The organism is Streptomyces cirratus (assembly GCF_014650775.1).
Taxonomy (GTDB): domain Bacteria; phylum Actinomycetota; class Actinomycetes; order Streptomycetales; family Streptomycetaceae; genus Streptomyces; species Streptomyces cirratus.
Genome location: NZ_BMVP01000002.1, coordinates 170,079 through 283,515, shown reverse-complemented (window position 1 = coordinate 283,515; position 113,437 = coordinate 170,079). Strand labels below are relative to the sequence as shown.

Genomic DNA, 113,437 nt, shown 5'->3' with positions numbered 1-113,437 from the left:
CACGGCGTCCGATTCGCGGGGGATCGTCGACCCGTTCGTGTTGCAGACGGCCAGCACCTTGGCGCCCTGCTCGCGCGCGTGCCGCAGCGCCATCAGGGTGTCCATGGTCTCGCCGGACTGCGAGATCGCGATCACCAGCGTCCGCTGGTCCAGGATCGGGTCACGGTAGCGGAACTCGCTGGCCAGCTCCGTCTCGCACGGGATGCGGGTCCAGTGCTCGATGGCCAGCTTCGCGATCATGCCCGCGTGGTACGCCGTACCGCACGCCACGATCACGACCTTGTCGACCTCGCGGAGCACCGAGGCGGGGATGCGCACCTCGTCCAGGGTCAGCAGGCCGCTCGCGTCGATCCTGCCCAGGAGGGTGTCGGCGACAGCCTTCGGCTGCTCGGCGATCTCCTTGAGCATGAAGTAGTCGTATCCCCCCTTCTCGGCCGCCGAGGCGTCCCAGTCCACGTGGTACGCCCGCACCGTCGCGACCGAACCGTCGAAGTTGGTCACCGTCACCCCTTCGCGGCGGAGCTCGACGACCTGGTCCTGCCCCAGCTCGATCGCGGACCGCGTGTGGGCGATGAACGCGGCCACGTCCGAGGCGAGGAAGTTCTCACCCTCCCCGACGCCCACCACCAAGGGGGAGTTCCGGCGCGCGCCGACCACCACCTCCGGCGCGTCGGCGTGCACCGCGACCAGCGTGAACGCGCCATGCAGCCGCCGGCAGACCCGCCGCATGGCCTCCGCCAGGTCCCCGGAGGCGGCGTCGAACTGCTCGGCGAGCAGGTGCGCCACGACCTCGGTGTCCGTCTCGGACTCCAGCTTGTGGCCGCGCTCGGCGAGTTCGGCACGCAGCTCGGCGAAGTTCTCGATGATCCCGTTGTGCACGACCGCCACGCGCCCCGCGTTGTCGAGGTGCGGATGGGCGTTGACGTCGGTGGGCCCGCCGTGGGTCGCCCACCGGGTGTGCCCGAGGCCCGTGGACCCGGCCGGCAGCGGATGCCCGACCAGTTCCTTCTCCAGGTTGACCAGCTTGCCGGCCTTCTTGACGGAGTCGAGTCCCCCGTCCGCGAGCACGGCGACACCGGCCGAGTCGTAGCCGCGGTACTCCAGCCGCTTGAGTCCGGCGATGACCACATCGAGCGCCGACTGCGCTCCCACGTAACCCACAATTCCGCACATAGGCGGCAGGGTACGCCGATGCCGGGCTCCTGCCCCGTACCTGAACAGGACGAAAACCCCGCCCCGGCGAATGTGCCGGAGCGGGGTTGACGCCTGAGCCCGGGTCAGCCCGTCAGCCGAGCTTCTTCGCCTGCGCGTCCACGACGGCCTTCGGCTGCTCGGCCTCGCCGCTCAGGCTCAGCGCGGTGAACGTCGCGAGGGTGTTGCCCTTGCGCAGGACCACCACCCGGGTCACGTTCTTGTCGCCGTCCCCCAGGTCCATCACGGTGTTGAAGGAGACCACCTCGTCGCCGCCGGAGAGCGGGGTGTCGGCCTTGACTCCGTCGACGTCCGTCTTCTCCCCGGCCTGCGTCACCGAGAAGCCGTCCGCACACGCCTGGACGCCGTCCTTGACGGCGGCGATGGCCTCCTCGGCGCCCTTGCCGTCGTAGGACACCAGAGCGACCGACGTGGCCGTCACCTTGAGGCCGGCGCCCACGGCCGCTGCCGGCTGCTGCGCCGCACCGCCGCCCACGGCCCCCGGCCGGGGCTTCCCGCTGGCGACGACACGGGCGACCGCGGCGGACGTGCCGATCGGCTGCATGCCCTCGGCCTGGGCCAGCGCCTTGCAGGCGGCCTTGTCGGTCTCGATCGGGTCGTTCTGCGCCTCGCCGTCCGTCACCGGCTCCAGCTTGTGGTCCGGCAGGTCCGCCTGGGTGACCAGCAGCGTGCCCAGCTCGGCCGCCGTCTTCCCCTTGGGGCCCGCCGCAACCGCGCCCGAAGCCCCGGCGGACGCCTGGGAGCCGGTCTGGGAGCCGGCCTTGAAGTCGGCCTTGGCACCATGGGCCCTGCCCGACCCGCAGGCGGTGGCCAGCAGGGCCAGGGACACCGCCGAGGCGGTCAGGACGGCACGACGGACGAGCACGGTACGCACGAAAAAATCTCCCCCGGAACAAGGAACACACAGAGGCAGCCCCGGTCGGCACCCTCGGTCAGAGGCGCGCACCGGAGCTGCGGCGATCAGCAATGTACGGGTGGAAGGACGATCGGACGATCCGGTTTTCACACACCCCCGCCAATCGTGACCGCCGCGAGACCGACACGACACTCCAATCGAGATCCGGCCGTGCACGCCGCGCCCCCGGCCCGCTCCCCACGTGACCGACCACACCACCCATAAGCGAGTGCGAGCCCCGACAATGGCTTTGTGATCACTTCGCCGCCACGAAGCACGCCGGGCCGCGCAACGGACCGCGCCGGCCACCGCCGGCCCGCCGAGGCCTCCCCCTACGTCGACCTGACCCGGGCCGAATGGAGCGCCCTGCGCGAGCGCACCCCCCTGCCGCTCACCGCCGACGAGGTCGAGCGGCTGCGCGGCCTGGGCGACGTCATCGACCTCGACGAGGTCCGCGACGTCTACCTCCCGCTCTCCCGCCTCCTGAACCTCTACGTCGGCGCCACCAGCAACCTCCGCGGCACCCTCAACACCTTCCTCGGCGACGCCGGCAACGGCCACGGCGCCCAGCAGGGGACCCCCTTCGTCATAGGGGTCGCCGGCTCCGTCGCCGTCGGCAAGTCCACCGTGGCCCGTCTGCTCCAGGCCCTGCTCGCCCGCTGGCCCGAGCACCCCCGCGTCGAGCTCGTCACCACCGACGGCTTCCTGTACCCGATGAAGGAACTCCAGCGCCGCGGCCTGACCGCCCGCAAGGGTTTCCCCGAGTCGTACGACCGCCGCGCGCTCACCCGCTTCGTCGCCGACATCAAAGCGGGCAAGGACGAGGTCACGGCCCCGGTCTACTCGCACCTGATCTACGACATCGTCCCCGGCGAGCAGCTCGTCGTCCGCCGCCCGGACATCCTCATCGTCGAGGGGCTCAACGTCCTCCAGCCGGCCCTTCCCGGCAAGGACGGCCGGACCCGGGTGGGTCTCGCCGACTACTTCGACTTCAGCGTGTACGTGGACGCGCGCCCCGAGGACATCGAGCGCTGGTACCTCAACCGGTTCCGGAAACTGCGCGAGACCGCCTTCCAGAATCCTTTCTCCTACTTCCGCAAGTACACGCAGGTCTCCGAGGAGGAGGCCCTGGAGTACGCGCAGACGATGTGGCGGACCATCAACAGGCCCAACCTGATGGAGAACGTGGCCCCGACCCGGGGCCGCGCCACCCTCGTCGTGCGCAAGGGCCCCGACCACAAGGTGCAGAAGCTCAGCCTGCGCAAGCTGTGAAAGCTACTGTTCGGGCATGCTGCACCTGCGGATGATCACCCCGCCCGACCGGACGCACGCCGTACTGCGCCTCATCGAGGAGTCCGTCGGCACCACCCACCTGGTGGTGCTGACCGGCGCGGCCCTCGTCCCCGCCGGTGACGTCGTCACCTGCGACGTCGCGCGCGAGGCGGGCGACGAGCTGCTGCACGCGCTGCGGGAGCTCGGCATCGACGAGGACGGCTCGATCACCGTCGAGGACATCGACCTGACCCTCTCCAAGAGCGCCGACCGGGCCGAGGAGGAGGCGCCCGGCGAGGGGGTCGACGCCGTGCTGTGGGAGCAGCTGAGCGATGCGACCCACGAGGAGTCGACCCTCACGATCACCTACACCGCGTTCATGATCGTCGCGATGCTGATCGCGGCCTGCGGCGTGGTCCTGGACAACGCCATCCTGATCGTGGGCGCGATGGCCGTCGGGCCGGAGTTCGGCCCGCTCGCCGGCGTCTGCACCGGCCTGGTCCGCCGGGCCCCCAAACCGGCCGCGCGCTCCCTGCTCGCCCTGCTGGTCGGCTTCGCCGTCGGCATGGCCGCGACCACCCTGTTCAGCCTGGTGATGGACGCGCTGGGCCTGTTCGAGCAGTCGATGCTGGAGCAACCGCGCCCCAACACCAGCTTCATCTGGCAGCCGGACCCGTTCTCCTTCGTGGTGGCCCTGCTCGCCGGGGTCGTCGGCGTGCTGTCCCTGACCTCCGCCAAGTCCGGAGCGCTGGTCGGCGTGGCGATCTCGGTGACCACCGTCCCGGCGGCCGCCAACGCCGCGGTGGCCCTCAGCTACGGCGACGTGGACCAGACGTGGGGCTCGGCGGAGCAGCTGCTGGTGAACCTGGGCGCGATCGTGCTGGCCGGCACCCTGACCCTGTACGCGCAGAAGCTGCTGTGGCGCACCCGGCGCGGCCGCCTGCGCCGCACCCCGCCCGCAAAGGCCTGAGCCCCGCCACCCGCGAGGGGCGACGGGGCTCACGGATCCCGACGGGGACTGACACCCCCTAGCCGAGCGCCGACTTGACGACGTCCGCGAGGCGTCCCGCGACGGCACGGGCCTGCTCGATGTCGGCGGCCTCCACCATCACCCGTACGAGCGGCTCCGTACCCGAGGGACGCAGCAGCACCCGCCCGGTGGCGCCCAGCTCGCGCTCGGCTTCGCCCACCGCGGCCGCCAGCTCGCCGGAGGTGCCGACGCGGGACTTGTCCACGTCGGGCACGTTGATCAGCACCTGCGGCAGCCGCTGCATCACACCCGCCAGCTCCGCCAGGGACCGCCCGGTGGCCGCGACGCGGGCCGCCAGCAGCAGCCCGGTCAGGGTGCCGTCGCCGGTCGTCGCGTGGTCGAGGATGATCACGTGGCCGGACTGCTCGCCGCCGAGCGCGTACCCGTGCTCCTTCATCGACTCCAGCACGTAGCGGTCGCCGACCCCGGTCTGCACGACCTGGATGCCCTCGGCCTCCATGGCCAGCTTGAAGCCCAGGTTCGACATCACGGTGCCGACCACGGTGTTCTCGCGCAGCTGTCCCGCCTCGCGCATGGCCATGGCCAGCACCGCGAGGATCTGGTCCCCGTCGACCTCCGCGCCGGAGGCGTCCACGGCCAGGCAGCGGTCGGCGTCGCCGTCGTGCGCGATGCCGAAGTCGGCCCCGTGCTCGACGACGGCCTGCTTGAGCAGAGCGAGGTGGGTGGAGCCGCAGCCGTCGTTGATGTTCAGGCCGTCGGGCTCCGCGCCGATCGTGATGATCTCCGCACCGGCCCGGGCGAAGGCCTCGGGGGAGACGTACGCGGCCGCGCCGTGGGCCTCGTCCAGGACGACCTTGAGGCCTTCGATGCGGTTGGGGAGGGCCCCGATCAGGTGGGCGACGTACTTCTCGAAGCCCTCGGTGTAGTCCGAGACCCGGCCGACGCCCGCGCCGGTGGGCCGGTCCCAGGGGGCGCCGGTGCGGTGCTCGTCGTAGACGGCCTCGATCCGGTCCTCCAGTTCGTCGGCGAGCTTGTGCCCGCCCCGCGCGAAGAACTTGATGCCGTTGTCCGGCATCGCGTTGTGGCTGGCGGACAGCATCACGCCGAGGTCGGCGCCCAGCGCACCGGTGAGATACGCCACCGCCGGGGTGGGCAGCACACCGACGCGCAGGACGTCCACGCCCGCGCTCGCGAGGCCCGCGACGACCGCGGCCTCCAGGAACTCGCCGGAAGCGCGGGGGTCCCGGCCGACCACGGCGGTGGCCCGGTGACCGGCGAAGGTGCCCGCCTCCGCCAGTACGTGCGCGGCCGCCACGGAGAGACCGAGCGCGAGCTCGGCCGTCAGATCCGCGTTGGCGACGCCTCGTACACCGTCCGTCCCGAAGAGTCGTCCCACTGTTGTCCTCCCGAGTTCACGCTTCGCTTAGTGCCGCTGTGTGACAGGTATGTGCCGCTTGTGGCGGTAAACGAACCGCCCCGGCAGCACAGAGAGTGCTGCCGGGGCGGTTTCGTTGCAGAACAGCAGGCGCAGATTAACGCTTGCTGTACTGCGGAGCCTTACGGGCCTTCTTGAGACCGGCCTTCTTGCGCTCGACCGCACGGTCGTCGCGGGAGAGGAAGCCGGCCTTCTTGAGCGCCGGGCGGTTGTTGTCGACGTCCGCCTCGTTCAGCGCACGGGCCACGCCGAGGCGCAGGGCGCCGGCCTGGCCGGAGACGCCGCCACCCGAGATGCGGGCGATGACGTCGTAACGGTTGTCCAGCTCCAGGAGCTTGAACGGCTCGTTGACTTCCTGCTGGTGCACCTTGTTGGGGAAGTAGTCCTCAAGGGTGCGACCGTTGATCTTCCACTTGCCGGTGCCCGGGACGATCCGGACGCGCGCGATGGCGTTCTTGCGACGACCCAGGCCGGCGGCCGGCTGCGGGTCACCGAAGCGGCCGGCGAGGGACTCGGAGGTGTAGTCGCCCTCCGGCGCCTCGGACTCGAAAGTGGTAACAGCGTCGTACGTCTCGTCGCCCTCGATGGGGGTCTCGACGGTGGTCTCGGCCACGATTCTCCTCAGAATTCTCTACGTCTTAGGGGGTGGCCGGAACTACTGCGCGACCTGGGTGATCTCGAACGGCACCGGCTGCTGGGCAGCGTGGGGGTGCTGGTCGCCCGAGTAGACCTTCAGCTTCGAGAGCATCTGACGGCCCAGGGTGTTCTTGGGGAGCATGCCCTTGACGGCCTTCTCGACGGCCTTCTCCGGGTTGTTCGCCAGGAGGTCGTCGTAACGCACGGAACGCAGACCACCCGGGAAGCCGGAGTGGCGGTACGCCATCTTCTGGGACGCCTTGTTGCCGGACAGGTGAACCTTGTCGGCGTTGACGATGATGACGAAGTCGCCCATGTCCATGTGGGGCGCATAGGTCGGCTTGTGCTTGCCCCGCAGGAGGGCAGCGGCCTGGGTCGCCAGACGGCCGAGGACTACGTCCTGGGCGTCAATGACGAGCCACTGGCGCGAGATGTCGCCGGGCTTGGGGCTGAACGTACGCACGCGTATGCCTTCGCTTCTTCAGTGGTGGTATCCCAGGGGCGCAAACCCCACGGGAAGGTCCTGACAGGGTCACCACGGACGATCACGACAGCCCTCGCTCACATCGGGGACGCAACCCGAGTGAACCGCTGGTCATCGGCCCGGTGGACCGGCGTAAGGCCCTTTCACGTGAGAATGAGCAAGCCAATACGCATAACAAACCAGCAGAGTACCCAAGAGGACCCGTACGGGTCAAAACGCGGTCCGCGATGCCGATGCTGCTGGCGTCGCGGCGCACTCCGGTTCGGTCCTGGGTGGGGACCCCGCAGTTGTTACTGGATACAGGGTAACCCGAACGGAACGCAGCGCTCGACGCGCCAGCATGATCGCGAGCCCGCACAGGGTCGCGCAGTCCTTGAACGCGCGCCGCTTGTGGCCCAGCTCGGACGGCCACGGCAACAGCGCCACCTGGGGCGTCAGGGCCAGCCAGAACCAGGGCGAGCGGGGCATCGAACCCGGCCGCACCCCCGACGCCAGCAGCAGCGGGAGCACCACCAGCAGGTAGTGGTCGAAGGACGGCCGCGAGACCAGGAATGCGGCGAGCATCACCATGCAGGCCGTCTCCGCGAGCCGCAGCTCTCCCCCGTCCGCGTCCCCCGGACCGTCCGTGCGCCGCCACCGCCGCCACGCCGCGACCAGCCCGCCCAGCGCCCCCGCCCCCGTCAGCAGCACCGCGACCGGCTGCGGCACCCCCAGCCGCGGCAGCACCGCGATCGGCGAGGCGTCCCACGGCAGCGCGTACGCGTCCTGCCCCTGGAAGAGGAACGGCAGCGTCTTGGTGAAGAACAGCGTCGGGCTCGGCATCATCAGCGCCCCCGCCAGCGACACGGCGACCGGGACCAGCACCGCCACGGCCAGCCCCCGCCACTGCCGGGCCAGTACGAACAGCAGCCCGATCGGTACGAGCATCGGCTTGCAGGCGATGGCCAGCCCCACCACCAGACCCGCCGGCCCCCAGGCGCGCCGGTGCGCGAGCAGCAGCGCCAGCGGCAGCGCGGCCGCCGAGATCGCCGTCCAGTTCCCGATCAGCACCAGGTTCAGGTACGGCTTGTAGGCCAGCGCGAACAGCCCGAAGCCGCCGACCGCGAACCGGGAGCGCACCGGTACGGAGAACAGCCTCAGCGCCGCCCACCAGCCGACGCCGATCAGCGCGGTCATCCCGAGCGGCAGCAGCCAGCGCAGTGCCCACGTCGGCACCAGCGCCTCCGGCACCGCCATGATCACGGCGCTCGGCAGGTAGAGGAAGCGCTTGTCCTCGTACGGGGACTTCCCCGCCAGCAGCGCGTCCGCCGCCTTCACCACGAAGGCGTTGTCCGAGCCCCAGTTCTCCCGCAGGCTCGTGGAGACGGCGATCGCCAGGAGGATCACGAGGGAGACGGCCCACCAGGAGCGGGGCGCCGGCCGCAGCAGCCAGTCGACCCGCCGCCCGGCCGAAACCGGGCGGTCCCACTTCATGAGCCAGATGCTAGGCCGCAGCCCCACAACGCCTCCCTCGACCCCGCGGGGGGCGGTTCACCCCCTCAACGCACGCGCTCGACCCTACGTTCGTCCCAGACCGGCTCCTGAGTCTCCCGTACAACACCGTCTGAACCGAAGACCAAGTAACGGTCAAATGTTCGCGCGAACCAGCGGTCGTGCGTCACGCACAGCACCGTGCCGTCGTACGCCTCCAGGCCGTCCTGGAGGGCCTCCGCCGACTCCAGGTCCAGGTTGTCCGTCGGCTCGTCCAGCAGCAGCGCCGTGGTGCCGGCCAGTTCCAGCAGCAGGATCTGGAACCGCGCCTGCTGGCCGCCCGACAGCTTCTCGAACGGCTGCTCCGCCTGCCGCTCCAGCTCGTAGCGGCGCAGGGCCCCCATCGCCGGGCCCAGGGGCTTGGCCGCCTCCGTCCACAGGATGTCGACGAGCGTGCGACCGAACAGCTCCGGATGGGCGTGCGTTTGCGCGAAGTGGCCGGGAACCACCCGTGCGCCCAGCTTCCAGCCACCGGTGTGCTTGACGTCCTCGCCCGCCAGCAGCCGCAGGAAGTGCGACTTGCCGGAGCCGTTCGAGCCGAGCACCGCGACCCGCTCCCCGTAGAAGACCTCCAGCGAGAACGGCTTCATCAGGCCGGTCAGCTCCAGGTTCTCCACCGTCAGCGCGCGCACCCCCGTACGGCCGCCCTTGAGCCGCATCGTGATGTCCTGCTCCCGCGGCGGCTCCGGCGGCGGGCCGGCCTCCTCGAACTTCTGGAAGCGGGTCTGCATCGCCCGGTAGCGCGAGGCCATGTCGGGGCTGCTCGCGGCCTGGTTGCGCAGCCGCAGCACCAGCGCCTTCAGCCGGGCGTGCTCCTCGTCCCAGCGCCGCTTGAGCTCCTCGAACCGTGCGAAGCGCTCCTTGCGGGCCTCGTGGTAGGTGCCGAAGCCCGCGCCGTGCACCCAGACGTCGGAGCCCATCGGGCTCGCCTCCAGGCTGATGATCTTCTGGGCGGCCTGGGTCAGCAGCTCCCGGTCGTGGGAGACGAACAGGACCGTCTTGCGGGTGGTCCGCAGCTGCTCCTCCAGCCAGCGCTTGCCCGGGACGTCGAGGTAGTTGTCCGGCTCGTCGAGCAGCAGCACCTCGTCCGGCCCGCGCAGCAGCGCCTCCAGGACGAGCCGCTTCTGCTCACCGCCGGAGAGCGTGCGCACCTCGCGGAACTGGGCGGAGTCGTACGGGATCCCCAGCGCGGCCATGGTGCAGACGTCCCACAAGGTTTCCGCCTCGTACCCCCGCACGTCGGCCCAGTCGCTGAGCGCCTGGGCGTAGCCCATCTGGGCGGCCTCGTCGTCGACCGTGAGGATCAGCGCCTCGGCCCGGTCCACGGCCCTCGCCGCCTCCCGGATCCGCGGCTGCGCCACCGAGACCAGCAGGTCGCGGACGGTCGTCTCGTCCCGGACCGAGCCCACGAACTGGGACATCACGCCGAGACCGCCGCTGTGGGTGACCGCCCCGCCGTGCGGCTGGAGCTCGCCGGAGATCAGCTTCAGCAGCGTGGTCTTGCCGGCCCCGTTCGCCCCTACGAGGGCGACGACCGCCCCCTCCCCCACGCGGAAGGAGACGTCGGGGAGCAGCACCCGTCCGTCGGGAAGGTAGTACTCCAGGTGGCTGGCTTCGAGATGTCCCATGGGGCGCATTGTCCAGGTCCGGCCGCGATCCGCCCAAACGGATTAGCGGGGGTCAGCAGCAGCCGGCCCCCGGCAGGGTGCGCATGTTGCGCGCCTCCTTGCTCCGGGCCGCCAGCAGCTCGTCCGCCGGGTAGCCGACCTCCTCCAGCGTCAGCCCGTGTGGCTTGACGACGTGCACCGAGGAGTCGCGTACGGCGGCCCGCAGGACCTCGCCGGGCCAGGTCGCGGGCCGGTGTCCGTCGCCCACGTGCAGCATCGCCCCGACCAGCGAGCGGACCATGTTGTGGCAGAAGGCGTCGGCGCGCACCGTCGCGGTGATGACGCCGTCCTGCGCGCGCTCCCAGCTGAGCTGCTGGAGCGTACGGATGGTCGTGGCGCCCTCGCGCTTCTTGCAGTACGCGGCGAAGTCGTGCTCGCCGAGCAGCGCGGCGGACGCCTCGTTCATGGCGTCCACGTCCAGCGGCCACTGGTGCCACAGCACGTGCCCGCGGCGCAGCGGGTCCACCCCGGCCTGGTGGTCGCCCACCCGGTAGGCGTAGCGGCGCCAGACGGCCGAGAACCGCGCGTTGAAGCCCTCGGGGGCCCGCGCGGCCTTCCACACCCGTACGTCGTGCGGCAGCCGCCCCGCGAGGCGGCGCAGCAGCTTGTCGTGGTGCTCGGCCCACACCTCCTCGCGCACGTCGAACTGGGCGACCTGCCCGCGCGCGTGCACGCCGGCGTCGGTGCGCCCGGCCACGGTCAGCTCCACCGGCTCCGGCAGCCGCATCACGGTCCGCAGGGCCGACTCCAGCTCTCCCTGCACGGTCCGCAGCTCGCGCTGCTTCGCCCAGCCGGAGAAGTCCTTGCCGTCGTAGGACAGGTCCAGCCGTACCCGGACGTGTCCGGGCTCCACCTCGTCACTCACGTGACAGATCCTCTCAGCTGCGTCTTTCGAACGAATGCAGAACGGGCCCGCCCCGGGAGGGGGCGGGCCCGTTCAGAGCCGATCAAGCAAGCTCGATCCCGGAGCGGGATCAGGCCTCCTTGGTCTCCTCGGCGGCGGGAGCCTCGGCCACGGCCTCGGCGTCCTTCGCGGCACGCTTGGTGGCGGCCTCGGCCTCACCGGTGGCCTGCTGGGCGACGGTCAGGGCCTCGACCAGCTCGATGACCGCCATCGGGGCGTTGTCGCCACGACGGTTGCCGATCTTGGTGATGCGCGTGTAACCACCGGGGCGGTTCTCGTAGCGCGGGGCGATCTCGGTGAACAGCGTGTGCACGATGCTCTTGTCCGTGATCGTCTGCAGCACCAGGCGACGGTTGTGGATGTCGCCCTTCTTGGCCTTGGTGACCAGACGCTCGGCGTAGGGACGCAGGCGACGGGCCTTGGCCTCGGTGGTGGTGATGCGGCCGTGCTCGAAGAGCGCCTTCGCGAGGTTCGCGAGGAGGTGCTTCTCGTGCGCGGCGCTGCCGCCCAGGCGGGCACCCTTTGCGGGACGCGGCATGGTGTTACTCCTTCATATCTGCACCGGCCGTGTCAGGTACCGGTGTCAGTTCCCCCGGAGCGGCTGCCCCGGGAAAGTCTCGATCGAGCCCGGCCGGCGATCGGGGCCCGAGGACCCCGGCCGCCGGCGACGGGAAGAATCAGTACTGCTCGGTCTCGACGAAGCCGGCGTCGGCGTCGTCGTCCGCGCCGAAGGCGTCGGCGGCGGCGGTCGGGTCGAATCCGGGCGGGCTGTCCTTGAGGGCCAGGCCCATGCCGGCCAGCTTCGCCTTGACCTCGTCGATCGACTTCGCACCGAAGTTGCGGATGTCGAGCAGGTCGGCCTCGGAACGCGCCACGAGCTCACCCACGGAGTGGATGCCCTCGCGCTTGAGGCAGTTGTACGAGCGGACCGTGAGCTCGAGCTCCTCGATCGGCAGCGCCAGGTCGGCGGCCAGGGCGGCGTCCGTGGGGGACGGGCCCATGTCGATGCCCTCGGCGTCGATGTTGAGCTCGCGCGCCAGACCGAACAGCTCGACCAGGGTCTTGCCGGCGGACGCCATGGCGTCGCGCGGGCGCATGGCCTGCTTGGTCTCGACGTCGACGATCAGCTTGTCGAAGTCGGTGCGCTGCTCGACTCGGGTCGCCTCGACCTTGTAGGTGACCTTGAGGACCGGGCTGTAGATGGAGTCGACCGGGATGCGGCCGATCTCCTGGCCCAGCTGCTTGTTCTGGACGGCGGAGACGTAGCCGCGACCGCGCTCGACGGTCAGCTCCATCTCCAGCTTGCCCTTGCCGTTGAGCGTGGCGAGGACCAGGTCCGGGTTGTGCACCTCGACACCCGCCGGGGGGGCGATGTCGGCAGCGGTGACCAGGCCGGGACCCTGCTTGCGCAGGTACATCACGACCGGCTCGTCGTGCTCCGAGGAGACGACCAGCTGCTTGATGTTGAGGATGATGTCGGTGACGTCTTCCTTGACACCCGGCACGGTGGTGAACTCGTGCAGGACGCCGTCCACGCGGATGCTGGTGACGGCGGCACCCGGGATCGAGGACAGGAGCGTGCGGCGCAGGGAGTTGCCGAGGGTGTAGCCGAAGCCCGGCTCCAGCGGCTCGATCACGAACCGCGAGCGGTACTCGTCTACGACCTCTTCGGTCAGCGAGGGACGCTGAGCGATAAGCATGTCTGTGTTCCTTCAGTCGTGGACGCCCACTATTTGACGCCCGACATGTACTGCTGGGTACTGCAAGGGTACGGGCGGTACGGCCCCCGAAGGGGTCGTACCGCCCGGACACTCAAAGACGCACGCGTGCGTCCGCTGCGTCAGACGCGGCGGCGCTTCGGCGGACGGCAGCCGTTGTGCGGGGTGGGGGTGACGTCCTGGATGGAGCCGACCTCCAGGCCGGTGGCCTGCAGGGAGCGGATCGCGGTCTCGCGGCCGGAGCCGGGACCCTTGACGAAGACGTCAACCTTGCGCATGCCGTGCTCCTGCGCGCGGCGGGCGGCCGACTCGGCGGCCATCTGCGCGGCGAAGGGGGTGGACTTGCGCGAGCCCTTGAAGCCGACGTGGCCGGCGGAGGCCCAGGAGATCACGTTGCCCGAGGGGTCCGTGATCGAGACGATGGTGTTGTTGAACGTGCTCTTGATGTGGGCGTGCCCGTGAGCGACGTTCTTCTTTTCCTTGCGGCGCACCTTCTTGGCAGCGCCCTGACGACCCTTGGGGGGCATCTAAATCTCCTACGGGAGGTGGTCGGTCCTACAGCGCAAGACCGCTGAACAGGACTACTTCTTGCCCGGCTTCTTCTTACCGGCGATCGCGCGACGCGGGCCCTTGCGGGTACGCGCGTTCGTGCTGGTGCGCTGACCGTGCACCGGCAGGCCACGACGGTGGCGGATGCCCTGGTAGCACTGGATCTCGACCTTGCGACGGATGTCGGCCTGGATCTCGCGGCGGAGGTCACCCTCGGTACGGAGGTTGGCGTCCACGTACTCGCGGATCTTGACCAGGTCCTCTTCGGCCAGGTCACGAACGCGGGTGTTCGGGTTCACGCCGGTGGAGGCGAGGATCTCCTTGGACCGGGTGCGCCCGATACCGAAGACGTAGGTGAGTGCGATCTCCACACGCTTTTCGCGCGGGATGTCAACACCGGAAACGCGTGCCATTCAATGGCTCCTGTGTGTTCGGGGGTCTTCCGCAGAACCGTTCCCGACCGCCGACCACTCCTGATGGGTGGTGGTACGTCCGGGTCCCCGGCCCCCGCCGGAGGTGCCGCCGGCCCCTACGGGGCTGGGCGGGTTCTGCGTATGTACGTTTTCTTACGTCGCGCGAAGAACTGCGGAAGGCAGGTCGGTCGGCGTGCGTCAGCCCTGGCGCTGCTTGTGGCGCAGGTTGTCGCAGATGACCATGACCCGGCCGTGACGGCGGATCACCTTGCACTTGTCGCAGATCTTCTTGACGCTCGGCTTGACCTTCATGTTGGTGAGGTTCTCCGGGTCAGTGCCACCACCCGCGCCGGACCAGACGGCCGGTCGGGAGTGAGGACAAGATCTACTTGTATCGGTAGACGATCCGGCCACGCGTCAGGTCGTACGGAGACAGCTCCACCACGACCCGGTCATCGGGGAGGATGCGGATGTAGTGCATCCGCATCTTGCCGCTGATGTGCGCGAGGACCTTGTGACCGTTCTGCAGTTCCACCTTGAACATCGCGTTCGGGAGGGACTCGATCACGGTGCCCTCGATCTCGATGGCACCTTGCTTCTTGGCCACGCTTCGCCTTTCGAATCGGCTACCTTGATCAGCTCCATGCTCCACATGAGGACATGCGGATGCAAAGGAGCCGACGAGTCAGTCTACGGCAGGGCCCCCAGAAAGACGAATCCGGGAAGTTTGCCCCACACCTTAGATCATTAATCGAGCGGCACCTCTCGCCCGTGCCGCCCGCACGGCGCCGCTAGCCCAACGGGTCGGGCGCCGTCGTGATGCCGTACTCCGCCAGCTTCGCCTTGCCGCAGTCCGGGCTCGTCAGGACGATCGGGCCCTCCTCGGTCAGGGCGATCGAGTGCTCCCAGTGCGAGGACCACGTGCCGTCGGTGGTGATGACCGTCCAGTCGTCCGCCAGGACCTCCGTGTGGGCGGTGCCCAGCGAGACCATCGGCTCGATCGCCAGGCACACGCCCGGGACCAGCTTGATGCCCTTGCCCCGCTTGCGCGAGACGTAGTTCAGCAGGTGGGGGTCCATGTGCATCTCGGAGCCGATGCCGTGGCCGCCGTAGTCCTCGATGATCCCGTACTTGCCGGTGGCCGGACGCGGCTGGCGGCGGATGTAGCCCTCGATCGCCTTCGAGATGTCCACCAGGCGGTTGCCGAGCTTCATCGCGGCGATGCCGGCCCACATCGACTCCTCGGTCACCCGAGAGAGCTGGATCAGCTCCGGAGCGTGACCGGTGCCCACGAACGCCGTGTACGCGGCGTCGCCGTGCCAGCCGTCCACGATCGCGCCCGCGTCGATCGAGATGATGTCGCCGTCCTTGAGGACGGTCTTGTCGTCCGGGATGCCGTGGACGACGACCTCGTTCACGGACGTGCAGATCGTCGCGGGGAAACCGCCGTAGCCGAGGAAGTTCGACTTCGCGCCGGCGTCCGCGATGACCTTGCGGGCCACCATGTCCAGGTCCCGCGTCGTGGCGCCCGGCACGGCCGCCTCACGGGTCGCCGCGTGGATCGCGGCGACGACCAGCCCCGCCTCGCGCATCTTCGCGATCTGCTCGGGCGTCTTGAGCTGCACCATGGAACGGCCTTCCACCTTCTGAAATCGGACTTCTCAACAGTACGGCCGCGGTGTCTCTCGGACACCGCGGCCGTTACCTGCACAACAGAGGGACTACTTCTTCAAGGCGTCCATCGCGCGTCGCGTGACGTCCGCGACCTCACCGAGGGCGGGGATGGTCGACACGAGGCCCTGGGCCTTGTAGTAGTCGATGATCGGCTCGGTCTCCGCGTGGTAGACGGCCAGCCGGTTGCGGACCGTGGCCTCGGAGTCGTCGCCGCGCTGGTACAGCTCGCCGCCGCAGTGGTCGCAGACGTCGGCGGTCTTCGGCGGCGCGTACGTCACGTGGAAGACGTGCGCGGAGTCGTTGCGGCAGGTCCGGCGGCCCGCGATGCGCTTGACGACCTCGTCCTCCTCGACCTCCAGGTCGAGGACGGCGTCCAGGCTGAGCCCGGCGGCCTTGAGGATCTCGTCGAGCGCCTCGGCCTGCGAGAGGTTGCGCGGGAAGCCGTCGAGCAGGAAGCCGTTCGCGGCGTCGGGCTGCTCCATCCGGTCCTTTGCCATGCCGATGGTGACCGAGTCCGGGACGAGCTCACCCGCGTCCATGTACGACTTCGCGCTCTTGCCGAGCTCGGTGCCCTGGCTGATGTTGGCGCGGAACAGGTCACCCGTGGAGATGTGCGGGATCGACAGGTTCTTGGCGAGGAACGCGGCCTGTGTTCCCTTGCCGGCGCCGGGGGGCCCGACGAGGACGATACGCATCAGCGGAGGAACCCTTCGTAATTACGCTGCTGGAGCTGGCTCTCGATCTGCTTCACGGTTTCCAGACCCACACCCACGATGATGAGGATGCTCGTCCCGCCGAACGGGAAGTTCTGGTTCGCTCCGAAGCCCGCCAACGCCATTGTCGGCACGAGAGCGATCAGACCCAGGTACAGCGACCCCGGCCAGGTGATCCGGTTGAGTACGTAGCTCAGGTACTCGGCGGTAGGCCGGCCGGCGCGGATGCCCGGGATGAACCCACCATACTTCTTCATGTTGTCTGCAACTTCCTCGGGGTTGAACGAGATCGCCACGTAGAAGAACGCGAAGAACACGATCAGGAGGAAGTAGGCCGCGATGTAGTACGGGTGGTCGCCCTTGACGAAGTGCTTCTGGATCCAGGTCGCCCAGCCCGCCGTCGAGCCGCTGAACTGCACGACCAGTGCCGGGATGTACAGCAACGACGAGGCGAAGATGACCGGGATGACACCGGCCTGGTTCACCTTGAGCGGGATGTAGGTCGACGTGCCGCCGTACGCGCGGCGCCCGATCATGCGCTTCGCGTACTGGACCGGGATCCTGCGCTGCGCCTGTTCGACGAAGACCACCAGGGCCACCATCGCCAGGCCGACGAGGATCACCACGCCGAACTCGACCCATCCATCAGCGATCTTGCCCTGGAGCTTGATCTGCCACATGGCGCCGATGAAGCCGGCCGCGATCGAGATGAACATCAGGATCGACATGCCGTTGCCGATGCCGCGGTCGGTGATCAGCTCGCCGAGCCACATGACGACACAGGTGCCGGCGGTCATGGTGAGCACCATCGTGATCATGGTGAAGATCGAGCGGTCCGAGACGATCTCGGTGCGGAGCTGACAGGACCCGAAGAGCGCGCCCGTCTTGGCGGTGGCCACCAGACCCGTGCCCTGGAGGATCGCCAGCGCGACCGTCAGGTAACGCGTGTACTGGGTGATCTTCGCCGTGCCGGACTGCCCCTCTTTCTTGAGGTTCTCCAGCTTCGGGATGACCACGGTCAGCAGCTGCAGGATGATGCTCGCCGTGATGTACGGCATGATTCCGAGCGCGAAGATCGTGATCTGCAGCAGTGCGCCACCGCTGAACATGTTGACGAGGCCGAACAGGCTGTTGCCGGTCCCTGCCTGGTCCACACAGAACTGAACGTTCTTGTAGTTCACGCCGGGGACCGGGATGTGGGACCCGAGGCGGAACAGCACGATGATGGCGAGCGTGAAGAGCAGCTTCTTGCGCAGGTCGGGCGTCTTGAACGCCCGGGCGAACGCGGTGAGCACGGTGCCTCCTGCGACCCCCGCGCTACTGCGTCAGAGGTGACGGTCTGAGGGATCGGTGAATACGTACAAGCAAAGGTGCAGGCCACCTTACCGGCGACTGCGCCCCCCGTGGAACGACCAACCGGGGATGCCCCATATGTGAGGCATCCCCGGTCGGGTTTTAGCTATTTGTCACGTGAGTTCGTCTTAGACGAGCTCGGTGACGCTGCCGCCGGCAGCGGCAATCTTCTCCTTGGCGGAGGCGGAAACGGCGTCAACCGAAACCGTCAGCGCCACGGAGATCTCGCCCTGGCCCAGGACCTTGACGAGGCTGTTCTTGCGCACCGCGCCCTTGGCGACCAGGTCGGCCACCGTGACCTCTCCACCCTCGGGGTAGAGAGCGCCGAGCTTGTCCAGGTTGACAACCTGGAACTCGGTGCGGAACGGGTTCTTGAAGCCCTTGAGCTTCGGCAGACGCATGTGGAGGGGCATCTGCCCACCCTCGAAGCGCTGCGGGATCTGGTAACGGGCCTTCTGGCCCTTCGTACCACGACCGGCCGTCTTACCCTTCGACGCCTCACCACGACCGACACGGGTCTTCGCGGTCTTGGCGCCGGGGGCGGGACGGAGGTTGTGGGCCTTCAGCGGGCTGTTCTCAGCCATGATTAGTCAACCTCCTCAACCGTCACGAGGTGGCGGACGGTCTGCACCATTCCGCGGAACTCGGGGCGGTCCTCCTTGACGACCACGTCGTTCAGGCGCTTGAGCCCGAGCGAACGCAGAGTGTCGCGGTGGTTCTGCTTGCTGCCGATGTACGACTTCGTCTGCGTGATCTTGAGGCGGGCCATCACACACCCGCCCCAGCACGCGCACGAAGCAGAGCCGCGGGGGCGACGTCCTCGAGGGGCAGACCACGGCGAGCCGCGATCTCCTCGGGACGCTGCAGGCCCTGGAGGGCCGCCACGGTCGCGTGCACGATGTTGATCGCGTTGTCGGAGCCCAGGGACTTCGACAGGATGTCGTGAACGCCGGCGCACTCCAGAACGGCGCGCACCGGGCCACCGGCGATAACACCGGTACCGGGGGAAGCCGGCTTGAGCAGGACGACGCCCGCGGCCTTCTCGCCCTGGATCGGGTGAGGGATGGTGCCCTGGATGCGCGGAACCTTGAAGAAGTTCTTCTTGGCTTCCTCGACACCCTTGGCGATGGCCGCGGGAACTTCCTTGGCCTTGCCGTAACCGACACCTACAGTGCCGTCACCGTCGCCCACCACGACCAGCGCGGTGAAGCTGAAGCGGCGACCACCCTTGACAACCTTGGCGACGCGGTTGATCGCGACAACGCGCTCAACGTAAGCGGTCTTCTCGGCGGCAGGGCCACCGTCGCGACCCTTCCGGTCCCGCCGCTCGCCGCCACCGGCACCGCTTCCGCGGCGCTGGGGTCCAGCCATTGGATTACCTCTCTCTGTTACGTCCGTGAGTCCCGGAACCGGGGCTTAGAACTTCAGCCCGGCTTCGCGGGCGGCGTCAGCCAGAGCGGCAATGCGCCCGGCGTATCGGTTGCCACCGCGGTCGAACACGACGGTCTCGACACCCGCGGCCTTGGCACGCTCGGCGACGAGCGCGCCGACAGCCTGGGCCTGGGCGCTCTTGTCGCCTTCGCCACCGCGGATCGAAGCGTCCAGGGTCGACGCGGACGCCAGGGTGTGACCCTGGAGGTCGTCGATGACCTGAGCAACGATGTTGCGGTTGGAACGCGTCACGACGAGGCGCGGACGCTCCGCCGTACCCGAGACGTTCTTGCGGATGCGGATGTGGCGGCGAGCCTTGGCAGCGCGCTTGTACGCGTCGCCCTTGGCGATCTTCACACCGTATGCCATGGCTACTTACCAGCCTTTCCGACCTTGCGGCGGATGACTTCGCCGGCGTACTTGACACCCTTGGCCTTGTACGGGTCGGGCTTCCGCAGCTTGCGGATGTTGGCGGCGACCTCGCCGACCTTCTGCTTGTCGATGCCCTCGACCGTGAACTTGGTGGGCGACTCGACCTTGAAGGAGATGCCCTCGGGCGCCTCGATCAGGATCGGGTGGCTGTAGCCAAGCTGGAACTCCAGGTCGGAGCCCTTCGCGGCGACGCGGTAACCGACACCGCTGATTTCGAGAGCCTTGACGTATCCCGTGGTCACACCGGTGATCATGTTCGCCACCAGCGTGCGGGACAGGCCGTGGAGGGCCTTGTTCTGACGCTCGTCGTTCGGGCGGATGACGTTCAGGACGCCGTCCTCACCCTTGGCGACGGCGATGGGCGCAGCGACGGTGTGCGAGAGGGAACCCTTGGGGCCCTTCACCGCGACCGTGCGGCCATCGATGGTGACGTCCACACCGGCGGGAACCTGGATGGGGAGCTTGCCGATTCGCGACATTGCTTTTCCTCCGTTCCCGACTACCAGACGTAGGCGAGGACTTCCCCACCTACGCCCTTCTTGCCTGCCTGCTGGCCGGTGAGGAGACCGTGGGACGTGGAGATGATCGCCACGCCCAGGCCGCCGAGCACCTTGGGCAGGTTGGTGGACTTCGCGTACACGCGCAGACCGGGCTTCGAGATCCGCTTGATGCCCGCGATGGAGCGCTCACGGTTCGGCCCGAACTTCAGCTCGAGGACGAGGTTCTTGCCGACCTCGGCGTCCTCGACCTTCCAGCCGGTGATGAAACCCTCCTGCTTGAGGATCTCTGCGATGTGCGACTTGATCTTGCTGTGCGGCATCACGACGGTGTCGTGGTACGCCGAGTTAGCGTTACGCAGACGGGTCAGCATGTCTGCGATCGGGTCAGTCATGGTCATGAAGTGGCCTTCGGCCTCTCTCGCCGGGGTTTCCTGTATGCGCCATCCCTCTCCCCACTCAGTGGCGGGACGGGTGCGGTGCGGGGACCTACGGCGTAGTAAGTCGTTATGGGCGGCGGACGCCCAACCACACAAGCCTAAGGCATGCGCGGCCGGGCATCCGCCGACCAGATGCTTACCGAGAGTGCCTGGAACTTCCCAAGTCCTTGCGGACGGAGGGAACTACCAGGAGCTCTTGGTCACGCCCGGCAGCTCGCCACGGTGAGCCATCTCACGAAGGCAGACGCGGCACAGGCCGAACTTGCGGTACACGGAGTGGGGGCGACCGCAGCGCTGGCAGCGGGTGTACGCACGCACACCGAACTTGGGCTTGCGGGCAGCCTTCGCGATGAGAGCCTTCTTCGCCATCTCGCTTACGCCTCCTTGAAGGGGAAGCCGAGGTGACGAAGGAGGGCACGGCCCTCGTCGTCGTTGGTCGCCGTGGTGACCACGGTGATGTCCATACCCCGGGTACGGTCGATCTTGTCCTGGTCGATCTCGTGGAACATGACCTGCTCCGTGAGACCGAAGGTGTAGTTGCCACGGCCGTCGAACTGCTTCGGCGACAGACCACGGAAGTCACGGATACGCGGCAGCGCGAGCGACAGCGTACGGTCCAGGAACTCCCACATGCGGTCACCACGGAGGGTGACGTGGCAGCCGATCGGCTGACCCTCGCGCAGCTTGAACTGCGCGATGGACTTGCGGGCCTTCGTGACGGCCGGCTTCTGACCGGTGATCGTCGTCAGGTCGCGGATGGCGCCGTCGATCAGCTTGGAGTCGCGGGCGGCGTCGCCCACACCCATGTTGACCACGATCTTCACGAGGCCGGGGATCTGCATGACGTTCTCGTAGGAGAACTCCTCACGCAGCTTGCCCGCGATGTCCTCGCGGTACTTCGTCTTGAGACGCGGAGTGGTAGCCATCAGATGTCCTCACCCGTCCGCTTGGCAACGCGGATCTTGTTGCCCTCGTCGTCGAAGCGGTAGCCGACGCGGGTGACGACCTTCTGGCCGTCCTTCTCCACAACCAGCTGAACGTTGCTGACGTGGACCGGCGCCTCGGTGATCACGATGCCACCGGTCTGCGAACCACCAGCGGTCTGACCGGCCTTGGTGTGCTTCTTGACCCGGTTGACACCCTCGACGAGGACGCGGTTCTCGCTGGGCATGGCCGCGATGACCTTGCCCTGCTTGCCCTTGTCCTTACCGGTGATGACCTGGACCAGGTCGCCCTTCTTGATCTTCATGCTTACAGCACCTCCGGCGCGAGCGAGATGATCTTCATGAACTTCTTCTCGCGCAGCTCACGGCCCACGGGGCCGAAGATACGGGTGCCGCGAGGGTCGCCGTCGTTCTTGAGAATGACAGCGGCGTTCTCGTCGAAGCGGATGTACGAGCCGTCCTGGCGGCGGCGCTCCTTGACGGTGCGAACGATGACCGCCTTGACGACGTCACCCTTCTTCACGTTGCCACCGGGGATCGCGTCCTTGACGGTGGCGACAATGACGTCACCGATGCCCGCGTAGCGGCGACCGGAGCCACCGAGAACACGGATGCAAAGGATTTCCTTGGCACCAGTGTTGTCGGCGACACGCAGTCGCGACTCCTGCTGGATCACGTCTATCTCCTGATTGTCTGCCGGTTCCCGGTGAGGGGTCCGTTACCGGAACCCCTCACCGAGCCTGGCGGAACTGACCTGAGGGAAACCCCCCAGGCTATGTCTGGCGGAACTCGCTTGCGCGAGGTTCCTTACTTGGCCTTCTCGAGGATCTCGACGATGCGCCAGCGCTTGCTCGCCGACAGCGGACGCGTCTCCATGATGAGGACGCGGTCGCCGACGCCGGCAGCGTTCTGCTCGTCGTGAGCCTTGAGCTTGTTCGTACGGCGGATGACCTTGCCGTACAGGGCGTGCTTGACGCGGTCCTCGACGGCGACGACGACGGTCTTGTCCATCTTGTCGCTGACGACCAGACCCTCGCGGGTCTTGCGGAAACCGCGCTGCTCAGTGGTCTCGGTCACGTTCTTCTCGCTCATCAGGCGCTCTCCACCGTCTCGATACCGAGCTCACGCTCGTGCATCAGGGTGTAGATGCGAGCGATGTCCTTACGGACGGACTTGAGCCGGCCGTTGTTCTCCAGCTGACCCGTGGCCGCCTGGAAGCGCAGCTTGAACAGCTCTTCCTTGGCCTCGCGCAGCTTGCCAACGAGCTCCTCGTTGCCGAGCTCACGCAGCTCGGACGCCTTGGTTCCCGTCGCCATCACGACTCACCTGCCTCGCGCCGAACAATCCGGCACTTCATCGGAAGCTTGTGAGCAGCGCGGGTGAGCGCCTCACGAGCAATCTTCTCGTTCGGGTAGGACAGCTCGAACATGACCCGGCCCGGGTGCACGTTCGCGATCCACCACTCGGGAGAACCCTTACCGGAACCCATGCGGGTCTCGGCGGGCTTCTTCGTCAGCGGACGGTCCGGGTAGATGTTGATCCAGACCTTGCCGCCACGCTTGATGTGGCGGGTCATCGCGATACGAGCCGCCTCGATCTGGCGGTTCGTCACGTACGCCGGGGTCAGCGCCTGGATGCCGTACTCGCCGAACGAGACCTCAGTACCGCCCTTGGCCATACCGCGGCGCTTCGGGTGGTGCTGCTTGCGGTGCTTGACCCTACGAGGGATCAGCATGTCGGTCAGGCCTCCGTTCCGGTGCTCTCGGCCGGAGCGGCGGCGGGGGCGTCGGCCTTGGGGGCCTCGGCACCAGCAGCCTGCTGCGGCTTGCGGCCACCACGGCCGCCGCGCTCGCCACCACGGCCACCACGGCCGGCGGGACGGTCGCCAGCGCCGGCACCACGGGCCGGGCGGTTACCCGCACGGGCCGCAGCGTTCTCGGCGCGAACCTCGGCGATGTTCTTGACGTCGCCCTTGTAGATCCAGACCTTCACACCGATACGGCCGAAGGTGGTCTTGGCCTCGAAGAAGCCGTAGTCCACGTTCGCGCGCAGCGTGTGCAGCGGCACACGACCCTCGCGGTAGAACTCGGAGCGGGACATCTCGGCGCCGCCGAGACGGCCGCCACACTGGATCTTGATGCCCTTGGCGCCGGCCTTCATCGTGCCCTGCATGCTCTTGCGCATGGCACGACGGAAGGAGACGCGGGAGGAGAGCTGCTCGGCAACGGCCTGGGCGACCAGCTGGGCATCGAGCTCGGGGTTCTTGACCTCGAGGATGTTCAGCTGGACCTGCTTGCCCGTGAGCTTCTCGAGGTCACCGCGGATGCGGTCGGCCTCGGCGCCACGGCGGCCGATGACGATGCCCGGACGAGCGGTGTGGATGTCCACACGCACGCGGTCACGGGTGCGCTCGATCTCAACCTTCGAGATGCCGGCGCGCTCCATGCCGGACGTCATCATCCGACGGATGGCGACGTCTTCCTTGACGTAGTCCTTGTACAGCTTGTCGGCGTACCAACGCGACTTGAAGTCGGTGGTGATGCCGAGCCGGAACCCGTGCGGGTTTACCTTCTGGCCCATTACCGGGAACCTTCCTTGCTGCTGACGACCACGGTGATGTGGCTGGTCCGCTTGCGGATCCGGTAGGCACGGCCCTGGGCACGCGGACGGAACCGCTTCAGGGTCGGACCCTCGTCCACGAACGCCTCGCTGATGAACAGCGAAGAAGCGTCCGGGTGGTTGTAGTTGTGTGCGGCGTTGGCAATGGCGCTGTCAAGCACCTTGCCGACCGGCACGCTCGCGGCCTGCGGGGCGAAACGCAGGACCGCCTGAGCCTCCGTGGCATCCATGCCACGGATAAGGTCCACCACGCGGCGGGCCTTCATGGGCGTGACGCGGATGTACCGCGCCTGGGCCCTGGCTTCCATGGTTGTCCCTTCGGTGTAAGTCATAGTCGTAACCACCCCGCCTTTAGCGGCGCTTCGACTTCCGGTCGTCCTTGACGTGGCCGCGGAAGGTGCGAGTCGGCGAGAACTCGCCGAGCTTGTGGCCGACCATCGACTCGGTGACGAACACCGGGACGTGGGTCTTGCCGTTGTGCACCGCGATGGTGTGACCCAGCATGGCCGGGATGATCATCGAGCGACGGGACCAGGTCTTGATGACGTTCTTGGTACCAGCTTCGTTCTGAGCGTCCACCTTCTTGATGAGGTGTCCGTCGACGAAGGGTCCCTTCTTGAGACTGCGCGGCATCTAAACCCGCTCCTAGCGCTTCTTGTTCGTCTTGCGGCGGCGGACGATGTACTTGCTCGAAGCCTTCTTCGGCGAGCGAGTACGACCCTCCTTCTGACCCCACGGGGAGACCGGGTGGCGACCACCGCTGGTCTTGCCCTCACCACCACCGTGCGGGTGGTCAACCGGGTTCATCGCGACACCGCGGACGGACGGGCGAACGCCCTTCCAGCGCATGCGGCCGGCCTTGCCCCAGTTGATGTTCGACTGCTCGGCGTTGCCGACCTCGCCGACCGTGGCGCGGCAGCGCGCGTCGACGAGACGGATCTCACCGGACGGCATGCGGAGGTGGGCCATGGTGCCCTCCTTCGCCAGCAGCTGCACCGAGGCACCCGCGGAGCGGGCGAACTTCGCACCGCCGCCGGGACGCAGCTCGATCGCGTGGATGGTCGTACCAACCGGGATGTTGCGCAGCGCCAGGTTGTTGCCCGGCTTGATGTCGGCCGTCGGGCCGTTCTCAATCCGGTCACCCTGCTGCAGACCGCGCGGCGCGATGATGTAGCGCTTCTCGCCGTCGGCGTAGTGCAGCAGCGCGATGCGCGCGGTGCGGTTGGGGTCGTACTCGATGTGCGCGACCTTGGCCGGCACGCCGTCCTTGTCGTGACGACGGAAGTCGATCACGCGGTAGGCGCGCTTGTGTCCACCACCCTGGTGGCGAACAGTGATCCGACCGGTGTTGTTACGGCCGCCCTTGCTGTGCAGCGGGCGAACCAGCGACTTCTCCGGCGTGGACCGCGTGATCTCGACAAAGTCGGCGACGCTGGAGCCACGACGGCCCGGGGTCGTCGGCTTGTACTTGCGGATACCCATTTCTCAGTCCTCGTCCGATTCCGGACGACTCAGGACTCCGTTAGGAGGCCTGGCCGCCGAAGATGTCGATTCGGTCGCCCTCAGCGAGGGTCACGATGGCGCGCTTGGTGTTGGCGCGCTTGCCGAAACCGGTCTTGGTGCGCTTGCGCTTACCCTGACGGTTGATCGTGTTGACCCCGGTGACCTTGACCGAGAAGACCGCCTCGACGGCCTGCTTGATCTGGGTCTTGTTGGCGCCAGGCGCGACGATGAACGTGTACTTGTTCTCGTCCAGCAGCGCGTAGCTCTTCTCCGAGACAACCGGCTTGATCAGCAGGTCGCGCGGGTCAGTGAAGGTCTTGCTGGTAACGGTCGCCTCGGACATCAGGCGTCGCTCCCTTCGGTCTCGTCGGCCTTGGGGCCAGACACGAAGGACTCGAGCGCGGCCTGGGTGAAGACCACGTCGTCAGAGACGATCACGTCGTACGTGTTCAGCTGGCCCGGCTCCAGGATGTGAACCTGGGGCAGGTTGCGGGCGGACAGCCACGCGGCCTCGTCGGCGCGCTCGACGACCAGGAGCAGGTTCTTGCGCTCCGAGATCTTGCCGAACAGCGTCTTGGCGGCCTTCGTGGAGGCGGCACCCTCGACCACGCCGGTGACGACGTGGATGCGGGAGTGACGCGCGCGGTCCGAGAGGGCACCGCGGAGGGCGGCGACCTTCATCTTCTTCGGGGTCCGCTGCGAGTAGTCACGCGGCTGCGGGCCGTGGACGACGCCACCGCCGGCGAACTGCGGAGCGCGGGTGGAACCCTGACGCGCGCGGCCGGTGCCCTTCTGGCGGTACGGCTTGCGGCCACCACCACGGACTTCGCCACGGGTCTTGGTCTTGTGCGTGCCCTGACGGGCAGCGGCCAGCTGTGCGACGACGACCTGGTGGATCAGCGGAACGCTGGTCTTCGCGTCGAAGATCTCCGCGGGGAGCTCGACGGTACCGGCCTTGTCGCCTGCCGGCGAAAGGATGTCAATGGTGCTCATTAACCTCAAGCCCCCTTGGCCGCGGTACGGACCAGGACGAGGCCGCCGTTCGGACCGGGGACTGCGCCCTTGATGAGGAGCAGGCCCTTCTCCGCGTCTACCGCGTGGATGGTCAGGTTCTGGGTGGTGACGCGCTCGTTGCCCATACGACCAGCCATGCGCATGCCCTTGAAGACACGCCCAGGGGTGGCGCAGCCACCGATCGAACCGGGGGAGCGGTGCTTGCGCTGCACACCGTGACCGGCGCCGAGGCCCCGGAAGTTGTGCCGCTTCATGACACCGGCGAAGCCCTTGCCCTTGCTGTTGCCCGTGACGTCAACCTTGACGCCGGACTCGAACACCTCAGCAGTGATCTCCTGGCCGAGCGTGTACTCGCTGGCGTCGGAGGTGCGGAGCTCCACCAGGTGGCGGCGGGGGGTCACGTCGGCCTTGGCGAAGTGGCCCTTGAGGGGCTTGTTCACCTTGCGCGGGTCGATCTCGCCGAAGGCGATCTGGACCGACTCGTAGCCGTCGATGTCGTTCGTACGGACCTGGGTAACGACGCAGGGTCCGGCCTTGACCACGGTCACCGGGACGACACGGTTGTTCTCGTCCCAGACCTGGGTCATGCCGAGCTTCTCGCCCAGGACGCCCTTGATCTGCTTTGCCATCTTCTCGACGCCTCTCAGAGCTTGATCTCGATGTCAACGCCGGCCGGAAGGTCCAGGCGCATCAGCGAGTCAACGGTCTTGGGAGTCGGGTCGAGGATGTCGATCAGGCGCTTGTGCGTGCGCATCTCGAAGTGCTCGCGCGAGTCCTTGTACTTGTGCGGCGACTTGATGACGCAGTACACGTTCTTCTCAGTGGGCAGCGGCACCGGGCCCGCGACCGACGCACCAGTGCGCGTCACCGTCTCGACGATCTTCTTCGCCGAGGAGTCGATGACCTCGTGGTCGTAGGCCTTGAGCCGGATGCGGATCTTCTGTCCCGCCATGGCTACTCCGTAGTCCTGTCTGTTGTGGAAACGCTCTGGCTCCCGGGCGGCTGTGGATCTCTCCACCGCTTCTCTCCGACCCACGCGGTCGGGCGTGTCGCACTCCCTCTACAGAAAATTCCCATACGGAAATTCCCTCGTCCAAGGGGGTGCGGTCCCAAGACCGCGAGTCGGGGGAGAAACACCCACCGGGCGCCTGGTGGGCCCCGTGCTGACACTTCCCGAAAGATTCCCGTACGTCCGCCCCCATTGCTGCCCCGAGGGGCAGATAGAGGCGACGAGTACTGTGGGACTCGCTTCCGGTCCTCCCGGCGGGAGGCGCGCAGCATCGGCACTCAACCGAGCAACTTGAGTAGTCTGCCACACGAGACACGTACTGCGCCAATCGGGCGCAGAACAATACCCCGCCGCGCGGACACGTCAAACCCGCCGCGCGACGGGGACCCTTGCGGGGCCCGGCTCAGGAGCGGGAGACCCTCCCGCACTCCTTCGGCAGCGCCGCCACGTCCTTGCTGCGGTCGTACGGATCGGTGACCGGGCCCGACGCCTCCGACGAGGGCCGTGCCCGCTGGTCGGCCTGGAACATCGGGTGCAGATAGCCCTGCCCGTCCCGGGAGCAGTCGTCGTTGCCCGCCGATTCCGACCAGCTCACGATCTGCAGCTTGCCGGGGGTCGCCTCTATGCGCGCGGGGTCGGCCAGGGCCACGGTGAGCTCGCGCCGCACGATGGTGCGCGCCACCTCGTCCGCGCCGGCCCTGGCCTGCACCAGCGGGTACACGAAGGTGTAGTCGGAGTGCACCAGCACCTCACCGGGGCGGGTGCTGTCGAACCACATGCGCCCGCGGGTCTTGACCACGTCACCGTGCACCCGCGCCTGCGCCGGATCGAAACGGCTGAACAGCCACAGCGGGTCGGCGTCCTTGGAAGGCCGGGCGAGAGCCTTCTCCAACAGCCCGCGGCCGTCCTCCTGGACCGGGTCCAGCAGGTCCAGCGCCGCCTGCGGGCGCTCACCGCGCAGGGTGGCGGGCTCCAGATTGGCCGCCGCCAGCAGCCGGCCGGTCTTCGCGATCGCGTCCGCCACCTGCTCCTCGGACAGCCCGCCCACGGCCTTCGCCCCGGGCAGCTCGATACCGGCGGCGCCGTCCGCCCACTGGAGCGCCGGCGAGCCCCGGAAGGGTTCCTCGAGGGTCGGCCGGTCCGGGTACTGCTGTGACGGCGCGGCCGTCGGACGTGCGGTCTCGCCGGGCAGCGGAGCGGCGCCCCGGGCGTTCTTCCTGGCCTCGGTCTTGCCGGTGAGCCGGTCGATCACCAGCTCCGGCCGCACGGCCACCACTGCGAGCGCGGCGATGAACACGACGGCCGCGGTCGCCTTGAGCCGCCGCTTGCCCTTCCCGCGGCCCTCCCGCTCCTGCCAGGCCGGCCCGGTCCGCCACCCGGCCGGCTCGGCGGCCTGCCGGGCCTTGCGGGCCTTGCGCCCCTTCCAGCCCCGCTCCCGCGCTGCCCGCTCCTCGTCCTCCCGCCGCAGCCGCTCGGTCACCATCCGCGCCCGCGCCGAAGGCTCCTTCGGCGCCTCCCCCGCCCCGCCCCCGGCCTCCCGCACGAACCGCGCCCACTCCTCGTCGGAGACGCCGGACCCACCGGCGCCCTCGCTGCTCCCCACGACTCCCCCTTGATATGTCCACACCATGCGCTGTGGAGCCTCTCACACCCCCCGGACCAGCCGTTTTCCGCCCCTGGCCAAATCCATGCCACCTGCCACCGCCATGTTCGAGGCCGCGCTTAACCTGGCCCGAACCATGGGGGTGGATCTTGAACGCCGACAACGGCAAAGACCTGGAGATGGACCCGGTCGCCGTCAAAAACATCACGGACGGACTACGCGGGGCGATCGCCGAACTCCGCGAGTTCGCCCCGGACGCCGGCGCGACGGTGGGCGCGGGCCTGGAAAAGCTCACGCTGACCGGCATGGAGGCCGGCCACCCGGACGTCACCGCCGTCTTCCAGGACCTGTGCACGCGCTGGGACTGGGGAGTGCGCGCCCTCGTCGAGGAGGTCAGCGGGCTGACGGCCGCGCTGCACATCTCGGCGGGGATGATCTGGGAGGAGGACGAGTACCGCAGGGGCACGTTCAAGGTCGCGGCCAACTCCGTCATCGGCAATCCGCACGCCGACGAGGACACGGCCGAGAAGACCTCCTGGGACGAGATCAAGGCACCGTTCCGCCAGGAGACCCCCGAAGAGGCCCAGAAGGCGCGCGACGAGTTCCGGCAACAGTGGGAACAGGCCAAGCGGGACGCGGTGACCAAGGGCTACGGCGCCCGGCTGCTCGACGGGGCGGCTGATCTCGGTCAGCTGGACCCGGCGGCCCTCGCCCTCGTCCGGGAACAGGCGCGCCAGGCCGAGCCCGACGCCCCGCAGCAAGGTGAGCGCTGATGGGGCGCGACCTGCAGGGGTGGCTGCACGCCGGTGCGAAGGCCGTCGGCGACGGCGTCGAATGGGTGGGCGACAAGGCGGGCGCCGGGCTCGACAAGGCAGGGCTCCACCAGGCCGCCGATGTCGTACGGGACGGCGCCGACAAGGTCGCCAACCGGCTCGGCGCGGAGGTCGACGAAGCCGAGCTGGGCCACACCGACGACCCGAAGAAGCTCGTACACGGCAGCCCGTCCAAGCTCCGGGCGACCGCCTCACACCTGGCGGACTTCCAGGCAGCCTTCGACAAGACGGGCGAGGGCCTCAAAGGGCTCGACGAGGACGGCATAAAGGGCGCGGCCGCCGAGGGCTTCCGGGTGCTCGCGCAGAAGCAGCCGCCGAAGTGGTTCAAGGCCGCGGACGCCTTCGAGACGGCGGCGGGCGCCCTGACCCGGTTCGCGGACACGGTGGAGTGGGCGCAGGGCCGCGCCAAGGAGGCGTTGGACGAGTACACGACCGCCGTCAAGGCGTCGCAGGCGGCCCGCGACGCCTACAACGAGCGGGTCGAGACCTACAACGCGGCGATCCGCAGCAAGCAGGACCCGCTGCCGCCCCGCCCGACGGGCTTCACCGACCCCGGCGCGGACGGCATCAAGGCGGCGCGGGAGAAGCTGGCCGAGGCGCGCCACCAGCGCGACGAGGCCGCACGAACGGCGGTCCGAGCGCTGACGAAGGCGCGGGACGCCGCGCCGCCCCTGCCGTCCGTGGCCAAGCAGCTGGTCTACGAAGGGGTCATCCGCGGCCTCGGGCTGGAGCACCAGGGCGGGGGGTTCATCAAGGGACTGGCGGGCACGGTCGACTTCTTCCGTGCGGTCGACCCCCTGGATCCCTACAACCGCATGCATCCGACCGAGTACAAGATGCGGCTCAGCGGCTTGGGCGTCGGCACGCTGACGATGGCGAACGACCCCGTCGGAGCCGCTTCCCTGATGTACGAGCAGTTCGTGAAGGACCCCGACGAAGCCCTCGGCAAGATCTATGGCGAGGCCGCCGGGTCGAAGGGGGCGGGCGCCGTCACCGGCACGCTCCGCAAGGCCTCCTTCCTGAGCCGGCTGGCGAACGGCAAACTGCCCGAGCCGCCCAGGCTTCCGAAGGGACCGGCGGCCGAACACACGCCCTCGACCCGTGAGTCGCTCAACGGCAACGAGGGGCCCGGCGCCCGCGAGAAGAGGAACGTCCCCTGTGAGGGCGACCCGGTCGACGTGGCGACCGGCCGGATGCTGCTGCCGCAGACGGACCTCGTCCTGCCGGGCTCCTTCCCGCTCGTCTTCACCCGGACCTTCGAGTCCTCGTACCGCTCGGGCCGGTGGTTCGGCCCCACCTGGGCGTCGACCGTCGACCAGCGCCTGGAGACCGACGCCGAGGGCGTCATCCTCGTCTGCGAGGACGGAAGCCTGCTGGCCTACCCGCACCCGGAGCAGGCCGGCCCTCCCGTCTTCCCCTCCCACGGCCGGCGCTGGCCGATGACGCTCGACCCGGACGGCGGCTACACGGTCACCGATCCCGCATCGGGGCACGTACGCCATTTCGCGGAGGACGGCGTCCTCACCCAGCTGGACGACCGCAACGGCGCCTGGATCGCGTACACGTACGACGACACGACGCGCGCCCCCCTCTCGATCTCCCACAGCGGCGGCCACGAGCTGCGCCTGACCTCCTCGGACGGCCGGATAACCAGCCTGGCCCTGGCGGACGGGACCGAAGTCCTGCGCTACGGCTACACGGACGGCCACCTCACGGAGGTCACCGACTCCTGCGGCACCCCCCTGCGCTTCGGGTACGACGCACTCGGCCGGATCACCTCCTGGACCGACACCAACGACCGGCGCTTCGACTACGTCTACGACGAGCGGCACCGCTGCATCGCCCAGTCCGGTACGAAGGGCCACCTGAACATCCGGTTCTCGTACGAGGACGGCGTCACGACCCTCACGGACTCCCTGGGCCACCGCACGAGGTACGTGACCGACGACCGGGCGCAGGTCGTCGCCGAGATCGACCCGGCCGGGGCGAGCACGCGTTTCGCGTACGACCGCTACGGCCGCCTGCTCTCCCGTACCGATCCGCTGGGCCGCACGACCCGCCTGACCTATGACGAGGCCGGCCACCTGACGTCGGTGACCCGCCCGGACGGCAAGGTCTCGCGGGCGCGGTACGACGCCCTCGGCCTGCCGGTGGAGCTCGTGTCGGCGGACGGCACGACGACGACCCACACGTACGACGACCGGGGCAACCGCACCTCGACCACCGACCCCTCCGGCGCCACCACGCGCTTCGCCTACGACACGCGCGGCCACCTGTGCGCGGTGACGGACGCCCTGGGGCACACGAGCGCGTACGTCTTCGACCGGGCCGGTCTGCTCGTCTCGGCTACCAACCCCCTGGGCGCGACGACGTCGTACACCCGCGACGCCTTCGGCCGCCCGCTCACGATCACCGACCCGCTGGGCCGCACGACCCGCCTGGCCTGGAGCACCGAGGGCCGCCTGCTCCGACGCGTGCACCCTGACGGCACGTCGGAGTCCTGGACGTACGACGGGGAGGGCAACTGCCTGACGCACACGGACGCCGCGGGCGGGGTGACGGTCAACGAGTACGGCGACTTCGACCTCCTCACCGCCCGCACCGGGCCGGACGGCGCGCGCCACACGTTCGGCCACGACACGGAACTGCGCCTCACCTCGGTCACCAACCCGCAGGGTCTGAGGTGGAGTTACACGTACTCCCCCACGGGCGCACTGTCCGCGGAGACGGACTTCGACGGCCGCACCCTCACCTACGAGTACGACGCGGCGGGCGCCCTCACGGCCCGCACCGACGCACTGGGCGCGTGCACCACCTACACCCGCAACGCGCTCGGGCAGATCACGAGCAAGGCCACGCCCTCGGGCCCGACGACGTACGGCTACGACGGCTCCGACCGCCTGACCTCGATGGTCTCGCCGGAGTCCTCGATCACCTGGCTCCGGGACGGGACCGGCCGCGTCCTCGCGGAGACGGTCGAAGGCCGCACGCTCACGTACGCCTACGACGCCCTGGGCCGCCGCACGACCCGCACCACGCCCAGCGGCGCCGAATCCCACTGGACGTACGACGCGGCCGGCCACCGCACGTCCCTGACGACAGCCGGCCGCACGATCACCTTCGAGCGCGACGCCGCCGGGCAGGAACTCACTCGCAGCCTGGGCCCCGCGCTCTCCCTCACCCACGAGTACGACCCCCTGGGCCGGCTCGCCTCCCGGACGGTCGTCGGCCAGGACGGCCGTACCCTCCAGCGGCGGGGCTACAGCTACCGCGCGGACGGCTACCTCACCGGGATGGACGACTCCCTGACCGGTCCGCGGACGTTCACCCTCGACGCGGCCGCCCGCGTGACGGCGGTGGACGCCGGATCGTGGTCGGAGCGGTACGCCTACGACGAGGCGGGCAACCAGACCCACGCCACCTGGCCGGACCGCCACCCGGGCGCCGACGCGCAGGGCGGCCGCTCGTACACGGGCACCCGCATCACCCGCGCGGGGGCGGTCCGCTACGAACATGACGCGCTGGGCCGGGTGACCGTGCGCCGCAAGGCCCGCCTGTCCCGCAAGGCGGAGACCTGGCGCTACGAGTGGAACGCGGAGGACCAGCTGTCGGCGGTCACCACCCCGGACGGCACGCGCTGGCAGTACCGCTACGACCCCCTGGGCCGCCGCACGGCGAAACGACGCGTCACCGCCGGGGGCGCGGTGGTGGAGGAGACCACCTTCACCTGGGACGGCGCCACCCTCTGCGAACAGACCACCGGCCCGGTCACCCTCACCTGGACCCACCAGGGCCTGCACCCGCTGACGCAGTCCGAGCACATCGACGACGCCACGGTGGACGACCGCTTCTTCGCCATCGTCACCGACCTCGTCGGCACCCCGACCGAGCTCCTCACCGAGGACGGCACCCCGGCCTGGCGCACCCGCACCACCCTGTGGGGCACCACCACCTGGAACCGCGACGCGACGGCCTACACCCCGCTCCGTTTCCCGGGCCAGTACTACGACCCCGAGTCCGGCTTCCACCACAACCTCTTCCGCACCTACGACCCCGAAACCGCCCGCTACCTCACCCCGGACCCCCTGGGCCTCTCCCCGGCCCCCAACCCGGCGACCTACGTCCACAACCCCCACACCTGGTCCGACCCCCTGGGCCTGGCTCCGGACGGCTGTCCCAAACTGGGACTGAGCAATGATGCCCAGCGCGCGATCCAAAAACTGGAGAACATCAAGGCAGATCCCGTCGGCGACATCAATTCTCAGCCGAATCACAATCACTACGACGCGGCACGACGTGAAGCCAACGGCGAAGTGGTGGCACGAAAGGCAGACGGGACGCCGTTCGACCACATCGCAGATTTGAAGAATGCCAGAAACGGACTGGACAACGTCCGGAGGACTCTCGAAAGAGAGATCCAAAATCTTCCGGACACACTGACAGACCGCGGGCTTGAAGTACTGGTCGCAAAAAGGAAGGAAACCATCGAGACACTCGACAGACTCAATGGGTTTCTTCATTCCATCGGGCACAGATAATGAATGGGGCACGCAAAAAATGAGTGATCGACCCGATCTCAGCCGGTCACTGGAGCAGTTGGACGGACAAATCTGGGGTGATCCACCCCCCAGCGCCACGGGACTGGTCAAGGCTGTGCATGCGCTGCGCCGCCGGCCGATTGGCACCTTGAACGCCACCGAGCTGGCCCGACTGATCGGTCAGGACGTCGGAATCCCGTGGCTACTGCCACTTTCGTTGAACCTCTTGGCAGAGACAGCCCCCCATCAGGCGGCGGGCGGCTTCTACGACGATGACCTCTTGTCCGCAGTACTGACACGCGCCCCGGCGACCTGGGCAGCACATCCTGAACTGGTGCGAGAGGTGGAACACGTTCTCTCGTCTCTGGGAGAGATTTCTTCTTACATCCAGGACGACGTGAACACGTTTCTGCGTGCAAAGCGTGGACGGTAGGCGCATCTTCGCCTTCTTCCGTCTTCGTAAGCGCCTTACGCTCAGCAACCGGCGCCACCGCGTCGCAGGGGCCGCGATGCGGGGGGCCGGGGGGTGGTGGGGTTAGCGCTATGGGGTAAGTACTCGGGAAGCGAAAGAACCTCGCCAGACCCCTCCAGCCTCCCGCCCGGGGGGCGTCGCTCGGATGGGTGAATCGGGACAACCTGGCTGGCTTTCGAGGGGGCCGCCGGGCATATGCTCGGCGCGACAACTCCAGACATACGTCGGCCCCCGACGGGACTCGCAATCCCGGCGGGGGCCTGGCCAGCCAGGAAGCGAACACCTTCCCGATGGATACCCAGAAGCCTAACCCCGTCGTGCTCGCCTCCGGGCGCAATCGCGGCGATGCCCCCCGATCAGGTGTCATCCACGTCAACGTGCGGCACACCCGCCGCTTCACCGTGGTCGGCAACCACCTCGCCCAGCACGCCGAGCTGTCCCTCGTCGCGATCGGCCTGGCGCTCCACATCCAGTCGCTGCCGGCCGGCGCCCGCATCGGCATCAAGGACCTCGCCGCCCGCTTCCCCGAGAGCGAGCACCGGATCGCCCGCGCGCTGCGCGAGCTGGAGGTGCACGGGTACCTCGCCCGGACCCGCGTACGGCTGCCCGGCGGGCAGGTGATCACCCGCACCGTGTCCTACAACCGCCCCGGGTGCGTGGAGAGCGACCCGCACCCCGACCCGCGCGCCAGCCCGCACCCCGGCCCGGACCCGCACCCGAGCCCCGCCCCGAGCCGCGCCGCGCACCCCGCCGCGGAAGCCCCTCCCGCGACCACCCCGGCCGCCGTCTCGCCGGAGGCCGTCGCCCCGCAGCCGCCCGCCACCCCACGGACTCCCGGCGGGTCCCTCCCCCGGCCCCGGAACCCCGACAACCCCTGGCGACACGAGGCGGCCGTCACCGTCCTGACGGACCTGCGCCGCCTCGACTCCCGTCTCCTGCTCGGCCGGCAGGACATCGAGTGCCTCGCCCCCGCCGTCGAGGCCTGGCTGGAGCGCGGCGCCCGCCCCGGCGGCATCACCGCCGCCCTCACGGCCAACCTGCCGCCGCAGCCCCGCAACCCGGCCGGACTGGTGGCGTACCGGCTCACCGCCCAGTTGCCGCCGACCCTGGCACACCTACCCCGCCCGGCCGCCCACGTACCGCCGGACCCCTTCCAGACCTGCGAGGACGAGACCTGCGGCCTCGCCTTCCGGTCCCGGGAGCCGGGCCTGTGCGGGGAGTGCCGCGCGGAGGCGGGCGCCGCGTAGACACCGGAGCGGGCGCCGCGTACGCACCCGGCCGGGCCCCGCACAGCAGCCGGCAACGCCCCGCGGGCAACGACAAAAGGCCCCTCCCCCACCGCCGAGGCGGTGGGCAAGGGGCCCTTCTGTCAAACGTGGTGCCCGCTCGCGCGAGCTACCAGGTCAGAACACGAATTACTTCGTGATCTTGGTGACCTGGCCGGCGCCCACCGTACGACCACCCTCACGGATGGCGAACTTCAGGCCCTCTTCCATCGCGACCGGCTGGATGAGGTTGACCGTCATGTCGGTGTTGTCACCGGGCATGACCATCTCGGTGCCCTCAGGCAGGGTCACAACGCCCGTCACGTCCGTGGTACGGAAGTAGAACTGCGGGCGGTAGTTGTTGAAGAACGGGGTGTGACGGCCACCCTCGTCCTTCGACAGGATGTACGCGGCGGCCTCGAACTCGGTGTGCGGCGTGACCGAACCGGGCTTGATGATGACCTGACCGCGCTCGACGTCCTCGCGCTTGATGCCACGGAGGAGCAGACCGACGTTCTCACCGGCCTGGCCCTCGTCGAGGAGCTTGCGGAACATCTCGATACCGGTGACCGTGGTGGTGGTCTTCTCTTCCTTGATACCGATGATGTCGACGGTCTCGTTGACCTTCAGGACACCACGCTCGATACGGCCGGTGACGACCGTACCGCGACCGGTGATCGTGAAGACGTCCTCGACCGGCATCAGGAAGGGCTTGTCGGTGTCGCGCGGCGGGGTCGGGATCGACTCGTCCACGGCCTTCATGAGGCCGAGGAGCTTCTCGCCCCACTCCTTGTCGCCCTCGAGCGCCTTGAGCGCGGAGACCTGGACGACCGGAAGGTCGTCGCCCGGGAAGTCGTACTCGGAGAGCAGCTCACGGACCTCGAGCTCGACGAGCTCCAGGATCTCCTCGTCGTCCACCATGTCGGCCTTGTTCAGGGCGACGACGATGTAGGGGACGCCGACCTGGCGGGCCAGGAGCACGTGCTCCTTGGTCTGCGGCATCGGGCCGTCGGTGGCGGCGACCACGAGGATGGCACCGTCCATCTGCGCGGCACCGGTGATCATGTTCTTGATGTAGTCCGCGTGACCCGGGCAGTCGACGTGGGCGTAGTGACGCGCCTCGGTCTGGTACTCGACGTGCGCGATGGAGATGGTGATACCGCGCTGGCGCTCCTCAGGAGCCTTGTCGATCTGGTCGAAGGCCGAGGCCTCGTTCAGGTCCGGGTACGCGTCGTGCAGCACCTTGGTAATGGCGGCCGTGAGGGTCGTCTTACCGTGGTCAATGTGACCGATGGTGCCGATGTTGACGTGCGGCTTAGTCCGCTCGAACTTCGCCTTCGCCACGGGGGTCCTCCTGGAGAGTGGTTCTGGTACGCCTTACAGATCGGCGCCAGGTGATCTTTGCTGGGATGCCAGTCCCCCCGGGCAACAGGAGCGGGTTGCTCCTGTTGCCCCAGAGGTACCGGTGACAAGCCTAAAGCGTGTACTCCGAAGAGTTACTCGCCCTTGGCCTTCGCGATGATCTCCTCAGCGACGTTCCGGGGAACCTCGGCGTAGGAGTCGAACTGCATCGAGTAGCTGGCGCGACCCGAGGTCTTGCTGCGGAGGTCTCCGACGTAGCCGAACATCTCCGAAAGCGGCACGAGGCCCTTCACGATGCGAGCACCGTGACGCTCGTCCATGGCCTGGATCTGGCCACGACGAGAGTTGATGTCGCCGATGACCTCACCCATGTAGTCCTCGGGCGTGGTGACCTCAACGGCCATCATCGGCTCAAGGAGCACGGGAGAAGCCTTGCGCGCGGCCTCCTTGAAGGCCTGCGAACCGGCGATCTTGAACGCGAGTTCGGAGGAGTCGACCTCGTGGTAACCACCGTCGAGAAGAATGACGCGGACGCCAGTCATCTCGTAGCCGGCGAGGATGCCGAACTTCATGGCTTCCTGGGCACCGGCGTCCACCGACGGGATGTACTCACGCGGGATACGTCCACCGGTGACCTTGTTGACGAACTCGTAAGCCGCCTCGCCGCCCTCGATGGGCTCGATCGCGATCTGCACCTTCGCGAACTGACCGGTACCACCGGTCTGCTTCTTGTGGGTGTAGTCGTGACGCTCGACGGACTTGCGGATCGTCTCGCGGTAGGCCACCTGCGGCTTGCCGACGTTCGCCTCGACCTTGAACTCGCGACGCATGCGGTCGACGAGGATGTCGAGGTGGAGCTCGCCCATACCACCGATGATGGTCTGGCCGGTCTCCTCGTCCGAGTGAACCTGGAAGGAGGGGTCCTCCTCCGCGAGACGCTGGATGGCAACACCCAGCTTCTCCTGGTCACCCTTGGACTTGGGCTCGATGGCGACCTGGATGACCGGGGCCGGGAAGTCCATGGACTCCAGGATGACCGGGGCCTTCTCGTCGCACAGCGTCTCACCGGTGGTGGTCTGCTTGAGGCCCATGACGGCGACGATGTCACCGGCGCCCACCGACTCGATCTCCTCACGCTTGTTCGCGTGCATGCGGTAGATCTTGCCGATGCGCTCCTTCTTGCCCTTGACGGAGTTCAGCACCGCGGTGCCGGCCTCCAGGCGACCGGAGTAGATCCGGACGAAGGTGAGCTTGCCGAGGTGCGGGTCGCTCGCGATCTTGAACGCGAGGGCCGACAGCGGCTCGGAGTCGGCCGGCTTGCGCTTGACGACGACCTCCGCGTCCTTGACGTCGTGGCCTTCGATGGCCTCGACGTCCAGGGGGGAGGGAAGGTAGCGCACGACGGCGTCGAGCAGGGGCTGGACGCCCTTGTTCTTGAACGCGGTGCCGCAGAACACGGGGGTGACGGTGGTGTCGCCGCCCTTGCCGGACGCGATGGTGATACGACGGACGGCGGCGTAGAGCTGCTCCTCGGTGGGCTCGGTGCCCTCCAGGAACAGTTCCATCATCTGCTCGTCGTTCTCGGCGACCGTCTCGACCAGCTTGGCGCGCCATTCCTCGGCGGCCTCGGTGTGCGAGGCGGGGATGTCGACGACGTCGTACATCTCGCCCTTGGAGGCCTCGGCGGACCACACAAGAGCCTTCATGCGGACCAGGTCGACAACGCCCTGGAAGTCCATCTCGGAGCCGATGGGCAGCTGCATGACGATCGGGGTCGCGCCGAGGCGGTCCACGATCATGTCCACGCAGCGGTGGAACTCGGCGCCGGTACGGTCCAGCTTGTTGACGAAGCAGATGCGCGGCACGCCGTAACGGTCGGCCTGACGCCAGACCGTCTCGGACTGCGGCTCCACACCGGCGACACCGTCGAAGACGGTGACGGCACCGTCGAGGACGCGGAGCGAACGCTCCACCTCTACGGTGAAGTCGACGTGACCCGGGGTGTCGATGATGTTGATGGTGTGGTCGACCTCGTCAAGAGGCCAGTGGCAGGTCGTCGCGGCGGACGTGATGGTGATACCACGCTCCTGCTCCTGCTCCATCCAGTCCATCGTGGCAGCGCCGTCGTGGACCTCACCGATCTTGTACGACACACCGGTGTAGAACAGGATGCGCTCGGTGGTGGTCGTCTTGCCCGCGTCGATGTGGGCCATGATCCCGATGTTGCGGACCTTGGCCAGGTCAAGCGAAGTGGTAGCCATAAGGCTTCGGTCTTCTCTCGGTCTCGATGTGGGGTGGGACTACCAGCGGTAGTGCGCGAAGGCCTTGTTGGACTCGGCCATCTTGTGCGTGTCCTCGCGCTTCTTGACGGCAGCGCCAAGACCGTTGGAGGCGTCGAGCAGCTCGTTCATGAGGCGCTCGGTCATGGTCTTCTCGCGGCGGGCGCGGGAGTAACCCACGAGCCAGCGCAGCGCGAGGGTCGACTGGCGACCCGGCTTGACCTCGACCGGAACCTGGTAGGTCGCGCCACCGACACGGCGGGACTTGACCTCGAGGGACGGCTTGACGTTCTCCAGCGCGCGCTTCAGCGTGATGACCGGGTCGTTGCCGGTCTTCTCGCGGAGGCCTTCCATGGCGCCGTAGACGATGCGCTCGGCGGTGGAGCGCTTGCCGTTCAGGAGGATCTTGTTGATGAGCGACGTCACCAGAGGAGATGCGTAGACCGGGTCGATGATGACCGGGCGCTTCGGGGCGGGGCCCTTACGAGGCATTCTTACTTCTCCTTCTTGGCGCCGTAGCGGCTGCGGGCCTGCTTGCGGTTCTTGACAGCCTGGGTGTCAAGCGCACCGCGGATGATCTTGTAACGAACACCCGGCAGGTCCTTCACACGGCCACCACGCACGAGCACGATCGAGTGCTCCTGCAGGTTGTGTCCCTCACCCGGAATGTAAGCGGTGACCTCGATGCCGGAGGTCAGACGCACACGCGCGACCTTACGGAGCGCCGAGTTCGGCTTCTTCGGGGTGGTCGTGAACACACGCGTGCAGACGCCGCGACGCTGGGGCGAAGCCTCAAGCGCGGGGGTCTTTGTCTTCTCGACCTTGTCCTGCCGGCCCTTACGGACCAGCTGCTGGATCGTAGGCACTACTTCTCCGGTTTCTGTGTGCCGTGTAGTGAAGCTAACCTGGAACGTTGCCGACCCACGCGGTCGGGTGTGTCGGATCCGGTGGAGCTCCGCGCAAACGAAGACACATGGATCGCGGTGGCTGATACGGCTCTTATGCGGTTGGTGGACACGCACGGGAGCCCAGGCACACCCCAGGCACAAGGTCTGAGCGTACCTACCGCATCCACTCCGGTCAAAACAAAAGCCCGGCGGCCGCCGGAAGGCCCCCTCCCCCACAGACCCGCAGGCCAGGCGGCGCACGGGATCCGGGGCCCCACCGCCCTCCCGCACCGGCTCGGACGTGCGGAACCCGCACGCATGTGGTAAGTGGCCGCGCGCTCCCCGCGCCGCCCTAGACTGACGAGCCGGACAAACCGCCACCCGGCGAAGTCGATCAGCAGGGAGCAGCGCATTGGGAACCGTGGCCTCGGAGCCCACCACGCAGGAAGCTCCCGCCCGGCGGCGGCCCGCGGCGGCCCGGCGCCGCCTCGGCCGCCTGCGCGGCCCCCTGCTCGCCTTCCTCATCACCTCGGGCGCGTTCTGCGCGGCCTGGGTGGCCCGCGGCAGCTTCCCCTTCGGGAACACCGGCCGCGCCCTCAACGACCAGGCCAACCAGTACGTGCCCTTCCACCGCGCCCTGTGGGACCTGGTGCACGGGCAGGCCGCCGGCGACCTGCTGTTCAGCTGGCGCGGCGGCTTCGGCCAGCAGTTCCTGTCCGACTACTACACCTACCTCGGCAACCCGTTCTCCTGGCTCGCCGTCCTCGTGCCCCGCGCCCACGTCGATTTGGCCGTCTTCGCGGTCACGCCGCTGACGATGGGCGCCGCGGCCGCCGTGATGACGGTGTACCTCGGCAAGCTGCACCCCGGCCCCTGGTGGCAGCGGGGCGTGCTCGGGGCGACGTACGGGCTGTGCGGGTGGGCGCTGAGCGACGCCTCCTACATCCCGATGTGGCTGTGGGGGCTGGTCGCGCTTCCGCTGCTCGGCATCGCCGTCGAGTGGTGCCTGGAGCAGCGGCGCTGGCCCGGGGTCGCGCTGTTCGTCGCGCTCGCCTGGTTCGGGAACTTCTACACCGCGATGATGGCCACGATGGCCGCCTGCGTGCTGCTGGCCGTCCGGCTCGCCACCCGCGAGATGACCGGCTCCGAGCGGCTGCGCGCCGTGTGGCGGGCGGCCACGGCCACCGTGACGGGCATCCTCCTGACCCTGCCCCTGCTGCTGCCGTCCTTCCTGTCGAGCGGCGCCGCGCAGCCGACGCGGGCCGGCTCCTTCGAACCGGTCCGGATCGAGATCCTGCTGTCCGGGATGCTCCCCGCCACGCACCTGTGGGGCGGCCGGCCCCGGCTGTACGTGGCCTCGCTGGGGCTGATCCTGGCGGGCGCGTTCCTGTTCGACTCCCGGATCGCGCGCAGGACCCGCCTGGTGTGGGCGGCGGCGGCCCTGCTGGTCCTCGCCTCGTTCCAGTTCCCGCCGACCCAGTACGTGTGGCACGGCCTGGCGGTCCCGAACGGCAACCCGTACCGCGAGGCCTTCGTGTTCAGCGGCATGGTGGTGATCGCCGCCTGGCTGGCGCTCGCCCACCGCCCGCGCCCGCTGCACCTCGCCCTGTCGGCCGCCCTGCTGGTGCTGGCCACCTTCGTGCTCCGCCACACCGACGACTTCGGCGGCTGGACGTGGCCGGCGGTGCTCGGCGGCGGGGGCCTGTCGCTGCTCGCGCTGGTCCTGCTCTCCCTGGGCCACAGGCGCCGCTACCTCGTCCCGGTCGCGGCCGCCCTGATGGTCGGCGTCGTCTTCGCCGAATCCACCGCCGCCGCGCTCAACGCCGACACCCGGCGGGCCCGCGAACGCTGGGCGGCGCCGGCCGCCACCTCGAACGAGTCGATCAGCCACCACTTCGACGCCGTCCGGGGCGTCGACGGCTGGCCCGCGTACCGGACCGACTCGGGCGCGCCGCAGACCTCGTACAACGACGCCCTGGCCCTGCGCGCGGAGGGCCCGCAGTACTACAGCAGCTACCTCCCCGAGGCCACGTACCAGGCGCTGGAGCCCCTCGGCTACGGCTTCAAGAACGACGGCCGGACCTTCTTCGGCGCCGACAACCCGGTCCTCGACGCGATCTTCTCGATCGGGGCGCGGGTGCGGCCGGGCGCCACGAAGAACAGCTGGACCGGCTCGAAGTTCCCGGCCCCGCCCCTCGTGACGGTCCGCAGCGGCCCCTACGCCTCCCCCAACCCCGCCGACAGCGTCTACGCCCGCCAGGAGAACGTCCTGGGCGCCACCGTCTACCAGGTCCCGCAGGTCACGCGGGGCGGCACCGCCACCGCCCAGACCTACGCGGCCCAGTGCGCGCCCGGCTCCGAGGCGTACTGGTACTCCCCCGAGCTCTTCGGCTCCCTCTCGCAGGGCTCGCTCTCCCGCCCCCTCCAGGACCGCATGAGCGGGGTCGTCCCGATCGGCACGGTCCCCGCCTCCGGCCGCCTCGACGTCACCGTGGCCACCCGCACCGCGAACGCCACGGCCGGCTCCCACCCCATCGGCTGCCTGGACCGGACCGGCCTCGACGCGGCGGTGCGCCACCTCACCGCCACCGGCGCCACGAAGGTCACCGCGCAGGGGCACACCATCGAGGCCACCCTCCCCCAGGGCGCCACCGGCACCGCCGTCTTCGCGATGACCGGCGTCCCGGGCTGGCAGTGCTCCGCCCCGCTCCGCCCCTTCCACGGCCTGGTCTCCCTCCAGGTGACCCCCGGCACCACGAAGGTCTCCTGCACCTTCTCCCCCAGGGGCCTCACCCCCGGCCTCGCCGCCGCCACCCTCGCCCTCCTGGCCCTCGCCTCGGTCACCGTCGCCTCCCGCCGCCGGCGCCACTGAGGCCCCTCCCGGAACACGAAGAAGCCCCCCGCCGCTCCTCTCGGAGCAGCGGGGGGCTTCCTCTTACGGGCTATCAGCCGTTGTACGGGCCGTAGTCGTAGTCCTCCAGCGGGACGGCCTGGCCGGAGCCGGTGCCGAAGGGCGAGTAGTCGATGTCGTCGTAGCCGACGGCCGAGTACATCGCGGCCTTGGCTTCCTCGGTCGGCTCGACCCGGATGTTGCGGTAGCGGGACAGGCCCGTACCGGCCGGGATGAGCTTACCGATGATGACGTTCTCCTTGAGGCCGATCAGGGAGTCGGACTTGGCGTTGATCGCCGCATCCGTCAGAACCCTGGTCGTCTCCTGGAAGGACGCCGCCGACAGCCACGACTCGGTCGCGAGCGAGGCCTTGGTGATACCCATCAGCTGCGGACGGCCGGAGGCGGGGTGACCGCCCTCGGTGACCACACGACGGTTCTCGGTCTCGAACTTCGACCGCTCGACCAGCTCGCCCGGCAGGAGCTCCGCGTCGCCGGACTCGATGATCGTCACGCGGCGCAGCATCTGCCGGATGATGATCTCGATGTGCTTGTCGTGGATCGACACGCCCTGCGAGTTGTAGACCTTCTGGACTTCGCCGACCAGGTGGACCTGGACGGCACGCTGACCGAGGATGCGCAGCACGTCGTGCGGGTTGGTGGCACCCATGGTGAGCTTCTGGCCCACCTCGACGTGGTCGCCCTCGTGCACGATGACCTTGGCGCGCTTGGAGATCGGGAACGCCGTCTCCTCGCTGCCGTCGTCGGGCGTGATGACGATCTTCTTCGTCTTCTCGGTCTCCTCGATCCGCACGCGGCCGGCGGCCTCGGAGATCGGGGCGACACCCTTCGGGGTACGGGCCTCGAAGAGCTCGACGACACGCGGCAGACCCTGCGTGATGTCGTCACCGGCCACACCACCGGTGTGGAAGGTACGCATCGTCAGCTGGGTACCGGGCTCACCGATGGACTGGGCGGCGATGATGCCGACCGCCTCACCGATGTCGACCAGCTTGCCGGTGGCCAGCGAGCGGCCGTAGCAGAAGGCACAGGTGCCGACCGCGGACTCGCAGGTCAGGACCGAGCGGGTCTTGACCTCCTCGACGCCGTTCGCGATGAGGGCGTCGATGAGCACGTCACCGAGGTCCACGTTGGCCGGCGCGATGACCTTGCCGTCGATGACGACGTCCTCGGCCAGCATGCGGGCGTACACGGAGGTCTCGACGTCGTCCGCCTTGCGCAGGACACCCGCCTCGTCCTTGACACCGATCTTGAGCTTGAGGCCGCGCTCGGTGCCGCAGTCCTCCTCGCGGATGATGACGTCCTGCGAGACGTCCACCAGACGACGGGTGAGGTAACCCGAGTCGGCGGTACGCAGGGCGGTGTCCGCCAGACCCTTACGGGCACCGTGCGTGGAGATGAAGTACTCCAGAACGGTGAGGCCCTCACGGAAGGACGCCTTGATCGGACGCGGGATGGTCTCGTTCTTCGCGTTCGACACCAGACCACGCATACCGGCGATCTGTCGCATCTGCATCATGTTTCCTCGGGCACCCGAGTCAACCATCATGAAGATGGGGTTCGTCTTGGGGAAGTTCGCGTTCATCGCCTCGGCAACCTCGTTGGTCGCCTTGGTCCAGATCGCGATGAGCTCCTGCGTGCGCTCGTCCTTGGTGATCAGACCGCGCTCGTACTGCTTCTGGACCTTCTCGTCCATCGCCTCGTAGCCCGCGACGATGGCCTTCTTGGCCTCGGGCACGACGACGTCGGAGATGGCCACGGTGACGCCCGAACGGGTCGCCCAGTGGAAACCGGCCGCCTTGAGGTTGTCGAGCGTCGCCGCCACGATCACCTTGGGGTAGCGCTCCGCCAGGTCGTTGACGATCTCGGAGAGCTGCTTCTTGCCCACCGAGTAGTCGACGAACGGGTAGTCCTCGGGCAGCAGCTCGTTGAAGAGCGCGCGGCCCAGGGTCGTCTTGAGACGGAAGCTGTCGCCCGGCTGGAACTCCTGCTCGCCCTCTTCGGCCACCGGCGCGACCCAGCCGCGCGGCGGGATGGTGCCCACCGGGAAGCGGATGTCGACCTGCGACTGCAGCGCGAGCTCACCGGCGTCGAACGCCATGATCGCCTCGGCCGTGGAGCCGAACGCGCGGCCCTCGCCCTTGGTGTCACGCAGCTCACCGTCGGTGGTCAGGAAGAACAGACCGAGGACCATGTCCTGGGTCGGCATCGTGACCGGACGGCCGTCGGCCGGCTTGAGGATGTTGTTCGAGGACAGCATCAGGATGCGGGCCTCGGCCTGCGCCTCCGCGGAGAGCGGCAGGTGCACGGCCATCTGGTCACCGTCGAAGTCCGCGTTGAACGCGGTGCAGACGAGCGGGTGGATCTGGATGGCCTTGCCTTCGACCAGCTGGGGCTCGAAGGCCTGGATGCCGAGACGGTGCAGCGTGGGCGCACGGTTCAGCAGCACCGGGTGCTCGGCGATGACCTCTTCGAGCACGTCGTAGACGACCGTACGGCCGCGCTCGACCATGCGCTTCGCCGACTTGATGTTCTGCGCGTGGTTCAGGTCGACCAGGCGCTTCATCACGAACGGCTTGAAGAGCTCCAGCGCCATGGCCTTCGGCAGACCGCACTGGTGCAGCTTGAGCTGCGGACCGACGACGATCACGGAACGCGCGGAGTAGTCCACGCGCTTGCCGAGGAGGTTCTGACGGAAACGGCCCTGCTTGCCCTTGAGCATGTCGCTCAGGGACTTCAGCGGACGGTTGCCGGGGCCCGTGACCGGGCGACCACGACGGCCGTTGTCGAAGAGGGCGTCGACCGCCTCCTGGAGCATCCGCTTCTCGTTGTTCACGATGATCTCGGGGGCACCGAGGTCGAGCAGACGCTTCAGACGGTTGTTGCGGTTGATCACGCGGCGGTACAGGTCGTTCAGGTCGGAGGTCGCGAAGCGGCCACCGTCCAGCTGCACCATCGGACGCAGGTCCGGCGGGATCACCGGCACGCAGTCCAGAACCATGCCCTTGGGGCTGTTGCTGGTCTGCAGGAACGCGGAGACGACCTTGAGGCGCTTGAGCGCACGGGTCTTCTTCTGGCCCTTGCCGGTCCGGATGATCTCGCGGAGGCGCTCGGCCTCCTCCTCCAGGTCGAAGGACTCCAGGCGCTTCTGCAGCGCCGCGGCACCCATCGAACCGTCGAAGTAGGTACCGAAGCGGTCGCGCAGCTCGCGGTAGAGCAGCTCGTCGCCTTCGAGGTCCTGGACCTTGAGGTTCTTGAAGCGGGACCAGACCTCGTCCAGACGGTCGATCTCGCGCTGCGCACGGTCGCGCAGCTGCTTCATCTCGCGCTCGGCACCTTCGCGCACCTTGCGGCGCACGTCGGCCTTGGCGCCCTCGGCCTCCAGCTCGGCCAGGTCGGTCTCGAGCTTCTTGGCACGGCCTTCGAGGTCCGCGTCACGGCGGTTCTCGATCTGCTGGCGCTCGACGGAGACGTGCGCCTCCAGCGACGGGAGGTCGCGGGTGCGGCGCTCGTCGTCCACGAACGTGATCATGTACGCGGCGAAGTAGATGACCTTTTCGAGGTCCTTCGGCGCGAGGTCCAGCAGGTAGCCCAGGCGCGACGGGACGCCCTTGAAGTACCAGATGTGGGTGACGGGAGCGGCAAGCTCGATGTGGCCCATCCGCTCACGACGCACCTTGGCGCGCGTGACCTCGACGCCACAGCGCTCACAGATGATGCCCTTGAAGCGGACACGCTTGTACTTGCCGCAGTAGCACTCCCAGTCCCGGGTCGGACCGAAGATCTTCTCGCAGAAGAGTCCGTCCTTCTCAGGCTTGAGGGTGCGGTAGTTGATGGTCTCCGGCTTCTTGACCTCGCCGTGCGACCAGGTTCGGATGTCGTCCGCGGTGGCAAGGCCGATCCGCAGCTCGTCGAAGAAGTTGACGTCGAGCACTGTGCGTCAATCCCTCTTTCGGGGTCGAGTCTCAATCATGGTCTGAACGGTCCCGGGGATGACGGGGGGCTCTTGAGCGAGCCCCCCGTCAGGCCCGTCAGACCTCTTCGACGCTGCTCGGCTCACGCCGGGACAGGTCGATACCGAGCTCCTCCGCCGCGCGGAAGACGTCCTCGTCGGTGTCGCGCATCTCGATGGACATGCCGTCCGAGGACAGCACCTCCACGTTGAGGCAGAGCGACTGCATTTCCTTGATGAGCACCTTGAAGGACTCGGGAATGCCCGGCTCGGGGATGTTCTCGCCCTTGACGATGGCCTCGTAGACCTTCACGCGGCCGGTGACGTCGTCGGACTTGATGGTCAGCAGCTCCTGGAGGGCGTAAGCGGCGCCATAAGCCTCGAGCGCCCACACCTCCATCTCACCGAAGCGCTGGCCACCGAACTGCGCCTTACCACCCAGCGGCTGCTGCGTGATCATCGAGTACGGACCGGTCGACCGGGCGTGGAGCTTGTCGTCGACCAGGTGGTGCAGCTTGAGGATGTACATGTACCCGATCGAGATCGGGTCCGGGAACGGCTCGCCGGAGCGGCCGTCGAACAGACGCGCCTTGCCGGACGGCAGGACCAGGCGGTCGCCGTCGCGGTTCGGGATGGTGTGCTCGAACAGGCCGGCCAGCTCGTCCTCGCGGGCACCGTCGAACACCGGGGTGGCGACGTTGGTGCCGGGCTCGACGCGGTCGGCGCCGATCGCCTTGAGGCGCTCGGCCCACTCCTCGCCGAGGCCGGAGACGTCCCAGCCGCGGCTGGCGAGCCAGCCGAGGTGGATCTCCAGGACCTGTCCCGGGTTCATTCGGGACGGGACACCCAGCGGGTTCAGGATGATGTCGACCGGCGTGCCGTCCTCAAGGAAGGGCATGTCCTCGATCGGGAGGATCTTGGAGATGACACCCTTGTTGCCGTGACGGCCGGCGAGCTTGTCACCGTCGGTGATCTTGCGCTTCTGGGCGACGTAGACGCGGACCAGCTGGTTCACGCCCGGGGGAAGCTCGTCGCCCTCCTCGCGGTCGAAGACGCGGACACCGATGACCTTGCCGATCTCACCGTGGGGGACCTTGAGCGAGGTGTCACGCACCTCGCGGGCCTTCTCACCGAAGATGGCGCGGAGCAGACGCTCCTCCGGGGTCAGCTCGGTCTCACCCTTGGGCGTGACCTTGCCGACCAGGATGTCGCCGGCGACGACGTCCGCACCGATGCGGATGATGCCGCGCTCGTCGAGGTCGGCGAGGACCTCTTCGGAGACGTTCGGGATGTCCCGGGTGATCTCCTCGGGGCCCAGCTTGGTGTCACGGGCGTCGACCTCGTGCTCCTCGATGTGGATCGAGGAGAGGACGTCGTCCTGTACGAGGCGCTGCGACAGGATGATCGCGTCCTCGTAGTTGTGGCCTTCCCACGGCATGAACGCGACGAGCAGGTTCTTGCCAAGGGCCATTTCGCCCTCTTCGGTGGCCGGGCCGTCGGCGAGGACCTGGGCCTCGACGATCCGGTCGCCCTCGTTGACGATGACCTTCTGGTTGACCGAGGTGCCCTGGTTCGAGCGGGAGAACTTCGCGACGCGGTACGTGGTGTACGTGCCGTCGTCGTTGGCGACGGTGATGTAGTCGGCCGAGACCTCCTGGACGACACCGTCCTTCTCCGCCTTGATCGAGTCACCGGCGTCGACGGCGCAGCGGTACTCCATGCCGGTGCCGACGAGCGGCGCCTCCGCCTTGATCAGCGGAACGGCCTGGCGCATCATGTTCGCGCCCATGAGGGCACGGTTGGCGTCGTCGTGCTCCAGGAAGGGGATCATCGCGGTCGCGACGGACACCATCTGGCGCGGGGAGACGTCCATGTAGTCGACGTCGTCGCCGGCGATGTAGTCGATCTCGCCACCACGACGGCGAACCAGGACGCGGTTCTCGGTGAAGCGCATCTCGTCGTTCAGGCCGGCGTTGGCCTGGGCGATGACGAAGCGGTCTTCCTCGTCGGCGGTCAGGTAGTCGACCTCGTCGGTGACGACACCGTCGACGACCTTGCGGTACGGGGTCTCGACGAAACCGAACGCGTTGACGCGGCCGTAGGACGCGAGCGAGCCGATCAGACCGATGTTCGGGCCTTCGGGGGTCTCGATCGGGCACATGCGGCCGTAGTGCGACGGGTGGACGTCACGGACCTCGAAGCCGGCCCGCTCACGGGACAGACCACCGGGGCCCAGCGCCGACAGACGGCGCTTGTGGGTCAGGCCCGACAGCGGGTTGTTCTGGTCCATGAACTGCGACAGCTGGCTGGTGCCGAAGAACTCCTTGATGGAGGCGACGACCGGCCGGATGTTGATCAGGGTCTGCGGCGTGATCGCCTCGACGTCCTGCGTGGTCATGCGCTCGCGCACGACGCGCTCCATACGAGCCAGACCCGTACGGACCTGGTTCTGGATGAGCTCGCCGACGTTGCGCAGACGACGGTTGCCGAAGTGGTCGATGTCGTCGGTCTCGACGACGATCGAACGGCCCGACTCACCGGTGGTCTCGGTCTCGCCCGCGTGGAGCTTCACGAGGTACTTGATCGTCGCGATGATGTCGTCGGTGGTGAGCACACCGGCGTCGAGCGGCTCGTCGGCGCCGAGCTTCTTGTTCACCTTGTAGCGGCCGACCTTCGCGAGGTCGTAGCGCTTGGGGTTGAAGTAGAGGTTCTCGAGCAGCGTCTGAGCGGCCTCGCGGGTCGGCGGTTCGCCCGGGCGCAGCTTGCGGTAGATGTCGAGCAGCGCGTCGTCCTGGCCCTGGGTGTGGTCCTTCTCCAGGGTGGCGCGCATGGACTCGTACTCGCCGAACTCTTCGAGGATCTGCTCGGTGGTCCAGCCGAGAGCCTTGAGGAGGACGGTGACGGACTGCTTGCGCTTGCGGTCGATGCGGACACCGACCATGTCGCGCTTGTCGACCTCCATCTCCAGCCAGGCACCCCGGGACGGGATGATCTTGGCGGAGAAGATGTCCTTGTCGGACGTCTTGTCGATGGAGGAGTCGAAGTAGACACCGGGGGAACGGACGAGCTGCGACACGACGACACGCTCGGTGCCGTTGATGACGAAGGTGCCCTTGTTGGTCATGAGCGGGAAGTCGCCCATGAAGACCGTCTGAGACTTGATCTCTCCGGTCTCGTTGTTCGTGAACTCGGCAGTGACGAAGAGCGGCGCCGCGTACGTGAAGTCGCGCTCCTTGCACTCGTCGACCGAGTTCTTCGCCGGCTCGAAACGGTGGTCGCGGAAAGTCAGCGACATCGACCCGGAGAAGTCCTCGATCGGCGAGATCTCCTCGAAGATCTCTTCAAGACCGGACTTGGTGGGGACGTCCTGTCCACTCTCAAGAGCCGACTCGACGCGAGCCTTCCAGGCGGCGTTACCGAGCAGCCAGTCAAAGCTCTCGGTCTGCAGCGCCAGGAGGTTCGGAACCTCGAGGGGCTCCTTGATCTTTGCAAAGGAGATGCGCAGCGGGGCGGTGCTGGCACCGTTGTTCGTATTGGTCGAGGCGTTGCGCGAGGCGGCCAAGAGGGGGTCCTTCCGAGGGCTCGGACTCACTACGCGCGTACCGGTCCCAGCCGACACAGAAGACAGACGCTTTCAATCTGGTCCGAAAGACCAGGTCAGGGCGGATCAGTCAGGTGTGCTCGAGCGTGGGCATGCCCCTGGCGACGGGCAGGGGGCAGCTAACAGGCAGCGCAAAGGGTCAGTGTAGCCACTTGGCTCACTGATGTCCAGACCAGGTTTCCGGAAACCGGCAACAGGCCTTCCCCACTCGATCAACCAACACCGTGTTCGTCCAACACCGCGTCCAACTCTGCCGCGCTCTGAACACAGAGCGCGTATCAGTACTGCCCTCTTCGTGGTCGATCCATGCCTCGGATCGCCGATCCGTACCCTCGGGTCCCGGAGCGGTGCGGGCGGGTCTCCCACGACCGGTCTGAGAATTGCGCGCCGCCGCCCGTTCGTCAAGGCCCCCTGCTCCGAGCGGATCACCTGCGGACCGGCTCCGAGACAACGAAGATCACCCTACTCCCCAACGAGAGCAGGGCAAATCAGGCACTCCGGGTACGCCAAAGGGCGACCACCCTTACGGGTGACCGCCCTTTGAAGAGGCCCCAGAGGGCCTCAGAGGTGTTACTTGACCTCGACGCCGGCGCCGGCGGCCTTGAGGGCCTCGGCGGCCTTGTCAGCGGCCTCCTTGTTGACCTTCTCGAGGACCGGCTTCGGGGTGCCGTCCACGAGGTCCTTGGCCTCCTTGAGGCCCAGGGAGGTCAGCTCACGCACGACCTTGATGACCTGGATCTTCTTGTCGCCCGCACCGGTGAGGATGACGTCGAACTCGTCCTTCTCCTCCTCGGCCTCGGCCGGGGCACCCGGGCCGGCGGGGCCGGCAACGGCGACGGCCGCGGCGGCGGTGACGTCGAACTTCTCCTCGAAGGCCTTCACGAACTCGGAGAGCTCGATGAGGGTCATCTCCTCGAACTGGGCGAGGAGGTCGTCCTGAGAGAGCTTCGCCATGATGGGCGATCCTTCCACTAATTCGGCAGGTGCCGGATGTATATAGAGGCGGGCGTAACGGCCCGCTACGACCCACGCACTAGGCGGCGTGGATCAGTGCGCGAGCCGAATTACTCGGCACCGCCCTGCTCGGCGAGCTTGACGCGAAGCGCTTCCGCGGTGCGGACGAACTTCGACGGCAGCGCCTGGAAGAGCGAGGCAGCCTGGGACTGCTTGCCCTTGAACGCGCCGGCCAGCTTGCTGAGCAGAACCTCGCGGGACTCGAGGTCCGCAAGCTTCTTGATCTCATCAGCGGTGAGCGCCTTACCATCAAGGACACCCGCCTTGATGATGAGGTTCGGGTTCTCCTTGGCGAAGTCACGCAGGCTCTTCGCCGACTCCACCGGGTCACCGGTGATGAAGGCGACCGCGGTCGGACCAGCGAAGTGCTCGTCCAGCGCGGTGATCCCGGCCTGGTTGGCCGCAATCTTGGTCAGCGTGTTCTTCACCACGGCGTACTGGGCGTTCTCACCGAGAGAGCGACGCAGCGTCTTGAGCTGCGCGACGGTGAGACCCCGGTACTCGGTCAGCACGGCGGCGTTCGAGCTCTGGAACGCGTCCGTGAGCTCGGCTACCGCGGCAGCCTTGTTGGGCGTCGGCATAGTGCGTCGGCCTCCTTCCGGGTGATGAGGACCGCTCAGAAGGGGCTACATGCAAAACGCCCCGGCGCAGGCGCCAGGGCGTAGCTCAACCGGATCGTGAAATCCGGGAACTTTCCTCAGTCACCTACGCGGGTCGTCCGCATCCAGCGGATCCTTCGGCCGCCGCACCCTTGCGAGCACGGCAACGACCAGCGGTCTTTGGCTTCTGGGGAACTGTACGTGAAGCACGCGACCCGAGGCAAATCGCCCTCGGGCCGCCCTCCCGGCCCCACGCTCAGCCCTGGGCGCCGCCGTTCTTCATCATCTCGGCGAGGTCCACGACCTGGTCGGCCGGGGGAGCCGCGATGTCCACCGGCTTGTTGTACTCGGTGAACTTGATCGTGACGTCCATCGGCCCCTTGGCGGTCTGGCCCTGGGTGCGCACCTGCTTGGTGTGGTTGGTGCCGTCGACCCACATGTCCACCACGAGGCTCCGCACGCCCTGCGCCTCGAGTTGCTTGACGGACTTGTCCTGGCGCTCCTTGGCCTCGGGCGAAGCCGCGGCCGCCGCGGCCTTCATCTGGTCCAGGCTGACCGTGCCGGACAGGTGCGTGGTCTTCTGCCCGTCGACGGTCTCCTCGCCGACCACCTTGAGGTCCTTGGCCCCCTGGAGCTGGTTCGCCCGGTCGGCCGGGTTCTCGCCGCTCTGGCCGGCCTTGCCGAGGGCGTCCAGCTGGGCCGCCGCGTCCGGGCTCGCGCTCTTGAGGTCGAGCTTGAGGAACTTGCCGTCGCTCCCGATGTACATCACACCGCCGATGAGGCGCAGGTCGACGGTCCCGCCCTCGGCCTCCGGGGAGGCCATCTTCATCGACATGCCCACCTCGGGCTTGATGCGCATGGCCACGTCGCCCGAGACCGGCTGGCCCGCCACGCTGCCGGACATGGTGTAGCGGAGCGAGGTGATCTCCTCGGAGCCCTTCTTCACCTGCTCCAGGTAGGCGGCCGGCTCCGCCTGCACCGGCTTCTGCGCGCCGGACGCGCCGGGCGTGCCCGACGCGCTCTTCGAGGGAGCAGCGGCGGCGCCGTCCTTCTTCCCCCCGTCGCAGGCGGTGGCCCCGCCGGCGAGCAGTACGGCCGCGGCCACGGCCACGACGGTCCGCTTGCGGTACGCGTTCACGTTCACGGAAATCCCCACCCCTGTTCACTGCTGGTCAGAGGGCACATTACTGGCCGGTCACGACAGCGGTCGAACGGGTATACGGAACGGGCCCCCCGCTCCCCCGGAAGGGAGCGAGGGGCCCGTTCAGCCACTCGGTGAGCCGTGACGCGAGTCAGGCTCGGTCCGGTCGGACTCAGACGGCAGCCGGGTCTTCCTCGACGAGGAGGTTGCGGGTGCGGTTGGAGTCCAGCTGGATGCCGGGGCCCATCGTGGTGCTGAGGGCGGCCTTCTTCACGTAGCGGCCCTTGGCGGCGGACGGCTTGAGACGAAGGATCTCGTCCAGCGCGGCGCCGTAGTTCTCGACCAGCTGCTCATCGGTGAAGGAGACCTTGCCGATGATGAAGTGCAGGTTCGAGTGCTTGTCGACGCGGAACTCGATCTTGCCACCCTTGATCTCGGTGACAGCCTTGGCGACGTCCATGGTGACGGTGCCGGTCTTCGGGTTCGGCATGAGGCCACGGGGACCGAGCACGCGGCCCAGGCGGCCGACCTTGCCCATGAGGTCCGGCGTGGCGACAACGGCGTCGAACTCGTTCAGGCGGTTGCCCTTGGCGATCTCGTTGATCAGCTCGTCGTCGCCGACGATGTCGGCGCCGGCGGCTTCCGCGGCCGCAGCACGGTCACCGGTCGCGAAGACCAGGACCCGGGCGGTCTTACCGGTGCCGTGCGGGAGGTTCACGGTGCCGCGGACCATCTGGTCGGCCTTGCGCGGGTCGACACCCAGGCGGAAGGCGACCTCGACGGTGGCGTCGAACTTGGTCGTGGAGGTCTCCTTGGCGAGACGGACGGCCTCGAGCGGGGCGTACAGCTTCTCCCGGTCGACCTTGGCGTCCGCAGCGCGGAGAGTCTTGCTGCGCTTCACTTCTGCTCCTGTGTTTCGGATTCAGGCATGGAGTCGTGGTGCGGGCCAGCGCTTGGCCCTACCACTGGTGGTGCTGGGGCGGCTGAATCAGCCTTCGACCGTGATGCCCATGGAACGGGCGGTGCCGGCGATGATCTTCTCGGCGGCGTCGAGGTCGTTGGCGTTCAGGTCGGGAAGCTTGATCGTGGCGATCTCGCGGACCTGGTCACGCGTGAGCTTCGCGACCTTGGTCTTGTGCGGCTCGCCCGAGCCCTTCTCGACGCCCGCGCTCTTCAGGATGAGGCGCGCGGCCGGCGGCGTCTTGGTGATGAAGGTGAAGGAGCGGTCCTCGTAGACCGTGATCTCCACCGGCACGACCATGCCACGCTGCGACTCGGTCGCGGCGTTGTAGGCCTTGCAGAACTCCATGATGTTGACGCCGTGCTGACCGAGCGCGGGGCCGACCGGCGGAGCCGGGTTGGCCGCGCCGGCCTTGATCTGGAGCTTGATAAGCCCCGTGACCTTCTTCTTCTTGGGAGGCATTGCTCTCTCCGGGTCCTAGTGAGAGTTTTTCGCCGCCAATCCGGTCATCCGGATGGAGGCATACCGCACCACGATAACGGGTATCGGTGCGGGGCTGAAAACCGAGCAGGTCAGACCGCCCTTCACGGGGCGTTCTGACCTGTTCGGAAGCGTGGATTCAGAAGATCAGTTCTTCTGGATCTGGTCGAAGCTCAGCTCGACCGGGGTCTCGCGACCGAAGATCTCGACGAGGCCCTTGACCTTCTTCGAGTCCGGGTTGATCTCGTTGATCGTCGCCTGGAGCGTCGCGAACGGGCCGTCGGTGACGGTGACCGAGTCGCCGACCTCGAAGTCGAGGACCTCGATCTGGCGCTTGACGGCGGGCGCGGGCAGGCCGGCCTCTTCCGCGGCGGCCTTGGCGGCCTTCTCCTGCGCCTCCGGGGCGAGCATCTTGACGATCTCGTCCAGGGTCAGCGGGTAGGGGTCGTAGGCGTTGCCGACGAAGCCGGTGACGCCCGGGGTGTTGCGGACGACGCCCCAGGACTCGTTCGTCAGATCCATGCGGACGAGAACGTAACCGGGCAGCTTGTTCTGCCGGACGTTCTTGCGCTCGCCGTTCTTGATCTGGACGATCTCTTCCTCGGGCACCTCGGCCTGGTAGATGAACTCCTCGACGTTCAGCGAGACGGCGCGCTGCTCCAGGTTGGCCTTCACGCGCTTCTCGTAGCCCGCGTAGGTGTGGATCACGTACCACTCGCCGGGCAGCAGGCGGAGCTCGTCGCGCAGCGCCTCGATGGGGTCGACCGGCTCGGCGGGCTCTTCGGCCTCGGCCTCGGCGGCGTCCTCCACGGCGTCGGCGTCATCGTCAGCGGACTCGTCGTCGGTCTCGACCTCGGCGGCGTCGGCGGCCTCGACGTCGGCGTCGGCTTCGTCGGAGGCCTCGTCATCGGAGGACTCGACGTCGGACTCGACGTGCAGGGCGGATTCCTCGGCAGCGGCACCCGCTTCGGCGTCGGCGGCCTCGGCCTCATCGAGGTCCGCGTCCGCCGCCTCGACGATGTCGAGCTCGTCCTCGACGGACTCGACGGAGTCGTGGCTCGCGTTCAGGTTCGGGTCAGACACGGTGGCTGCTTCTTCCTGGATACAAAAGGTGGTCGAACATGCGAAAACGGGCGGCACCCATCAAGGCGCCGCCCTCCGCGGGGATCAGCCGAAGACGAACTTGATGGCTTCCTGGAACCCATAGTCAATCACGGTCACCAGACCGATCATGATGACGACGAAGACAATCACCACAGTGGTGTACGTCGTCAGCTGGTTGCGAGTGGGCCAGACGACCTTGCGGAGTTCCGCGACGATCTGGCGGTAGAAGAGCGCGAGCCGGCCCAGAGGACCCTTCTTGCCGCGCTTGCCGCCCTTGCGGGCCTTCTTCTCGCGGGTGTCGTCCTCGGCGTCAGGCATGTCGATGGAGCCCAGGGCGTCCGTCACGTCTCTCACCTGAATCCGGGTCGTGGCCGTAGCCGCGCCCGGTTGCGCCGCACGGCGTTGCATCGAAGTACGTACCTGCGCACACGTCCGAGAAGGAGTGTGGAGCAGGGCCGGAGGGACTCGAACCCCCAACCGCTGGTTTTGGAGACCAGTGCTCTACCAATTGAGCTACGACCCTTTGCGTTCCCCAACCTACCGCATCCGGGCGAGTGCACGGAGTGCTCACGCTCTGGGGCGGCCGGTGAGGACCAACGACAGGTGAGTGTACGTGGTCCGGGCCCTGACGTCGAACAGAAGCCGCCGGGGCCGGATGCGGATCACCCCCGTCCGGTAGTTGAAACGGTGTGCGTCGCCCGTTTGCCGTCTGGGACGATTGCCGCATGACCTCTGCAACGCCTTCCTCCGAGCGCCGGGTGTCCGCCCGTATCGGCGCTATCTCCGAGTCCGCCACCCTCGCCGTCGACGCCAAGGCCAAGGCCCTCAAGGCCGCCGGGCGCCCGGTGATCGGCTTCGGCGCGGGCGAGCCCGACTTCCCGACCCCGGACTACATCGTCGAGGCGGCGGTCGAGGCCTGCCGCAACCCGAAGTACCACCGCTACACGCCGGCCGGCGGCCTGCCCGAGCTGAAGACCGCGATCGCGGCCAAGACGCTCCGCGACTCCGGCTACGAGGTCGACGCGTCCCAGGTCCTGGTGACCAACGGCGGCAAGCAGGCCATCTACGAGGCGTTCGCCGCGATCCTCGACCCGGGCGACGAGGTCATCGTCCCGGCCCCGTACTGGACGACGTACCCCGAGTCGATCCGCCTCGCGGGCGGCGTCCCGGTGGAGGTCGTCGCCGACGAGACCACCGGCTACCGGGTCTCCGTCGAGCAGCTGGAGGCCGCGCGCACCGAGCGCACCAAGGTCGTCCTGTTCGTCTCCCCCTCGAACCCGACCGGCTCCGTGTACAGCGAGGACGACGCGCGCGCCATCGGCGAGTGGGCGGCGGAGCACGGCCTGTGGGTGCTGACTGACGAGATCTACGAGCACCTCGTCTACGGCGACGCGAAGTTCACCTCGCTCCCGGTGCTGGTCCCGGCCCTGCGCGACAAGTGCATCATCGTGAACGGCGTTGCCAAGACGTACGCGATGACCGGCTGGCGGGTGGGCTGGGTCATCGCGCCGAAGGACGTCATCAAGGCCGCGACCAACCTGCAGTCGCACGCCACCTCCAACGTCTCCAACGTGGCGCAGGTCGCGGCGCTGGCCGCCGTCTCGGGCAACCTGGACGCGGTCGCGGAGATGCGGAAGGCCTTCGACCGCCGCCGCCAGACCATGGTCAAGATGCTGAACGAGATCGACGGCGTCTTCTGCCCGACCCCGGAGGGCGCGTTCTACGCGTACCCGTCGGTGAAGGAGCTCCTCGGCAAGGAGATCCGCGGCAAGCGCCCGCAGACCTCCGTCGAGCTGGCGGCCCTGATCCTGGACGAGGCCGAGGTCGCGGTCGTCCCGGGCGAGGCCTTCGGCACGCCGGGCTACCTGCGCCTGTCGTACGCCCTGGGTGACGAGGACCTGGTCGAGGGCGTGTCCCGCATCCAGAACCTCCTGGCGGAGGCCAAGGCCTGATCCTCCGGCCGCCCCCTTGATCCACCCTGAGCGGTGACGCCCTCCCCGGGCGCCACCGCTCAGTCGTGTCGGGGATGAGCAGCCCCGCCGGCGACCGAGGCGCATCAGCAGCCCCGCCGGCGATTGAGGCGCGGTCCGGGCAGAGCCCGGGTAGGCCCCGCGCAGCGGAAACCGGCCCGCCCGCGCGTTCGAGCAAGCCCCCGATCAGGAAAACCCCCTCCCGCCGAGCGCAGCGGTACGGCAGGATCACCGGATGGAGCACGTACGCGATCTCACGCTTCTGCCGAAAGCCCACCTGCACCTGCACTTCACGGGTTCGATGCGGCCGTCCACCCTGCTGGAGCTCGCCGACAAGTACGGCGTGCGCCTGCCCGACGCCCTGACCAGCGGTGAGCCACCCAAGCTGCGGGCCACCGACGAGCGCGGCTGGTTCCGCTTCCAGCGGCTCTACGACGCCGCCCGCTCCTGCCTCCGCGAGCCCGACGACATCCGGCGCCTGGTCCGCGAAGCGGCCGAGGAGGACGTACGGGACGGCGCGGGCTGGCTGGAGATCCAGGTGGACCCCACCTCCTACGCCCCGCTGCTGGGCGGCATGATCCCGGCCGTCGAGATCATCCTCGACGCCGTCGACGCCGCCTCCCGCGACACCGGCCTCGGGATGCGCGTCATCATCGCCGCCAACCGCATGAAGCACCCCCTCGACGCCCGCACCCTGGCCCGTCTCGCCGTCCGCTACGCGGACCGCGGCGTCGTCGGGTTCGGCCTGTCCAACGACGAGCGCCGCGGCATGGCCCGCGACTTCGACCGGGCCTTCGCCATCGCCCGTGAGGGCGGCCTGCTCGCCGCCCCGCACGGCGGCGAGCTGACCGGACCGGCCTCCGTGCGGGACTGCCTCGACGACCTGCACGCCGTCCGCGTCGGGCACGGCGTACGGGCCGCCGAGGATCCCAGGCTGCTCAAGCGACTCGCGGACCGGCAGATCACCTGCGAGGTCTGCCCCGCCTCGAACGTGGCGCTCGGGGTGTACGAACGACCCGAGGACGTGCCGCTGCGCACGCTCTTCGAGGCGGGCGTGCCGATGGCGCTCGGTGCGGACGACCCGCTGCTGTTCGGGTCCCGGCTCGCGGCCCAGTACGAGATCGCGCGCCGCCACCACGCCTTCACGGACGAGGAGCTGGCGGAACTGGCGCGGCAGTCGGTACGGGGTTCCGCGGCGCCGAAGGAGGTTCAGGCCAAGCTGCTGGACGGGATCGACCACTGGCTCACCGGGTGAGCCGCAGGTCCCCTTCGTAGCAGTCGGCCCGCACCCGGTCCCCGTCGGCGAAGCCGATCTCCAGGTGGGTGCGGCCGGTCCCGGGCGCGGCGTACTCGGCGACGGTGGCGACGGTCTCGCCGAGGTGGCGCAGGAAGGGGTGGTCGCCGAGGTCCTCACCGACCTCGATGCGGCCCCACTCGCCCATGTCGTACGGCTGGTGCGGGGTCTCGGACTCCACGATGAGGCACTGGTCGGAGCCGGTGGTGATGCGGGTCGACTCGCCCTCGCTGTCGAGGAGCCAGACGTCGAGCGGCGCCTCGGATCGTTCGCCCTCGTAGACGTGCCAGGACGCGACGACCGCCTTGATCTCGCGGCCCACCAGCCGGGTGGGGTCCGTACCGGCCCCGTGCAGGGGACAACGCATGGCGGCCGGTGCTCCTCAGATGCTGACGCCGACCGTCACCGGTTCGTTGACCAGGGTGACGCCGAAGGCCTCGTGGACGCCCGCGACGACCTCGCGGGCCAGGGCGAGGAGGTCCTCGGTGGTGGCTTCGCCCCGGTTGGTGAGGGCGAGGGTGTGCTTGGTGGAGATCCGCGCGGGGCCGGTCCCGTAGCCCTTGGTGAAACCGGCCTTGTCGATCAGCCAGGCGGCACTGGTCTTCGTACGGCCTTCGCCGGCGGGGTAGGCGGGCGGGTTGGTGTCGGCGCCGAGGCGGTCCTGGACGCGGGCGAGGAAGGCGGCGTAGGCCTCGTCGGTCAGGATCGGGTTGTGGAAGAAGGAGCCGGCGGACCAGGTGTCGTGGTCGGCGGGGTCGAGCACCATGCCCTTGCCGGCGCGCAGGCGCAGCACGGTCTCGCGGGCGACGGCGGCCGGTACGCGGTCGCCGGCCTCGACGCCGAGGGCGCGTGCGGTCTCCGGGTACTTGATGGGGGCGGAGAGCCCGCCGGCGTCTTCCAGGGCGAAGCGGACGCGCAGGACGACGTAGCGGTCGGGCTGGTCCTTGAAGGTGCTGTTGCGGTACCGGAAGTCGCACTCGGCGGCGCTGAGGGTGACCGTTTCGCCGGTGGTGCGGTCGTACGCGACGACCTCCGTGATGGTGTCGCAGACCTCCTGGCCGTACGCCCCGACGTTCTGGATCGGCGTGGCACCGGCGGAGCCGGGGATCCCGGCGAGGCACTCGATCCCGGCGAGGCCGGCGTCGACGGTGCGGGCGACCGCGTCGCTCCAGTTCTCGCCCGCGGCGAGCTCCAGCCGGGTCCCGTCGAGGCGGAAGCCGGTGGTGGCGATGCGCAGGGCCGTGCCGTCGAAGCCCTTGTCGCCGATGACGAGGTTGCTGCCGCCGCCGATGACGAGCAGCGGGGTGCCGGCGGAGTCCGCGGCGCGGACGGCGTCGACGACCTCGGCGTCGGTTGTCGCGGTCACCAGCCGGGCGGCGGGGCCGCCGAGCCGGAAGGTGGTCAGCGGGGCGAGGGGGGCGTCGTGGAGTTCCTGCACGGGGACAAGAGTACGGTCCGTGCCCCTCGCATCCTCGCGGGGCACGGACCGTGACTCGGCGGCCTTTCCGGCTCAGCTCGCGGCGGGCACCTTCTGCGCGCCGGCGTCGGCGCCGGCGCTCGCGCTCGCGGCCACGGCCACGGCGGACGCGGCCTTCGCCTTACGCGGCAGGAGCATGGCGAGCGCTGCGGCCAGGGCCACGGCCCCGGCGCCGATCCACAGCGCGGGAACGGTGCCGTCGGTGAAGGCCTGCGGGGTCTCGTAGCCGCCCTGCGCGGAGAACACGGAGGCCAGGACGGCAACTCCGAGGGCGCCGCCGACCTCGCGCAGCGCGTTGTTGGTGCCGGAGGCCTTGCCCTGGTCGGCGGGGGTGACGGTGGACATCAGCGCGTTGGAGGCGGGGGCGAAGTACAGCGCCATGCCGATGCCGCTGAGGATGAGGGCGGGCAGCTGGGCCGCGTAGGAGACGTCCGCGCTCAGGATCGCCGCGAACCAGCCGAGCCCGAGGGCCTGGAAGGCGAGCCCGGCGGTGACGACGGGTCGGCTGCCGATCCGGTCGGACAGGATCCCGGCGATCGGCGCGACGATCATCGGCATTCCGGTCCAGGGGAGCATGCGCAGCCCCGCCTCGGTGGGCGAGTAGCCGGCTACGCCCTGGAGGAACTGGCTGAGCAGGAAGATCGACCCGAACATGCCGAGGAACATCAGGAGGCCCGCGAGGTTGATCCCGAGGAAGCCACGGTTTCGGAAGAGGCGCATCGGGAGCATGGCGTGCGGGTTGCCGGAGCCGTGCCGGATGAAGCCGCCGACGAGCGCGGCGCCGAGGACGAGGCCGGTCAGCACGGGAGTGCTGGTCCATCCCTTGGCGTTGGCGTTGACCAGGGCGTAGACGATCCCGAAGAGGCCACCGCTGATGAGGAGGGTGCCGGGGACGTCGAGCCGGGCGCCGGGGGCGGTGGACTCGGCGAGGCGCAGGCGAGCGAGCGGGATCAGGGCGATGCCGATCGGCACGTTGATCCAGAAGATCCACTGCCAGGAGACGTGCTCGGTGAGGCTGCCGCCGATGAGGGGCCCGCTGGCGACGGCAAGGCCGGTGACGGCCCCGTAGATGCCGAGGGCCATGCCCCGGCGGGCGGCCGGGACGGCGGCGGTGAGCAGGGTGAGCGTGAGCGGCATCATCACGGCGGCGCCGACGCCCTGGACGGCGCGGGCGGCGATGAGCTGGTCGATGCCGGGCGAGAGGGCGGCCGCGGCGGAGGCGAGGGTGAAGACCGAGAGCCCGCCGATGAAGAGCCGGCGCCGGCCGAAGCGGTCGCCGAGGGCGGAGCCGAACATCAGGAGGACGGCGAAGGTGAGCGTGTAGGCGTTCACCGTCCACTCCAGGTCTTCGAGCTTCCCGCCGAGGTCCGCGCGGATGGCGGGCAGGGCGGTGGTGACGACGAGGTTGTCGAGGGCGGCCATGAAGCTCGCGGCGCCGGTGATGACGAGGGCCCAGATGGCGGAGCGGCTGAGTACGGGTGGTGCCTGTTCGTTCATTTCTCCCCCTGATTAGTTATCACTGACTAAGTTCACTGCCCAAGCCGAACCGACGCCCAGCCGGCGCCCTACCGGCCCTGGCCCTTACCGGCGGGGTAGCACCCTTCCCAGACCCGGTGACCGGGCGGGAAGCCGAGCGCGACGAGGGTGTTGATGAGCATCCCGTGCGCCATGAAGCCGGTGGTCTCGTTCGCGTCGGCCCCGAGCGCGAGGTGGACGGTGTCCCACAGCCTCATCCAGCCGGCCCGCACCATCTCGCCGAACTCCGTCTCACCGGCGGCCTCGGCGGCGGCGACGGCGAGGCTCGCCTGGAGCTGCATCTGCAGCTTGTCGGGGTGCTCGGCGATCAGCTCGATGTAGGCGTCGGCCATGGCACGGTGCGCCTCCTCGCTACCGAGGCCTTCGGTGGCCTTCTCGAAGACGAGCCGGATGTCCTCGGTGCAGCGGGCGACGGCGGCGACGAAGATGGCCTGCTTGTTGGGGAAGAGCCGGAAGAGGTACGGCTGCGAGACGCCGACGCGCTTGGCGATGACCTCGGTTGACGTGCCGTAGTAGCCGCCGCGGGCGAATTCGTGCATTGCCGCACGGATGACGCTCTCGCGTCGCTCTTCTGCGCTCATCCTTGCCATGCACCTAAGTTAGTGCTCAATCACTAACCTGTCCACTGGCCGACGCCGGACCGCGTCATCTGTTTCCGCCGGGCAGCTCCGGCGAGGCAGGAATTGACGGCGGCTTCGACGCCAGAACACGTCAGCCGTGTAGCGATGGCCGGCGGCCCATGCCCAGCCCAAGGCGGGCCGCGGACGCTGAGCCGGGAGGAGCGCGTAGCGATCTGTCGCGCCCGTCGGTAGGCCCCACGAGGCTGAAATCGGCGGCGCGACAGTCCCCCGGAGGTAGCTCCGGCGAGGCTGAATTGGCGGGGCTCCGGAGGCGGCCCTGCGCTCGGGGCTTCGGTCCGAGGTCCCTGAGACGGGGTCATCGGAAGCCGTACCTCCCGACCGTTCCCCTGGGGGCTTCCCGGCAGTCTTTGGCGTTTCGGGGCGGGACGGCCCGTCAAGGGTGGCCGAAGGCCATCGCGAAGCGACGCGACGACGAGGAACGAGGAGGAGCGCCCTTGACAGGCCGAACCGACACGAAAGGACAGTGGACTGACGGGAAGCCCCCAGCACCTCCCCGACACCGGGAAAAGGAGACACCGCCCCACCCCGCCCCCCGGCCCGGTCCCGCCCTACGCCAGCTGAACCACCGCGCGGGACATGCCCAGGACCTTCTGACCCGCGCTGGTGGCCGTCAGGTCCACCCGGACGCGGTTGTCGTCCAGCTTGGCGGCGACCTTCGCCGTGACCTCGATCAGCGCGCCCCGCTCGTCGTTCGGGACGACGACCGGCTTCGTGAACCGCACCCCGTACTCGACGACCGCACCCGGGTCGCCGACCCAGTCGGTCACCACACGGATCGCCTCGGCCATGGTGAACATGCCGTGCGCGATCACGTCCGGCAGCCCGACCTCCTTGGCGAACTTCTCGTTCCAGTGGATCGGGTTGAAGTCCCCCGAAGCACCGGCGTACTGGACGAGCGTGGCACGCGTCACGGGAAAGGCCGCCGCCGGCAGCTCGGTGCCGACCTCGACATCGGCGTACTGGATCTGCGCGGTCATCTCAGGCCTCCTCAGGGGCGCGGGACACGAGCTTGGTCCACGCCGTCACCACGTGCTCGCCGGACTCGTCGTGCACTTCACCGCGGATGTCGATGATGTCGTTGCCCGCCATCGACTTCACGGCCTCGATCGTGGACGTCACCGACAGCCGGTCACCCGCCCGCACCGGCCGCACGTACGCGAACTTCTGGTCACCGTGCACGACGCGGCTGTAGTCCAGCCCCAGCTGCGGGTCCTGGATGACCTGACCCGCGGCCTTGAACGTGATGGCGAACACAAAAGTCGGCGGCGCGATCACATCCGGGTGGCCGAACGCCTTGGCGGCTTCCGGATCGAAATACACCGGATTTTCGTCACCGAGCGCAACCGCGAATTCGCGGATCTTCTCCCGGCCGACCTCGTACGGATCGGTGGGCGGGTAGCTCCGCCCCACGAAGGTCTGGTCGAGGGCCATGGCTCACTACCTCCAGTTGAAGAACACGATCATCAGTCGTCGGGTACGGCGGTACACCGGTGAATCCCAGGTGCCGGGTACGGGGCACGGGCGGAAACGACACGAGGCCGCCCCCTGGGAAGGGGACGACCTCATGACGGTGCCTGTGTTCGAGACTCGCTAAGGCTTAGCGGGTCTCGCGGTGCGCGGTGTGCGAGTTGCAGCGCGGGCAGTGCTTCTTCATCTCAAGACGGTCCGGGTTGTTACGCCGGTTCTTCTTGGTGATGTAGTTCCGCTCCTTGCACTCCACGCAGGCCAGCGTGATCTTCGGGCGGACGTCGGTGGCAGCCACGTGAGTGCTCCTTGACGGACAATTGGGACGGATGAACGCATACAAGAGTAGCCGACCGGGAGACCGACCCCGCAATCGGCTACTGTGTGTAGCGGCGACCGGACTTGAACCGGTGACACAGCGATTATGAGCCGCTTGCTCTACCGACTGAGCTACGCCGCTTTGATGTGATCGACTCCCCACCCGAGGGTGGGGAACCTCTCTCACCAGAGCCCCAATGCGGAATCGAACCGCAGACCTTCTCCTTACCATGGAGACGCTCTACCGACTGAGCTATTGGGGCGAGCGATGAAGACATTACACGGTTGCCCGCCGATCGCCCAAATCCTTTGGGGCGCCCGGGCTCCGGGCCACTCCACGTCCGATTCCCGGTCGGCGCACGAGCCACGTCCGACCCGTTTTCCCCACCGAATCGCGGAGTTTGTGGCGGACGTCACGCACCGGCCGGAGCGAGCCGAGCCGACCACGCACCCAACCGACCCCGCCCGGCCGCTCTGCCCACGCCACCACCACGCCACCACGCCACCACGCCACCACGCCAGTACGACTATTGCCCTCCTCCGCAAACCGGACACCCCGGCGCCCTAGGCTCTGAGCACGCTGCGTGATCTTGGGCCGCAGGCCACCGGCCACAGGCCCTGGCCCAGGAACCGCCCGAGCCACCGCAGGAGCGCGATGTCCGACAGCCAGCCGCAGCAGCCCTCCCCTCCCCCGCGCGGCGGCCGGGGTGACGGCGGCGGGTACGGACCCGCGCGGGGCCCCGCCGGGGGGTCGGCCGCCGGGGGCGCCGAGGCCACCACGCTGCTCCTCGCCGGGGCGCGCCTCACCGACGGCCGCACCGTCGACGTCCGGCTCGGCGGTGGCCGGATCCAGGAGGTCGCCGCCCCCGGCGCCCTCCCCACCCGCACCCCCACCCGCACCCCCGCCCGGCCCCCCTCCCTCCCCCTGGCCCCGAACCGGGCTCCCTCCCACACCCCCCGCGTCGACCTCACCGGCTACCTCCTGCTCCCCGCCCCCGCCGAGCCGCACGCCCACGGGGACACCGCCCTGACGGCGGACGCCGAGGGCCCCCTCTCGTACGGCACCGACGAGGTCCAGCGCCGGGCCACCGAGTCCGCCCTCCTCCAGTTGGGCCACGGCGCCACCGCCGTGCGGTCCCACGTACGCATCGGCGGCGCCCACGGGCTGGGGCCCATGGAGGCCGTGCTCCAGGCCCGCCGCTCCCTGCGCGGCCTCGCCGACCTGACCACGGTCGCCGTCCCGCGGCTGCTGACCGGGGTCGCCGGGGCGGACGGGCGGGCCATGCTGCGCGACGCCGTCAAGATGGGGGCCTCGGTGATCGGCGGCTGCCCGGACCTGGACCCCGACCCGGCCGGGTACCTCGAAGCCGTGCTGGAACTGGCCGGCGAGCAGGGCTGTCCCGTCGACCTGCACACCGACGGCGACGACCCCGCCCGCCTGGCCCGGCTCACGGCGATGGCCCGCGGCCTGCGCCCCGGTGTGACCATCGGCCCCTGCGGCGGCCTGTCGCGGCTGCCGCTGGACGTGGCGAGCCGCGCCGCCGACGAGCTGGCCGCGGCCGGAGTCGGGGTGACCTGCCTCCCGCAGGGCGACTGCGCCGCCCTGGAGCGCCGGGGGCTGCGCACCGCTCCCGTACGCCTCCTGCGCTCCGCCGGAGTCCGGGTCGCGGCGGGCAGCGGGGCGCTCCGGGACGCGGGCAACCCCGTCGGCCGCGGCGACCCGCTCGAAGCCGCGTACCTGCTGGCCTCCCAGGGCGGTCTGCGCCCGGCGGAGGCGTACGAGTCGGTCAGCACCGCCGCCCGGGAGGCGATGGGCCTTCCGGAGGTCCGGGTGGAGGCCGGTTTCCCGGCGGAGCTGCTGGCCGTGCGCGGTGACCGCATCGCGGGGGTGCTGTCCCTGGCGTACAGCCGGATCGTGATCCACCGGGGGCGGGTGGTAGCCCGTACGAGTGCCGTACGCGAGTACTGCGACTCGGCGGTGGCGGTGGCCCTGGACCTGCCCCGGCAGGGACGTACGGAGCCCGGCCCCTGAGCCGTACCCGGCCGGCACCGGTCGTTCGCCGCCCGTTCGCGGGCGGCCGGGCCCGGCTCGTCGTACGGTCGGGGCATGCGCATCGTCATCGCGGGTGGACACGGTCAGATCGCGCTGCGGCTGGAGCGGCTGCTCTCCGCGCGCGGGTACGAGGTCGCGGGCATCATCCGCGACCCGGAGCAGGGCGACGACCTGCGGGAGGCGGGTGCCGAACCGGTGCTGTGCGATCTGGAGTCGGCCACGGTGGAGCACGTGGCGGGGATCCTCCACGGTGCGGACGTGGCGGTGTTCGCGGCCGGCGCCGGCCCGGGCAGCGGCATCGAACGCAAGGACACGGTGGACCGTGCGGCGGCGGTGCTGTTCGCGGACGCGGCCGAACGCGCGCGCGTACGGCGCTTCCTGATGGTCTCCTCGATGGGCGCGGACGCCCGTCACGAGGGCGAGGAGGTGTTCGACTACTACCTCCGGGCCAAGGGGGAGGCCGACGACCACCTCCGTACGCGCCTGGGCCTGGAGTGGACGGTGCTGCGCCCTGGTGGGCTGACCGACGACGAGGGTACGGGGCTGGTCCGCCTGGAGGCGCATACGGGGCGCGGGACGATCCCGCGCGACGATGTGGCGGCGGTGCTGGCGGAGCTGGTGGAGACTCCGGCGACGGCCGGCCTGACCTTGGAGGTCGTCTCCGGTTCCACCCCGGTCGCGGTGGCCGTCAAGGACGTGGCGGGCAACTGACCGGGCCCGCCCGCCGGGGCCCGGAAGCCGGGGCCCGGAAGCCGGGGCCCGCCCGCCGGGGCCCGGAAGCCGGCCCCGCCCGGACGCCGGCCCCGGGCCGGAATCCGGTCCCGGGCCGGGGCCCCCGGAGCGAGGCCCGGCCCGCGCCGCGCCGGGCCGGACCGCCCCCGCTAGAACTCCGCCGTCACCTCGTCGTCGGAGCGGCCGACGGAGTCCTGCTCGTACTGCCGCTCGTACGCCCGGCGGATCCGCTCGATGCGCACGCTGCGGTCGTCGGCCTCCTTCTCCGGGTAGAGCAGCACCACCTCGTACGACGTCTCGTGGACGATCGTCCCGTCCTTGCCGCGCCACTGGCCGTGGGCGTCCTGGACGGTGAGCCCCTCGGGGAAGGCGGGGGTCACCTCGCGGTCGATGAAGCGGTTGAACTCCGCCTCGCTGACCGGGCTCTGGCCGACGGGCCGCGCGGTGCCGAAGTAGAGCCGGGTCTCCTGGTACGACTGCCCGACATGGGGGTGCAAGGCTGCTCCGAGCAGGGCCGGGAGCCCCGCGCCGAGCAAGGCGATGAGCACTCCGCCGCCGACCTTGCCACGTGTATTCGATGTCCAATTCACGCCCCGTGAACGACGGGACGCGTTGATCGTTGCGCCCGGGGCGCCCGATAGGGTCACTGCGGTTCGGCTGCAGGGGGCGGTCGCTTGAGGCACCGGGGTGGGCATGGGCGACGGCGGGTGGCGCATGGGCGGGGCGCAGGGCGGCCGGCTCGCGGCGCGGTGGTGGAAGTGGGCCCTGTCGGCGCCGCAGGAGCAGAGCCCCGTCTCCGATACGACGGGGCGCAACGCCGGGTGGCGCCAGCCCGACGACCTCTGGTTCCTCGCGGGCACGTACGGCGGCCGCGTGGTGCGGCGGTGCAGCATCCCGGCGGGCCGTCCGCTGTTCTTCCCGGTGCTGAACACGCAGCGCAGGGCGGTGCCGTTCGTGACCAAGCCGTGGGCACTGACCGTGGCGCGGGCGTCGGCGGCGCTCAACAGCACTCCGCTCACGGTGAGCGAGTACAGCTCCAAGACCTTCCAGGCGTTGGGCGTTCCGCGAGTCGCCTGGGGCCTGTGGTGCGGCCTCACCCCGCTGCCGCCGGGCCAGTTCGTGCTGGAGATCGACGCCGCCACGGCGAACGGCTTCCGCATCGACACGACGTACCACCTGACGGTGACGCAGCCGGGGAAGTAGCCGCGGAAGTAGCCGCCGCCGGCCGCTCGGCGGGGTACTTGAACCGCGCCGCCCCCGCCCGCGGACATACGAAGAAACCCCCGCCCCCTACGTTTCCGTAGTGGGCGAGGGTCTCACTCGCGTGGCGGCGCCAGGGTTCGAACCTGGGTAGGCTGAGCCACACCGCCATGGGATGTTGCCGTTTTTCCGCCTTGCGGCGGCGCTCCGTGGCAACGACGTAAACAATACCCGATGCCCGGGGGTGCTTCGCCACCGGATTGATCAGCACCGCACGGGGGCGTGGTGGCTAGGCTTTGCGGAGCGGTCCGGGGATGTCCGGCCGCGGCCCCACGGGGCACAGCCAGCCGATTTCAAGGAGCCACAGCACATGGCCGACTCCAGTTTCGACATCGTCTCGAAGGTCGAGCGGCAGGAGGTCGACAACGCCCTCAACCAGGCCGCCAAGGAGCTTTCGCAGCGCTACGACTTCAAGGGCACGGGCGCCTCGATCGCCTGGTCCGGCGAGAAGATCCTCATGGAGGCGAACTCGGAGGAGCGCGTGAAGGCCATCCTCGACGTCTTCGAGACCAAGCTGGTCAAGCGCGGCATCTCGCTCAAGGCGCTGGACGCCGGCGAGCCGCAGCTGTCCGGCAAGGAGTACAAGATCTTCGCGACGATCGAGGAAGGCATCTCCCAGGAGAACGCCAAGAAGGTCGCGAAGATCATCCGGGACGAGGGCCCCAAGGGCGTCAAGGCACAGGTCCAGGGCGAGGAGCTGCGCGTCAGCTCCAAGAGCCGCGACGACCTCCAGGCCATCCAGGCGCTCCTCAAGGGCAAGGACCTGGACTTCGCGATCCAGTTCGTGAACTACCGCTGACCCGGGTCTTGGACCTGCGCATGCGCTTCTAGCGAGCCGGCAGGGCACAACGGGGGCACACCGCCGAGGGCCGAGCACCGCCTCGACGGCTGCCCGCGTTGTGCCCTCGCCGTTTGCCCTCGCCGTTTCGTCCTCGCCGTGCGCAGGGCTGCGGGGGGCTCGGGTGGGGTGCGCCGGGAGTGAGCGGCGCGTGCTCCGCCGGGGCTCCCGGTGGTCACTAGGCGCCGGGCCGTGCACCCGTCACGCTGAGTGCCATCCGTCACCTGTGACAGGGGGTTCTCGCATGCCCGGGGCCGGCACGTTCCGCGAAGACCTCGGGGCGTCCGTCGTCGTCGCGCTCGTCGCGCTACCACTGTGCCTAGGAGTGGCCGTGGCCTCCGGGGTGCCGGCCGAGACGGGCATGGTGACCGGGGTCGTCGGCGGGCTGGTGACCGGCTGGTTCCGCGGGAGCTCGCTCCAGGTCAGCGGGCCGGCGGCGGGGCTGACCGTACTGGTCTACGAGGCGGTGCAGGCGTACGGCCCGGCCGCGCTCGGGGTACTGGTGGCCGCCGCGGGGGTGATGCAGCTGGGCATGGGGCTGCTGCGGCTCGGGCGGTGGTTCCGGGCGATCTCGGTCGCCGTGGTGCACGGGATGCTGGCCGGCATCGGGCTCGTACTGATCGCCGGGCAGCTCTACGCCCTGGGCGGCGCCCCAGCCCCGGCGAAGACCCTGGACAAGCTGGCCGGGACCGCCGCGTTGGGCGGACAGGCCGACTGGGTGGCCGTGGCGCTCGGGGCCGGGACCATCGCCGTGCTGGTGGCGTGGCGCCGACTGCCGGCCCGGCTGCGGCTCGTACCCGGGGCGGTGGTCGGGGTGGCCGCCGCGACCGCGGTGGCCGCGCTGCTTCGGCTGCCGGTCGAGCGGGTGCGCGTGACGGGCGTACTGGACGCGGTGTCGCTGCCCCACTGGGAAGACGTCGGGGCACTGGCTTCGGTGGGGGCGTTCGGGACGGTGGTGGCGATCGCGCTGATCGCCTCGGCGGAGACCCTGTTCAGTGCGGCCGCGGTGGACCGGATGCATGACGGGCCCCGCACCGACTACGACCGGGAACTGGTGGGCCAGGGCGTGGGGAACCTGACCTGCGGGCTGCTCGGCGCGCTGCCGATGACGGCCGTGATCGTACGCAGCTCCGCCAATGTGGAGGCCGGGGCGCGGACCCGGGCGTCCCGGGTGCTGCACGGCGGCTGGCTCCTGCTGTTCGCCGTCGCCTTCCCCCGGGCACTGGAGGCGGTGCCGCTGGCCGCGCTCGCCGGGGTGCTGCTGCACGCGGGGTGGAAGCTGCTCCCGGCCAAGGCGGTCGCCGCCCTGTGGCGGACCCACCGGGGCGAGGCGGTGGTCCTGGTGGCGACGGCCGGCGCGATCGTGGCGACCAATCTCTTCGAGGGCGTGCTGGTCGGCCTGGGCCTGGCTGTCGCCAAGGCGGCCTGGGAGACCTCCCAGGTGCACATCGAGGAGGTCTGGGAGGCGGAGGGGGAGGTGCTGTGCGTGCGGATGGTCGGGACCGCCAGCTTCCTGCGGCTTCCCAAGCTGCTGGACTCCCTGGACGGTCTGCCGCCGGGCCGGCCGGTGCGGCTCGACCGCAGCGGGCTGCGGCATCTGGACCACGCCTGCCTGACCGCCCTCGACGGGTGGGAGAAGCAGCGCCCGCCGCTCCCGCCCCTCCCGCGGCCCCGCAGCGTCACCTAGCGGCCGGACACGGGGGCGACTCCGTCCTGGATCGCGATCGCGAACACCTGCGCGCGGGTTCTGTGTTCAGGTGTCAAGGAACAGGCCGTGGTGGCGGTACCGGTGTCGGGCGCGGTGGTCCATGGTGTGCCGGGGCGGCGCAGGCAGACCAGTTGAGGACGGGTCAGGTCGTGGGCGCGCAGGGCGGCGGGCGCGGTCGGGGGCGGCCGGCTATGCGGTGGGCACGGGCCCTGGCACCGGCTTCCGGTGCGCCTGTTGAGCGGCTTCCGTACGCCCGCCCGGAGTTGGGTCGACGGTGTGGAACTTGCTGTGGCAACTGCTTCGTCTCGTCCATGCCTTCATCGTGCACGACCCCGCTGACAATTGCCCCGGCCTGTGGAAAACCACGCGGCGGAGCGGCTCACCGGGAGGCGAAGGGGGCGTCCGTCGGGACGATCTCGCGGCCCAGGGGGAGCAGGGAGAGCGGCACCATCTTGAAGTTGGCGATGCCGAAGGGAATGCCGATGATCGTGACGCACAGGGCGAGGCCCGTGACGATGTGGCTGATGGCCAGCCACCAGCCCGCCAGGACGAGCCAGAGCACATTGCCCACGCAGGAGGCGGCGCCCGCGTCGCGGCGCTCGACGGTGGTGTAGCCGAAGGGCCACAGGGCGTACAGCGCGATGCGGAAGGCGGCGATCCCGAAGGGGATGCCGATGATCGTGACGCAGAGGATCAGGCCCGCGAGGCAGTAGCCCAGGAACAGCCAGATGCCGCTGAGTACGAGCCAAATGACGTTCAGGATGGTCTTCACTGGGTCCGGCCTGCCATCTGTTCGAGCCGGGCGATGCGCTCGGCCATCGGGGGGTGCGTCGAGAACATCTTGGACAGTCCCTCGCCGGGACGGAAGGGGTTGGCGATCATCATGTGGCTCGCCGTCTCCAGTCGGGGCTCGGGCGGCAGCGGGAGTTGCTTGGTTCCCGCGTCGAGCTTGCGCAGGGCGCTGGCCAGGGCCAACGGGTCGCCGGTCAGCTGGGCGCCGGAGGCATCGGCCTCGTATTCGCGCGAACGGCTGATGGCGAGCTGGATCACGGAGGCGGCCAGCGGGCCGAGGATCATGATCAGCAGCATGCCGAGGATGCCGGGCCCCTCGTCGTCACTGGAGCGGCCGACCGGGATCAGCCAGGCGAAGTTCACCAGGAACATGATCACGGAGGCGAGGGCTCCGGCGACCGAGGAGATGAGGATGTCCCGGTTGTAGACGTGGCTCAGTTCGTGCCCGATGACGCCCCGCAGCTCGCGCTCGTCGAGGATGCGCAGGATGCCCTCCGTGCAGCACACGGCGGCGTTGCGCGGGTTGCGGCCGGTGGCGAAGGCGTTGGGGGCTTCGGTGGGCGAGATGTAGAGCCGGGGCATCGGCTGGCGCGCGGAGGTGGAGAGCTCGCGCACCATGCGGTAGAGGGCGGGGGCCTCGAACTCGCTGACGGGGCGGGCGCGCATCGCGCGTAGAGCCAGCTTGTCGCTGTTCCAGTACGCGTACGCGTTCGTCCCGAGCGCGACGAGGACGGAGACGATCAGGCCGCCCCGCCCGAAGAAACTTCCGATGACGATGATGAGTGCCGACAGCCCGCCGAGGAGTACGGCGGTCTTCAGCCCGTTGTGCCGGCGGTGCACGGTACGCCCTCCAAATGGTGCGGCAGGGGGAACCCGTCCAGGATCTGTGGAACGGAGGGTCTTGCGGTCCAGTGGACCCTCCTTTCCTGGTCAACGCGAGGTGAACGCGCCAGGTTCCCGGGCCGCACCCGCGGACCGCCTCGGCGGGCGGGCGGGGGTGGCCTGGGGCGTTGCTCCGTACGGGTTGCCGCGCGAGCGCCGGCCGCCGGGCCACGGCGGGCCCGGGCTACCGGCGGAACGGGCGGGCCCGGGCTACCGGCGGAACGGGCGGGCTACTGCGGGAACAGGCTGCCCGACGCGAAGCGCAGCACGAGCTGCGGCGCCCCCGAGAGGATCAGGGCGGTGACCCCGGTGAGCAGGATCGCGACGGTGACGGGCCAGGGCGCCGGGGCGGCGGCGGCTTCCTTCGGTTCCCCGGTGGCCGCCGGACGGAAGAGCAGGGCCGTCCAGCGCAGGTAGTAGTACAGGGCGACGACCACGTTGACGGCCATGACCACGGCCAGCCACCCCAGGCCCGCGTCCACCGCGGTCCGGAACACGGTGACCTTGGCGAACAGGCCGATGATGCCCGGCGGCAGCCCGGCCAGGCAGAGCAGGAAGAAGGCCAGCGTCAGGGCGGTGAGCGGGCGCTCGGCGTACAGGCCGCGGTAGTCGTCGATCCGGTGCAGCGGCTTCGTGCGGGCCACCAGCGCGGCCACGGCGAAGGCGCCGAGGTTCACGGCGCCGTACATGAGCGCGTAGGCGACGGTGGAGCCGATCTCGTCGCGCTCGGCGTACGCGGCGGCGGCGATCGGCACGAGCAGGTAGCCGGCCTGTCCGACGGAGGACCAGGCGAGCAGCCGTACGGCGCTGTTCGGGCGGTCGGGGGCCTGGCGCAGGGCGGCGACGTTGCCGACGGTCATGGTGAGGGCGGCGAGGACGGCCAGCGCCGGGCCCCAGATGTCGGAGTAGGCCGGGAAGGCGATGACGGTGACGAGGATCAGGCCGGTGAAGCCGACGGCCTTGCCGATCACCGAGAGGTAGCCGGCGATGGGCAGGGGCGCGCCGACGTAGGTGTCGGGGACCCAGAAGTGGAAGGGGACGGCGGCCGTCTTGAAGGCGAAGCCGACGAGGGTGAGGGCGACGCCCGCCATGGCGAGGGTGTCGAGCTGCGCGGGAACGTCTTCGAGGCGGTCGGCGACCTGGGTGAGGTGCAGGGAGCCGGTGGCGGCGTAGACGAAGCTGACGCCCAGCAGCGATACGGCGGTGGCGGTGACGGAGGACAGGAAGAACTTGAGGGCGGCCTCGGAGGAGAGCCGGTCGCCGCGGCGCATGCCGACGAGGGCGAAGGCGGGCAGCGAGGCGACTTCGAGGGCGACGATGAGGGTGGCGAGGTCGCGGGCGGCGGGCAGCAGGGCCGCGCCGGCGGAGGAGGAGAGCAGCAGGAACCAGTATTCGCCGGCGGGCATGCGCGTCTCGTGCACGGCGGTGACCGACAGCAGGGCCGTGACGAGGGCGCCGGCCAGGACGAGGAACTGGACGACCAGCGCGAAGTGGTCGGCGGTGTAGCTGCACGCGGCGGGGTCGCCGGTGAGGCAGAAGGTGGCGCGGTCGCCGGCGCGCAGGGGCAGCAGGGTGGCGGTCGCGGCGGCGAGTCCTGCCACGGACAGCCAGCCGAGGAGCGGCTTGTGCTTCTGCGCCGTGAAGAGGTCGGCGACCAGTACGACCAGGGCGACGGCGGCGGGGATCACGACGGGCGTGATCGCGAGCCAGTCGACGGACTGGACGAGGCTGGGCGCGGCCGGGCCGGGGGCCGTGGCGGCCGCGACGGACAGGACCGTCATGAGTTGCCTCCTGCGAGGAGCTTCTGGACGGCCGGGTCGGTGAGGCCGAGGAGGACGGCGGGCCACAGGCCGGCGAGGACGGTGAGGGCGACGAGCGGGGTCCAGGCGGCGAACTCGTAGTGCTGGACGTCGGCGAGGGCGATTTCGGGGCCTTCCTTCGGGTCACCCATGCACACCCGCCGTACGACGATCAGAAGGTATGCGGCGGTGAGCAGGGTGCCGAAGGCGCCGACGGCCATGTACGTGAGGAAGGCCGGCCGGGACAGGCCCGCACCCGGGTCGAACGCGCCGAACAGGGCCAGCATCTCTCCCCAGAAGCCGGCCAGGCCGGGCAGGCCGAGGGAGGCGACGGCGGCGAAGGCGAGCAGCGCGCCGAGGCGGGGGGCGCGGCCGTACAGGGCGGCGCCGGTGGCCCCGGCGAGGGTGTCGAGATCGGCTGTGCCGTAGCGGTCCTTGAGCGCGCCGACCAGGAAGAAGAGCAGGCCGGTGATCAGCCCGTGGGCGATGTTGGCGAAGAGCGCGCCGTTGACGCCGGTGGGGGTCATGGACGCGATGCCGAGGAGCACGAAGCCCATGTGGCCTACGGAGGAGTACGCGATGAGGCGCTTGAGGTCGCCCTTGTTGCCCTTGCGCGTCAGCGCGAGGCAGGCGAGGGACCCGTAGACGATGCCGACGGCGGCGAACGCCCCGAGGTAAGGGGCGAAGGTGTGCATGCCGTCGGGGGTGACGGGGAGCAGGATGCGCACGAACCCGTACGTGCCCATCTTGAGCAGCACGCCTGCCAGGAGGACGGAGCCGACGGTGGGCGCGGCGGTGTGGGCGTCCGGCAGCCAGCTGTGCAGCGGCCACATCGGGGTCTTCACGGCGAGGCCGATGCCGATGGCGAGCACCGCCAGCAGCTGGGTGGTGTGGGTCAGTCCCCGCCCGTTGTCAGAGGCGAGTGCCACCATGTCGAACGTGCCGCTGTTCAGTCCGATCAGCAGCAGACCGAGCAGCATGACCACGGATCCGAGGAGGGTGTAGAGGATGAACTTCCAGGCGGCGGCCTGCCGCTGAGCGCCGCCCCAGCGGGCGATGAGGAAGTACATCGGGATGAGGACCATCTCGAAGGCGAGGAAGAACAGCAGCAGGTCGAGGACGGCGAAGGTCGCGAGGGTGCCGGACTCCAGGACGAGGAGCAGTGCGACGAAGGCCTTCGGGGAGGGGCCGTCGGGGAGCTTGAAGTAGCTGTACAGCGCGCACAGGAAGAACAGCAGCGCGGTCATCAGGAGGAGGGGGAGCGAGATGCCGTCGACGCCGAGGTGGATCCGGACGTTCAGCGCCTGGATCCAGCTGATGTCCGTCGTCGCCTGGAAGCGGGACGGGGTGTCCTGGTCGAAGCCCACGGCGAGGGCGATCGCCGCGGCGAGGATCACTCCGGTCACGGTCACGCCGTGGCGCAGCACGGCCTGTTCGGGGCTCTTGCCCTTGAGCCCGGGCGGGGCGGGCAGCAGGGCCGCGACGGCGCCGAGGAGCGGTGCGGCCACGATGAACGCCAGAAGGAACTGCATCACGGACGGGCTGATATCAATCACGGCTGGCTCTCGGCTCACGATCCGGCGTTGACGTTGGCGATGACGGCGGTGGCGATGGCCAGGACCACGGCGCCGGCGAGCAGGGCGCTCAGGTAGCTCTGCACGTTGCCGGTCTGGGCGCGGCGTACGAGGAGGCCGAGCAGCCGGGGGCCGGTGCCCGCGCCGGTGACGTACGTGTCCACCACCTCGCGGTCGAGGAAGCGGACGAGGCTCGCGGCGCCGCGGACGGGGCGGACGAAGAGCCGGTCGTAGACGGCGTCGAGGTGGAAGCCGTCGGCGGCGTGGCGGTGGAGCGGGCCGAGGAGGGCCTTGCCGGGGTCGGGGGCGGGACCGGCGGGCACGGCCGGGTGGTCGTGGGTGACCTCTGCGACCTCGGGGGTCTCGGCGGCCGACTCCGCGGCGGTGGCGGCGGCGGGCACCGCGGACGCGGCCGAGGGGACTCCGGCGGCGGCCCTGGCGGTGGCGCGCTGCCACAGGCCGTAGGTGAGCAGGGCTCCGATCAGTGCGGCGCCCGTACCGAGGAGGGACGTCGTCACGGTCGGGGTGAGCGGCCGGCCGTCGAACCAGTCGGCGATCGGTCCGGCGGCGAGGCCGAAGCCGATCGACGGGATCGCCAGCAGCCACAGCACGCCGGTCATGGCGACGGGTTCCCTGCCGTGGTCGGGGGCGGCGGCGCCCCGGCCGCGGAAGGCCATCAGCCACAGGCGGGTGGCGTAGGCGGCGGTGAGCAGGGCGGTCAGCACACCGGAGACCAGCACGACCCAGCCGGCGGCGCTGGGCGCGAAGTCGGAGTGGCCGCCGGCGGTGTGTTCGGCGGCGACGAGGACGGCTTCCTTGGAGAAGAAGCCGGCGAAGGGCGGGATCGCGGCGAGCGCGAGGAGCGCGATCGTCATGGGCCAGAAGGCGTCGGGGATGCGCTTGGCCAGGCCGTCCATGCGGGACATGGCGGCCAGGGAGTTCGTACCGGCGGCGTGGATGATGACGCCCGCGCCGAGGAAGAGGAGCGCCTTGAAGACGCCGTGGGACAGGAGGTGGAAGACGGCGGCTCCGCGGTCGCCGACGGCCAGGGCGCCGGTCATGTAGCCGAGCTGCCCGACGGTGGAGTAGGCGAGGACGCGCTTGATGTCGTCCTGCGCCAGGGCGGCGAGGGCGGAGCCGACCATCGTGACGGCCGCCATGACGGCCATGACCACCAGCGCGGCACGGGAGGCCGCGAAGACGGGCAGGAGGCGGGCGATGAAGTAGACGCCGGCGGCGACCATCGTCGCCGCGTGGATCAGGGCGGAGACCGGGGTGGGGCCGGCCATGGCGTCGGGGAGCCAGGTGTGCAGCGGGAACTGGGCGGACTTGCCCGCGACTCCGGCCAGCAGGAGCAGCGCGATCAGCGTCGGGTGGCTCAGGCCGCCGGAGGCGACGGCGCCCAGGACCTTGGTGATCCGGAAGGAGCCGGCGTCGGCGGCGAGGGCGAACAGGCCGATGAGGAAGGGCACGTCGCCGAGCTTGGTGACGAGGAAGGCCTTGAGGGAGGCGGAGCGGGCCGCCTCGGTCTCCCAGTAGTGGCCGACCAGGAAGTACGAGCAGATGCCCATGACCTCCCAGCCGACCAGCAGGACCATCAGGTCGCCGGAGTAGACGACGAGCAGCATGGCGGAGGTGAACAGGGAGACCAGAGCGGCGTACGACGGGTAGCGCGGGTCGTCGCGCAGGTAGGCCGTCGAGTAGATCTGCACGCAGGTGGCGACGACCCCTACGAGGACGGCGACCAGTACGGCGAAGCCGTCGAGGTGGAGGGAGAGCTCGATCGGCACGGAGCCGGTCGGGGTGAGCTCGGTGGCGGTGTCGATCGCCTTGCCGCCGCCGTGGCGGACGGCGACGAGCACGGCCAGTACGGCGGCGCCCAGCGTCGGCAGCACGGCAAGCGGCCGGACGAATCCGGGGGCGCGGCGGCCGAGGAGGAGCCCGGCGACGGCGCTCAGGAAGGGGAGGAGGGGGACGAGGACCGCGAGGGTCGTGGTGCTCACGCGGTGACCTCGCTCTGCTGGTTCGCGGCGGTGGAGGAGTCGGGGGCGGCCGGGGGCGGCTCGTGGCCCTCGGCTGTGTCGCGCAGACGGTCGATGTCCGAGGTGCCCCGGTTGCGGTACACCATCAGCACGATCGCGAGACCGATGCCGATCTCGGCGGCGGCGATGGCGATGGTGAAGAGGGTGAGGGCCTGTCCGGCGTGGAGGGTGTCGCGCAGCCAGACGTCGAAGGCCACCAGGTTGAGGTTGACGGCGTTGAGCATCAGCTCGACGGACATCAGGACCAGGATGGCGTTGCGGCGGGCGAGTACTCCGTACAGGCCCGTGCAGAACAGCAGCGCCGCGAGCACGGCGGGGTAGGCGAGGTGCATCAGCGCGGCCCCTTGTCTGTGGGGCGGGGGGCTGTGGGGCGGGCGGCTGTGGCGCGGGCGTTGAGGCCGGTGGCGCCGGGGGCGGCCGGGTCGGGGTCGGCCGGGTCGGTCCTGTGGGAGAGCACGATGGCACCGATCAGGGCGGCGAGGAGGAGGACGGAGAGCGCCTCGAAGGGCAGCACCCAGTGCCGGAAGAGGATCTCGCCGGAGACCTTGGTGGAGCCTTGGACGGGCCCGTCGAGGTCGATCCAGGTGGTGCGGAAGGCGTCGACCACGACCCACACCAGCGCGGCGGCAGCGACCACGGCGACGCCCAGCGCGATCGGGCGGTTGCCGGAGTCGGCGTCCGGGGAGGGGCCGATGGGGGCTTTGGTGAGCATCAGCCCGAAGAGGAGGAGGACGACCACGGAACCGAGGTAGATCAGCACCTGGACCCAGGCGATGAACTCGGCGGTCAGCAGCAGGTACTCGACGGCGATCCCGCCGAGCGCGACGACCAGCCAGAGGGCGGCGTGCACGAGCTGCTTGGTCGTGACGGTGATGGCGGCCGCGCCGAGGGTGGCGAGGCCGACGAGGGCGAAGGCGATCTCGACGCCGGTCGGGGACAGGAAACCCGGTCCCGTCGTCGCGGCCAGGGTGAGGACGGCGGGGCTCACGCGTCTGCCTCCGGCGTGCTGTCGGCGGCGGGCCCGTCGGCGGGCTCGGTGGTGGTCGGCTCGGCGGCTGCTGCGGCGGCGGCAGCGGCGGCGGCAGCGGCAGCCGCTTCGGCCTTCTCCACCGCCTTGCGGGCGGCGGCGACTTCCTTCGGCTCCTCGGCGGCCGGGTCCAGGGCGGGCGGGGCCGGCACGGTCCACATCCACTCGCGGAGCTTGTCGCGCTCGTGGGTGAGTTCCAGGATGTCCGTCTCCGCGTACTCGAACTCCGGCGACCAGAACAGGGCGTCGAAGGGGCACACCTCGATGCAGATGCCGCAGTACATGCAGAGGGAGAAGTCGATGGCGAAGCGGTCGAGGACGTTACGGCTGCGCTCGCGGCCGCCGGGGGCGGCGGCCGGCACCGTCTCCTTGTGGGAGTCGATGTAGATGCACCAGTCGGGGCACTCACGGGCGCACAGCATGCAGACCGTGCAGTTCTCCTCGAACAGGCCGATGACCCCGCGGCTGCGGGGCGGGAGCTCGGGCTGCACGTCGGGGTACTGGGCGGTGTGCGAGCGCTTCGTCATCGTGCGCAGGGTGACGGCCAGCCCCTTGGCGAGGCCGGAACCGGGGATGGGGGGCATTACTGGATCGCCACCTTCACGATGCCGGTGAGCGCGATCTGGGCGAGCGCGAGGGGGATGAGCACGGTCCAGGCGAGCTTCTGGAGCTGGTCCTCGCGCAGCCGCGGGTAGCTCACACGGAGCCAGATCACCACGAAGGCGAGGATCGCGACCTTGAGGAGGGTCCAGACCCAGCCGAGGCCGTCGGCGCCGAAGGGGCCGTGCCACCCGCCGAGGAAGAGGACGGTGGTCAGGGCGCAGAGGACGACGATGCCGGCGTACTCGGCGAGCAGGAACAGTGCGAAGCGCAGGCCGGTGTACTCGGTGTACGCGCCGAAGATGATCTCGGAGTCGGCGACGGGCATGTCGAAGGGGGGCCGCTGGAGTTCGGCGAGGCCGGCGGTGAAGAAGACGACGGCGCCGACGATCTGCCAGGGCAGCCACCACCACTGGAACGACTCCAGGATGCCGGGCAGGGACACGGTCCCGGCGGCCATGGCGACCGAGGCCGCCGCGAGCAGCATGGGCAGCTCGTACGCGAGGAGCTGGGCGGCGGTGCGCAGGCCGCCGAGCAGGGAGAACTTGTTGGCGGAGGCCCAGCCGGCCATCAGGCTGCCGAGTACGCCGACGCCCATGACGGCGAGCGCGAAGAAGAGTCCGGCGTCGATGACCTGGCCGACGGCGCCCTTGCCGGGGCCGAGGGGGATCACGATGAGGACGAGGAGGTACGGCAGCAGCGCGACGGCGGGGGCGAGCTGGAAGATGCGGCGGTCGGCGTTGGCCGGGACGACGTCTTCCTTCTGCGCGAACTTCACGCCGTCCGCGACGAGCTGGGCCCAGCCGTGGAAGCCGCCGGCGTACATGGGGCCGAGGCGGCCCTGCATGTGGGCCATGACCTTGTGTTCGGTCTGGCCGACGACGAGCGGGAGCACGAGGAAGACGGCGAAGACCAGGACCAGGCGCAGGGCGACGTCGAGTGCGTCGTTCACGCGTCGCCTCCATCGTGGTCGTCGGGGGTGGTGGTGTCGTCGGCCGGGTCGCCTGCCGCGGGCTTCGGCGGGGCCGGGTCGTCGAAGGCGGGCTTCGGATCGTGCCACGGAGCGTCTCGCCTGGCCGGCGGTTTCGCGGTGGGGGTTGCTGCCCCCGGCGCGGGCGCCTGCTCGGCGGGCGGGGTGGCTTCCACCGGGGTGGCCTGGCTGGCCGAGCCCTCCGAGACCGAGCGGGTACGGCGGGCCGGGCGCGGGGCCGGGGCCTGCGGCGCGACCTCCCCCGGCGCGGGCGCCTGCTCGGCGGGCGGGGTGGCTTCCACCGGGGCGGCCTGGCTGGCCGAGCCCTCCGAGACCGAGCGGGTACGGCGGGCCGGGCGTTCCGGGGTGCCTTCGGCGGGGCGGCGTGGGGCGCGGGCCGGGCGGGTCGGGGCCGGGGGGAGCTGGCCCTTGAGCGGGCCCCAGTCGTTCGGGTCGGGCACGCCCGGCGGCAGCATCTGCCGCCGCTTCGGAGCGTCAGGGTCGTGCGCCTCGCCCGGCTCCTTGGCGCCCGGCCACGCCTTGGCCACGCGCGCCGCCAGGACGAAGTCCTTGCGCAGCGGGTGCCCCTCGAAGTTCTCGGGCAGCAGCAGCGGCACCAGGTGCGGGTGGTCGGTGAAGGTCACCCCGAACATCTCGAAGGTCTCCCGCTCGTGCCACTCCGCGCCCGCGTAGATCGCGACCGCGGAGGGGAGGGAAGGCGCCGAGTGCGGGACCGTCGTACGGAGGAGCAGGCGGCGTACCCGGTGGTTCTCCAGCGATACGACGTGCGCGCAGACCCGGAAGCCGGTGCCCGGCTCGTCCACCGCGCTCAGCCAGTCGAAGTAGGTGCAGCCCAGCTTGTCGCGGGCCATCTCCAGCGCGGGGATCCAGGACCCGACGGGCACGTCGACCGTGAGGACGTCGTACGCGAACGAGCCCACGGCCTCGGCACCGAAGACCGTCGGCGCGGCGTCGGGCAGGGTGTCGTAGAGGTTCACTTCCCCGCCCCCTCGGCGGCGGGCGGCGCGACCAGGCCGCTGGTGAGCTGCGCGACCGACGATCCGGCGGTGGCGTAGCGGTCGGCGAGCGACTCCCTGGCGATCTTCTCCTGGAGCTTGAGGATGCCCTGGAGCAGCGCCTCGGGGCGCGGCGGGCAGCCGGGGACGTAGACGTCGACGGGGATGATCTGGTCGACGCCCTTCGTCACCGCGTACGAGTCCCAGTAGGGGCCCCCGCAGTTGGAGCAGGCGCCGAAGGAGATGACGTACTTCGGCTCCGGCATCTGCTCGTAGAGGCGCTTGACCGCCGGGGCCATCTTGTCCGTGACGGTCCCGGAGACGATCATCAGGTCCGCTTGGCGCGGGCCGGGCGCGAACGGGATGACGCCGAGCCGGATGAAGTCGTGCCGGGCCATCGACGCGGCGATGAACTCGATCGCACAGCAGGCCAGGCCGAAGTTGAAGACCCACAGGCTGTACCGGCGGCCCCAGTTGAGGACCACCTTCATGGGTTCGGGGGCCAGCCGGGAGAGCACGCCCAGCCTCTTCGGCTCCGGGAGGAGCTCGGGGACGGTCGCGGCCGGTGCAACGGCCGGTGTCGGGGCGGGTGTCACGTCCATTCGAGGACGCCCTTCTTGTACGCGTAGAGCAGGCCGACGGCCAGGAAGCCCAGGAAGACGAACATTTCCACGAGCGTCGTGGCGCCGTAACCGGCGGCGGCGAAGACCGTCGCCCACGGGAAGAGGAAGATCGAGTCGACGGCGAAGATGACGTAGAGGAAGGCGTAGACGTAGTAGCGGACCTGGGTGTGCGCCCAGCCCTCGCCCACGGGGTCCACGCCGCATTCGTACGTCAGCAGCTTTTCGGGGGTGGGGACCACGGGCCGCAGCAGGCGGCCGGCGCCGAAGGCCACGGCGACGAAGAGCACGCCGAGTACGGCGAGCAGGCCGACGACCGAATAGCTTCGGAAGTAGTCCGCCGCGAGCACGTTTACGGTCGATACCGTTGGGTCGGGCACGTCCGTTCCTCGCTCCTCGGCCACTGTCGACGATCTGGATGATCTGGTACGCACGGGAGTCTAGAGCCTGGGCCACAGCGGGTGGGGTTATCCCCCGTTCACTGCGGGCGGGCCACCCCATGGCACCGGCGGTGCGCAGTTGGCAGGCTGTGGCGCATGAACGCCAGCAGCCGCACCCGCGATGACGACCGCCCTCCCCGTGTCCGGGGCGCCTTCGACGCCTCGACGTGGAAGGAGATCGCCTACCTGCTGAGCAATCTGCCGGTGGCGTTGATCGGTTTTGTTTACACGGTTGTCATGGTTGCGGCGACAGGTGCGCTGTCCGTGACCGTGATCGGACTGCCGTTGCTCGCGTGCGGGCTGTGGGGGGCGCGGCAGCTGGGAAAACCGGAGCGCGCGCGGGCGCGGGCGCTGCTCGGTGTACGGGTGGACGAGCCGACACCGATGCCGGGGCCGGAGCGGTCCGGGGGGTTCTTCCCCTGGCTGTGGACGGGCATCAAGGATCCGGTGGCCTGGCGGACCGTGCTGTACGCGCTGGTCCGGCTGCCGTGGGGACTGCTTACTTTCAGTATCGCGCTGGTCGGGCTGTTCGTGCTGTGGCCGGTGCTGCCGTGGCTGGTGCGCGGCCTGGCCAATGCGGATCGGGCGATGGTACGGGGCCTGCTGTCGCCGTCCGACGGGCTGGAGCGGCGGATCGCGGAGCTGGAGTCCGGGCGGGGGGTGGTCGTGGACACGGCGGCCGCGGACCTGCGGCGGATCGAGCGGGACTTGCACGACGGGGCGCAGGCGCGGCTGGTGGCGCTGGCCAAGGGGCTGGGCCTGGCGAAGGAGAAGCTGCTGGAGGACCCGGGCGCGGCGGCGGCGATGGTGGACGAGGCGCACGGGGAAGTGAAGGTCGCCCTCCAGGAGCTGCGGGACCTCGCGCGCGGGATCCATCCGGCGGTGCTGACGGACCGGGGGCTGGACGCGGCGCTGTCGTCGGTCGCGTCGCGGTGTCTGGTGCCGGTGGAGGTGGCGGTGGACCTTCCGGGGCGGCCGGCTGCGGCGATCGAGGGGATCGCGTACTTCGTGGTGTCGGAGCTGCTGCAGAACGTGAGCAAGCACGCGGGGGCGAGGGGCGCGCGCGTGGAGGTGTGGCGGGCCGGGGGCCGGCGGGATGCGGGGCGGCGGCGGCTGTTGCTGCGGGTGTCGGACGACGGGCGCGGCGGAGCGGGGGCCGTGGCCGGGGGTGGGTCGGGGTTGGCGGGGCTCGCCGAGCGGGTGGGGGCGGTGGACGGGGTGTTCGTGGTGGATTCGCCGCCGGGCGGGGGGACCGTGGTGACGGCGGAGCTGCCGTGGCGTGACCGCGAGGCGTAGGCCCCGGCCCCTGGCCCCGGCCCCTGCTGCGCCGGGCCTCTGGGGGCTCCGCCCCCGGGGACACGGGTGCGGCGCCGTTGCGCGAGGCGGCCCCGGCTGCGCCGGGCTTCCCGGGGCTCCGCCCCGGACCCCGCGCCTCAAACGCCGGCGGGGCTGGATTTACCGGACCCGCGCTTCGAAACGCCGACGAGGCCTGGGGTGGCCCCGGCGGAGCCTTAGGTGGCGCCGACGGGCCCGGATTTACCGGACCCCGCGCCGCACAACGTCGGCGGGGCTGGAGTTGGCGGGCGCCGCGCCTCAAACGGTCGTCGGGGTGGGGTTAACCCCCCGGGCGGGAGGCCCACGGGCCGGATGGATCGGGGGTGGGGGCGGCGGCAGGGTGGAGGGGTATCCGCAAGACGCGAAGGGGTGGGGACATGGCTCACGGCAACGGGGTGTGGCGAGTGGTGCGGGGGCCCTTCGCGGGGCGGACCTGGAGGGAGTTCGGGTATCTGATCACCGGGTTCCCGCTGGGGCTGCTGTACTTCGGGCTCACCGTCGCCGGGCTGGCCATCGGCGCCGGGCTGCTCGTCACGTTCCTCGGGGTTCCCCTGCTGGCCGGGGTGCTCGCGATGGGCCGGGGATTCGGGCGGGTGGAGCGGGCCCGGGTGCGGGGGCTGCTGGGCGGGAGGGTCGGGGAACCCGCGCCGATCCGGGCCCGCAAGCCCGGGGCGTTCCCCGCCATGGGGGCCGTGCTCAAGAGCGGGAGCGCCTGGCGGCACGTTCTGTACCCGGTGCTCCACTTCCCCTGGGCGGTGTTCGGTTTCACCCTGGCACTGGTGTTCTGGGTGTGCGGCTGGGCCCTGCTGCTCTACCCCCTGTACTTCTGGGCCTTCCCGGCCTTCGCCGACCAGCCCGGGCTCATCGTCTTCCAGAACGACGGCTACGCCTTCTACTTGGACTCCCCCGCGGCCATCGCCGCCACCGCCGCGGCCGGTCTCGCCCTCACCCTCGCCACCCCGTGGGTGATCCGCGCCCTGACCACCGTCGACCGTGTCCTGGTGACCTCCCTCCTCGGCCCGTCCCGGCTGGACAGCCGCGTCAGCGAGCTGGAGTCCGACCGCGGGGCGGTCGTCGACACGGCCGCCGCCGACCTGCGCCGCATCGAGCGGGACCTGCACGACGGGGCCCAGGCCCGCCTGGTGGCGCTGGCCATGGACCTGGGCCTGGCCAAGGAGAAGCTGGCCGAGGACCCGCGGAGCGCCGCCCGGATGGTGGACGAGGCGCACGGCGAGGTGAAGACCGCCCTCCGGGAGCTGCGGGACCTCGCGCGCGGGATCCATCCGGCCGTGCTCACCGACCGGGGCCTGGACGCGGCGCTGTCGTCGGTGGCCTCGCGGTGCGCGGTGCCGGTGAAGGTGGCGGTGGAGCTGCCGGAGCGGCCGTCGGCCTCGGTGGAGGGGATCGCGTACTTCACGGTCTCCGAGCTGCTCCAGAACGTCAGCAAGCACGCCCGGGCCCGTACCGCGAGCGTCGACGTATGGCGGTCGGGGGACCGGCTGCTGCTCCAGGTGACCGATGACGGCCGGGGCGGCGCGGACGCGCGGGCGGGGACGGGGCTCGCCGGGCTCGCCGGACGGTTGGACGCGGTGGACGGGGCGCTGGCCGTCGACTCCCCCGCCGGCGGCGGCACCACCGTGACCGCCGAGGTGCCCTGGCGCGCGTAGCGCGGGGCCGCGGTGCACCCCAGTTGGCCCGGACTCCCCTGTTCCGGGCCATCGGGCTGGGATGCTTGGCCCAGCCGGTGATCAACGGGGTTCCGGCGTACGAGTGGACGCGGGAGCTGCTGAGTCGTGGAAGACAGGGTGCGGGTGGTCATCGCCGAGGATTCAGTGCTGTTGCGCGAGGGCCTGACCCGGCTGCTGACCGACCGGGGGCATGACGTCGTAGCGGGCGTCGGGGACGCTGAGGCCCTGGTCAAGACGGTGGCGGAGCTGGACGCCGAGGATGCGCTGCCGGATGTGGTGGTCGCCGATGTGCGGATGCCGCCGACGCACACCGACGAGGGGATCCGGGCCGCGGTGCGGCTGCGCCGCGACCACCCGGGGATGGGCGTCCTGGTGCTGTCGCAGTACGTGGAGGAGCAGTACGCCACCGAACTCCTGGCCGGTTCCACTACCGGGGTGGGGTATCTGTTGAAGGACCGGGTGGCCGAGGTGCGCGAATTCCTGGACGCCGTGGTGCGCGTGGCCCGCGGCGGCACCGCCCTGGATCCCGAGGTGGTCGCCCAGCTGCTCGGACGCAGCCGCAAGCAGGACGTGCTCGCGGGTCTGACACCGCGCGAGCGCGAGGTGCTGGGGCTGATGGCCGAGGGGCGCACCAATTCGGCGGTGGCCAAGCAGCTCGTGGTGAGCGACGGGGCGGTGGAGAAGCACGTCGGGAACATCTTCATGAAGCTCGGCCTGTCCCCCAGTGACGGGGATCACCGGCGCGTACTGGCCGTTCTCACCTACCTGAGGTCCTGATCGACTGACACTCTTTCAGGCGGGGCGGGCCGGGGCGTCGACACCGACGCACCAGCCGGTCTCCAGGGCGGCACCGCCGACGGTGCGGCATATTCGCGTATGGCACGGCGTCTGTCAGACAGACCGTCTGCGAAACGACGGTCCAGAATACGGGCGACCCAGGGACGAGCGACCTGACGGACGTAGGGTTGACCTTGGGAGCGAACGCCCGCCTCGAAGGAGGTCCAGTTCAGTGACCAGCCAGGTCAGTAGCCCAGCCGAGCAGGCCGACGGGGCCGGTGAGTCCGTCGTCGGGGAGCAGCGCACGCCACCGCGACCAGCCGGTGGCGGCAAGGAGATCCGCCGTCTCGACCGTGTGATCATCCGGTTCGCGGGGGACTCGGGTGACGGGATGCAGCTCACCGGTGACCGCTTCACTTCGGAGACGGCGTCGTTCGGGAACGACCTTTCCACACTGCCGAACTTCCCGGCCGAGATCAGGGCGCCTGCCGGCACTCTTCCGGGTGTCTCGTCGTTCCAGCTGCACTTCGCGGACCACGACATCCTGACGCCCGGGGACGCGCCGAACGTGCTGGTGGCGATGAATCCGGCGGCGTTGAAGGCGAACATCGCCGATGTGCCGCGCGGCGCCGAGATCATCATCAATACGGATGAATTCACCAAGCGTCCGATGGCGAAGGTGGGCTACGAGACCTCCCCGCTGGAGGACGGTTCCCTTTCGGCGTACAACATCCACCCGGTGCCGCTCACGACGCTGACGGTGGAGGCGCTCAAGGATTTCGGGCTGTCGCGGAAGGAGGCCGAGCGGAGCAAGAACATGTTCGCGCTGGGCCTGCTGTCGTGGATGTACCACCGGCCGACGGAGGGCACCGAGGCGTTCCTGCGGAGCAAGTTCGCGAAGAAGCCGGACATCGCCGAGGCGAACGTGACGGCCTTCCGGGCGGGCTGGAACTTCGGGGAGACGACCGAGGACTTCGCGGTCTCCTACGAGGTGGCCCCCGCCACCCGCGCCTTCCCGACCGGCACCTACCGCAACATCTCCGGGAACCTGGCCCTCGCCTACGGTCTCATCGCCGCAGGCCAGCAGGCCGATCTCCCGCTCTACCTGGGCTCGTACCCGATCACGCCGGCCTCGGACATCCTGCACGAGCTGAGCAAGCACAAGAACTTCGGCGTGCGGACCTTCCAGGCCGAGGACGAGATCGCGGGCATCGGCGCGGCCCTCGGCGCGGCCTTCGGCGGCGCCCTGGCGGTCACCACCACCTCCGGCCCCGGTGTCGCCCTCAAGTCCGAGACCATCGGCCTGGCGGTGTCGCTGGAGCTGCCGCTGCTGATCGTGGACATCCAGCGCGGCGGCCCCTCCACGGGCCTGCCCACCAAGACGGAGCAGGCCGACCTGCTCCAGGCGATGTACGGGCGCAACGGCGAGGCCCCGGTGCCGATCGTCGCCCCGCGCACCCCGGCGGACTGTTTCGACGCCGCTCTGGACGCCGCGCGGATCGCGCTGACCTACCGCACCCCCGTGTTCCTGCTCTCCGACGGCTACCTCGCCAACGGTTCCGAGCCCTGGCGGATCCCGGAGGTCGCCGACCTGCCCGACCTGCGCACCCGGTTCGCCACCGCACCGAACCACACCCTCGCCGACGGCACCGAGGTGTTCTGGCCGTACAAGCGGGACCCGGAAACCCTGGCCCGCCCCTGGGCGGTTCCCGGCACCCCCGGCCTCGAACACCGCATCGGCGGCATCGAGAAGCACGACGGCTCGGGCAACATCTCTTACGACCCGGCCAACCACGACTTCATGGTCCGCACCCGCCAGGCCAAGATCGACGGGATCACCGTCCCGGACGTCGAGGTCGACGACCCGGACGGGGCGCGCACGCTCGTCCTGGGCTGGGGCTCCACCTACGGCCCCATCACCGCCGCAGTCCGCCGGCTGCGTGCCGCCGGACTGCCCGTCGCCCAGACGCACCTGCGCCACCTCAACCCGTTCCCGAGGAATCTCGGTGACGTCCTGGCGCGTTTTGACAAGGTAGTGGTGCCGGAGATGAACCTCGGACAGCTGGCCACCTTGATCCGGGCGAAGTACCTGGTCGACGCCCAGTCGTACAACCAGGTCAACGGGATGCCCTTCAAGGCGGAACAGCTCGCGACGGTTCTCAAGGAGGCCATCAATGACTGACGTGACCGACGCGCCGACCCCGTCGCTGCTGTCGCTGGTGCCGAAGGCCCCGGCCAAGCAGTCGATGAAGGACTTCAAGTCGGACCAGGAGGTCCGCTGGTGTCCGGGCTGCGGTGACTACGCCGTGCTGGCCGCCGTGCAGGGCTTCATGCCCGAGCTGGGGCTGGCGAAGGAGAACATCGTCTTCGTCTCGGGCATCGGCTGCTCCTCCCGCTTCCCCTACTACATGAACACGTACGGGATGCACTCCATCCACGGCCGTGCCCCCGCCATCGCCACCGGCCTGGCCACCTCCCGCCGCGACCTGTCCGTCTGGGTCGTCACCGGCGACGGGGACGCCCTGTCGATCGGCGGCAACCACCTGATCCACGCCCTGCGCCGCAACGTCAACCTCAAGATCCTGCTGTTCAACAACCGGATCTACGGTCTGACCAAGGGCCAGTACTCGCCCACCTCGGAACTCGGCAAGATCACCAAGTCCACGCCGATGGGCTCGCTCGACGCCCCCTTCAACCCGGTCTCGCTCGCGCTCGGCGCCGAAGCCTCGTTCGTCGCCCGAACCGTCGACTCCGACCGCAAGCACCTCACCGAGGTACTGCGCCAGGCGGCCGACCACCAGGGCACCGCCCTGATCGAGATCTACCAGAACTGCAACATCTTCAACGACGGGGCATTCGAGGTCCTCAAGGACCAGGAGCAGGCCCAGGAGGCGGTCATCCGCCTCGAACACGGACGGCCGATCCGATTCGGCGCCGACGGCCACAAGGGAGTGGTGCGCGACCAGGCCACCGGCGACCTGGAGGTCGTCGCCGTCACGCCGGAGAACGAGGCGCGGATCCTGGTCCACGACGCGCACGCGGCGAGCCCCACGACCGCGTTCGCGCTCTCCCGCCTGGCCGATCCCGACACGCTCCACCAGACGCCCATCGGCGTCTTCCGCGACATCGACCGCCCGGTCTACGACACCCTCATGACCGACCAGCTCGACACCGCGGTCGACCAGCGCGGCAAGGGCGATCTGACGACGCTGCTCACCGGCAACGACACCTGGACGGTCGTCGGCTGACCCGCCGCCCGTCCCCGCGCACCGGCCCGGACCTCGCTACGAGGTCCGGGCTTCGTCGTAGGCGAGGCGGGCCGCCTGGACGTCCGGGGTGCGCCGTTCCGTCCAGCGCGCGAGCGCCCAGACCTGCTCGGCCGCCTCGCGGCCGAGGTCGGTGAGCGAGTAGTCGACGCGCGGGGGGATCACCGGATGCGCGTGGCGCAGCAGGAACCCGTCGCGCTCCAGGGTGCGCAGGGTCTGGGTGAGCATCTTCTCGCTGACTCCGCCCACCTCCCGGCGCAGTTCACCGAAGCGGTACGGCCGCTCCACGAGGGCCGCCAGGACCAGGACGCCCCATTGGCTGGTGACGTGTTCCAGCACCCCGCGCGAGGGGCACATCGGGGCTCTCACACTGACGGCGTTCGCGTCGCCGAGCTGTTCACTTACTCCCATACCAGTACCTTACTTTGAAGTGGGTACTTCCGGATAGTTAGCGCTCTCCATACGCTAGTGACACAAGGGAACGCAGTACGAAGGAGAGCCACCATGAGCACCACGAGCCGCATCGTCGTCACCGGAGCCACCGGAGCCCTCGGCCGTCTGGTCGTCGGGGAACTGCTGACGAAGGTCCCCGCGGACCGGGTCGCCGTCGTCGTCCGCAACGAGCAGAAGGCCGCCGACCTCGCCGCGCGGGGCGTCGACGTGCGCGTCGCCGACTACGACGACCCGGCGAGCCTCACCGGCGCCTTCGCCGCGGGCGAGCGCGTCCTGCTGATCTCCGGCAGCGAGGTCGGGCGCCGCGTCCCGCAGCACACCGCCGTGATCGAGGCGGCGAAGGCGGCCGGCGTGGCGCAGCTCGCGTACACCGGGGTCCTCGGCGGCCCCGAGGCGGACTTCGACCTGGCGGCCGAGCACAAGGTCACCGAGCAGGCGATCCTGGACTCCGGGCTGCCCTACACCTTCCTCCGCAACGGCTGGTACCACGAGAACTACACCGCCCAGCTCCCCGTAGTCCTCGAGCACGGCGCGGTCGTGGGCAGCGCCGGCGAGGGCCGGATCGCCTCCGCCGCGCGGGCCGACTACGCGGCCGCCGCCGCGGCGGTGCTGACCGGCGAGGGCCACCTGAACCGGGTCTACGAGCTGTCGGGCGACACGGCCTGGAGCCTGGACGAGTACGCGGCCGAGGTGGCGAAGCAGTCCGGCCGGGAAGTCTCGTACGCGGCGGTCCCGGCCGACGCGCACCTGGACATCCTCACCGGCGCAGGAGTGCCCGAGGGCTTCGCCGCGACCCTCGTCGACGTGGACGCGGCGATCTCGCGCGGGCGGCTGGCCGGCACGAGCGGCGACCTGTCCCGGCTGATCGGACGGCCGACGACCCCCGTGGCCGAGGCGATCGCCTCCGCCCTGGCCTGAGTCCGCCGGCTGCCGCCACGCGAGATCCCGAGAGGTGTCATGAGTATCTCCTGCTGACGGGCATGACATCGAGGCGTCGCGGCGCTACGGTCGTGAGGTTGTGAGATTGGCCGGAAGTCGCACTGGAGGGCGCCCCGTGAAGGCGGAGAACGAGCAGCGCACGGGTTTGCTCTACGGATTCGGCGCATACGGGATGTGGGGACTGGTGCCCCTCTTCTGGCCACTCCTCAAGCCTTCCGGGGCGATCGAGATCCTCGCCCACCGCATGGTCTGGTCCCTGGCCGTGGTCGGCGTCGCGCTCCTCGCGCTGCGCCGCTGGGGCTGGATCGCCGAACTGGTGCGGCAGCCGCGCAAGCTCGGCCTGACCGCGCTGGCCGCCTGCGTGATCAGCGTCAACTGGGGCCTGTACATCTGGGCGGTCAACAACGGCCAGGTGGTCGAGGCCAGCCTGGGCTACTTCATCAACCCGCTCGTCACCATCGCCCTCGGCGTCCTCGTCCTGGGCGAGCGGCTGCGCCGGGCGCAGTGGGCGGCGGTCGGCATCGGCTTCGCCGCCGTGGCGGTGCTCGCCGTCGGATACGGGCGGCCGCCGTGGATCTCGCTGGTGCTGGCCTTCTCCTTCGCCACGTACGGGCTGATCAAGAAGAAGCTCAACATGGGTGGCCTGGAGTCGCTCACCGCCGAGACCGCGCTGCTGTTCCCGCCCGCCCTGGCGTACCTGGTGTGGCTCGGGGTGCGCGGCGAGTCGACGTTCGCCTCGCAGGGCCTCGGACACTCCGCGCTGCTCGCCTCGACGGGCCTGGTGACGGCGCTCCCGCTGATCTGCTTCGGGGCCGCCGCGATCCGCGTGCCGCTGTCCACCCTGGGGCTGCTCCAGTACCTGGCGCCGGTGTTCCAGTTCGGGCTCGGGGTGCTGTATTTCCACGAGGCGATGCCGCCCGAGCGCTGGGCCGGCTTCGCGCTGGTCTGGGTCGCGCTGGTGATCCTGACGTGGGAGGCGCTGCGCACCTCGCGCCGGAACCGGGCCCGCCTCGAAGCGGCCGCCCCGGCCGCGGCCGCCACCGCCGCGCCGCCCGCGGCCACCGCGGCGGCCCGCGAGCCCGCGTAACACCCGCCCGCCACACCTCACGATCCCCGGTACGGAGTCCTCGTACCGGGGATCGTCCGTTTTGCGAACACCCCTGACCGGATTGCGCTCTTGACGGACCGTCACACGCTCACTCAGCATCGGGCTCGAACTGACGCACGCATTGACACGCACTGGCGCACGCACGCTCACCCGCCCGACACCGCACGTTCCGTCCCATCCCCAACGGAATCCGGAGCCCCCCATGAGCCTGTCCGTCTCCCGGCGCCTCGCCGCCGTGACCGCGTTCGCGGTCACGGCGGCGGGACTGTACGCGGCCGCGACCCCCGCCGCCCTCGCCGCGCCCCCCGCAGCCACCGCGGCGGCGCCGACCCCGCCCGACATCCCGGTGGCGAACGTCAAGGCGCACCTGGCACAGCTGCAGACCATCGCCACCAACAACGGCGGCAACCGCGCCCACGGCAAGGCCGGCTACAAGGCGTCGGTCGACTACGTGAAGGCGAAGCTGGACGCGGCCGGGTTCACCACGACCCTCCAGACCTTCACCTCAAGCGGCGCCACCGGCTACAACCTGATCGCCGACTGGCCGGGCGGCGACCCCGACTCCGTCCTCATGACGGGCTCGCACCTGGACTCGGTGAACGCCGGTCCCGGCATCAACGACAACGGTTCGGGCAGCGCCGCGATCCTGGAGACGGCGCTCGCCGTCTCCCGCGCCGGGCTGAAGCCCACCAAGCACCTGCGGTTCGGCTGGTGGGGCGCCGAGGAACTGGGCATGGTCGGATCGAAGTACTACGTGAACAGCCTGCCGGCCGCCGAGAAGTCCAAGATCTCCGGCTACTTGAACTTCGACATGATCGGCTCGCCGAACCCCGGCTACTTCGTCTATGACGACGACCCGACGATCGAGCAGACCTTCAAGACCTACTTCGCGGGCCTGAGCATCCCGACGGAGATAGAGACCGAGGGCGACGGCCGCTCCGACCACGCACCGTTCAAGAACGCGGGCATCCCGGTCGGCGGCCTGTTCTCCGGCGCCGACTACACCAAGACGGCCGCCCAGGCACAGAAGTGGGGCGGCACCTCCGGTCAGGCCTTCGACCGTTGCTACCACGCGTCCTGCGACACCTCGGCGAACATCAACGACACCGCACTCGACCGCAATTCCGACGCCATCGCCTACGCGGTGTGGACCCTCGGCGCGGCCACCCCGGTGCCGCCGGGCCCGTCCTTCGAGAACACCACCGACGTGGCGGTCCCGGACTCCCCCGCCCCGGCGGTGACCTCCCCGATCACGGTCTCGGGCGTCCCGGGCAACGCGCCGGCGACCACCAAGGTAGACGTGAACATCGTCCACACCTACCGCGGTGACCTGGTGATCGACCTGCTCGCCCCGGACGGTACGGCGTACCGGCTCAAGGACTCCGGGTCGGACTCGGCGGACAACGTCGTCACCTCGTACACGGTGAACGCGTCGAGCGAGGTGGCCAACGGCGTGTGGAAGCTCCAGGTCAGGGACGTGGCGGCGCAGGACACCGGCTACATCAACAGCTGGCGGATCACCTTCTGACCGGCACGCGCCGCCCCGGCTTCGCTACGCGTCCTCGCCCCGGCCCGGGCCCTGGCCGCGCAGCGAGGCCGGCAGGGGTTCCCTTATGAGGGCGCGCAGTTCCTCGGCGACCGTCCCGATGTCCGCGCGGCCGAGCTTCGCCGCCTCCACCAGATCGCCGAGCTCCTCCGGCGACGGCAGCTGTTTCGCCCCGGCGACACGCAGGTAGGAGCGGGTGGCGGCGGCCGCGTAGAACTCGTTCATCGGGGATTCGAGAGCCGGGCACACCGCGAGGGTGTGCAGGAACGCCGCGGCCCGCCACGCGGTGTCCGGGGCGGGCTGTTCGGGCACCAGGACGAGGTCGTTCTGGTGCCGGGCGACCGCGGCAGCCACCCCGGAGGGATCCCACACGGCGGGATCCGACGGCAGGTGATGGGCCAGAGCGGTCCAGGCCCACTCCATGGTGATCTTCAATGGCCGAACCGCTCCTGGAAGTAGCCCCAGTGGTCGGCGAACTCGTCTATACCGGACAGGAACGACTTGCGGTCCTCGTCCAGTTCGCGTTCGGTGACCTCGGTGATCAGCGCGGTGACCGTCGTACCCAGTGCCGCCGCGCGCGCCTTGAGGCGCTCGTGGAACTCTTCGTCCAGGCGGATGGTGACGTGTCTCGACATGCCCTCACCGTACAGCGGCCGCGCTGTACACAGGACGGGAACGGCGTGAGGGTGGCCCGGGACACGGTCCCGGGCCACCCTCGACTGCCGTGCGGTTACTTGGCGGAGTTCGCCGTCTTCACGAGCGCGTCCTTGGTGACCGCCCCGACGTAGACCTTGCCGTCGTCCGTGATCAGGGCGTTGACCAGGCGGGTCGAGAAGATCCGGCCCGAGCCGAAGGAGCCGGTGACCTTGTCCCCGAGGGAGTCGAGGAACTGCTTGGCCTCCTTCGGGGCGTCCTTGCCGTTGGCCGCGCTCTCGGCGTCCTTGAGGCCCTTGCCTCCGGGTACGGAGATCTGTGCGACCGAGGCCCAGCCCTCGCCGAGCACCTTCACATCACCCTTGCCGGCGCCGGCGGCCCCGCCGGTCAGGCCCTCGAAGCCGGGGAGGGACTCCAGGCCCTTCCACCCCTTGCCGTGTCCGCCGTCCTTGCCGCTCTGCCCGTCCTTGCCGTGCCCGTCCTTGCCCTCGGTCAGCTTCGCGCCCTTGGGCGTGGTGAAGGCGAAGGTGTCGGCGGCAGGCTTGGCGAAGTCCACCTTGGTGAAGCCCGCGTCCAGGATCGGCTTGCCGCCCTGGCTGGACAGCACCTGCACGCGCAGCGGCACACCGTTCTTGGCGTCCACCGCGATCTGTACCGAGCCGACCGTGGAACCGGCCTGCTTGGGCTTGAGCACCAGCTGGTAGGCGTCCCGCCCGGCCACCTGGGCGGTGTCGCCCACGCTGACGTCGGTGGTGGGACCGGCGGCCTTGAGGGCCTCCTGCGCCATCTCCTGCGGCGAGGCGGGCATCCGCTCGGCCGCCTTGGGCTCGGCGCCCGGGCCGGAGTGGACGTCCTTCTCGTGGAAGACCTGGTTGGACTTGCTGTCGTAGCCCCACACGTCCTTGCCGTTGTGGGTGAGGCTGTACTCGTCCTTCCCGTCGAGGAAGGTGAGCTTCTGCCGGTCCGGGCCGTCGGCCGCGATACGGAAGGTGTGCGTCCCGTTCGCCAGCTGCGCGAGCTTGTCCTGCGGATCGGCCGAACCGCCGGTGACACCGCCACCGCCGCCGACCCGGCCGAGCAGACCGCCCGCGAGGGTGGGCAGACCCAGGTCCGTGCTGATCTTGGCGCTGCCGGAGAGCTGCTGGACGTCCGAGGCCGCGATCTTCTCGATGAGCTGCTGGGCCGTCACCTTCGGCAGGTCCGGGTTACCGGCGTTGGCGAAGGCCGGGACCATCGCGATGGTCGCGGCCGCCACGCCGAACACCGCGACCGGTACGGCGTACCGAGCGGCCTTGCGGGTCTTCGTGTTCGTTGCCATCTTTTCTGCCTGCCTCCGTAGATGCGTCGCGTCCACCCCCGGCCGCCACTCTCACCCGATCTGGTGGGGATGTGCCTCTATCTGACCAAAGGAGGGGGGCCTACGGCGTCACTCCCCGGACTCAACCGGGCGTACAACCCAGGGATGACACGACACGGGCCCGGCATCCCCTACCCGTAGGGGATGCCGGGCCCGTGTCGGGAGAGCCATCAGGGCCGGGCGGTCTAGCCGGCCCGGTGGACCACCGCGTCGCAGAGCTCCTCGAGCGCCGACTTCGCGAAGCACTCCGGGAGCGGGGCCAGCGTGGCCCGCGCGTCCTGTGCGTAGCGGATGGTGTCGCGGCGGGCCTGCTCCAGCGCGGGGTGCACGCGCAGCCGGGACAGTGCCTCGGCGTGCCGGACGTCGTCGCTGAGGTCGCCGTCCAGGAGCCGTACGAGGTCCAGGTCGTCGGGGTTGCGGTCCCGCTCCGCCATCTCGCGCAGGCGCAGGACCGGCAGGGTGGGGATGCCCTCGCGCAGGTCGGTGCCGGGGGTCTTGCCGGACTCGTGGGAGTCGGAGGCGATGTCGAGGACGTCGTCGGCGAGCTGGAAGGCGATGCCGAGCCGCTCGCCGTACTGGGTCAGGATGTCGACCACGGACTCGTCGGCGCCGGCCATCAGCGCGCCGAACCGGCCGGAGACGGCGATCAGCGAGCCGGTCTTGCCGGCCATGACGTCGAGGTAGTGGGCGACGGGGTCGCGGCCGTCGCGCGGGCCGGCCGTCTCCAGGATCTGGCCGGTCACCAGCCGCTCGAAGGCCTCCGCCTGGATGCGTACGGCCTCGGGGCCGAGGTCGGCCAGGATGTGCGAGGCGCGGGCGAAGAGGAAGTCACCCGTCAGGACGGCGACCGAGTTGCCCCAGCGGGTGTTGGCGCTCTCCACCCCACGGCGTACGTCCGCCTCGTCCATGACGTCGTCGTGGTAGAGCGTGGCCAGGTGGGTGAGCTCCACGACCACCGCGGACGGCACGATGCCGGGGGCGTACGGATCTCCGAAACGGGACGCGAGCAGCACCAGCAGCGGACGGAACCGCTTGCCTCCGGCCCGCACCAGGTGCTGCGCGGCCTCGGTGATGAAGGGGACTTCGCTCTTGGTGGCCTCCAGCAGACCCGCCTCGACGGCGGCCAGTCCGGCCTGGACATCGGTCTCAAGAGCCTGGTCCCGCACGCTCAGTCCGAACGGCCCGACGACGGTCACGAGGGGTACTCCTGTCTGCTGACGATCACCTTGACGATCACATGGATTGTCGATGTGTCGCTGCCATCACTCAAGCCAGCGTATCCGGTCTGTTTTCGATCACCCAGAGCGCCTGCCCCGGCGCCACGCGCGCACCGCCCGATGCGCACCGGTATGTTCGTCAGGAGCCGAAACGACCGGAGATAGCGTTTTGTCCAGAACTGTCACCGACGCAGACGGGCCGGCGGATCCGCAGGCGGACCGGCCGCCGCCCGGACCCTCGTCGCCGCGGCCACCGTCACCACCCTTCTGGCGGCCCTCGGATGGCTGACGACGGGCCACTTCCGGCTCCGGCGCACGATCCATCCCGTTCACCGAGGCGGTCCGCATGATCATCCGCACCGACTTCCCCTACCGGACCACCCGCGAGGATGTCCGGATCCCGATGCCTGGGGGCACCTCCCAGGCCGAAGGCTCCGGGGGAGGGGTCGGGCTGTACGCCCGGATCTGGCGCCCGGTCACCGACGAACCGGTCCCGGCGCTGCTGGAGTACCTCCCGTACCGCCTCACCGACTGGACCGCACCGCGCGACCGGCAGCGCCACCCCTGGTACGCGGGCCACGGCTACGCCTCCGTACGGGTGGACGTACGCGGCCACGGATGCAGCGGCGGCGTCCCCGGCGACGAGCACGACGCGCGCCGGCTCGCCGACGGCGTCGCGGTGGTGGAGTGGCTCGCGGAGCAGCCGTGGTGCACGGGCGCGGTGGGCATGTTCGGGATCGGCCGGGGCGGCTCCGACGGCCTCCGGATCGCCGCCCTCGCCCCCCGGGCGCTCAAGGCGGTCGTCACGGTCTGCTCCACCGACGACCACTACGACAACGACGTGCACTACCTGGGCGGCTCCGTCCTCGCCGTCGACATGCACGCGTGGGCGGCGACGATGCTGGCCTTCGCCGCACGCCCCCCGGACCCCCTGTACGCCGGCGACGGCTGGCGGGAGCAGTGGCTCACCCGCCTGGAGGCCCTGGAACCGCTGATCCACACCTGGCTCGCCCACCAGACACGCGACGCCTACTGGAAGCAGGGCAGCGTCCGCGAGGGCTACGCCGACATCCACGCGGCCGTCCTCGCGGTCGGCGGCTGGCACGACCCGTACCGGGACACCGTGCTGCGCCTGGTGGAGCACCTGCCGCAGGCCCGGGTCCGCGGGCTGATCGGCCCCTGGTCGCACCAGTACCCCGACCACGGGCTGCCGGGCCCCGCGATCGGCTTCCTCCAGGAGACCCTGCGCTGGTGGGACCACTGGCTGAGGGGCGAGGACAACGGGGTCATGGACGAGCCGCTGCTGCGCGCGTGGATCGGCGAGTCGCACCCGCCGGCCACCGTGTACGAACGGATGGAGGGCCGCTGGGTCGGCGACGCCGCCTGGCCCTCGCCCTCGGTCGTTCCGGTCTCCTACGGGCTCCAGGGCGCGCCGGTGGAGGTCGCCTCACCGCAGCACACCGGGCTGGACGCGGGCCGGTTCCTCCCCTTCGGCGACGACGCCGACCTGCCGCCGGACCAGCGGGAGGAGGACGCGAAGTCGGCCTGCTTCGAGTTCCCGGTGGCGCCGGGCGAGCCGGTGGAGATCCTGGGCCGGCCCCGGGTGACGCTGCGGCTGCGGATGGACGTCCCGTACGGGCAGGTGATCGCCCGGCTCTGCGACGTCGCGCCGGACGGGGCCTCGACGCTGGTCACGCGCGGGGCGCTGAACCTGTCGGCGCGGGGCGGCCGGGAGCGGGCCGCGCCCTGGCCGGTGGGCTCGCACGAGGAGGTCACCTTCGAGCTGAACGGCATCGGGCACGCGTTCGCGCCGGGCCACCGGATCCGGCTGGCCCTTTCCTCCGCCTACTGGCCGTGGATCTGGCCGCGGGCCGGCTCCGAGGCGGGCTGGACCCTCGACCCGGCGGGCAGCACGCTGGAGCTGCCGCTGCGCACGGCGGGCCCGCTGGACGGCGGCATCGTCTTCGAGGCGCCGGAACAGGCGGAGCCGCTGGGGGTCGTGTACCCGGCGACGCTGGACGAGCCGCGGCCCGAGCGGGTCGTCGTACGGGACGTCGCGCGCGGGTCGTGGCGGCTGGAGGTGGCTCCCCGGTACGGGGGGACGCGGGTGTACCCGGACGGGCTGGAGTGCGGGGAGGACGTGGAGGAGGACTACGGGATCCGGTCGGCGGACGCCCTGTCCGCACGGGCCCGCTCGCGCCGGCGGATCCGGCTGCACCGGCCGGATCTGGGCTGGGAGGTCACCGTGGAGACCCGCTCGGAGGTCTCCTGTGACGAGGGCGGGTTCCTCACGTCGAACGAGGTGGTGTGCCGGGAGGGCGGCGAGGCGGTCTTCCACCGCACCTGGGAGCGCCGACTCCCGCGCACGGCGGGCTGACCGTCCGCCGGTGGGGGGGGTCCGTCAGCGGAACAGCCGCTCCAGGACCACCGCGATGCCGTCGTCCTCGTTCGACAGCGTCACCTCGTCGGCCACCGCCACCAGTTCCCGGTGGGCGTTGGCCATCGCAACCCCGTACGCGGCCCACCCGAACATCGGGACGTCGTTGGGCATGTCCCCGAAGGCGATCGTGGCCGAGGCGGCCAGGCCCAGGACGTCCGCCGCCCGCGACAGGCCGCTCGCCTTGTCGATGCCCGGCGGCTGGAGCTCCACCGTGTGCTCCCCCGCCATCGTCACGTTCACCAGGTCCCCGACCACTCCCCGCGCGAGGCACGTCAGTTCGTCGTCGTCCAGCTCCGGGTGCTGGAGCAGCACCTTGTTGATCGGCGCCGACCACAGGTCCGCGCGGCGCCCCACCCGGACCGTCGGCAGGTGCGGATGCGGCATCCGGTAGCCCGGCCCTATCAGCATCTCCGCGTCCACTCCCTCCTGGTCGACCGCCACGTACACCTCGCCGATCTCCGCCTCGATCTTTCCGAGGGCGACCTCCGCCAGCTCGCGGTCCATGCACACGGAGTGCAACAGGCGCCCGCGCGCCGCGTCGTACACCTGCGCGCCCTGCCCGCACACCGCGAGCCCCGTGTAGCCGAGGCCGTCCAGTACGTGGCGTACCTGCGGGACCGGGCGGCCGGTCACGATGATGTGTTCGGCGCCGGCGGCGCGGGCCCGCGCGAGGGCGGTGTGGGAACGGGCCGAGACGGTGTCCCCGGCGCGCAGCAGAGTCCCGTCCAGGTCGGTTGCGATCAAGGCGAAGGGAAGGGCCGGAAGCGGGGCGGAAGTCACGGCGCAAGGATACGGACCCCAGTGGACAAGTCCTACAAATAGCGCCCTAATCCGGCCTCCCACCCGCCCCACTGGCAACGTAACGTGTCAACGAGCCCCCGGGACACCCCCGGACCGCGTCGAAAGCGAGGCAGCAACCCATGCCCCAGCAGAGCCCCCTCGATGTCCCCGAGGGCGACCCGTTCGGACCGCACAACCTGCCCTACGGCGTGTTCTCCACCGCCGAGGACCCCCGGCGCCGGGTCGGTGTGCGGATCAGCGGCTACGTCCTGGACGCCGGAGCGGCCGCGCTCGCGCTCGGTTCCCCCTACGCCGACCTGCTCGGCCGGTCCTCCCTCAACCCGCTGCTCGCCGCGGGCCGGACCGCCTGGCGCGACGTACGGCGCGCGCTGACCGCCTGGGTGACCGACCCGGGCCACCGCGAGACGGTCGAGCCGCACCTGACGCCGCTGGACGCCGTCACCCTGCACCTGCCGTACGAGGTCGCCGACTACGTCGACTTCTACGCGAGCGAGCACCACGCCACGAACGTCGGGAAGATCTTCCGCCCGGACGGTGACGCCCTCACCCCCAACTGGAAGCACCTGCCCATCGGTTACCACGGCCGCTCCGGCACCATCGTGGTCTCCGGCACCGATGTCGTACGCCCCAGCGGGCAGCGCAAGGCTCCCACCGACCCGGCGCCCGTCTTCGGCCCGAGCGTCAAGCTCGACATCGAGGCCGAGGTCGGCTTCGTCGTCGGCACCCCCTCGGAGCTGGGCCGCCCGGTCGCGCTCGGCGAGTTCGAGGACCACGTCTTCGGCCTGTTCCTCCTCAACGACTGGTCGGCGCGGGACATCCAGGCCTGGGAGTACGTGCCGCTCGGCCCCTTCCTCGGCAAGTCCTTCGCCACCTCCGTCTCGGCCTGGGTCACCCCGCTGGAGGCCCTGGACGCCGCCCGCGTCGCGCCGCCCGCCCGGGACTTCCCGCTGCTGCCGTACCTGGACGACGCCGACGCCGACCGCCCCGGCGGCTTCGACCTGCGCATCACCGTCTCCATCAACGGGCAGGAGGTGGCCCGGCCGCCGTTCGCCTCCATGTACTGGACCGCCGCCCAGCAGCTGGCCCACATGACGGTCAACGGCGCCTCCCTGCGCACCGGTGACGTCTACGGCTCCGGCACCGTCAGCGGCCCCGAGACCGGACAGCGCGGCTCCCTGCTGGAGCTGACCTGGAACGGCCGCGACGCCATCGAGCTCACCGACGGCAAGCGCACCTTCCTGGAGGACGGCGACACCGTCACCCTCACCGCCTGGGCCCCCGGCCCCGACGGCAGCCGCGTCGGCCTCGGCGAGGTCACCGGCCGCATCGCGGCCTCCCGCTGATCCCGGCGAAGCGGCGCGCGTCCCGCCACCCCGGTCGGCCCGAGGGCCCGGCCTCCCCTCTTCGGGAAGCCGGGCCCTCGGTCGTCCGCGCCGTACGGACCTACCGCACGAACGTGCTCGCGTGCCCGGCCAGGTCCAGGAAGTACTGTGGCGCCACACCCAGGACCAGGGTCACCGCCACGCCCACCGCGATCGTCGTCATCGTCAGCGGCGAAGGCACCGCCACCGTCGGGCCGTCGGCCTTCGGCTCGCTGAAGAACATCAGCACGATCACCCGGATGTAGAAGAACGCGGCGATCGCGGACGAGATCACACCGACCACGACCAGCACCCCGGCGCCGCCCTCCGCCGCCGCCTTGAACACGGCGAACTTGCCGGCGAAGCCGGACGTCAGCGGAATGCCCGCGAAGGCCAGCAGGAACACCGCGAAGACCGCCGCCGTCAGCGGCGAACGACGGCCCAGCCCCGCCCACTTCGACAGGTGGGTGGCCTCGCCGCCCGCGTCCCGTACCAGCGTGACCACGGCGAACGCGCCGATCGTCACGAACGAGTACGCGCCCAGGTAGAACAGCACGGACTTGACGCCCTCGGCGGACGTGGCGATCACGCCGGCCAGGATGAACCCGGCGTGCGCGATCGAGGAGTACGCCAGGAGCCGCTTCACGTCGGTCTGGGTCACGGCGATCACCGCGCCCGCCAGCATCGTGACGATCGCGACACCCCACATCACCGGCCGCCAGTCCCACCGCAGGCCCGGGAGCACCACGTACAGCAGACGCAGGAGCGCGCCGAAGGCCGCGACCTTCGTCGCCGCCGCCATGAACCCGGTGACCGGGGTCGGGGCGCCCTGGTATACGTCCGGCGTCCACATGTGGAAGGGGACGGCGCCGACCTTGAACAGCAGACCCATCAGGATCAGCGCGCCGCCGATGAGCAGCAGCGCGTCGTTGCCCATGGTGGAGGCCAGCGCCGGGTCGATCTTCGAGACCGTGCCGTCCACGACGTCGGCGATCACCGCGTACGAGACGGACCCGGCGTAGCCGTAGAGCAGCGCGATGCCGAAGAGCAGGAACGCCGACGAGAACGCACCCAGCAGGAAGTACTTGACCGCCGCCTCCTGCGACATCAGCCGCTGGCGGCGGGCGAGGGCGCAGAGCAGGTACAGCGGGAGGGAGAAGACCTCCAGCGCGATGAACAGGGTCAGCAGGTCGTCGGCGGCCGGGAAGATCAGCATGCCGGAGATCGCGAACAGGGCCAGCGGGAAGACCTCGGTGGTGGTGAAACCGGCCTTGACGGCCGCCTTCTCGCTGTCGCTGCCGGGGACCGACGCGGCCTGTGCGGCGAAGGAGTCCACCCGGTTGCCGTGGGCCGCCGGGTCCAGACGCCGCTCCGCGAAGGTGAACACGGCCACGATCGAGGCCAGCAGGATGGTGCCCTGCAAGAACAGGGCCGGTCCGTCCACGGCGATCGCGCCCATGGCCGCGATGTGTGCCTTGGAGTTCCCGTACCCGCCGGCCGCGAGGCCGACGACCGCCGCGAAGGCCGCGGCCAGTGCGGCGACGGCGAGGAACACCTGGACGTAGTAGCGGTACTTGCGCGGTACGAAGGCCTCGACGAGGACGCCGAGGACCGCCGCGCCCACCACGATCAGCGTGGGCGCGAGCTGCGCGTATTCGATGTGCGGGGCCGGGATCTTGGTGGCCGGGTCCGCGGCCGCCACGGTCAGCAGGCCCTGGGCAGCAGTCAGCGTGCTCACTTCGCCGCCTCCCCGTTCTTCGCTTCGACGGCGACCTCGGGCTTGGGGTCCGTCCGCTTCACATCAGACATGGTGTGCTTCACCGCCGGGTTGACGATCTCGGTCAACGGCTTGGGGTACAGGCCCAGCCCGATCAGCAGCGCGATCAGCGGAGTCACCACCAGCAGTTCACGCAGGCGCAGGTCCGGCATCGCGCGGACCTCCTCCTTCACCGGTCCGGTCATGGTGCGCTGGTAGAGCACCAGCGTGTACAGCGCGGCCAGCACGATGCCGAAGGTGGCGATGACGCCGACGACCGGGTACCGGGTGAACGTGCCGACCAGGACCAGGAACTCGCTGACGAACGGGGCGAGGCCCGGTAGCGACAGCGTCGCGAGACCGCCGATGAGGAAGGTCCCGGCGAGGACCGGGGCCACCTTCTGCACGCCGCCGTAATCGGCGATGAGCCGCGAGCCGCGCCGCGAGATCAGGAAGCCGGCGACCAGCATCAGGGCCGCCGTGGAGATCCCGTGGTTGACCATGTACAGCGTCGCGCCCGACTGGCCCTGGGAAGTCATCGCGAAGATGCCCATGATGATGAAGCCGAAGTGCGAGATCGAGGCGTAGGCGACCAGCCGCTTGATGTCCCGCTGGCCGACGGCGAGCAGCGCCCCGTAGACGATGCTGACCAGGGCCAGGACGAGAATCACGGGCGTCGCCCACTTGCTGGCCTCGGGGAACAGCCCGAGGCAGAAGCGGAGCATCGCGAAGGTGCCGACCTTGTCGACGACCGCGGTGATCAGTACGGCGACCGGGGCGGTGGCCTCGCCCATCGCATTGGGCAGCCAGGTGTGCAGCGGCCACAGCGGGGCCTTCACCGCGAAGGCGAAGAAGAACCCGAGGAACAGCAGTCGTTCGGTGCTGGTCGCCATGTCGAGCGTGCCGGCCGCGCGGGCGGCGGTGATCTCCTGGAGGGAGAAGTTACCGGCGACCACGTACAGCCCGATGACGGCGGCCAGCATGATCAGGCCGCCGGCGAGGTTGTAGAGGAGGAACTTGACCGCCGCGTAGGAGCGCTGCGCGGCCGCGTTCTCATCGGTCCCGCCCCCGGCAGCGGCTGAACGGGAGGAAGTTGCCCGGTCCCCGAAGCCGCCGATGAGGAAGTACATCGGGATGAGCATGGCTTCGAAGAAGACGTAGAAGAGGAAGACGTCGGTGGCCTCGAAGGAGATGATCACCATCGCCTCGACCGCCAGGATCAGGGCGAAGAAGCCCTGCGTCGGCCGCCAGCGCTGGCTCTTGGTCTCCAGCGGGTCGGCGTCGTGCCAGCCGGCCAGGATGATGAACGGCATCAGCAGGGCGGTGAGCGCGATCAGCGCCACCCCGATGCCGTCGACGCCCAGCTCGTAGCGGACCCCGAAGTCGGAGATCCAGGCGTGGGATTCGGTGAACTGGTAGCGGGCGCCACCGGGCTCGAAGCGGACCGCGATGAGCACGGCCAGCGCCAGGGTCGCCAGGGAGACGAGCAGCGCGAGCCACTTTGCGGCGCCCCGGCGGGCGGCCGGGACGGCCGCCGTCAGGATCGCGCCGGCCGCGGGCACGGCCGCCGTCACCGTCAGAAGCGGGAAACTCATCTCACACCGCCCTCATCAGCAGGGTCGCGGCGATGAGGATCGCCGTCCCCCCGAACATCGAGACCGCGTAGCTGCGGGCGTAGCCGTTCTGCAGCTTGCGCAGCCGGCCCGACAGGCCGCCGACCGAGGCGGCCGTCCCGTTGACCACCCCGTCGACCAGGCTGTGGTCGACGTACACCAGGGAGCGGGTCAGGTGCTCCCCGCCGCGCACCAGCACGACGTGGTTGAAGTCGTCCTGGAGCAGGTCGCGCCGGGCCGCCCGGGTGAGCCAGCTCCCCCGGGGAGCGACCACCGGGACGGGCTTGCGGCCGTACTGCACGTACGCGAGGCCCACACCGATCAGCAGGACCACGACCGTGGAGGCGGTGATGGCCCCGGCGCCCAGCGGCGGGTTCCCGTGCTCGAAGGAGGTCACGGGCTCCAGCCACTTCACGAACGCCTCGTTGATGCTGAACAGGCCGCCGGCGAAGACCGAGCCGAAGGCGAGCACGATCATCGGCAGGGTCATGGTCTTCGGGGATTCGTGCGGGTGCGGCAGTTGCCCGGCCCGGTGTTCGGCGGCGGGTTCGGCGCTGGGAACGGCGTCCGCGTCGGGCGCCGGCTGCCAGCGCTTCTCGCCGAAGAAGGTCAGGAGCATCACGCGGGTCATGTAGAAGGCGGTGATGGCGGCGCCCAGCAGCGCCACTCCGCCCAGGATCCAGCCCTCGGTGCCGCCCTTCGCGAAGGCCGCCTCGATGATCTTGTCCTTGGACCAGAAGCCCGAAAGGCCCGGGAAGCCGATGATGGCGAGGTAGCCGAGGCCGAAGGTGACGAAGGTGATCGGCATGTACTTGCGCAGGCCGCCGTACTTGCGCATGTCCACCTCGTCGTTCATCCCGTGCATCACGGAACCGGCGCCGAGGAAGAGACCGGCCTTGAAGAAGCCGTGCGTCACCAGGTGCATGATCGCGAAGACGTACCCGATGGGACCGAGGCCGGCCGCCAGGATCATGTAGCCGATCTGCGACATCGTGGAGCCGGCGAGGGCCTTCTTGATGTCGTCCTTCGCGCAACCGACGATCGCACCGAAGAGCAGCGTCACCGCGCCGACCACGACGACCGCGGTCTGCGCGTCCGGCGCCGCGTCGAAGACCGCGCCGGAGCGGGTGATCAGGTACACGCCGGCGGTGACCATGGTCGCCGCGTGGATCAGGGCCGAGACCGGGGTCGGGCCCTCCATCGCGTCGCCGAGCCAGGACTGGAGCGGCACCTGCGCGGACTTGCCGCAGGCGGCCAGCAGCAGCATCAGGGCGATCGCCGTCAGCGTGCCCTCGGACGTACCGTCCACCGCCCCGAAGACCGGCCCGAAGGCGAACGTCCCGAAGGTGGTGAACATGATCATGATCGCGATCGACAGGCCCATGTCGCCGACCCGGTTGACCAGGAAGGCCTTCTTCGCGGCGGTGGCCGCGCTGGGCTTGTGCTGCCAGAAGCCGATGAGCAGGTACGAGGCCAGGCCCACGCCCTCCCAGCCGACGTACAGCAGCAGGTAGTTGTCGGCGAGGACGAGGAGCAGCATCGCCGCGAGGAACAGGTTCAGGTAGCCGAAGAAGCGGCGGCGCCGCTCGTCGTGCTCCATGTACCCGATCGAGTAGATGTGGATGAGGGTGCCGACACCGGTGATCAGCAGGACGAAGGTCATCGACAGCTGGTCGAGCTGGAAGGCCACGTCCGCCTGGAAGCCCTCCACCGGGATCCAGCTGAACAGCCGCTGGTGGACGGTGCGGTCATCGGCGCCGCGCCCCAGCATGTCGGCGAACAGGGCCACGCCGATGCCGAAGGAGGCGGCGGCGAAGAGGGTACCGAGCCAGTGGCCGGCCTTGTCGAGGCGGCGGCCGCCGCACAGCAGCACCGCCGCTCCGAGCAGGGGCGCCGCCACCAGCAGCGCAATCAGATTCTCCACTGTGAAGGCCCCTTACAGCTTCATCAGGCTGGCGTCGTCGACCGAGGCCGAGTGGCGGGTACGGAACAGCGACACGATGATCGCGAGGCCCACCACGACCTCCGCGGCGGCGACGACCATCGTGAAGAACGCGATGATCTGACCGTCGAGGTTGCCGTGCATCCGGGAGAAGGCGACGAAGGCGAGGTTGCAGGCGTTGAGCATCAGCTCCACGCACATGAACAGCACGATCGCGTTCTTGCGGATGAGTACGCCGGCGGCACCGATGGTGAACAGCAGGGCGGCCAGGTACAGGTAGTTGACCGGGTTCACTTCGAGGCCTCCTCTCGGCCGAGGCGCTCCGCGGACTTCTGCTCCAGCGCTTTCAGGTCCTCCAGTGCCTCGCTCGACACGTCACGGATCTGACCGCGGGCACGCAGCGTCTTGTTGACGGTCAGCTCGGACGGGGTGCCGTCCGGCAGCAGGCCGGCGATGTCCACCGCGTTGTGCCGGGCGTAGACGCCCGGGGCGGGCAGCGGCGGGAGCTGGACGCCCTCGCGCACGCGCCGCTCGGCGAGTTCGCGCTGGGTCGCGGCCCGCTCGGTGCGCTCGCGGTGGGTGAGCACCATCGCGCCGACGGCCGCCGTGATCAGCAGGGCGCCGGTGATCTCGAAGGCGAAGATGTACCGGGTGAAGATCAGCTCGGCGAGTCCTTCGACGTGCCCGGCGGAGTTGACCCGCCCCAGGCCGTTGAAGTGGGTGAGCTTGGCGTTGGCGATGCCGGCGATCAGCAGGATCCCGAAGCCGAGCCCGCACAGGGCGGCCAGCCAGCGCTGCCCCTTGATGGTTTCGGTGAGCGAGTCCGCGGCGGTGACGCCGACGAGCATCACCACGAAGAGGAACAGCATCATGATGGCGCCGGTGTAGACGACGACCTGGACGACGCCCAGGAAGTACGCCCCGTTGGCGAGGTAGAAGACCGCCAGGATGATCATCGTCCCGGCCAGGCACAGCGCGCTGTGCACGGCCTTCTTCATCAAGATCGTGCACAGTGCGCCGATGACGGCGACCGTGCCGAGGACCCAGAACTGGACGGCCTCACCCGTGGAGGTGGTCGAGGCCGCGGCGGCCAGCGCGCTCATGCGTCCACCCCCTCGGGTTCGGCCGCGTCCTGCCCGGCGCCCTCGGGGACCTCGCCCCTGGACCGCGCGACCTGCCGGACCGTCCCGGCGGCCGCGCCCGTCACCAGACCGCGGTAGTAGTCCTGGTCGTCGGTGCCCGGGTACATCTCGTGCGGCGCCTCGACCATGCCCTCGGTCAGGCCCACCAGCAGCTGTTCCTTGGTGTAGATCAGCGATTCGCGGCTGGAGTCGGCCAGTTCGAACTCGTTCGTCATCGTCAGCGCCCGGGTGGGGCACGCCTCGACGCACAGCCCGCACAGGATGCAGCGGGCGTAGTTGATCTGGTAGACCGCGCCGTACCGCTCACCCGGGGAGTAGCGCTCCTCCTCCGCGTTGTCCGCGCCCTCCACGTAGATCGCGTCGGCCGGACAGGCCCAGGCACACAGCTCGCACCCGATGCACTTCTCCAGACCGTCGGGATGGCGGTTGAGCTGGTGCCGCCCGTGGAAGCGGGGCGCGGTGGTCTTGCGCTGCTCCGGGTACTGCTCGGTGAGGCGCTTCTTGAACATGGCCTTGAAGGTCACGCCGAAGCCGGCCACCGGGTTCTGCCACTTCTCGTTCTCGGCGTCAGACATTCTCACCACCCTCCTCTCGGTCACTGTCAGTATTCGCCCCGCCACTGACAATCAGCTCCCGCTGCCCGCGAGGCCGCCTGCGCGGTACGGGCGCGGGCTGCTGCCCGGGCTTGGGGGGTACGGGGAATCCGCCCGCCATCGGGTCGAAGGGCTCGTCCGCCGCGCCCTCGGCGGCGCCGTCACGGGCCTCGCGCTTGCTCCGGAACAGGTCCGCGACGAAGGAAAGGAGCAGTACGGCGATCACCGCGCCGCCGACGTACAGCACGATCTGCTGGAAGTCGTAGTTCTCGTTCCGCAGCGCCCGCACGGTCGCGACCAGCATCAGCCAGACCACGGAGACGGGGATGAGGACCTTCCAGCCGAGCTTCATCAGCTGGTCGTAGCGCACGCGCGGCAGCGTGCCGCGCAGCCAGATGAAGAAGAACAGCAGCAGCTGCACCTTGATGACGAACCAGAGCATCGGCCACCAGCCGTGGTTCGCGCCCTCCCAGTACGTCGAGATCGGCGCCGGGGCCCGCCAGCCGCCGAGGAAGAGGGTGACCGAAACCGCCGAGACGGTGACCATGTTGACGTACTCGGCCAGCATGAACAGCGCGAACTTGATGGAGGAGTACTCGGTGTTGAAGCCGCCGACCAGGTCGCCCTCGGACTCCGGCATGTCGAAGGGGGCGCGGTTCGTCTCCCCGACCATCGTGACGATGTAGATGATGAAGGAGACCGGCAGCAGGATGACGTACCAGCGGTCCGCCTGCGCCTCCACGATCTTCGAGGTCGACATCGACCCGGAGTAGAGGAACACCGAGGCGAACGCCGCGCCCATCGCGATCTCGTACGAGATCATCTGGGCGCAGGAGCGCAGGCCGCCGAGCAGCGGGTAGGTGGAGCCGGAGGACCAGCCGGCGAGGACGATGCCGTAGATGCCGACCGACGCCACCGCGAGGACGTACAGCATCGCGATGGGCAGGTCCGTCAGCTGCATCGTGGTGCGCTGCCCGAAGATCGAGACCTCGTTGCCGGAGGGCCCGAAGGGGATCACCGCGATGGCCATGAACGCCGGGATCGCCGCGATGACGGGCGCCAGTACGTACACCACCTTGTCGGCCCGCTTGACGATGACGTCTTCCTTGAGCATCAGTTTCACGCCGTCGGCGAGCGACTGGAGCATCCCCCACGGGCCGTGCCGGTTGGGGCCGATGCGCAGCTGCATCCAGGCGACGACCTTGCGCTCCCAGACGATGGAGAAGAGCACGGTCACCATCAGGAAGGCGAAGCAGAACACCGCCTTGACGACGACGAGCCACCAGACGTCCCTGCCGAAGAGGGACAGGTCCTCCGCGGCGAGCTGTACCGGGTTCACGCCTCCACCTCCGCCGTGCTGTCGCCCGCGCCGGACGGGACCGCCGGGCCGATGCGTACGAGGGCGCCCGGGCGGGCGCCGGTGTCGGCGAGGACGCCGGAGCCGGTGGAGTTCATCGGCAGCCAGACCACCCGGTCGGGCATCCGCGTGACCCGCAGCGGCAGTTCCACGGTCCCGGCCGGGCCGGTCACCGCGAGGACGTCCCCGTCCTTGACGCCCGTCTCGGCGGCCGTGGCCGCCGACAGCCGGGCACTGGCCTCGTGCCGGGTACCGGCCAGGGCGGCGTCGCCGTCCTGGAGCCGGCCCTGGTCCAGCAGGAGCCGGTGGCCCGCGAGGACCGCCTCGCCCACGCCGGGCCGGGGCAGCGGCGCGCCGTCCGCGCGCTGCTCGGCGGCACGTTCCCCGGCCCACGGGCCGAGCCGGTCCAGTTCCCGCCGTACGGCGTGCACGTCGGGGAGCGCGATCGGCCGGTCCGCCGCGTCGGCCAGCATGTGCAGCACGCGGTGGTCGGCGGGCGCGAGCCTGCGGGTCATCTGGTCGGGCTTGAGCGCCGCCTCGAACGGCCGCACGCGGCCCTCCCAGTTGATGAACGCCCCCGCCTTCTCGGCGACCGCGGCGACGGGGAAGACCACGTCGGCGTGGTCGGTGACCTCGCTGGGCCGCAGCTCCAGCGAGACCACGAACGCCTCCTGGAGCGCGAGGCGGGCGCGGACCGGGTCGGGCAGGTCGCCCACCTCGACGCCCGCGACGAGCAGCGCGGACAGCTCCCGCCCGGCGGCCGCCTCCACGATCTGGCCCGTGTCGCGGCCGTAGCGGTGCGGGAGTTCGTCCAGCCCCCAGGCGGCCGCGACCTCCTCGCGGGCCCGCGGGTCGGTGGCCGGGCGGGCGCCGGGCAGCAGGGACGGCAGCGCGCCCGCCTCCACGGCGGCCCGCTCCCCGGCCCGGCGCGGGATCCACACCAGCTGCGCGCCGGTCGCGGCCGCCGCCCGTACCGCGGCGGTCAGCGCGCCCGGCACCCCGGCCAGGCGTTCCCCGACGACGATCACGGCGCCGGGCTCGCGCAGGGCCTCGGCGGCGGCGTGGCCGCCCTGCTCCAGGCCGGTCCGCGAGGCGAGGGCGTCCAGCCAGTCGGGTTCGGTCCCGGGGGCGGCGGCCAGCAGGGTGCCGCCCGTCTTCTCCAGGCCCCGGGTGGCGAACGGGGCGAGGCCGAAGGTCCGCTGCTTGTGCCTGCGGTGGGCCTTGCGCAGCCGCAGGAAGACCCCGGGGGCCTCCTCCTCGGACTCGATGCCGGCCAGCAGCACGGCGGGCGCGGCCTCCAGCGAGGAGTACGTCACCCCGCCGCCCCCGAGGTCCTTGCCGGTGCCGGCCACGGTGGCGGCCAGGAACTCGGCCTCCTCCGCGCTGTGCACCCGCGCCCGGAAGTCGATGTCGTTGGTGTCCAGCACCACGCGGGCGAACTTCGCGTACGCGTAGGCGTCCTCGGCGGTGAGCCGGCCGCCCGTCAGCACGCCGGCCCGGCCGCGCGCGGAGGCCAGCCCCTTCGCGGCGGCCTCCAGCGCCTCGGGCCAGCTCGCCGGGGCGAGCACCCCGTCGGAGCCGCGCACCAGCGGGGTGGTGAGGCGGTCGGGGCGCTGCGCGTAGCGGAACGCGAAGCGGCCCTTGTCGCAGATCCACTCCTCGTTGACCTCGGGGTCCTCGGCGGCCAGCCGGCGCAGCACCTTCCCGCGCCGGTGGTCGGTGCGCGTCGCGCAGCCGCCCGCGCAGTGCTCGCACACGCTCGGGGAGGAGACGAGGTCGAAGGGGCGGGCGCGGAAGCGGTACTCGGCCGAGGTGAGGGCGCCGACCGGGCAGATCTGGATGGTGTTGCCGGAGAAGTACGACTCGAACGGGTCGCCCTCGCCGGTGCCGACCTGCTGGAGGGCACCGCGCTCCAGCAGCTCGATCATGGGGTCGCCCGCGACCTGCGTGGAGAAGCGGGTGCAGCGCGCGCACAGCACGCACCGCTCGCGGTCCAGCAGTACCTGCGTGGAGATCGCGACCGGCTTCTCGTACGTCCGCTTCTTGCCCTCGAAACGGGATTCGGCGTTGCCGTGCGAGAGGGCCTGGTTCTGCAGCGGGCACTCGCCGCCCTTGTCGCAGACCGGGCAGTCCAGCGGGTGGTTGATGAGCAGCAGCTCCATCACCCCGCGCTGCGCCTTCTCGGCGGCCTGCGACGTCAGCTGCGTCTTGACGACCATGCCGTCGGTGCAGGTGATGGTGCAGGAGGCCATCGGCTTGCGCTGGCCCTCCACCTCGACGATGCACTGGCGGCAGGCGCCGACGGGGTCGAGGAGCGGGTGGTCGCAGAACCGGGGGATCTCGATGCCGAGCTGTTCGGCGGCCCTGATGACCAGCGTCCCCTTGGGGACGGACAGTTCGATGCCGTCGATGGTCAGGGAGACCAGGTCCTCGGGCGGAACGGCCGCCCCGCCGCCGCCCGCCGGGGCGTTAGTGGTGACGGTCATGCGTTCACCTCCGTGTCAGCCCAGAGGGTCGACTTCTTGGGGTCGAAGGGGCAGCCCTTGCCCGTGATGTGCTGCTCGTACTCCTCGCGGAAGTACTTGAGCGAGGAGAAGATCGGGCTGGCGGCGCCGTCGCCGAGGGCGCAGAACGACTTGCCGTTGATGTTGTCGGCGATGTCGTTCAGCTTGTCGAGGTCGCTCATCACGCCCTTGCCGGCC

Annotated in this window: 111 protein-coding genes and 3 tRNA genes (2 of these 114 only partly in view); 24 read left to right on the top strand and 90 right to left on the bottom strand. The window is 69.9% G+C overall.

What is annotated here, in order from left to right:
• Together glmS and IE207_RS06245 are read right to left on the bottom strand one after the other, a co-directional pair.
• Window positions 1-1,173, bottom strand: the 5' portion of a protein-coding gene (glmS, locus tag IE207_RS06250) for a glutamine--fructose-6-phosphate transaminase (isomerizing) (RefSeq protein ID WP_190183013.1). The gene continues 678 nt to the left of window position 1, outside the view; only the first 1,173 of its 1,851 coding nucleotides appear in the window; it begins with the start codon at window positions 1,171-1,173; its stop codon lies off the left edge, out of view.
• Between the two features lie 112 nt (window positions 1,174-1,285).
• Window positions 1,286-2,086 (bottom strand): hypothetical protein, encoded by an 801-nt coding sequence (locus IE207_RS06245; RefSeq protein ID WP_190183012.1) that lies wholly within the window; start codon window positions 2,084-2,086, stop codon window positions 1,286-1,288.
• 273 nt (window positions 2,087-2,359) lie between these two features.
• On the opposite strand from IE207_RS06245, the gene coaA reads away from it, so the two are divergent.
• Window positions 2,360-3,379, top strand: coding sequence for a type I pantothenate kinase (coaA, locus tag IE207_RS06240; protein ID WP_190183011.1), 1,020 nt, complete (start codon window positions 2,360-2,362; stop codon window positions 3,377-3,379).
• Between the two features lie 16 nt (window positions 3,380-3,395).
• Complete coding sequence (locus IE207_RS06235; RefSeq protein WP_190183010.1) at window positions 3,396-4,349, top strand: DUF389 domain-containing protein; 954 nt, start codon at window positions 3,396-3,398, stop codon at window positions 4,347-4,349.
• 58 nt (window positions 4,350-4,407) lie between these two features.
• Here the strand turns inward: IE207_RS06235 and glmM are convergent, their stop codons facing one another.
• From glmM to IE207_RS06050, 37 genes are all read right to left on the bottom strand, one after another.
• Entirely contained in the window at window positions 4,408-5,766 is a 1,359-nt protein-coding gene (gene glmM, locus IE207_RS06230) for a phosphoglucosamine mutase (protein WP_190183009.1), read from the bottom strand.
• Between the two features lie 136 nt (window positions 5,767-5,902).
• Window positions 5,903-6,418 carry a 30S ribosomal protein S9 gene (gene rpsI, locus IE207_RS06225; RefSeq protein ID WP_190183008.1) on the bottom strand — a complete coding sequence of 172 codons (516 nt, stop codon included), beginning with the start codon at window positions 6,416-6,418 and terminating at the stop codon, window positions 5,903-5,905.
• Window positions 6,419-6,460: 42 nt separating this feature from the next.
• Complete coding sequence (rplM, locus tag IE207_RS06220; protein ID WP_136213237.1) at window positions 6,461-6,904, bottom strand: 50S ribosomal protein L13; 444 nt, start codon at window positions 6,902-6,904, stop codon at window positions 6,461-6,463.
• Between the two features lie 231 nt (window positions 6,905-7,135).
• The gene (locus IE207_RS06215) at window positions 7,136-8,398 is read right to left on the bottom strand and encodes a glycosyltransferase family 87 protein (protein WP_190183007.1); all 1,263 of its coding nucleotides are present in this window, start codon (window positions 8,396-8,398) and stop codon (window positions 7,136-7,138) included.
• 65 nt (window positions 8,399-8,463) lie between these two features.
• Complete coding sequence (locus tag IE207_RS06210; RefSeq protein WP_373304672.1) at window positions 8,464-10,083, bottom strand: ABC-F family ATP-binding cassette domain-containing protein; 1,620 nt, start codon at window positions 10,081-10,083, stop codon at window positions 8,464-8,466.
• Window positions 10,084-10,135: 52 nt separating this feature from the next.
• Entirely contained in the window at window positions 10,136-10,987 is an 852-nt protein-coding gene (truA, locus tag IE207_RS06205) for a tRNA pseudouridine(38-40) synthase TruA (RefSeq protein WP_190183005.1), read from the bottom strand.
• Between the two features lie 109 nt (window positions 10,988-11,096).
• Window positions 11,097-11,564 carry a 50S ribosomal protein L17 gene (gene rplQ, locus IE207_RS06200; RefSeq protein WP_030298228.1) on the bottom strand — a complete coding sequence of 156 codons (468 nt, stop codon included), beginning with the start codon at window positions 11,562-11,564 and terminating at the stop codon, window positions 11,097-11,099.
• A gap of 139 nt (window positions 11,565-11,703) precedes the next feature.
• Window positions 11,704-12,726: a DNA-directed RNA polymerase subunit alpha gene (locus IE207_RS06195; RefSeq protein ID WP_007265920.1), complete on the bottom strand. Its 1,023-nt coding sequence runs from the start codon at window positions 12,724-12,726 to the stop codon at window positions 11,704-11,706.
• 140 nt (window positions 12,727-12,866) lie between these two features.
• On the bottom strand, window positions 12,867-13,271 hold the full coding sequence (gene rpsK, locus IE207_RS06190) for a 30S ribosomal protein S11 (RefSeq protein ID WP_003956432.1): 405 nt from the start codon (window positions 13,269-13,271) through the stop codon (window positions 12,867-12,869).
• A 54-nt stretch (window positions 13,272-13,325) separates the two neighbouring features.
• Window positions 13,326-13,706, bottom strand: a complete 381-nt coding sequence (rpsM, locus tag IE207_RS06185; RefSeq protein WP_030710357.1) for a 30S ribosomal protein S13 — start codon at window positions 13,704-13,706, stop codon at window positions 13,326-13,328.
• Window positions 13,707-13,904: 198 nt separating this feature from the next.
• Window positions 13,905-14,018 (bottom strand): 50S ribosomal protein L36, encoded by a 114-nt coding sequence (rpmJ, locus tag IE207_RS06180; RefSeq protein WP_003956441.1) that lies wholly within the window; start codon window positions 14,016-14,018, stop codon window positions 13,905-13,907.
• 73 nt (window positions 14,019-14,091) lie between these two features.
• On the bottom strand, window positions 14,092-14,313 hold the full coding sequence (gene infA / locus IE207_RS06175; RefSeq protein ID WP_003956442.1) for a translation initiation factor IF-1: 222 nt from the start codon (window positions 14,311-14,313) through the stop codon (window positions 14,092-14,094).
• 184 nt (window positions 14,314-14,497) lie between these two features.
• Entirely contained in the window at window positions 14,498-15,334 is an 837-nt protein-coding gene (map, locus tag IE207_RS06170; RefSeq protein ID WP_190183004.1) for a type I methionyl aminopeptidase, read from the bottom strand.
• Window positions 15,335-15,427: 93 nt separating this feature from the next.
• Window positions 15,428-16,075 carry an adenylate kinase gene (locus tag IE207_RS06165; RefSeq protein WP_190183003.1) on the bottom strand — a complete coding sequence of 216 codons (648 nt, stop codon included), beginning with the start codon at window positions 16,073-16,075 and terminating at the stop codon, window positions 15,428-15,430.
• Window positions 16,075-17,388: a preprotein translocase subunit SecY gene (gene secY / locus IE207_RS06160; protein WP_190183002.1), complete on the bottom strand. Its 1,314-nt coding sequence runs from the start codon at window positions 17,386-17,388 to the stop codon at window positions 16,075-16,077. Before secY ends, IE207_RS06165 begins: the two co-directional genes overlap by 1 nt.
• 186 nt (window positions 17,389-17,574) lie before the next feature.
• A complete protein-coding gene (rplO, locus tag IE207_RS06155; protein ID WP_190183001.1) occupies window positions 17,575-18,030 on the bottom strand; it encodes a 50S ribosomal protein L15 in 456 nt (151 codons plus the stop codon).
• Window positions 18,031-18,032: 2 nt separating this feature from the next.
• Entirely contained in the window at window positions 18,033-18,215 is a 183-nt protein-coding gene (rpmD, locus tag IE207_RS06150; protein WP_053682614.1) for a 50S ribosomal protein L30, read from the bottom strand.
• Entirely contained in the window at window positions 18,215-18,817 is a 603-nt protein-coding gene (gene rpsE, locus IE207_RS06145; protein ID WP_190183000.1) for a 30S ribosomal protein S5, read from the bottom strand. The genes rpmD and rpsE overlap by 1 nt, the downstream gene beginning before the upstream one ends.
• A 45-nt stretch (window positions 18,818-18,862) precedes the next feature.
• Window positions 18,863-19,246 carry a 50S ribosomal protein L18 gene (rplR, locus tag IE207_RS06140; RefSeq protein ID WP_030026334.1) on the bottom strand — a complete coding sequence of 128 codons (384 nt, stop codon included), beginning with the start codon at window positions 19,244-19,246 and terminating at the stop codon, window positions 18,863-18,865.
• A 2-nt stretch (window positions 19,247-19,248) separates the two neighbouring features.
• Window positions 19,249-19,788, bottom strand: a complete 540-nt coding sequence (gene rplF / locus IE207_RS06135; protein WP_053682616.1) for a 50S ribosomal protein L6 — start codon at window positions 19,786-19,788, stop codon at window positions 19,249-19,251.
• A gap of 20 nt (window positions 19,789-19,808) precedes the next feature.
• The gene (gene rpsH / locus IE207_RS06130) at window positions 19,809-20,207 is read right to left on the bottom strand and encodes a 30S ribosomal protein S8 (RefSeq protein WP_007265911.1); all 399 of its coding nucleotides are present in this window, start codon (window positions 20,205-20,207) and stop codon (window positions 19,809-19,811) included.
• A gap of 222 nt (window positions 20,208-20,429) precedes the next feature.
• A complete protein-coding gene (locus tag IE207_RS06125; protein ID WP_003956452.1) occupies window positions 20,430-20,615 on the bottom strand; it encodes a type Z 30S ribosomal protein S14 in 186 nt (61 codons plus the stop codon).
• A gap of 5 nt (window positions 20,616-20,620) precedes the next feature.
• Complete coding sequence (gene rplE / locus IE207_RS06120; RefSeq protein WP_030298216.1) at window positions 20,621-21,172, bottom strand: 50S ribosomal protein L5; 552 nt, start codon at window positions 21,170-21,172, stop codon at window positions 20,621-20,623.
• Window positions 21,172-21,495: a 50S ribosomal protein L24 gene (gene rplX / locus IE207_RS06115; protein WP_136213229.1), complete on the bottom strand. Its 324-nt coding sequence runs from the start codon at window positions 21,493-21,495 to the stop codon at window positions 21,172-21,174. The genes rplE and rplX overlap by 1 nt, the downstream gene beginning before the upstream one ends.
• 2 nt (window positions 21,496-21,497) lie before the next feature.
• Window positions 21,498-21,866, bottom strand: coding sequence for a 50S ribosomal protein L14 (gene rplN / locus IE207_RS06110; RefSeq protein WP_003956455.1), 369 nt, complete (start codon window positions 21,864-21,866; stop codon window positions 21,498-21,500).
• 131 nt (window positions 21,867-21,997) lie between these two features.
• Window positions 21,998-22,282, bottom strand: coding sequence for a 30S ribosomal protein S17 (rpsQ, locus tag IE207_RS06105; protein ID WP_008739702.1), 285 nt, complete (start codon window positions 22,280-22,282; stop codon window positions 21,998-22,000).
• Window positions 22,282-22,506: a 50S ribosomal protein L29 gene (gene rpmC, locus IE207_RS06100; RefSeq protein WP_008739703.1), complete on the bottom strand. Its 225-nt coding sequence runs from the start codon at window positions 22,504-22,506 to the stop codon at window positions 22,282-22,284. Before rpmC ends, rpsQ begins: the two co-directional genes overlap by 1 nt.
• Complete coding sequence (rplP, locus tag IE207_RS06095; protein WP_030026326.1) at window positions 22,506-22,925, bottom strand: 50S ribosomal protein L16; 420 nt, start codon at window positions 22,923-22,925, stop codon at window positions 22,506-22,508. The genes rpmC and rplP overlap by 1 nt, the downstream gene beginning before the upstream one ends.
• 5 nt (window positions 22,926-22,930) lie before the next feature.
• Window positions 22,931-23,770 carry a 30S ribosomal protein S3 gene (gene rpsC, locus IE207_RS06090; RefSeq protein ID WP_007265905.1) on the bottom strand — a complete coding sequence of 280 codons (840 nt, stop codon included), beginning with the start codon at window positions 23,768-23,770 and terminating at the stop codon, window positions 22,931-22,933.
• Window positions 23,770-24,117 carry a 50S ribosomal protein L22 gene (rplV, locus tag IE207_RS06085; RefSeq protein ID WP_136213228.1) on the bottom strand — a complete coding sequence of 116 codons (348 nt, stop codon included), beginning with the start codon at window positions 24,115-24,117 and terminating at the stop codon, window positions 23,770-23,772. The genes rpsC and rplV overlap by 1 nt, the downstream gene beginning before the upstream one ends.
• A gap of 43 nt (window positions 24,118-24,160) precedes the next feature.
• The gene (rpsS, locus tag IE207_RS06080; RefSeq protein ID WP_043230274.1) at window positions 24,161-24,442 is read right to left on the bottom strand and encodes a 30S ribosomal protein S19; all 282 of its coding nucleotides are present in this window, start codon (window positions 24,440-24,442) and stop codon (window positions 24,161-24,163) included.
• A gap of 12 nt (window positions 24,443-24,454) precedes the next feature.
• Entirely contained in the window at window positions 24,455-25,291 is an 837-nt protein-coding gene (gene rplB, locus IE207_RS06075; RefSeq protein WP_136213227.1) for a 50S ribosomal protein L2, read from the bottom strand.
• A gap of 40 nt (window positions 25,292-25,331) precedes the next feature.
• Entirely contained in the window at window positions 25,332-25,655 is a 324-nt protein-coding gene (gene rplW, locus IE207_RS06070; protein WP_037792012.1) for a 50S ribosomal protein L23, read from the bottom strand.
• Complete coding sequence (gene rplD / locus IE207_RS06065; protein ID WP_031152736.1) at window positions 25,655-26,305, bottom strand: 50S ribosomal protein L4; 651 nt, start codon at window positions 26,303-26,305, stop codon at window positions 25,655-25,657. Before rplD ends, rplW begins: the two co-directional genes overlap by 1 nt.
• Before the next feature lie 5 nt (window positions 26,306-26,310).
• A complete protein-coding gene (gene rplC, locus IE207_RS06060; protein WP_007265899.1) occupies window positions 26,311-26,955 on the bottom strand; it encodes a 50S ribosomal protein L3 in 645 nt (214 codons plus the stop codon).
• Window positions 26,956-26,969: 14 nt separating this feature from the next.
• On the bottom strand, window positions 26,970-27,278 hold the full coding sequence (rpsJ, locus tag IE207_RS06055; RefSeq protein WP_003948644.1) for a 30S ribosomal protein S10: 309 nt from the start codon (window positions 27,276-27,278) through the stop codon (window positions 26,970-26,972).
• A gap of 460 nt (window positions 27,279-27,738) precedes the next feature.
• Window positions 27,739-28,938 carry a hypothetical protein gene (locus IE207_RS06050; RefSeq protein ID WP_229873403.1) on the bottom strand — a complete coding sequence of 400 codons (1,200 nt, stop codon included), beginning with the start codon at window positions 28,936-28,938 and terminating at the stop codon, window positions 27,739-27,741.
• 149 nt (window positions 28,939-29,087) lie between these two features.
• On the opposite strand from IE207_RS06050, the gene IE207_RS06045 reads away from it, so the two are divergent.
• The 4 genes from IE207_RS06045 (at window position 29,088) to IE207_RS06030 (ending at window position 36,028) form a co-directional block, all read left to right on the top strand.
• Window positions 29,088-29,711 carry a hypothetical protein gene (locus IE207_RS06045; RefSeq protein ID WP_190182998.1) on the top strand — a complete coding sequence of 208 codons (624 nt, stop codon included), beginning with the start codon at window positions 29,088-29,090 and terminating at the stop codon, window positions 29,709-29,711.
• The gene (locus IE207_RS06040) at window positions 29,711-34,309 is read left to right on the top strand and encodes a putative T7SS-secreted protein (protein ID WP_229873399.1); all 4,599 of its coding nucleotides are present in this window, start codon (window positions 29,711-29,713) and stop codon (window positions 34,307-34,309) included. Before IE207_RS06045 ends, IE207_RS06040 begins: the two co-directional genes overlap by 1 nt.
• Window positions 34,278-34,742 (top strand): contact-dependent growth inhibition system immunity protein, encoded by a 465-nt coding sequence (locus tag IE207_RS06035; RefSeq protein WP_190182997.1) that lies wholly within the window; start codon window positions 34,278-34,280, stop codon window positions 34,740-34,742. The genes IE207_RS06040 and IE207_RS06035 overlap by 32 nt, the downstream gene beginning before the upstream one ends.
• A 329-nt stretch (window positions 34,743-35,071) precedes the next feature.
• On the top strand, window positions 35,072-36,028 hold the full coding sequence (locus IE207_RS06030; RefSeq protein WP_190182996.1) for a hypothetical protein: 957 nt from the start codon (window positions 35,072-35,074) through the stop codon (window positions 36,026-36,028).
• A 168-nt stretch (window positions 36,029-36,196) separates the two neighbouring features.
• Here IE207_RS06030 and tuf read toward each other — a convergent pair whose 3' ends face one another.
• The 4 genes from tuf to rpsL form a co-directional block, all read right to left on the bottom strand.
• Window positions 36,197-37,390: an elongation factor Tu gene (gene tuf / locus IE207_RS06025; protein WP_190182995.1), complete on the bottom strand. Its 1,194-nt coding sequence runs from the start codon at window positions 37,388-37,390 to the stop codon at window positions 36,197-36,199.
• 152 nt (window positions 37,391-37,542) lie between these two features.
• On the bottom strand, window positions 37,543-39,669 hold the full coding sequence (gene fusA / locus IE207_RS06020; protein WP_136213221.1) for an elongation factor G: 2,127 nt from the start codon (window positions 39,667-39,669) through the stop codon (window positions 37,543-37,545).
• A gap of 39 nt (window positions 39,670-39,708) precedes the next feature.
• Entirely contained in the window at window positions 39,709-40,179 is a 471-nt protein-coding gene (gene rpsG / locus IE207_RS06015; protein WP_007265894.1) for a 30S ribosomal protein S7, read from the bottom strand.
• A gap of 2 nt (window positions 40,180-40,181) precedes the next feature.
• The gene (rpsL, locus tag IE207_RS06010) at window positions 40,182-40,553 is read right to left on the bottom strand and encodes a 30S ribosomal protein S12 (RefSeq protein WP_007265893.1); all 372 of its coding nucleotides are present in this window, start codon (window positions 40,551-40,553) and stop codon (window positions 40,182-40,184) included.
• Window positions 40,554-40,995: 442 nt separating this feature from the next.
• On the opposite strand from rpsL, the gene IE207_RS06005 reads away from it, so the two are divergent.
• On the top strand, window positions 40,996-43,446 hold the full coding sequence (locus IE207_RS06005; protein ID WP_190183589.1) for a YfhO family protein: 2,451 nt from the start codon (window positions 40,996-40,998) through the stop codon (window positions 43,444-43,446).
• 73 nt (window positions 43,447-43,519) lie between these two features.
• On the opposite strand, the gene IE207_RS06000 is transcribed toward IE207_RS06005, so the two are convergent.
• The 10 genes from IE207_RS06000 to IE207_RS05955 form a co-directional block, all read right to left on the bottom strand.
• Entirely contained in the window at window positions 43,520-47,419 is a 3,900-nt protein-coding gene (locus tag IE207_RS06000) for a DNA-directed RNA polymerase subunit beta' (protein ID WP_190182994.1), read from the bottom strand.
• Between the two features lie 97 nt (window positions 47,420-47,516).
• On the bottom strand, window positions 47,517-50,999 hold the full coding sequence (gene rpoB / locus IE207_RS05995; RefSeq protein WP_190182993.1) for a DNA-directed RNA polymerase subunit beta: 3,483 nt from the start codon (window positions 50,997-50,999) through the stop codon (window positions 47,517-47,519).
• Window positions 51,000-51,608: 609 nt separating this feature from the next.
• Window positions 51,609-51,992 carry a 50S ribosomal protein L7/L12 gene (gene rplL, locus IE207_RS05990; protein ID WP_190182992.1) on the bottom strand — a complete coding sequence of 128 codons (384 nt, stop codon included), beginning with the start codon at window positions 51,990-51,992 and terminating at the stop codon, window positions 51,609-51,611.
• A 110-nt stretch (window positions 51,993-52,102) separates the two neighbouring features.
• Complete coding sequence (rplJ, locus tag IE207_RS05985; protein ID WP_190182991.1) at window positions 52,103-52,633, bottom strand: 50S ribosomal protein L10; 531 nt, start codon at window positions 52,631-52,633, stop codon at window positions 52,103-52,105.
• A gap of 274 nt (window positions 52,634-52,907) precedes the next feature.
• Window positions 52,908-53,795, bottom strand: a complete 888-nt coding sequence (locus IE207_RS05980) for an SCO4651 family lipoprotein (protein WP_229873397.1) — start codon at window positions 53,793-53,795, stop codon at window positions 52,908-52,910.
• A 169-nt stretch (window positions 53,796-53,964) separates the two neighbouring features.
• On the bottom strand, window positions 53,965-54,693 hold the full coding sequence (gene rplA, locus IE207_RS05975) for a 50S ribosomal protein L1 (RefSeq protein ID WP_030154662.1): 729 nt from the start codon (window positions 54,691-54,693) through the stop codon (window positions 53,965-53,967).
• Between the two features lie 87 nt (window positions 54,694-54,780).
• Window positions 54,781-55,215 (bottom strand): 50S ribosomal protein L11, encoded by a 435-nt coding sequence (rplK, locus tag IE207_RS05970; RefSeq protein ID WP_190182990.1) that lies wholly within the window; start codon window positions 55,213-55,215, stop codon window positions 54,781-54,783.
• Window positions 55,216-55,380: 165 nt separating this feature from the next.
• Window positions 55,381-56,316, bottom strand: coding sequence for a transcription termination/antitermination protein NusG (gene nusG, locus IE207_RS05965; protein WP_190182989.1), 936 nt, complete (start codon window positions 56,314-56,316; stop codon window positions 55,381-55,383).
• A gap of 84 nt (window positions 56,317-56,400) precedes the next feature.
• Window positions 56,401-56,682 (bottom strand): preprotein translocase subunit SecE, encoded by a 282-nt coding sequence (secE, locus tag IE207_RS05960; protein ID WP_030298162.1) that lies wholly within the window; start codon window positions 56,680-56,682, stop codon window positions 56,401-56,403.
• Between the two features lie 105 nt (window positions 56,683-56,787).
• Window positions 56,788-56,860, bottom strand: a tRNA-Trp gene (locus IE207_RS05955).
• 202 nt (window positions 56,861-57,062) lie between these two features.
• Here IE207_RS05955 and IE207_RS05950 point away from each other — a divergent pair.
• Complete coding sequence (locus tag IE207_RS05950) at window positions 57,063-58,289, top strand: pyridoxal phosphate-dependent aminotransferase (RefSeq protein WP_190182988.1); 1,227 nt, start codon at window positions 57,063-57,065, stop codon at window positions 58,287-58,289.
• A 253-nt stretch (window positions 58,290-58,542) separates the two neighbouring features.
• Window positions 58,543-59,562 (top strand): adenosine deaminase, encoded by a 1,020-nt coding sequence (locus tag IE207_RS05945; RefSeq protein ID WP_190182987.1) that lies wholly within the window; start codon window positions 58,543-58,545, stop codon window positions 59,560-59,562.
• Here the strand turns inward: IE207_RS05945 and IE207_RS05940 are convergent.
• From IE207_RS05940 to IE207_RS05900, 9 genes are all read right to left on the bottom strand, one after another.
• Window positions 59,552-59,968 (bottom strand): hypothetical protein, encoded by a 417-nt coding sequence (locus tag IE207_RS05940; RefSeq protein WP_190182986.1) that lies wholly within the window; start codon window positions 59,966-59,968, stop codon window positions 59,552-59,554. The two genes, IE207_RS05945 and IE207_RS05940, sit on opposite strands and share 11 nt — an antisense overlap.
• A gap of 15 nt (window positions 59,969-59,983) precedes the next feature.
• Window positions 59,984-61,039 (bottom strand): UDP-N-acetylmuramate dehydrogenase, encoded by a 1,056-nt coding sequence (locus tag IE207_RS05935; RefSeq protein WP_190182985.1) that lies wholly within the window; start codon window positions 61,037-61,039, stop codon window positions 59,984-59,986.
• A gap of 72 nt (window positions 61,040-61,111) precedes the next feature.
• Window positions 61,112-62,575 (bottom strand): MFS transporter, encoded by a 1,464-nt coding sequence (locus IE207_RS05930; RefSeq protein WP_190182984.1) that lies wholly within the window; start codon window positions 62,573-62,575, stop codon window positions 61,112-61,114.
• A 68-nt stretch (window positions 62,576-62,643) separates the two neighbouring features.
• Window positions 62,644-63,204, bottom strand: a complete 561-nt coding sequence (locus IE207_RS05925; RefSeq protein ID WP_190182983.1) for a TetR/AcrR family transcriptional regulator — start codon at window positions 63,202-63,204, stop codon at window positions 62,644-62,646.
• Between the two features lie 599 nt (window positions 63,205-63,803).
• Window positions 63,804-64,232: a MaoC family dehydratase gene (locus tag IE207_RS05920; protein WP_190182982.1), complete on the bottom strand. Its 429-nt coding sequence runs from the start codon at window positions 64,230-64,232 to the stop codon at window positions 63,804-63,806.
• A gap of 1 nt (window position 64,233) precedes the next feature.
• Complete coding sequence (locus IE207_RS05915) at window positions 64,234-64,686, bottom strand: MaoC family dehydratase N-terminal domain-containing protein (protein ID WP_190182981.1); 453 nt, start codon at window positions 64,684-64,686, stop codon at window positions 64,234-64,236.
• Between the two features lie 166 nt (window positions 64,687-64,852).
• Window positions 64,853-65,017: a 50S ribosomal protein L33 gene (rpmG, locus tag IE207_RS05910; protein ID WP_003956487.1), complete on the bottom strand. Its 165-nt coding sequence runs from the start codon at window positions 65,015-65,017 to the stop codon at window positions 64,853-64,855.
• An 89-nt stretch (window positions 65,018-65,106) separates the two neighbouring features.
• A tRNA-Met gene (locus IE207_RS05905) sits at window positions 65,107-65,179 on the bottom strand.
• A gap of 48 nt (window positions 65,180-65,227) precedes the next feature.
• Window positions 65,228-65,300, bottom strand: a tRNA-Thr gene (locus IE207_RS05900).
• Window positions 65,301-65,692: 392 nt separating this feature from the next.
• On the opposite strand from IE207_RS05900, the gene IE207_RS05895 reads away from it, so the two are divergent.
• Window positions 65,693-67,069 (top strand): amidohydrolase family protein, encoded by a 1,377-nt coding sequence (locus IE207_RS05895; protein ID WP_190182980.1) that lies wholly within the window; start codon window positions 65,693-65,695, stop codon window positions 67,067-67,069.
• A 75-nt stretch (window positions 67,070-67,144) separates the two neighbouring features.
• Complete coding sequence (locus IE207_RS05890; protein ID WP_190182979.1) at window positions 67,145-67,801, top strand: SDR family oxidoreductase; 657 nt, start codon at window positions 67,145-67,147, stop codon at window positions 67,799-67,801.
• Between the two features lie 170 nt (window positions 67,802-67,971).
• Here IE207_RS05890 and IE207_RS05885 read toward each other — a convergent pair whose 3' ends face one another.
• Window positions 67,972-68,370, bottom strand: a complete 399-nt coding sequence (locus IE207_RS05885) for a DUF3574 domain-containing protein (RefSeq protein WP_229873393.1) — start codon at window positions 68,368-68,370, stop codon at window positions 67,972-67,974.
• A gap of 145 nt (window positions 68,371-68,515) precedes the next feature.
• Here IE207_RS05885 and IE207_RS05880 point away from each other — a divergent pair, with 145 nt between their 5' ends.
• The 3 genes from IE207_RS05880 (at window position 68,516) to IE207_RS05870 (ending at window position 71,607) form a co-directional block, all read left to right on the top strand.
• On the top strand, window positions 68,516-69,025 hold the full coding sequence (locus IE207_RS05880; protein ID WP_190182977.1) for a hypothetical protein: 510 nt from the start codon (window positions 68,516-68,518) through the stop codon (window positions 69,023-69,025).
• Between the two features lie 367 nt (window positions 69,026-69,392).
• The gene (locus IE207_RS05875) at window positions 69,393-69,881 is read left to right on the top strand and encodes a YajQ family cyclic di-GMP-binding protein (protein WP_136213204.1); all 489 of its coding nucleotides are present in this window, start codon (window positions 69,393-69,395) and stop codon (window positions 69,879-69,881) included.
• Between the two features lie 283 nt (window positions 69,882-70,164).
• Window positions 70,165-71,607, top strand: a complete 1,443-nt coding sequence (locus IE207_RS05870; RefSeq protein ID WP_190182976.1) for a SulP family inorganic anion transporter — start codon at window positions 70,165-70,167, stop codon at window positions 71,605-71,607.
• A gap of 400 nt (window positions 71,608-72,007) precedes the next feature.
• Here IE207_RS05870 and IE207_RS05865 read toward each other — a convergent pair whose 3' ends face one another.
• The 12 genes from IE207_RS05865 to IE207_RS05810 form a co-directional block, all read right to left on the bottom strand.
• Window positions 72,008-72,400, bottom strand: coding sequence for a YccF domain-containing protein (locus IE207_RS05865; protein WP_190182975.1), 393 nt, complete (start codon window positions 72,398-72,400; stop codon window positions 72,008-72,010).
• Window positions 72,397-73,260, bottom strand: coding sequence for a zinc metalloprotease HtpX (htpX, locus tag IE207_RS05860; protein WP_190182974.1), 864 nt, complete (start codon window positions 73,258-73,260; stop codon window positions 72,397-72,399). The genes IE207_RS05865 and htpX overlap by 4 nt, the downstream gene beginning before the upstream one ends.
• Window positions 73,261-73,532: 272 nt before the next feature.
• Window positions 73,533-75,083 (bottom strand): NADH-quinone oxidoreductase subunit N, encoded by a 1,551-nt coding sequence (locus IE207_RS05855; protein ID WP_190182973.1) that lies wholly within the window; start codon window positions 75,081-75,083, stop codon window positions 73,533-73,535.
• The gene (locus IE207_RS05850) at window positions 75,080-76,633 is read right to left on the bottom strand and encodes a complex I subunit 4 family protein (RefSeq protein ID WP_190183587.1); all 1,554 of its coding nucleotides are present in this window, start codon (window positions 76,631-76,633) and stop codon (window positions 75,080-75,082) included. Before IE207_RS05850 ends, IE207_RS05855 begins: the two co-directional genes overlap by 4 nt.
• Window positions 76,634-76,671: 38 nt before the next feature.
• Window positions 76,672-78,678 carry an NADH-quinone oxidoreductase subunit 5 family protein gene (locus IE207_RS05845; RefSeq protein ID WP_190182972.1) on the bottom strand — a complete coding sequence of 669 codons (2,007 nt, stop codon included), beginning with the start codon at window positions 78,676-78,678 and terminating at the stop codon, window positions 76,672-76,674.
• Window positions 78,675-79,049 (bottom strand): NADH-quinone oxidoreductase subunit NuoK, encoded by a 375-nt coding sequence (gene nuoK / locus IE207_RS05840; protein WP_190182971.1) that lies wholly within the window; start codon window positions 79,047-79,049, stop codon window positions 78,675-78,677. The genes IE207_RS05845 and nuoK (IE207_RS05840) overlap by 4 nt, the downstream gene beginning before the upstream one ends.
• The gene (locus IE207_RS05835) at window positions 79,049-79,705 is read right to left on the bottom strand and encodes an NADH-quinone oxidoreductase subunit J family protein (protein ID WP_190182970.1); all 657 of its coding nucleotides are present in this window, start codon (window positions 79,703-79,705) and stop codon (window positions 79,049-79,051) included. The genes nuoK (IE207_RS05840) and IE207_RS05835 overlap by 1 nt, the downstream gene beginning before the upstream one ends.
• Window positions 79,702-80,328: a NuoI/complex I 23 kDa subunit family protein gene (locus IE207_RS05830; protein ID WP_190182969.1), complete on the bottom strand. Its 627-nt coding sequence runs from the start codon at window positions 80,326-80,328 to the stop codon at window positions 79,702-79,704. The genes IE207_RS05835 and IE207_RS05830 overlap by 4 nt, the downstream gene beginning before the upstream one ends.
• Entirely contained in the window at window positions 80,328-81,296 is a 969-nt protein-coding gene (locus IE207_RS05825; protein ID WP_190182968.1) for a complex I subunit 1/NuoH family protein, read from the bottom strand. Before IE207_RS05825 ends, IE207_RS05830 begins: the two co-directional genes overlap by 1 nt.
• On the bottom strand, window positions 81,293-82,312 hold the full coding sequence (locus IE207_RS05820) for an NADH-quinone oxidoreductase subunit C (protein ID WP_229873391.1): 1,020 nt from the start codon (window positions 82,310-82,312) through the stop codon (window positions 81,293-81,295). Before IE207_RS05820 ends, IE207_RS05825 begins: the two co-directional genes overlap by 4 nt.
• Window positions 82,309-82,932, bottom strand: a complete 624-nt coding sequence (locus IE207_RS05815; protein WP_190182967.1) for an NADH-quinone oxidoreductase subunit B — start codon at window positions 82,930-82,932, stop codon at window positions 82,309-82,311. The genes IE207_RS05820 and IE207_RS05815 overlap by 4 nt, the downstream gene beginning before the upstream one ends.
• On the bottom strand, window positions 82,923-83,330 hold the full coding sequence (locus IE207_RS05810; RefSeq protein WP_136213193.1) for an NADH-quinone oxidoreductase subunit A: 408 nt from the start codon (window positions 83,328-83,330) through the stop codon (window positions 82,923-82,925). The genes IE207_RS05815 and IE207_RS05810 overlap by 10 nt, the downstream gene beginning before the upstream one ends.
• 156 nt (window positions 83,331-83,486) lie before the next feature.
• Between IE207_RS05810 and IE207_RS05805 the strand changes: the two genes are divergently transcribed.
• The 5 genes from IE207_RS05805 to IE207_RS05785 all read left to right on the top strand — a co-directional run bounded on the left by IE207_RS05805 (window position 83,487) and on the right by IE207_RS05785 (window position 90,438).
• Window positions 83,487-84,686 carry a sensor histidine kinase gene (locus tag IE207_RS05805; RefSeq protein ID WP_190182966.1) on the top strand — a complete coding sequence of 400 codons (1,200 nt, stop codon included), beginning with the start codon at window positions 83,487-83,489 and terminating at the stop codon, window positions 84,684-84,686.
• 416 nt (window positions 84,687-85,102) lie between these two features.
• Window positions 85,103-86,392, top strand: coding sequence for a sensor histidine kinase (locus tag IE207_RS05800; protein ID WP_190182965.1), 1,290 nt, complete (start codon window positions 85,103-85,105; stop codon window positions 86,390-86,392).
• A gap of 138 nt (window positions 86,393-86,530) precedes the next feature.
• The gene (locus IE207_RS05795; protein ID WP_308433572.1) at window positions 86,531-87,190 is read left to right on the top strand and encodes a response regulator transcription factor; all 660 of its coding nucleotides are present in this window, start codon (window positions 86,531-86,533) and stop codon (window positions 87,188-87,190) included.
• A 232-nt stretch (window positions 87,191-87,422) separates the two neighbouring features.
• The gene (locus IE207_RS05790; RefSeq protein WP_190182963.1) at window positions 87,423-89,372 is read left to right on the top strand and encodes a 2-oxoacid:acceptor oxidoreductase subunit alpha; all 1,950 of its coding nucleotides are present in this window, start codon (window positions 87,423-87,425) and stop codon (window positions 89,370-89,372) included.
• Complete coding sequence (locus IE207_RS05785; protein ID WP_190182962.1) at window positions 89,365-90,438, top strand: 2-oxoacid:ferredoxin oxidoreductase subunit beta; 1,074 nt, start codon at window positions 89,365-89,367, stop codon at window positions 90,436-90,438. The genes IE207_RS05790 and IE207_RS05785 overlap by 8 nt, the downstream gene beginning before the upstream one ends.
• A gap of 36 nt (window positions 90,439-90,474) precedes the next feature.
• Here the strand turns inward: IE207_RS05785 and IE207_RS05780 are convergent, their stop codons facing one another.
• A complete protein-coding gene (locus IE207_RS05780) occupies window positions 90,475-90,867 on the bottom strand; it encodes a winged helix-turn-helix transcriptional regulator (protein WP_190182961.1) in 393 nt (130 codons plus the stop codon).
• Between the two features lie 93 nt (window positions 90,868-90,960).
• Here IE207_RS05780 and IE207_RS05775 point away from each other — a divergent pair, with 93 nt between their 5' ends.
• The 3 genes from IE207_RS05775 (at window position 90,961) to IE207_RS05765 (ending at window position 94,484) form a co-directional block, all read left to right on the top strand.
• Entirely contained in the window at window positions 90,961-91,827 is an 867-nt protein-coding gene (locus IE207_RS05775) for an SDR family oxidoreductase (protein ID WP_190182960.1), read from the top strand.
• A 136-nt stretch (window positions 91,828-91,963) separates the two neighbouring features.
• Window positions 91,964-92,935 carry an EamA family transporter RarD gene (rarD, locus tag IE207_RS05770; RefSeq protein ID WP_190182959.1) on the top strand — a complete coding sequence of 324 codons (972 nt, stop codon included), beginning with the start codon at window positions 91,964-91,966 and terminating at the stop codon, window positions 92,933-92,935.
• Window positions 92,936-93,158: 223 nt separating this feature from the next.
• A complete protein-coding gene (locus IE207_RS05765) occupies window positions 93,159-94,484 on the top strand; it encodes a M28 family metallopeptidase (protein ID WP_190182958.1) in 1,326 nt (441 codons plus the stop codon).
• Window positions 94,485-94,508: 24 nt separating this feature from the next.
• Here the strand turns inward: IE207_RS05765 and IE207_RS05760 are convergent, their stop codons facing one another.
• The 4 genes from IE207_RS05760 to IE207_RS05745 form a co-directional block, all read right to left on the bottom strand.
• Complete coding sequence (locus tag IE207_RS05760; protein WP_229873389.1) at window positions 94,509-94,937, bottom strand: hypothetical protein; 429 nt, start codon at window positions 94,935-94,937, stop codon at window positions 94,509-94,511.
• A complete protein-coding gene (locus IE207_RS05755; protein ID WP_229873387.1) occupies window positions 94,934-95,137 on the bottom strand; it encodes a hypothetical protein in 204 nt (67 codons plus the stop codon). The genes IE207_RS05760 and IE207_RS05755 overlap by 4 nt, the downstream gene beginning before the upstream one ends.
• Before the next feature lie 95 nt (window positions 95,138-95,232).
• A complete protein-coding gene (locus IE207_RS05750) occupies window positions 95,233-96,474 on the bottom strand; it encodes a LolA family protein (RefSeq protein WP_190182957.1) in 1,242 nt (413 codons plus the stop codon).
• Window positions 96,475-96,698: 224 nt separating this feature from the next.
• The gene (locus IE207_RS05745) at window positions 96,699-97,709 is read right to left on the bottom strand and encodes a polyprenyl synthetase family protein (RefSeq protein ID WP_190182956.1); all 1,011 of its coding nucleotides are present in this window, start codon (window positions 97,707-97,709) and stop codon (window positions 96,699-96,701) included.
• A gap of 367 nt (window positions 97,710-98,076) precedes the next feature.
• On the opposite strand from IE207_RS05745, the gene IE207_RS05740 reads away from it, so the two are divergent.
• Window positions 98,077-100,107, top strand: a complete 2,031-nt coding sequence (locus IE207_RS05740) for a CocE/NonD family hydrolase (RefSeq protein WP_190182955.1) — start codon at window positions 98,077-98,079, stop codon at window positions 100,105-100,107.
• A gap of 24 nt (window positions 100,108-100,131) precedes the next feature.
• Here IE207_RS05740 and IE207_RS05735 read toward each other — a convergent pair whose 3' ends face one another.
• Window positions 100,132-100,950: an HAD family hydrolase gene (locus IE207_RS05735; protein ID WP_190182954.1), complete on the bottom strand. Its 819-nt coding sequence runs from the start codon at window positions 100,948-100,950 to the stop codon at window positions 100,132-100,134.
• A 140-nt stretch (window positions 100,951-101,090) separates the two neighbouring features.
• Here IE207_RS05735 and fahA point away from each other — a divergent pair, with 140 nt between their 5' ends.
• Window positions 101,091-102,314, top strand: a complete 1,224-nt coding sequence (fahA, locus tag IE207_RS05730) for a fumarylacetoacetase (protein ID WP_190182953.1) — start codon at window positions 101,091-101,093, stop codon at window positions 102,312-102,314.
• A 100-nt stretch (window positions 102,315-102,414) separates the two neighbouring features.
• Here fahA and nuoN read toward each other — a convergent pair whose 3' ends face one another.
• The 9 genes in view from nuoN to nuoF are tightly spaced (at most 12 nt apart) and all read right to left on the bottom strand, a layout consistent with a single transcriptional unit that may run on beyond the window.
• Window positions 102,415-104,061 (bottom strand): NADH-quinone oxidoreductase subunit NuoN, encoded by a 1,647-nt coding sequence (nuoN, locus tag IE207_RS05725; protein ID WP_190183585.1) that lies wholly within the window; start codon window positions 104,059-104,061, stop codon window positions 102,415-102,417.
• Between the two features lie 5 nt (window positions 104,062-104,066).
• Window positions 104,067-105,683 carry an NADH-quinone oxidoreductase subunit M gene (locus IE207_RS05720; protein WP_190182952.1) on the bottom strand — a complete coding sequence of 539 codons (1,617 nt, stop codon included), beginning with the start codon at window positions 105,681-105,683 and terminating at the stop codon, window positions 104,067-104,069.
• Between the two features lies 1 nt (window position 105,684).
• The gene (gene nuoL, locus IE207_RS05715; protein WP_190182951.1) at window positions 105,685-107,625 is read right to left on the bottom strand and encodes an NADH-quinone oxidoreductase subunit L; all 1,941 of its coding nucleotides are present in this window, start codon (window positions 107,623-107,625) and stop codon (window positions 105,685-105,687) included.
• Window positions 107,626-107,637: 12 nt separating this feature from the next.
• Window positions 107,638-107,937, bottom strand: a complete 300-nt coding sequence (gene nuoK, locus IE207_RS05710; RefSeq protein WP_030864698.1) for an NADH-quinone oxidoreductase subunit NuoK — start codon at window positions 107,935-107,937, stop codon at window positions 107,638-107,640.
• Entirely contained in the window at window positions 107,934-108,746 is an 813-nt protein-coding gene (locus IE207_RS05705) for an NADH-quinone oxidoreductase subunit J (protein WP_190182950.1), read from the bottom strand. The genes nuoK (IE207_RS05710) and IE207_RS05705 overlap by 4 nt, the downstream gene beginning before the upstream one ends.
• Window positions 108,743-109,360 carry an NADH-quinone oxidoreductase subunit NuoI gene (nuoI, locus tag IE207_RS05700; RefSeq protein WP_190182949.1) on the bottom strand — a complete coding sequence of 206 codons (618 nt, stop codon included), beginning with the start codon at window positions 109,358-109,360 and terminating at the stop codon, window positions 108,743-108,745. Before nuoI ends, IE207_RS05705 begins: the two co-directional genes overlap by 4 nt.
• Window positions 109,353-110,717, bottom strand: a complete 1,365-nt coding sequence (gene nuoH / locus IE207_RS05695; protein WP_190182948.1) for an NADH-quinone oxidoreductase subunit NuoH — start codon at window positions 110,715-110,717, stop codon at window positions 109,353-109,355. The genes nuoI and nuoH overlap by 8 nt, the downstream gene beginning before the upstream one ends.
• On the bottom strand, window positions 110,714-113,221 hold the full coding sequence (locus tag IE207_RS05690) for an NADH-quinone oxidoreductase subunit G (protein WP_190182947.1): 2,508 nt from the start codon (window positions 113,219-113,221) through the stop codon (window positions 110,714-110,716). Before IE207_RS05690 ends, nuoH begins: the two co-directional genes overlap by 4 nt.
• Window positions 113,218-113,437 carry the end of an NADH-quinone oxidoreductase subunit NuoF gene (gene nuoF / locus IE207_RS05685; protein WP_190182946.1) on the bottom strand. 1,154 nt of this gene lie beyond the right edge of the window, so only the last 220 of its 1,374 coding nucleotides appear in the window; its start codon lies beyond the right edge, outside the window; its stop codon occupies window positions 113,218-113,220. The genes IE207_RS05690 and nuoF overlap by 4 nt, the downstream gene beginning before the upstream one ends.

What these genes read in the sequence shown, in the direction of transcription:
- IE207_RS06235 (WP_190183010.1), top strand. Translation starts at nt 3,396, where the DNA reads ATGCTGCACCTGCGGATGATCACCCCGCCCGACCGGACGCACGCCGTA.
- IE207_RS06215 (WP_190183007.1), bottom strand. Translation starts at nt 8,398, where the DNA reads ATGAAGTGGGACCGCCCGGTTTCGGCCGGGCGGCGGGTCGACTGGCTG.
- IE207_RS06210 (WP_373304672.1), bottom strand. Translation starts at nt 10,083, where the DNA reads ATGGGACATCTCGAAGCCAGCCACCTGGAGTACTACCTTCCCGACGGA.
- rplQ (WP_030298228.1), bottom strand. Translation starts at nt 11,564, where the DNA reads ATGCCGCGTCCCGCAAAGGGTGCCCGCCTGGGCGGCAGCGCCGCGCAC.
- IE207_RS06195 (WP_007265920.1), bottom strand. Translation starts at nt 12,726, where the DNA reads ATGCTTATCGCTCAGCGTCCCTCGCTGACCGAAGAGGTCGTAGACGAG.
- rpsK (WP_003956432.1), bottom strand. Translation starts at nt 13,271, where the DNA reads ATGCCCCCCAAGGGTCGTCAGGGCGCTGCCAAGAAGGTGCGCCGCAAG.
- rpsM (WP_030710357.1), bottom strand. Translation starts at nt 13,706, where the DNA reads ATGGCACGCGTTTCCGGTGTTGACATCCCGCGCGAAAAGCGTGTGGAG.
- rpmJ (WP_003956441.1), bottom strand. Translation starts at nt 14,018, where the DNA reads ATGAAGGTCAAGCCGAGCGTCAAGAAGATCTGCGACAAGTGCAAGGTG.
- map (WP_190183004.1), bottom strand. Translation starts at nt 15,334, where the DNA reads ATGGTGCAGCTCAAGACGCCCGAGCAGATCGCGAAGATGCGCGAGGCG.
- IE207_RS06165 (WP_190183003.1), bottom strand. Translation starts at nt 16,075, where the DNA reads ATGCGTATCGTCCTCGTCGGGCCCCCCGGCGCCGGCAAGGGAACACAG.
- rplO (WP_190183001.1), bottom strand. Translation starts at nt 18,030, where the DNA reads ATGGCTGAGAACAGCCCGCTGAAGGCCCACAACCTCCGTCCCGCCCCC.
- rpmD (WP_053682614.1), bottom strand. Translation starts at nt 18,215, where the DNA reads ATGGCCCGCCTCAAGATCACGCAGACGAAGTCGTACATCGGCAGCAAG.
- rpsE (WP_190183000.1), bottom strand. Translation starts at nt 18,817, where the DNA reads ATGGCTGGACCCCAGCGCCGCGGAAGCGGTGCCGGTGGCGGCGAGCGG.
- rplR (WP_030026334.1), bottom strand. Translation starts at nt 19,246, where the DNA reads ATGGCATACGGTGTGAAGATCGCCAAGGGCGACGCGTACAAGCGCGCT.
- rplF (WP_053682616.1), bottom strand. Translation starts at nt 19,788, where the DNA reads ATGTCGCGAATCGGCAAGCTCCCCATCCAGGTTCCCGCCGGTGTGGAC.
- rpsH (WP_007265911.1), bottom strand. Translation starts at nt 20,207, where the DNA reads ATGACCATGACTGACCCGATCGCAGACATGCTGACCCGTCTGCGTAAC.
- IE207_RS06125 (WP_003956452.1), bottom strand. Translation starts at nt 20,615, where the DNA reads ATGGCGAAGAAGGCTCTCATCGCGAAGGCTGCCCGCAAGCCCAAGTTC.
- rplE (WP_030298216.1), bottom strand. Translation starts at nt 21,172, where the DNA reads ATGGCTACCACTCCGCGTCTCAAGACGAAGTACCGCGAGGACATCGCG.
- rplX (WP_136213229.1), bottom strand. Translation starts at nt 21,495, where the DNA reads ATGAAGATCAAGAAGGGCGACCTGGTCCAGGTCATCACCGGTAAGGAC.
- rpsQ (WP_008739702.1), bottom strand. Translation starts at nt 22,282, where the DNA reads ATGAGCGAGAAGAACGTGACCGAGACCACTGAGCAGCGCGGTTTCCGC.
- rpmC (WP_008739703.1), bottom strand. Translation starts at nt 22,506, where the DNA reads ATGGCGACGGGAACCAAGGCGTCCGAGCTGCGTGAGCTCGGCAACGAG.
- rplP (WP_030026326.1), bottom strand. Translation starts at nt 22,925, where the DNA reads ATGCTGATCCCTCGTAGGGTCAAGCACCGCAAGCAGCACCACCCGAAG.
- rpsC (WP_007265905.1), bottom strand. Translation starts at nt 23,770, where the DNA reads ATGGGCCAGAAGGTAAACCCGCACGGGTTCCGGCTCGGCATCACCACC.
- rplV (WP_136213228.1), bottom strand. Translation starts at nt 24,117, where the DNA reads ATGGAAGCCAGGGCCCAGGCGCGGTACATCCGCGTCACGCCCATGAAG.
- rpsS (WP_043230274.1), bottom strand. Translation starts at nt 24,442, where the DNA reads ATGCCGCGCAGTCTCAAGAAGGGACCCTTCGTCGACGGACACCTCATC.
- rplB (WP_136213227.1), bottom strand. Translation starts at nt 25,291, where the DNA reads ATGGGTATCCGCAAGTACAAGCCGACGACCCCGGGCCGTCGTGGCTCC.
- rplW (WP_037792012.1), bottom strand. Translation starts at nt 25,655, where the DNA reads ATGTCCGAGGCGACCGTTACCAGCAAGACCTTCACTGACCCGCGCGAC.
- rplD (WP_031152736.1), bottom strand. Translation starts at nt 26,305, where the DNA reads ATGAGCACCATTGACATCCTTTCGCCGGCAGGCGACAAGGCCGGTACC.
- rplC (WP_007265899.1), bottom strand. Translation starts at nt 26,955, where the DNA reads ATGGCAAAGCAGATCAAGGGCGTCCTGGGCGAGAAGCTCGGCATGACC.
- rpsJ (WP_003948644.1), bottom strand. Translation starts at nt 27,278, where the DNA reads ATGGCGGGACAGAAGATCCGCATCCGGCTCAAGGCCTACGACCACGAG.
- IE207_RS06040 (WP_229873399.1), top strand. Translation starts at nt 29,711, where the DNA reads ATGGGGCGCGACCTGCAGGGGTGGCTGCACGCCGGTGCGAAGGCCGTC.
- IE207_RS06035 (WP_190182997.1), top strand. Translation starts at nt 34,278, where the DNA reads ATGGGTTTCTTCATTCCATCGGGCACAGATAATGAATGGGGCACGCAA.
- IE207_RS06030 (WP_190182996.1), top strand. Translation starts at nt 35,072, where the DNA reads ATGGATACCCAGAAGCCTAACCCCGTCGTGCTCGCCTCCGGGCGCAAT.
- fusA (WP_136213221.1), bottom strand. Translation starts at nt 39,669, where the DNA reads ATGGCTACCACTTCGCTTGACCTGGCCAAGGTCCGCAACATCGGGATC.
- rpsG (WP_007265894.1), bottom strand. Translation starts at nt 40,179, where the DNA reads ATGCCTCGTAAGGGCCCCGCCCCGAAGCGCCCGGTCATCATCGACCCG.
- rplL (WP_190182992.1), bottom strand. Translation starts at nt 51,992, where the DNA reads ATGGCGAAGCTCTCTCAGGACGACCTCCTCGCCCAGTTCGAGGAGATG.
- rplJ (WP_190182991.1), bottom strand. Translation starts at nt 52,633, where the DNA reads ATGCCGACGCCCAACAAGGCTGCCGCGGTAGCCGAGCTCACGGACGCG.
- rplK (WP_190182990.1), bottom strand. Translation starts at nt 55,215, where the DNA reads ATGCCTCCCAAGAAGAAGAAGGTCACGGGGCTTATCAAGCTCCAGATC.
- IE207_RS05950 (WP_190182988.1), top strand. Translation starts at nt 57,063, where the DNA reads ATGACCTCTGCAACGCCTTCCTCCGAGCGCCGGGTGTCCGCCCGTATC.
- IE207_RS05945 (WP_190182987.1), top strand. Translation starts at nt 58,543, where the DNA reads ATGGAGCACGTACGCGATCTCACGCTTCTGCCGAAAGCCCACCTGCAC.
- IE207_RS05940 (WP_190182986.1), bottom strand. Translation starts at nt 59,968, where the DNA reads ATGCGTTGTCCCCTGCACGGGGCCGGTACGGACCCCACCCGGCTGGTG.
- IE207_RS05930 (WP_190182984.1), bottom strand. Translation starts at nt 62,575, where the DNA reads ATGAACGAACAGGCACCACCCGTACTCAGCCGCTCCGCCATCTGGGCC.
- IE207_RS05925 (WP_190182983.1), bottom strand. Translation starts at nt 63,204, where the DNA reads ATGGCAAGGATGAGCGCAGAAGAGCGACGCGAGAGCGTCATCCGTGCG.
- IE207_RS05920 (WP_190182982.1), bottom strand. Translation starts at nt 64,232, where the DNA reads ATGACCGCGCAGATCCAGTACGCCGATGTCGAGGTCGGCACCGAGCTG.
- IE207_RS05915 (WP_190182981.1), bottom strand. Translation starts at nt 64,686, where the DNA reads ATGGCCCTCGACCAGACCTTCGTGGGGCGGAGCTACCCGCCCACCGAT.
- IE207_RS05895 (WP_190182980.1), top strand. Translation starts at nt 65,693, where the DNA reads ATGTCCGACAGCCAGCCGCAGCAGCCCTCCCCTCCCCCGCGCGGCGGC.
- IE207_RS05890 (WP_190182979.1), top strand. Translation starts at nt 67,145, where the DNA reads ATGCGCATCGTCATCGCGGGTGGACACGGTCAGATCGCGCTGCGGCTG.
- IE207_RS05880 (WP_190182977.1), top strand. Translation starts at nt 68,516, where the DNA reads ATGGGCGACGGCGGGTGGCGCATGGGCGGGGCGCAGGGCGGCCGGCTC.
- IE207_RS05875 (WP_136213204.1), top strand. Translation starts at nt 69,393, where the DNA reads ATGGCCGACTCCAGTTTCGACATCGTCTCGAAGGTCGAGCGGCAGGAG.
- IE207_RS05870 (WP_190182976.1), top strand. Translation starts at nt 70,165, where the DNA reads ATGCCCGGGGCCGGCACGTTCCGCGAAGACCTCGGGGCGTCCGTCGTC.
- IE207_RS05855 (WP_190182973.1), bottom strand. Translation starts at nt 75,083, where the DNA reads ATGACGGTCCTGTCCGTCGCGGCCGCCACGGCCCCCGGCCCGGCCGCG.
- IE207_RS05850 (WP_190183587.1), bottom strand. Translation starts at nt 76,633, where the DNA reads ATGCAGTTCCTTCTGGCGTTCATCGTGGCCGCACCGCTCCTCGGCGCC.
- nuoK (WP_190182971.1), bottom strand. Translation starts at nt 79,049, where the DNA reads ATGCACCTCGCCTACCCCGCCGTGCTCGCGGCGCTGCTGTTCTGCACG.
- IE207_RS05830 (WP_190182969.1), bottom strand. Translation starts at nt 80,328, where the DNA reads ATGCCCCCCATCCCCGGTTCCGGCCTCGCCAAGGGGCTGGCCGTCACC.
- IE207_RS05815 (WP_190182967.1), bottom strand. Translation starts at nt 82,932, where the DNA reads ATGGACGTGACACCCGCCCCGACACCGGCCGTTGCACCGGCCGCGACC.
- IE207_RS05805 (WP_190182966.1), top strand. Translation starts at nt 83,487, where the DNA reads ATGAACGCCAGCAGCCGCACCCGCGATGACGACCGCCCTCCCCGTGTC.
- IE207_RS05800 (WP_190182965.1), top strand. Translation starts at nt 85,103, where the DNA reads ATGGCTCACGGCAACGGGGTGTGGCGAGTGGTGCGGGGGCCCTTCGCG.
- IE207_RS05785 (WP_190182962.1), top strand. Translation starts at nt 89,365, where the DNA reads ATGACTGACGTGACCGACGCGCCGACCCCGTCGCTGCTGTCGCTGGTG.
- IE207_RS05780 (WP_190182961.1), bottom strand. Translation starts at nt 90,867, where the DNA reads ATGGGAGTAAGTGAACAGCTCGGCGACGCGAACGCCGTCAGTGTGAGA.
- IE207_RS05775 (WP_190182960.1), top strand. Translation starts at nt 90,961, where the DNA reads ATGAGCACCACGAGCCGCATCGTCGTCACCGGAGCCACCGGAGCCCTC.
- IE207_RS05765 (WP_190182958.1), top strand. Translation starts at nt 93,159, where the DNA reads ATGAGCCTGTCCGTCTCCCGGCGCCTCGCCGCCGTGACCGCGTTCGCG.
- IE207_RS05755 (WP_229873387.1), bottom strand. Translation starts at nt 95,137, where the DNA reads ATGTCGAGACACGTCACCATCCGCCTGGACGAAGAGTTCCACGAGCGC.
- IE207_RS05750 (WP_190182957.1), bottom strand. Translation starts at nt 96,474, where the DNA reads ATGGCAACGAACACGAAGACCCGCAAGGCCGCTCGGTACGCCGTACCG.
- IE207_RS05740 (WP_190182955.1), top strand. Translation starts at nt 98,077, where the DNA reads ATGATCATCCGCACCGACTTCCCCTACCGGACCACCCGCGAGGATGTC.
- fahA (WP_190182953.1), top strand. Translation starts at nt 101,091, where the DNA reads ATGCCCCAGCAGAGCCCCCTCGATGTCCCCGAGGGCGACCCGTTCGGA.
- IE207_RS05720 (WP_190182952.1), bottom strand. Translation starts at nt 105,683, where the DNA reads ATGAGTTTCCCGCTTCTGACGGTGACGGCGGCCGTGCCCGCGGCCGGC.
- IE207_RS05705 (WP_190182950.1), bottom strand. Translation starts at nt 108,746, where the DNA reads ATGAGCGCGCTGGCCGCCGCGGCCTCGACCACCTCCACGGGTGAGGCC.
- nuoI (WP_190182949.1), bottom strand. Translation starts at nt 109,360, where the DNA reads ATGTCTGACGCCGAGAACGAGAAGTGGCAGAACCCGGTGGCCGGCTTC.
- IE207_RS05690 (WP_190182947.1), bottom strand. Translation starts at nt 113,221, where the DNA reads ATGACCGTCACCACTAACGCCCCGGCGGGCGGCGGCGGGGCGGCCGTT.